88 protein-coding genes (2 of these 88 cut by a window edge) are annotated in these 115,343 nt (G+C 35.3%); 36 read left to right on the forward strand and 52 right to left on the reverse strand.

The genetic code is table 11. The annotated features are described in order from the left end of the window. From ACFSC2_RS17630 to ACFSC2_RS17640, 3 genes are all read right to left on the reverse strand, one after another. Nucleotides 1-684, reverse strand: the start of a protein-coding gene (locus tag ACFSC2_RS17630; protein WP_379815654.1) for a hypothetical protein. Its footprint begins 996 nt before the window's first position; 684 of the gene's 1,680 nt are visible here — the first part of the coding sequence; its start codon is at nt 682-684; its stop codon lies off the left edge, out of view. A gap of 173 nt (nt 685-857) precedes the next feature. Continuing rightward, nucleotides 858-3,044 carry an alpha-L-rhamnosidase-related protein gene (locus ACFSC2_RS17635; protein ID WP_379815655.1) on the reverse strand — a complete coding sequence of 729 codons (2,187 nt, stop codon included), beginning with the start codon at nt 3,042-3,044 and terminating at the stop codon, nt 858-860. 419 nt (nt 3,045-3,463) lie between these two features. Further along, on the reverse strand, nt 3,464-4,255 hold the full coding sequence (locus ACFSC2_RS17640) for a helix-turn-helix domain-containing protein (RefSeq protein ID WP_379815656.1): 792 nt from the start codon (nt 4,253-4,255) through the stop codon (nt 3,464-3,466). Nucleotides 4,256-4,381: 126 nt separating this feature from the next. Here ACFSC2_RS17640 and ACFSC2_RS17645 point away from each other — a divergent pair, with 126 nt between their 5' ends. Next, entirely contained in the window at nt 4,382-5,596 is a 1,215-nt protein-coding gene (locus tag ACFSC2_RS17645) for an MFS transporter (protein ID WP_379815657.1), read from the forward strand. 426 nt (nt 5,597-6,022) lie between these two features. Beyond that, nucleotides 6,023-7,393, forward strand: coding sequence for a phophatidylserine decarboxylase associated domain-containing protein (locus tag ACFSC2_RS17650; protein WP_379815658.1), 1,371 nt, complete (start codon nt 6,023-6,025; stop codon nt 7,391-7,393). Nucleotides 7,394-7,760: 367 nt separating this feature from the next. Here the strand turns inward: ACFSC2_RS17650 and ACFSC2_RS17655 are convergent, their stop codons facing one another. After that, on the reverse strand, nt 7,761-7,958 hold the full coding sequence (locus ACFSC2_RS17655) for a SymE family type I addiction module toxin (protein WP_379815659.1): 198 nt from the start codon (nt 7,956-7,958) through the stop codon (nt 7,761-7,763). A 163-nt stretch (nt 7,959-8,121) separates the two neighbouring features. On the opposite strand from ACFSC2_RS17655, the gene ACFSC2_RS17660 reads away from it, so the two are divergent. Then, nucleotides 8,122-8,328 carry a helix-turn-helix transcriptional regulator gene (locus tag ACFSC2_RS17660; protein ID WP_379815660.1) on the forward strand — a complete coding sequence of 69 codons (207 nt, stop codon included), beginning with the start codon at nt 8,122-8,124 and terminating at the stop codon, nt 8,326-8,328. Nucleotides 8,329-8,400: 72 nt separating this feature from the next. Here ACFSC2_RS17660 and ACFSC2_RS17665 read toward each other — a convergent pair whose 3' ends face one another. From ACFSC2_RS17665 to ACFSC2_RS17680, 4 genes are all read right to left on the reverse strand, one after another. Further along, nucleotides 8,401-9,015: a hypothetical protein gene (locus ACFSC2_RS17665; protein ID WP_379815661.1), complete on the reverse strand. Its 615-nt coding sequence runs from the start codon at nt 9,013-9,015 to the stop codon at nt 8,401-8,403. Nucleotides 9,016-9,103: 88 nt separating this feature from the next. Continuing rightward, the gene (locus ACFSC2_RS17670) at nt 9,104-10,684 is read right to left on the reverse strand and encodes a sodium:solute symporter (RefSeq protein WP_379815662.1); all 1,581 of its coding nucleotides are present in this window, start codon (nt 10,682-10,684) and stop codon (nt 9,104-9,106) included. Continuing rightward, nucleotides 10,681-11,745, reverse strand: coding sequence for a Gfo/Idh/MocA family protein (locus ACFSC2_RS17675; RefSeq protein ID WP_379815663.1), 1,065 nt, complete (start codon nt 11,743-11,745; stop codon nt 10,681-10,683). The genes ACFSC2_RS17670 and ACFSC2_RS17675 overlap by 4 nt, the downstream gene beginning before the upstream one ends. Nucleotides 11,746-11,945: 200 nt before the next feature. Continuing rightward, nucleotides 11,946-14,393, reverse strand: coding sequence for a right-handed parallel beta-helix repeat-containing protein (locus ACFSC2_RS17680; protein ID WP_379815664.1), 2,448 nt, complete (start codon nt 14,391-14,393; stop codon nt 11,946-11,948). Nucleotides 14,394-14,950: 557 nt separating this feature from the next. Between ACFSC2_RS17680 and ACFSC2_RS17685 the strand changes: the two genes are divergently transcribed. Continuing rightward, entirely contained in the window at nt 14,951-16,627 is a 1,677-nt protein-coding gene (locus ACFSC2_RS17685; RefSeq protein WP_379815665.1) for a glycoside hydrolase family 28 protein, read from the forward strand. Between the two features lie 275 nt (nt 16,628-16,902). On the opposite strand, the gene ACFSC2_RS17690 is transcribed toward ACFSC2_RS17685, so the two are convergent. The 3 genes from ACFSC2_RS17690 to ACFSC2_RS17700 all read right to left on the reverse strand — a co-directional run bounded on the left by ACFSC2_RS17690 (nt 16,903) and on the right by ACFSC2_RS17700 (nt 19,710). After that, entirely contained in the window at nt 16,903-17,733 is an 831-nt protein-coding gene (locus ACFSC2_RS17690) for an amidohydrolase family protein (RefSeq protein WP_379815666.1), read from the reverse strand. A 6-nt stretch (nt 17,734-17,739) separates the two neighbouring features. After that, nucleotides 17,740-18,537 carry an SDR family oxidoreductase gene (locus ACFSC2_RS17695; RefSeq protein WP_379815667.1) on the reverse strand — a complete coding sequence of 266 codons (798 nt, stop codon included), beginning with the start codon at nt 18,535-18,537 and terminating at the stop codon, nt 17,740-17,742. Between the two features lie 159 nt (nt 18,538-18,696). Then, the gene (locus tag ACFSC2_RS17700) at nt 18,697-19,710 is read right to left on the reverse strand and encodes a zinc-binding alcohol dehydrogenase family protein (RefSeq protein ID WP_379815668.1); all 1,014 of its coding nucleotides are present in this window, start codon (nt 19,708-19,710) and stop codon (nt 18,697-18,699) included. Nucleotides 19,711-20,010: 300 nt separating this feature from the next. On the opposite strand from ACFSC2_RS17700, the gene ACFSC2_RS17705 reads away from it, so the two are divergent. The 7 genes from ACFSC2_RS17705 to fucP all read left to right on the forward strand — a co-directional run bounded on the left by ACFSC2_RS17705 (nt 20,011) and on the right by fucP (nt 27,951). After that, on the forward strand, nt 20,011-21,159 hold the full coding sequence (locus tag ACFSC2_RS17705; protein WP_379815669.1) for an ABC transporter substrate-binding protein: 1,149 nt from the start codon (nt 20,011-20,013) through the stop codon (nt 21,157-21,159). Next, nucleotides 21,156-22,307, forward strand: a complete 1,152-nt coding sequence (locus ACFSC2_RS17710) for a CaiB/BaiF CoA transferase family protein (RefSeq protein WP_379815670.1) — start codon at nt 21,156-21,158, stop codon at nt 22,305-22,307. Before ACFSC2_RS17705 ends, ACFSC2_RS17710 begins: the two co-directional genes overlap by 4 nt. A 178-nt stretch (nt 22,308-22,485) precedes the next feature. Beyond that, nucleotides 22,486-23,625: a CaiB/BaiF CoA transferase family protein gene (locus ACFSC2_RS17715; protein WP_379815671.1), complete on the forward strand. Its 1,140-nt coding sequence runs from the start codon at nt 22,486-22,488 to the stop codon at nt 23,623-23,625. Continuing rightward, nucleotides 23,625-24,848 carry an extracellular solute-binding protein gene (locus ACFSC2_RS17720; RefSeq protein WP_379815672.1) on the forward strand — a complete coding sequence of 408 codons (1,224 nt, stop codon included), beginning with the start codon at nt 23,625-23,627 and terminating at the stop codon, nt 24,846-24,848. Before ACFSC2_RS17715 ends, ACFSC2_RS17720 begins: the two co-directional genes overlap by 1 nt. A gap of 60 nt (nt 24,849-24,908) precedes the next feature. Then, a complete protein-coding gene (locus ACFSC2_RS17725; protein ID WP_379815673.1) occupies nt 24,909-25,982 on the forward strand; it encodes a Gfo/Idh/MocA family protein in 1,074 nt (357 codons plus the stop codon). A 109-nt stretch (nt 25,983-26,091) separates the two neighbouring features. Then, nucleotides 26,092-26,532 (forward strand): MaoC/PaaZ C-terminal domain-containing protein, encoded by a 441-nt coding sequence (locus tag ACFSC2_RS17730; RefSeq protein WP_379815674.1) that lies wholly within the window; start codon nt 26,092-26,094, stop codon nt 26,530-26,532. A gap of 114 nt (nt 26,533-26,646) precedes the next feature. After that, nucleotides 26,647-27,951 (forward strand): L-fucose:H+ symporter permease, encoded by a 1,305-nt coding sequence (gene fucP / locus ACFSC2_RS17735; protein ID WP_379815675.1) that lies wholly within the window; start codon nt 26,647-26,649, stop codon nt 27,949-27,951. A gap of 296 nt (nt 27,952-28,247) precedes the next feature. Here fucP and ACFSC2_RS17740 read toward each other — a convergent pair whose 3' ends face one another. From ACFSC2_RS17740 to ACFSC2_RS17755, 4 genes are all read right to left on the reverse strand, one after another. Then, nucleotides 28,248-28,742, reverse strand: coding sequence for a hypothetical protein (locus ACFSC2_RS17740; RefSeq protein ID WP_379815676.1), 495 nt, complete (start codon nt 28,740-28,742; stop codon nt 28,248-28,250). Nucleotides 28,743-29,294: 552 nt separating this feature from the next. Beyond that, entirely contained in the window at nt 29,295-30,701 is a 1,407-nt protein-coding gene (locus tag ACFSC2_RS17745) for an efflux transporter outer membrane subunit (RefSeq protein ID WP_379815677.1), read from the reverse strand. Between the two features lie 18 nt (nt 30,702-30,719). Then, nucleotides 30,720-33,890: an efflux RND transporter permease subunit gene (locus ACFSC2_RS17750; RefSeq protein WP_379815678.1), complete on the reverse strand. Its 3,171-nt coding sequence runs from the start codon at nt 33,888-33,890 to the stop codon at nt 30,720-30,722. 6 nt (nt 33,891-33,896) lie between these two features. Beyond that, nucleotides 33,897-35,057, reverse strand: coding sequence for an efflux RND transporter periplasmic adaptor subunit (locus ACFSC2_RS17755; RefSeq protein WP_379815679.1), 1,161 nt, complete (start codon nt 35,055-35,057; stop codon nt 33,897-33,899). Nucleotides 35,058-35,322: 265 nt separating this feature from the next. Here ACFSC2_RS17755 and ACFSC2_RS17760 point away from each other — a divergent pair, with 265 nt between their 5' ends. The 4 genes from ACFSC2_RS17760 (at nt 35,323) to ACFSC2_RS17775 (ending at nt 38,991) form a co-directional block, all read left to right on the forward strand. Next, entirely contained in the window at nt 35,323-36,372 is a 1,050-nt protein-coding gene (locus ACFSC2_RS17760) for a sensor histidine kinase (protein WP_379815680.1), read from the forward strand. Next, on the forward strand, nt 36,369-37,100 hold the full coding sequence (locus ACFSC2_RS17765; RefSeq protein WP_379815681.1) for a LytR/AlgR family response regulator transcription factor: 732 nt from the start codon (nt 36,369-36,371) through the stop codon (nt 37,098-37,100). The genes ACFSC2_RS17760 and ACFSC2_RS17765 overlap by 4 nt, the downstream gene beginning before the upstream one ends. Nucleotides 37,101-37,118: 18 nt before the next feature. Continuing rightward, nucleotides 37,119-37,412 carry a DUF3861 domain-containing protein gene (locus ACFSC2_RS17770; protein ID WP_379815682.1) on the forward strand — a complete coding sequence of 98 codons (294 nt, stop codon included), beginning with the start codon at nt 37,119-37,121 and terminating at the stop codon, nt 37,410-37,412. A gap of 352 nt (nt 37,413-37,764) precedes the next feature. After that, nucleotides 37,765-38,991 (forward strand): PQQ-dependent sugar dehydrogenase, encoded by a 1,227-nt coding sequence (locus tag ACFSC2_RS17775; protein WP_379815683.1) that lies wholly within the window; start codon nt 37,765-37,767, stop codon nt 38,989-38,991. 165 nt (nt 38,992-39,156) lie between these two features. Here the strand turns inward: ACFSC2_RS17775 and ACFSC2_RS17780 are convergent, their stop codons facing one another. The 10 genes from ACFSC2_RS17780 to ACFSC2_RS17825 form a co-directional block, all read right to left on the reverse strand. After that, nucleotides 39,157-39,771 (reverse strand): thioredoxin family protein, encoded by a 615-nt coding sequence (locus ACFSC2_RS17780; protein ID WP_379815684.1) that lies wholly within the window; start codon nt 39,769-39,771, stop codon nt 39,157-39,159. 6 nt (nt 39,772-39,777) lie between these two features. Then, the gene (locus ACFSC2_RS17785; protein WP_379815685.1) at nt 39,778-40,257 is read right to left on the reverse strand and encodes a TlpA family protein disulfide reductase; all 480 of its coding nucleotides are present in this window, start codon (nt 40,255-40,257) and stop codon (nt 39,778-39,780) included. Between the two features lie 103 nt (nt 40,258-40,360). Continuing rightward, nucleotides 40,361-40,915 (reverse strand): SMI1/KNR4 family protein, encoded by a 555-nt coding sequence (locus ACFSC2_RS17790; protein ID WP_379815686.1) that lies wholly within the window; start codon nt 40,913-40,915, stop codon nt 40,361-40,363. An 11-nt stretch (nt 40,916-40,926) separates the two neighbouring features. Next, complete coding sequence (locus ACFSC2_RS17795; RefSeq protein ID WP_379815687.1) at nt 40,927-43,410, reverse strand: DUF1963 domain-containing protein; 2,484 nt, start codon at nt 43,408-43,410, stop codon at nt 40,927-40,929. A 43-nt stretch (nt 43,411-43,453) separates the two neighbouring features. Beyond that, nucleotides 43,454-44,104 (reverse strand): Imm19 family immunity protein, encoded by a 651-nt coding sequence (locus ACFSC2_RS17800; RefSeq protein WP_379815688.1) that lies wholly within the window; start codon nt 44,102-44,104, stop codon nt 43,454-43,456. Between the two features lie 18 nt (nt 44,105-44,122). Then, complete coding sequence (locus ACFSC2_RS17805; RefSeq protein WP_379815689.1) at nt 44,123-44,872, reverse strand: DKNYY domain-containing protein; 750 nt, start codon at nt 44,870-44,872, stop codon at nt 44,123-44,125. Between the two features lie 14 nt (nt 44,873-44,886). After that, nucleotides 44,887-45,834 carry a hypothetical protein gene (locus ACFSC2_RS17810; protein ID WP_379815690.1) on the reverse strand — a complete coding sequence of 316 codons (948 nt, stop codon included), beginning with the start codon at nt 45,832-45,834 and terminating at the stop codon, nt 44,887-44,889. Nucleotide 45,835: 1 nt separating this feature from the next. Beyond that, on the reverse strand, nt 45,836-46,558 hold the full coding sequence (locus tag ACFSC2_RS17815) for a DUF1963 domain-containing protein (RefSeq protein ID WP_379815691.1): 723 nt from the start codon (nt 46,556-46,558) through the stop codon (nt 45,836-45,838). Between the two features lie 66 nt (nt 46,559-46,624). Continuing rightward, on the reverse strand, nt 46,625-46,999 hold the full coding sequence (locus ACFSC2_RS17820) for a hypothetical protein (protein ID WP_379815692.1): 375 nt from the start codon (nt 46,997-46,999) through the stop codon (nt 46,625-46,627). Nucleotides 47,000-47,027: 28 nt separating this feature from the next. Then, nucleotides 47,028-47,717: an SMI1/KNR4 family protein gene (locus ACFSC2_RS17825; RefSeq protein WP_379815693.1), complete on the reverse strand. Its 690-nt coding sequence runs from the start codon at nt 47,715-47,717 to the stop codon at nt 47,028-47,030. 241 nt (nt 47,718-47,958) lie between these two features. Between ACFSC2_RS17825 and ACFSC2_RS17830 the strand changes: the two genes are divergently transcribed. Continuing rightward, a complete protein-coding gene (locus ACFSC2_RS17830; protein ID WP_379815694.1) occupies nt 47,959-48,876 on the forward strand; it encodes a DsbA family protein in 918 nt (305 codons plus the stop codon). A gap of 109 nt (nt 48,877-48,985) precedes the next feature. On the opposite strand, the gene tnpA is transcribed toward ACFSC2_RS17830, so the two are convergent. After that, nucleotides 48,986-49,447 (reverse strand): IS200/IS605 family transposase, encoded by a 462-nt coding sequence (gene tnpA / locus ACFSC2_RS17835; RefSeq protein WP_379815695.1) that lies wholly within the window; start codon nt 49,445-49,447, stop codon nt 48,986-48,988. Between the two features lie 164 nt (nt 49,448-49,611). Next, on the reverse strand, nt 49,612-50,097 hold the full coding sequence (locus ACFSC2_RS17840; protein ID WP_379815696.1) for a CinA family protein: 486 nt from the start codon (nt 50,095-50,097) through the stop codon (nt 49,612-49,614). A 196-nt stretch (nt 50,098-50,293) separates the two neighbouring features. On the opposite strand from ACFSC2_RS17840, the gene ACFSC2_RS17845 reads away from it, so the two are divergent. Genes ACFSC2_RS17845 through ACFSC2_RS17855 form a run of 3 tightly spaced genes read left to right on the forward strand, consistent with a single transcriptional unit; the run spans nt 50,294 to nt 51,515 of the window. Beyond that, nucleotides 50,294-50,794 carry a hypothetical protein gene (locus ACFSC2_RS17845; RefSeq protein ID WP_379815697.1) on the forward strand — a complete coding sequence of 167 codons (501 nt, stop codon included), beginning with the start codon at nt 50,294-50,296 and terminating at the stop codon, nt 50,792-50,794. A 16-nt stretch (nt 50,795-50,810) separates the two neighbouring features. Further along, nucleotides 50,811-51,203: a hypothetical protein gene (locus tag ACFSC2_RS17850; RefSeq protein ID WP_379815698.1), complete on the forward strand. Its 393-nt coding sequence runs from the start codon at nt 50,811-50,813 to the stop codon at nt 51,201-51,203. Between the two features lie 36 nt (nt 51,204-51,239). After that, nucleotides 51,240-51,515, forward strand: a complete 276-nt coding sequence (locus ACFSC2_RS17855; RefSeq protein WP_379815699.1) for a PrgI family protein — start codon at nt 51,240-51,242, stop codon at nt 51,513-51,515. 115 nt (nt 51,516-51,630) lie between these two features. On the opposite strand, the gene ACFSC2_RS17860 is transcribed toward ACFSC2_RS17855, so the two are convergent. The 9 genes from ACFSC2_RS17860 to ACFSC2_RS17900 form a co-directional block, all read right to left on the reverse strand. Then, nucleotides 51,631-51,999 carry a SpoIIAA family protein gene (locus ACFSC2_RS17860; protein ID WP_379815700.1) on the reverse strand — a complete coding sequence of 123 codons (369 nt, stop codon included), beginning with the start codon at nt 51,997-51,999 and terminating at the stop codon, nt 51,631-51,633. Nucleotides 52,000-52,248: 249 nt separating this feature from the next. Further along, a complete protein-coding gene (locus tag ACFSC2_RS17865) occupies nt 52,249-55,110 on the reverse strand; it encodes an RICIN domain-containing protein (RefSeq protein ID WP_379815701.1) in 2,862 nt (953 codons plus the stop codon). A gap of 259 nt (nt 55,111-55,369) precedes the next feature. Further along, complete coding sequence (locus tag ACFSC2_RS17870) at nt 55,370-56,998, reverse strand: glycosyl hydrolase family 18 protein (RefSeq protein WP_379815702.1); 1,629 nt, start codon at nt 56,996-56,998, stop codon at nt 55,370-55,372. A 235-nt stretch (nt 56,999-57,233) separates the two neighbouring features. Beyond that, a complete protein-coding gene (locus ACFSC2_RS17875) occupies nt 57,234-59,885 on the reverse strand; it encodes a beta-1,3-glucanase family protein (protein WP_379815703.1) in 2,652 nt (883 codons plus the stop codon). Between the two features lie 175 nt (nt 59,886-60,060). Continuing rightward, on the reverse strand, nt 60,061-64,017 hold the full coding sequence (locus ACFSC2_RS17880; RefSeq protein ID WP_379815704.1) for a family 16 glycosylhydrolase: 3,957 nt from the start codon (nt 64,015-64,017) through the stop codon (nt 60,061-60,063). A 219-nt stretch (nt 64,018-64,236) separates the two neighbouring features. Beyond that, the gene (locus ACFSC2_RS17885) at nt 64,237-67,164 is read right to left on the reverse strand and encodes a triple tyrosine motif-containing protein (protein ID WP_379815705.1); all 2,928 of its coding nucleotides are present in this window, start codon (nt 67,162-67,164) and stop codon (nt 64,237-64,239) included. A gap of 335 nt (nt 67,165-67,499) precedes the next feature. Beyond that, nucleotides 67,500-68,153: an HAD family hydrolase gene (locus tag ACFSC2_RS17890; protein WP_379815706.1), complete on the reverse strand. Its 654-nt coding sequence runs from the start codon at nt 68,151-68,153 to the stop codon at nt 67,500-67,502. A gap of 66 nt (nt 68,154-68,219) precedes the next feature. Beyond that, nucleotides 68,220-68,684, reverse strand: a complete 465-nt coding sequence (locus ACFSC2_RS17895; protein ID WP_379815707.1) for an NUDIX hydrolase — start codon at nt 68,682-68,684, stop codon at nt 68,220-68,222. A 12-nt stretch (nt 68,685-68,696) separates the two neighbouring features. After that, nucleotides 68,697-69,620 (reverse strand): nuclear transport factor 2 family protein, encoded by a 924-nt coding sequence (locus ACFSC2_RS17900; protein WP_379815708.1) that lies wholly within the window; start codon nt 69,618-69,620, stop codon nt 68,697-68,699. Nucleotides 69,621-69,805: 185 nt separating this feature from the next. Between ACFSC2_RS17900 and ACFSC2_RS17905 the strand changes: the two genes are divergently transcribed. Beyond that, on the forward strand, nt 69,806-70,969 hold the full coding sequence (locus tag ACFSC2_RS17905; protein ID WP_379815709.1) for a DUF4861 family protein: 1,164 nt from the start codon (nt 69,806-69,808) through the stop codon (nt 70,967-70,969). A 335-nt stretch (nt 70,970-71,304) separates the two neighbouring features. Here the strand turns inward: ACFSC2_RS17905 and ACFSC2_RS17910 are convergent, their stop codons facing one another. Continuing rightward, nucleotides 71,305-72,333: a LacI family DNA-binding transcriptional regulator gene (locus tag ACFSC2_RS17910; protein WP_379815909.1), complete on the reverse strand. Its 1,029-nt coding sequence runs from the start codon at nt 72,331-72,333 to the stop codon at nt 71,305-71,307. Between the two features lie 244 nt (nt 72,334-72,577). Here ACFSC2_RS17910 and ACFSC2_RS17915 point away from each other — a divergent pair, with 244 nt between their 5' ends. The 12 genes from ACFSC2_RS17915 (at nt 72,578) to ACFSC2_RS17970 (ending at nt 93,479) form a co-directional block, all read left to right on the forward strand. Further along, nucleotides 72,578-73,027: a NanQ anomerase/TabA/YiaL family protein gene (locus tag ACFSC2_RS17915; RefSeq protein ID WP_379815710.1), complete on the forward strand. Its 450-nt coding sequence runs from the start codon at nt 72,578-72,580 to the stop codon at nt 73,025-73,027. Between the two features lie 3 nt (nt 73,028-73,030). Beyond that, the gene (locus tag ACFSC2_RS17920; protein WP_379815711.1) at nt 73,031-73,696 is read left to right on the forward strand and encodes a beta/alpha barrel domain-containing protein; all 666 of its coding nucleotides are present in this window, start codon (nt 73,031-73,033) and stop codon (nt 73,694-73,696) included. A gap of 130 nt (nt 73,697-73,826) precedes the next feature. Then, nucleotides 73,827-74,639 (forward strand): SDR family oxidoreductase, encoded by an 813-nt coding sequence (locus ACFSC2_RS17925; RefSeq protein ID WP_379815712.1) that lies wholly within the window; start codon nt 73,827-73,829, stop codon nt 74,637-74,639. Between the two features lie 22 nt (nt 74,640-74,661). After that, the gene (gene uxuA / locus ACFSC2_RS17930; protein WP_379815713.1) at nt 74,662-75,846 is read left to right on the forward strand and encodes a mannonate dehydratase; all 1,185 of its coding nucleotides are present in this window, start codon (nt 74,662-74,664) and stop codon (nt 75,844-75,846) included. 292 nt (nt 75,847-76,138) lie between these two features. Beyond that, nucleotides 76,139-77,767 (forward strand): DUF4955 domain-containing protein, encoded by a 1,629-nt coding sequence (locus tag ACFSC2_RS17935; RefSeq protein WP_379815714.1) that lies wholly within the window; start codon nt 76,139-76,141, stop codon nt 77,765-77,767. A 179-nt stretch (nt 77,768-77,946) separates the two neighbouring features. Then, complete coding sequence (locus ACFSC2_RS17940) at nt 77,947-82,038, forward strand: two-component regulator propeller domain-containing protein (protein WP_379815715.1); 4,092 nt, start codon at nt 77,947-77,949, stop codon at nt 82,036-82,038. 214 nt (nt 82,039-82,252) lie between these two features. Then, the gene (locus ACFSC2_RS17945; RefSeq protein ID WP_379815716.1) at nt 82,253-85,255 is read left to right on the forward strand and encodes a SusC/RagA family TonB-linked outer membrane protein; all 3,003 of its coding nucleotides are present in this window, start codon (nt 82,253-82,255) and stop codon (nt 85,253-85,255) included. Nucleotides 85,256-85,270: 15 nt separating this feature from the next. Beyond that, nucleotides 85,271-86,791 (forward strand): RagB/SusD family nutrient uptake outer membrane protein, encoded by a 1,521-nt coding sequence (locus ACFSC2_RS17950; protein ID WP_379815717.1) that lies wholly within the window; start codon nt 85,271-85,273, stop codon nt 86,789-86,791. A gap of 286 nt (nt 86,792-87,077) precedes the next feature. After that, nucleotides 87,078-88,253 (forward strand): glycoside hydrolase family 88 protein, encoded by a 1,176-nt coding sequence (locus ACFSC2_RS17955; RefSeq protein WP_379815718.1) that lies wholly within the window; start codon nt 87,078-87,080, stop codon nt 88,251-88,253. A gap of 172 nt (nt 88,254-88,425) precedes the next feature. Continuing rightward, nucleotides 88,426-90,750 carry a glycoside hydrolase family 2 protein gene (locus ACFSC2_RS17960; RefSeq protein ID WP_379815719.1) on the forward strand — a complete coding sequence of 775 codons (2,325 nt, stop codon included), beginning with the start codon at nt 88,426-88,428 and terminating at the stop codon, nt 90,748-90,750. Between the two features lie 261 nt (nt 90,751-91,011). Continuing rightward, nucleotides 91,012-92,811 (forward strand): glycoside hydrolase family 2 protein, encoded by a 1,800-nt coding sequence (locus ACFSC2_RS17965; protein ID WP_379815720.1) that lies wholly within the window; start codon nt 91,012-91,014, stop codon nt 92,809-92,811. A gap of 104 nt (nt 92,812-92,915) precedes the next feature. Next, nucleotides 92,916-93,479: a DUF2911 domain-containing protein gene (locus ACFSC2_RS17970; RefSeq protein ID WP_379815721.1), complete on the forward strand. Its 564-nt coding sequence runs from the start codon at nt 92,916-92,918 to the stop codon at nt 93,477-93,479. A gap of 190 nt (nt 93,480-93,669) precedes the next feature. Here the strand turns inward: ACFSC2_RS17970 and ACFSC2_RS17975 are convergent, their stop codons facing one another. Genes ACFSC2_RS17975 through ACFSC2_RS17985 form a run of 3 tightly spaced genes read right to left on the reverse strand, consistent with a single transcriptional unit; the run spans nt 93,670 to nt 97,494 of the window. Next, nucleotides 93,670-95,871, reverse strand: coding sequence for a xanthine dehydrogenase family protein molybdopterin-binding subunit (locus ACFSC2_RS17975; RefSeq protein ID WP_379815722.1), 2,202 nt, complete (start codon nt 95,869-95,871; stop codon nt 93,670-93,672). Between the two features lie 7 nt (nt 95,872-95,878). Further along, entirely contained in the window at nt 95,879-96,859 is a 981-nt protein-coding gene (locus ACFSC2_RS17980) for an FAD binding domain-containing protein (protein ID WP_379815723.1), read from the reverse strand. Next, nucleotides 96,856-97,494 carry a (2Fe-2S)-binding protein gene (locus tag ACFSC2_RS17985; protein ID WP_379815724.1) on the reverse strand — a complete coding sequence of 213 codons (639 nt, stop codon included), beginning with the start codon at nt 97,492-97,494 and terminating at the stop codon, nt 96,856-96,858. Before ACFSC2_RS17985 ends, ACFSC2_RS17980 begins: the two co-directional genes overlap by 4 nt. Before the next feature lie 337 nt (nt 97,495-97,831). Here ACFSC2_RS17985 and ACFSC2_RS17990 point away from each other — a divergent pair, with 337 nt between their 5' ends. Beyond that, nucleotides 97,832-98,968: a cysteine desulfurase family protein gene (locus ACFSC2_RS17990; RefSeq protein WP_379815725.1), complete on the forward strand. Its 1,137-nt coding sequence runs from the start codon at nt 97,832-97,834 to the stop codon at nt 98,966-98,968. Between the two features lie 62 nt (nt 98,969-99,030). Here ACFSC2_RS17990 and ACFSC2_RS17995 read toward each other — a convergent pair whose 3' ends face one another. Genes ACFSC2_RS17995 through ACFSC2_RS18005 form a run of 3 tightly spaced genes read right to left on the reverse strand, consistent with a single transcriptional unit; the run spans nt 99,031 to nt 101,560 of the window. After that, nucleotides 99,031-99,636: a nucleotidyltransferase family protein gene (locus tag ACFSC2_RS17995; protein WP_379815726.1), complete on the reverse strand. Its 606-nt coding sequence runs from the start codon at nt 99,634-99,636 to the stop codon at nt 99,031-99,033. After that, complete coding sequence (locus ACFSC2_RS18000) at nt 99,629-100,747, reverse strand: XdhC family protein (RefSeq protein WP_379815727.1); 1,119 nt, start codon at nt 100,745-100,747, stop codon at nt 99,629-99,631. Before ACFSC2_RS18000 ends, ACFSC2_RS17995 begins: the two co-directional genes overlap by 8 nt. Nucleotides 100,748-100,783: 36 nt before the next feature. Beyond that, nucleotides 100,784-101,560 (reverse strand): response regulator transcription factor, encoded by a 777-nt coding sequence (locus ACFSC2_RS18005; protein WP_379815728.1) that lies wholly within the window; start codon nt 101,558-101,560, stop codon nt 100,784-100,786. Nucleotides 101,561-101,660: 100 nt separating this feature from the next. On the opposite strand from ACFSC2_RS18005, the gene ACFSC2_RS18010 reads away from it, so the two are divergent. Both ACFSC2_RS18010 and ACFSC2_RS18015 read left to right on the forward strand, forming a co-directional pair. After that, nucleotides 101,661-102,410, forward strand: coding sequence for a DUF1349 domain-containing protein (locus ACFSC2_RS18010; RefSeq protein WP_379815729.1), 750 nt, complete (start codon nt 101,661-101,663; stop codon nt 102,408-102,410). A 232-nt stretch (nt 102,411-102,642) separates the two neighbouring features. Beyond that, nucleotides 102,643-102,975: a YegP family protein gene (locus tag ACFSC2_RS18015; RefSeq protein WP_379815730.1), complete on the forward strand. Its 333-nt coding sequence runs from the start codon at nt 102,643-102,645 to the stop codon at nt 102,973-102,975. Between the two features lie 66 nt (nt 102,976-103,041). Here the strand turns inward: ACFSC2_RS18015 and ACFSC2_RS18020 are convergent, their stop codons facing one another. The 7 genes from ACFSC2_RS18020 to rhaT form a co-directional block, all read right to left on the reverse strand. Further along, nucleotides 103,042-103,629, reverse strand: coding sequence for a LutC/YkgG family protein (locus tag ACFSC2_RS18020; RefSeq protein ID WP_379815731.1), 588 nt, complete (start codon nt 103,627-103,629; stop codon nt 103,042-103,044). Continuing rightward, nucleotides 103,619-105,022 (reverse strand): lactate utilization protein B, encoded by a 1,404-nt coding sequence (locus ACFSC2_RS18025; RefSeq protein ID WP_379815732.1) that lies wholly within the window; start codon nt 105,020-105,022, stop codon nt 103,619-103,621. The genes ACFSC2_RS18020 and ACFSC2_RS18025 overlap by 11 nt, the downstream gene beginning before the upstream one ends. A gap of 189 nt (nt 105,023-105,211) precedes the next feature. Then, nucleotides 105,212-105,952, reverse strand: a complete 741-nt coding sequence (locus ACFSC2_RS18030; RefSeq protein WP_379815733.1) for a (Fe-S)-binding protein — start codon at nt 105,950-105,952, stop codon at nt 105,212-105,214. 95 nt (nt 105,953-106,047) lie between these two features. Then, a complete protein-coding gene (locus ACFSC2_RS18035; protein WP_379815734.1) occupies nt 106,048-107,409 on the reverse strand; it encodes an FGGY-family carbohydrate kinase in 1,362 nt (453 codons plus the stop codon). A gap of 185 nt (nt 107,410-107,594) precedes the next feature. Then, nucleotides 107,595-108,869: a sugar isomerase gene (locus tag ACFSC2_RS18040; protein ID WP_379815735.1), complete on the reverse strand. Its 1,275-nt coding sequence runs from the start codon at nt 108,867-108,869 to the stop codon at nt 107,595-107,597. Nucleotides 108,870-109,398: 529 nt separating this feature from the next. Continuing rightward, on the reverse strand, nt 109,399-111,534 hold the full coding sequence (locus tag ACFSC2_RS18045; RefSeq protein ID WP_379815736.1) for a bifunctional aldolase/short-chain dehydrogenase: 2,136 nt from the start codon (nt 111,532-111,534) through the stop codon (nt 109,399-109,401). Between the two features lie 28 nt (nt 111,535-111,562). Further along, entirely contained in the window at nt 111,563-112,612 is a 1,050-nt protein-coding gene (gene rhaT / locus ACFSC2_RS18050; protein WP_379815737.1) for an L-rhamnose/proton symporter RhaT, read from the reverse strand. 387 nt (nt 112,613-112,999) lie between these two features. On the opposite strand from rhaT, the gene ACFSC2_RS18055 reads away from it, so the two are divergent. Further along, entirely contained in the window at nt 113,000-114,040 is a 1,041-nt protein-coding gene (locus ACFSC2_RS18055) for a GntR family transcriptional regulator (protein ID WP_379815910.1), read from the forward strand. A gap of 264 nt (nt 114,041-114,304) precedes the next feature. Here the strand turns inward: ACFSC2_RS18055 and ACFSC2_RS18060 are convergent, their stop codons facing one another. Both ACFSC2_RS18060 and ACFSC2_RS18065 read right to left on the reverse strand, forming a co-directional pair. Continuing rightward, nucleotides 114,305-114,481 carry a histone H1 gene (locus ACFSC2_RS18060; RefSeq protein ID WP_026729959.1) on the reverse strand — a complete coding sequence of 59 codons (177 nt, stop codon included), beginning with the start codon at nt 114,479-114,481 and terminating at the stop codon, nt 114,305-114,307. Between the two features lie 307 nt (nt 114,482-114,788). Beyond that, on the reverse strand, nt 114,789-115,343 hold the final stretch of the coding sequence (locus ACFSC2_RS18065; RefSeq protein WP_379815738.1) for a rhamnogalacturonidase. The gene runs 768 nt beyond the window's last position; 555 of the gene's 1,323 nt are visible here — the last part of the coding sequence; the start codon falls outside the window, past its right edge; its stop codon occupies nt 114,789-114,791.

Consider the following 115,343-nt stretch of genomic DNA (forward strand, 5'->3'; position numbering starts at 1 on the left):
TTCAAAACCTCCTTGAATTCCATCAGTCCCTGACATTCCTTCATCGATAACGGCTTTGTTTTCTCCGCCAATAATTTCAAAAAGCGGTTTTTCATCTGAAAATCCTTCTACAATAAATGTTGGGTTCCATAATTTTCCGTCTGGTAGTTCGGCATCTTGTACTCCTAATTTCTGATTGATTTTTAAAACACCCAAAACCGCGAACAATCCTTTTTGGTTTGGCAGAATAGTTTGAATTCCTTTTGCATAAGGAATTACATAAACATTAACTGGAGGTAAACCAGTAATCGTAACCGCATTTTCTAAAACTAAATAATTTTTATCAATTTTATTTGCTTGCAAATATTCATCACTTTTATCTTGAAAAACACCAACTAAAACCATTACACCTTCTTTAAACTTTAATTGTAATGGTGCATTGGTGCCGTTTTTATATTGGTTTAAAGGAAGTTCAACACCTGTCAATCCTTGCAATTCTGGAGCTAAACGAACAATATTGTGTTTGCTTCCTGAAAAAACATGAGCATATTGTGTGGTTTTGAATGTTTTATAATTGGATTTTATGATTTCAAAAGAGGCTGGTTTCCATGCTGTGTTTTGTGCTGTGAGTTGAATACAGAATGCCAGCGCAAATAAAATTGCTGTTTTTAATTTGAAATTGTATTTTGTAATTTTTGAAAACATATTGTTTTTTTATTTTTTTGAGCTTTTTTGTCATTTCGACGGAGGAGAAATCACACTAGGAATTCCGCAACAATTGTCGACAATATTTGTGGTTACGAGTGTGATTTCTCCTTTCAGTCGAAATGACAAACTGTACGCTACAAACTATGAGCTAATCACTAATTACTAAGAACTTATATAGCCTTATAACCCACTTTATACTCCACATTCGGTTTTACAATCAACTGATATTTATTTTTTGATAATTCTGTAATCGTTCCCGAATTTGTTTTTGGTTTCGAAGCACTTTCAAAAATTAATTTTCCTTCTCCTTCGCCTGCTTTTACTTTAATTTCTTTGGTACTGCAATACACAGCGACCTCTCCGTTTGGTGTTGGTACTTTTCCTTCCATCCATTTTAGACCGCCTAAATTTGGTTTGATTTCATATTCTGAATATCCCGGAGCGGTTGGTTTTACACCCAAATAATATTTCCCTAATAAATAAATCGGACTTGCTCCCCAAGCATGACAAAGGCTTTTCCCGTAAGGGCGACCGTACATTGTTAAATGTTCTGTTCCTTTTTTGTTCGGATTGTATTCTTCCCAGAAAGATGTTGCGCCCTCATTCAGCATTCCGCCCCAATAATCTTTCATTTCTTTTAAAACGTAATCCTGTTCCCCCATTGCACACAACGCTTCCAACTCGTAAAAACGCATGTATGGCGTTGTGATTTGAAGAACATCTTTATTTAATAAGACCTTATTTTTTACGCTTTGTTTTTGTTCTTCAGTAAAATAATTGAAGAAAATACCAAACATATTAGCATATCTGGTTATAATATTTTGCATTTTACCGTCGATGCGTTGATGCTTCATGACGTTTTCTTTTTTATCCCAAAAAACATCAAAAAGTTTTGTTTTTAAATCAGCAGTTAATTTTTGATATTCTTTTTGATCTTCGTTTTTACCAGCGATTTCAGCACTAACAGCCATAGCTTCTAAACTTTTTGCCAAAAGCATTTGCTCAAAACTAACTTCACCAGTTTTTGGTAATCCGTCTGCCCAATCAATGAAAACCCAGTCACCTTCTAATGGTTCAAGGAATCCGTTTTTGTTTCTTCTTTCTAAACAGAAATCCATCAATGATTTCATTCTTGGATAATAGGTTTTGATGAATTTCGTATCACCTGTGTGCAAATAATAATCGTAAACACCCACAAACCAATACAACGAATAATCCATGATGATATTTACGTGCGCCGTTACAGGATCTTTTCCGCGAAGCGCTGACATTGTTCGTTCTACAGAAGCCGAATCAAAAAATAAATAATAATTCATTAAATAACTTTGATACGCATCTCCAGACCAAACCCAACGGTCGCGTTTAATTCCGTCTATAAAAAATTCGCGAGAAGTTAAATGCATCGTGTACGCCGAAACATCCCAAATTTTATTCAATTGTTCATCCGAAGATTTGAATGCGCCACGATAATCCAATGGCAAATATTCATAAAGCATCGAAATCGAATCGTATTTTATCCCTGCATCTGCCTGCACTTGAACATAGCGAAAAGCTTTCGATCCGTCGTGCGTGTAGATTTCAGGCTGTTTTCCATCAAAAGATAAATGATCTAAGGTTTCGCATTTCGCAGAATCCAAAGCTTCCTCGCGAGATTCTCCATAATACAATGCTAGTTTTCCTTTTCCTTTTAAACCGTGAATTTTAATGTAGCCAAAAGTTTCTTTACCAAAATCTATCAATTGACCAGTTCCAATTTTTTCTGATTTTTTGGCACTTAAAGGTTTGGTTGTTAATTTAAATTCAGAAGGTTTACTTTCTGGTGAATCAAAATTCCAAGAACCGACAGGAACCCAAGGTGTACCAGATTGTTGTGCTTTTCCAGTTTCATCAATCCAAAGTTTATCTTCATTGGTCACTTTCCATGATGCATCCGATTTAATATATTGACCTTTGATATAAATTGCAGGCAATACTTCCTGATTGTAAACTTTAAAGGAAATTTTGTGTTTTCCGGCAGGAACTGTAATCGATTTTGGCTGTCCGTAAATCTGAACGCCATCTAAAAGTAATTGAAAAGGTCCTTCTGAATAGATTTTTACTTCGTCTGGCTTTGGAATCTCTACTTCTGTTTGAAAAGTGACCAAAGCATAAGGACTATAATATTGCCAAAGTGGCGGAAATACTGCTTCGCGTTCTGTACGTCTTACCTGCATTTTATTGCTTAACCAAACTTCGAAATCGCCTGGATACCAGATCCATGTCGCTTCTTTTGATTTTTCCTGTGCAGATAAAAACATCAGAGGACATAAAATAAAAAGTACCAATAAAATTCTAAAAGTGGTAAAGCGGTTGAGCATAGTAAGTTTATTTTGGAGCTAAAGATAAGTGTTATTATTACATTTCACACCCTGCACTATCCTGTTATTTCATAAAAAATCATCTGCTTTGATAATTTTTTAAGGGAAAAATTATGAGTTATCACTTTTTTAGTACTAAAAAAAATGATGTTGCAATTTTTAATGGGACGTGGATGAGACGGATTCGCTTTCGCGAAGACGCGGATAAAAATTGATTTTATTTTTCTCTTTATTGTCATTTCGACGAAGGAGAAATCTCCACTAGAAGCTCTACAAAGATTGGACTTTAGTTGCGGAGTTACTTGCGAAGATTTCTCCTTCGTCGAAATGACAAAGATTGGGGTTATTTTAGATAAAACTAAAAGAAAAAATCCGTACAAATCCGCGTCTTTACGAAGTAAATCCGTTTTATCCGCGTTCTAAGCAATCATCTTATCAGACTCATTCTCGTCTTCCAAAATATAATTAGAAGGCGTTTTTCCTAAATGTTTTTTGAACATATAAATAAAGGCGCTTGCGGTTTCGTACCCCAAATCAAGAGCGATTTCTTTTATCGATTGTTTTTCGCCTAACCTTTTAATGGCTTCTAATAATTTTAAACGGGTTCGCCAGTCGCTGAAATTCATTCCTAACTCTTTTATAAACAAGCGTGATAAAGTTCTACTGCTCATAAACGAAAGTTCAGCATAATAATCAATGGTTTCTTTGCTGGAAATATCGTTCATTAAAAGTTCGACGACTTTTTGCAGTCTTTCATTGTTTGTAGTTGGCAAGAAAGTAGCGCTCGGTACAATCAAGGCGAGTTCATCCAGAAAAACAGCTAAGATTCTTCTTTGTGAAGGCGTTAAATTTCCATCTGTTCCAAAAGAAATAATTTTGAAAACCAACTGCTTTAAAAACATCGGAATATCAAATGAAAAACTGTTTTCCGGCAAGCCTTTCATAACCGATGGATCAACAAAAACGCTGTAATAATTTACGTCTTTCTGAAAAGTAACCTGATGCTCTACTCCGCCCGGAAGCCACAAACCCTGCAACGGATTCACAACCCAAATATGATTACCAACCACAACGTTCATGACACCACGTGTCGCATAAATTAATTGGCCTCTTGGATGTGAGTGCGAAATACACATTTCGTTGGTTACCATTTCGGTATAACCAATAACTGGGATTGAGGAATTGACTTGGTATCCAAAATCCGTTGCCATTCTATATGTCCGATATTGACTATTCATTGTCCAAATATAGCAATTTTGACATTTAAATTTGTTTCAATTTTGTAAAAAATAATACAGCTGTTATTTTGAAACCATTTAAAAACCTAAAAATCACTCATGGAAACCGTTAAAGTACAACCAGAAGTAATTAAAAAAACCACGTATTCGATACTATTTATAATCAGCTTTTCGCATTTAATTAATGATCTTTTACAAGCTGTTGTTCCGTCAATTTATCCCTTAATCAAAGAAAATTTCGGACTGAGTTTTTCTCAGATCGGGATTATTACTTTTACCTATCAAATCGTCGCTTCAATTCTACAGCCTTTTGTGGGAATGTATACTGATAAAAATTCTAAACCGTATTCATTAATCATCGGAATGTGTTTTACGATGATTGGACTTTTCTTAGTTTCCATTTCTACAAACTTTGCATTCTTATTAATGTCGGTAAGTTTAATCGGAATCGGATCTTCGATTTTTCATCCTGAATCTTCGCGTGTGGCGCATTTAGCTTCGGGCGGAAAAAAAGGTTTGGCGCAGTCTATCTTTCAATTGGGTGGAAATGCCGGAAGTGCGATCGGTCCATTATTGGCAGCGTTTATTATCATTCCGCACGGACAATCTTATGTGGCTTGGTTTTGTATTATTGCTTTGGTCGGAATTTTTGCTTTGTATAAAATTGCGCTTTGGTACACTGCACATTTATCTGAAAGAAACGCTAATAAATCGGCTCTGAAAATCGAAACGCATCATTTGTCTAAAAACAGAGTAATTGGTTCGCTGGTTATTTTATTGATTTTGATTTTCTCCAAATACTTCTACATGAGTAGCATTACGAGTTATTATACTTTCTTTTTGATTGATAAATTCCATATCTCGATTCAGCAGTCGCAAATCTATTTATTCTTGTTTTCCGGAGCTGTGGCGTTAGGAACTTTAATTGGCGGACCAATTGGTGACCGATACGGAAGAAAATACGTGATCTGGGTTTCTATTCTTGGAGTTGCGCCTTTTACTTTGATGCTTCCTTATGTATCTTTATTTTGGGTTGGAACTTTATCTGTGATTATCGGATTGATTCTTTCTTCTGCTTTCTCTGCGATTCTGGTTTACGCAACTGAATTAATGCCTGGGAAAGTTGGTCTTGTAGCCGGTCTTTTTTTCGGATTTGCTTTCGGAATGGGCGGATTGGGCTCTGCAGTTTTAGGAAAAATCGCCGATGCTACGAGTATAGAATATGTTTTTAAAATTTGTGCTTTTCTGCCTTTGATTGGTGTGATTACTGGGTTCTTGCCTAATATTGAAGGGAGAAAAAAAGCTGAGAAATAAATTAATCTCGCAAAGACGCTAAGTCGCTAAGGTTTTCTTTTTTAAACTTTTTAATAAAACTTTGCGACTTCGCGACTTTGCGAGCAATTTTCGTTGCAAAATAAACACACATGACTTCTGAATTAGAAACTATGTGTGTTTTTTTATTTATAATCTTTAGAAAAACATAGCCAGTGGTTCCAACCACTGGAACGCAAAGTATGTAACACTGTGTTTATCAGATTACGTTTCCCGTGGTCGAAACCACGGGTTATGTTTGAAATAGATGAATTTTATTATTGGTATTAATAGTGATTTGTCTTTTGCAAACTAGTTTCCTATCAGTAATATGAGCCCTTCATAACACAAAAACAAGCTCTTATAACTAATTAATTTTTTTGAATTATTTTCTAAAATACCTTAGCTATTAATTTAACCTAAAAAATTATGGAAGCAACTACATTCACCAAAGCAAAACAATTATTGGGAAGCTGGCTACCGCAAGATCCCCAAATTATAGAAAATTGGACACTCAAGATAAAGGAGTTTACCAAAAAAAATCCAACACCGCTCATCCCTGAAATTTCCGAATTTCAAAATCTGGTATATTCAGACCCTGTTTTGTATGCCAATGTGCAAGGAATGTTTGCCGAAGCTCATTTTTTAAAAAAGCAGACTCCTTTACCTTGGGAACCAGAGCCTGTGACTTTTGAGGATTTCCTTGTTTTACTTAACGGAATCATGCAAACTGCTCCAGAAGCTTATCAAACAGGCGCTCCCGGAAGTCAATCGCCTGCAGGTATGATTGGTTTTCCGATCAATGCACTTTTGGCTTGGCCAATGGCAACCAATTTTGGATATGATGTTTTTTCAAACGCATTGGTCAATCAGCAGTTAAAGAAGATATTAAACTACTGGTCTAAATTTTTGGTTTCTGAGGATTCTAGATATGTTTTGATCGAAAATGATCCTTCTGAAAATGTAATCGCATGGTTGAGCGATTTAGCGCAATCTGAAATGATGCAGGTTGCCCAAGGAGCTTTAGGTTTAGAACCGAATCCTATTCCTCCCTACGCCACATTCTCTGATATTTTTCAATCCAATCCTTCAGATCCCTATTATGGATTCAAAAGCTGGGACGATTTTTTTACCAGATTGTTTTGTCCAAATGTACGTCCTGTAACTGCTCCTAATGACGATTCGATTATTGTAAACGCTTGTGAGTCGGCGCCTTTGCAAGTGGCTAAAAATGTAGCTTTGTCTGATCAATTTTGGTTGAAAGGACAACCTTATTCTTTAGAAAACATGATGAATTTTGACGAATTAGCACCTCAGTTTGGTGGAGGAACAGTTTATCAGGCTTTTTTGAGTGCTTTGAGCTACCACCGCTGGCACAGTCCTGTAAACGGCAAAATCGTAAAAACAGAAATTGTAAACGGTACTTATTATTTAGAAAATCTATATCAAGGTTTCTATAACCCAGATGGACCTGATTCGAGTGCGCCTAACAATTCACAGCCTTTTTTAACTGCAGTTGCCACCAGAGCTCTTATATTTATTGAAGCAGATAATCCGGCTATTGGACTTATGTGCGTAATACCTGTGGGTATGGCAGAGGTTTCAAGCTGTCAAATAACAGTAAAAGCCGGCGACATTGTAAAGAAAGGTGACGAACTAGGAATGTTCCATTTCGGAGGCTCAACTCATTGCCTGATTTTTAGATCGGGTGTCAATTTAGATTTCACTACTTATGAAAATCCAGGTTTGGATGCTCCTAATAATATTCGTGTAAATACACAAATAGCAAAAGTGGTTTAGAAAGAGTCTTAGACAATAAAAATGGTTTCATTTTTAAGATACTTACACACGAAGCAATTTTAAATAGTATAATTTAATTGTGTCCAGCTTTAGCTGAATGATAGATTGATACAAAGCTTAAAAGGCTTTAGCCAAACTACACTTTTTTTTGGCTAAAGCCTTTTTCTATTCTTGCTTTATACCTCCAGTTAAAACTGGAGGCAATTCATAAAAAACAAATAGTTTTCTAGATTGAAAATTATCTGTTTTTTATTTATAATCCTTTTCAGAACATAGCCCAAGGTTTTAACCTTGGGAAACATATTATTGAGGATTTGCATTTCGTTCCCAAGGTTGAAACCTTGGGCTATATTTGAAATGCATGATTTTATTTTGATTCGTTATTTACTGTGATCACGATTTTATTCTGCTGATGCTGAACTGTTACAGATTTATCGCAAGTAAAACCGATTTCCTGAAGCCATTTTCCGCAAAGACGAATTTCAGGAAATATGACATAACGACTATACGATCTTGAAATGTATTTTCTATGGATTTTTAATTGTCTTTTTGCTGATTGTTTCATTTCATTTTTCTTTAACCGAAACAAAAATAGTAAAAATTATACTACAAATTATAACAATGCATTTTTAAATTATAATTTTATGATACTTTTGAGCAATAATTTTATATTTTTTATTATATTTAAAATACATCATATTTGCATATTATAGCAATAAATCATCATTGTGTCGAAACTTAAGTTAAATAGAATAAAAGTTGCTTTAGTTGAAAACAACAGAAGTAATAAGGAATTAGCCAAACATTTAGGTAAAACAGTAGCAACTGTTTCGCGTTGGTGTACGAACGAATATCAGCCTTCTATTGAAACACTTTATGAGATTTCTAAATATTTGAAGGTTGATATTCGGGAGTTATTGGTTTCTACTAAATAAAAAACGCTTTCATCTAAAGGAAAGCGTTCTGTATAATTTTTTAAATTACTTTGTAATTCTAAGAAGTGATTCTTAAAAATCATTTAAATCATCGTTTTGTTTTTTACGATCTTCAAAATTTTTAAATTTTGCATCCAATAGAGCTGATAATTCAAGAGATATTCCATTGTTAAATTTCTCTATTTGATTATTTATTTCGGCAACAGTATTTTCAATTTCCTCATGCACTGAAATGATCCAATCTTTTACCTTATTTTTCACTTCATCAGACAGAATTTCATTTCCATAAAGAGTCTGATATTCAATTCTCATTTCATTATGTGCAAGTGTAACATCTGCACTTACTTTTTGAACATAACCAGCAGGCGCATGCAACATTAATTGAGAGTTACTTGGAATTGGATAAATGTATGTAACCAATGCACATGGGTAACTAACACCTGGACGAACATCGTAAGTTTTAGGGAACCTTTGTGCTGGAACATCTCTCATCCCTACCTTCGACGTTCTTTTACTTAAATTTACTTCTAGTTTAGGGACCTTGGTTTGCCTTAATAAATTATTCAATACATCTTCTTTCGATGTCTTTTTCAATTCAACTTCATTCAAAAATTGAATTTCACGTTTAGCATTTTCTAATTTTTGCGATAAAAAATTACTTAGGTGATGTTCTCCAAAAAGTTTCATAATTTCAATTAATTTTTTGATTAGTATATTACAAAACTACAATTATTCAACCGAAAATTCTTGTTATTTAGATCAAAAAATATCCGATCTAATTCCCATTAAAAACCAAATACAAAGCCAAAATCACCAATCCCAGCAAACCAAACAAAAGCTTCACTTTCTTACTAGTTTTAGGAATATCCGTTTCATCAGAAACATTAACTTCAGGATTTTTATCGGTTAGAGAAATCAATACTGCTGAAATCATTAAAACAGCAAAAATGTAAAACGAAATCAACAAAAAGTGAGGCCAAACTTGATATTTATCGGCTGGAAAAATCCAGAGATATAAAACCCCAACAAACAGACTAAAAGCAGAACCCCAGGAAAGTGTTGCATTTACGGCTTTTTTGGTGGTCCGTTTCCAGAAAACACTCAAAAGAAAAACCACAGATAACGAAGGCGCAAGGAATCCTAAAACCGCCTGAAAAATGTTGAATAAATTCTGTCCTTTGATATTGTCAATCGCAACGGCAATCAAGATCGCAAATACACATCCTGCAGCAATTGTTAAACGACCAATTCTGATTTGGTCTTTAATAGTCGCTGTTGGATTGATTTTCTTTACATAAATATCATTCGTAAAAACGGTGCTCAAAGCATTCAGCGAAGAACCAATTGTTCCTACCAAAACGGCAATCATCACACAGATCACCAAACCATTCATTCCGCTTGGGAAAAGGTTCGTAACCATTGTCATATAAGCCAAATCGGAGTTTTTGCCCAATTCTGGATATAAGGCATAACACAAAATTCCGGGTAAAATAAATAACGGAAGCGCCATTACTTTCAACCATCCAATGAAGTTTACTCCCAATTGTCCTTGCTCTAAGTTTTTGGCTCCTAAAACACTCTGCACCATCGATTGATCGGTACAGAAAAATGCAACGGCCGCAACGGGATATCCCAGCAAAATTGCAGTCCACGGATAACTCGCGTCGTCTGAAGGTCGAACTAAATTCCAAAAATTAGATGGCGTTTTAGATAATAAAACATCGATCCCGCCTACTTTCTGTAATCCTAAATACGAAAGCGTTAATGAAACCACAATCAGCAGAATCATCTGAAAAACATTGACTTTAGCTATCGCTTTTAATCCTCCTGCAAAAGTGAAAATTCCAGAAAAAATCACTAAAACGGTAACGCTCTGCCACATCGGAATTCCCAAAATCTGACGCACTAAAACGCCTCCGCTGAATAATCCCAAAGAAAGCCAGCTTACCAGAATTTTGACCAAAGCATACCAAGCCAAAATATTCTGTGTACTGTCTCCGTAGCGTTTTCCCATATATTCGGGCATGGTACTAACTTTACTCGCAATATAACGCGGTGCAAATACCATCGCTAAAAGCAGTAAAAAAACAAAAGCATACCATTCGAAATTTCCGGCCACAATTCCGGTTGCGTAACCAATACTCGCAAAAGCCAATAAAGACGACGGACCAACATTTGTCCCCCACATATTAAACCCGATGCTGTACCAGTTTAATGAATTTCCGGCCAAGAAAAGCGTTTCGTTTTTCTTTCTCTGCCTCATACTTACCACAAAACCAATGACCAATAATGCCACCAGATAACCGGCTACAATTACAAAATCGAGCGTGGTTAATTTATCATAGATACTGTTCATAGTCCATATTCGTTAAGAATATCGGCAATTTTAACCGGCATTCCAGTTTGCAGCGATTTGTCCATTGCCTGAAGCAAAGCCACAGTTCCAATCCCTTCTTCCATGTTTGGATAGGCTTCGAAATCTTGTTCGATACTATCAACAAAATATTCCAAATAATTCTGATATTCACCACCATGATGACTTTGTCCTTCAAAACGGAAATAATATTTTAAAGTGCTGTCGCCCCAAGTAACTACTTTTTCTTCGCCTGTTTTATCGGTAACCGCATAACGCAATTCGTGATAATCGGCCTGACTTGCGCCTTCTGTTGCTCTCAGAATTGTGCTCATTCCGCTGTCGCGTTGTGCTGGCTGAGTCGGCGACGTATAGACACCACTTACACGGGCAATTCTTCCATCGGTTGCTTTAAAAATAAAGTGCATAGTGTCTTCATTTTTCAATCCTGCTGATTGTCCGTTAGCGCTGATCATTCCATAACCCATTACTTCTTGAATGTTAGGAAGATACCATCTAATGAAATCTACGGGATGGCTCAAACCTCCATACAGCCATTTAAATGATTGCAAAAGCGACCATTCTTTCTTTAAAAACCATCTATGATCGGCGTGATATTGCGCTTCAATCGTAATTAAATCACCAATTAATCCTGCTTCGTAATCGGCTCTTTGTCTTTTGGCAGGTTCAAAGAAACGGGAACTTTGTCCGATAAAAACTTTCTTTCCTGTTGATTTGCTTAATTCTAAAAGCTCTTTGGCATCCGAAAGATCATCGATAAATGGTTTCGTGCAAACGACGTGTTTTCCATGCAATAAAGCTTGTTTTACGTGTTGTGCGTGCAAATGATCGGGTGTATAAATCGCAATAATATCAATTGACGGATCGTTCAGTAAATCGTCGTAATTCGTAGTGTACGAATGAAAATCGAATTCTTTTGCTCTCTGCTTGCAGATTTCTTCATTTCTGTCGCACACTTTTACAAGTTCTAATTTTGAACTTTCTAAAGCCGCCGACATTGTGCTTCGTCCTTCTCCAAGTCCCAGAATGGCTATTTTTAACATTGGTTTTATTTTTAGTTTTTTGATAGTTATATTTATCCTAACAGGTTTCCAAAACCTGTTAGGTATGTTTTTAGTCACCGATTAAAATGATTTTTTCTACTCTATAAAATCATTTTAATCCTTTTAATCTGTGGCTAAAAATTATTCTTTGTCTCTAGAAATACCTAACAGGTTTTGGAAACCTGTTAGGATACTAAATATTATTTCGTTTCTACTTTGTTTAAGAAAATCCAAGTTTCATCAGGTTTTGTGCCTTCGATTCCACTTTGGTATTTTTTCATTAAAGTATTCCAATCGTCTACTCGAGGATTGTTTTGTGTCGTTTTCGGATTTAATTTATCCAGATTTTCCCCTTTCGGAATACTGATCACCAAGATCAATTGTCTGTCTTTTTTGAAGACTTGTAATTGTTGAAAATCGGCATTACAAAAACCTTTTGCTACTTCCGGCCATTTTTCGAATTGCGTTTTATGATATTCTACATATTCTTTCTGTAATTTTTCATCAGCAGGAAGATTCGCTGTTAGAACCACATTTTCCCAATCTGATGCTGGTTTTGAATCTTTGCATCTTTCAAAATTCTGGAAATCATAAACCAAATCGTCGTAGATTTTTATTTCTAAAGAAGGAAAAGCGCCCGCCAGTTTTCGTTTTGTTCTTTCCGGCTGATTCATTTTTCCGTAAATCACCAGATGGTTTTTCCATTGATACAATTCCTGACCCACAATTCTAAAACCTGTCAAAGTTGATTTGATTTTCTCGATGTCAAAATCATTTCCAATCAGTTCAATTGCGTATGGTTTTGGCATTTCCTGCAATCCCCATTTTTCATCGATTACAACTTCTTTTTCTAAAGCTTTGTAAGGCGCTCTGATTCCGGCATTGTCTTTAATTTTGGTACTTATATACGGATCGTTGTGTTCCCAGATATTTCCTTTTGGACCGTTATGGTTTTTTAGGATTTTCTTTTCGGCAATCCAGTTGTTTTTAATCGAAAAACCTTCAGAACCTTCATCCGTATACAAATACAGCCATAAGAATGGGTCGTGTGCATACGGACTATTGTAAACCTTATCAATATAATTTTCTTCAATTCGGCTTCCCGGCTGTGCAGAAAGCGTGTAAATTCCCGCTACATCGTGTAAATGTTTGGCGTAATGATGAATTTTGTTTCCTAGAATTTTATTGTTTTGCATCACGTTTGGCGTGTGCGTCCAACCCCAGCCCATTGCCATTCCAGAGTACGATACATCTGAAATTTCGTTGTGTTCAATTGTAATATTTCGAACAAAACCAGCGCTGATTCCCAAAGTTCCCCAATCTTCATTGGTTACGTTGGTGATCAAATTATCAGCAATCACTTCATCCGAACACATTTCTCTTTCATCTTTTATGATTAAAGGCAAATGCGCTTCAAAAGCTTCTTCAGAGAAAATACCGACATTGATAGCGCTTCCGCCAATATCTTTAAATAAATTCCCTTTTACGGTATTGTGATTCGTTCCTTTGTTTAAATCCAAACCTGTCGATGCCAAATGCTCAAAACGGCAGGATTCAAACAGAATATTATTCGCATAATTGACTTCAACCGATGCTCGAGGTCTTCCAACCCAAGCCTGATTTTCTAAATTCGCCTGATTTGGAGTTCCTGGCTGTTTCAATTTGTAAGCGTCTAATAAATACAAACCAGACTGCAAAGGCACGTGACCTTGTTGCGAAGGACGAAGCCAGTTGCTGTATTGAAATGAAATTCCCTTAAATTGAAAATGACTTACAGGAGAATCAATTGTTCCTTTTACTTCAACCAAATTTTCTAAAACTGGAGCCGTAACTTTAACTGAATTAATCTCTTCACCTGTTCTCGGAATATAATAGATTTTAGCATTTTTCTTGTCCAAATACCATTCGCCCGGTTCGTTTAAAAGTGAAAAAGCATTATTTAAGAAATAAGCCGAGTTTCCGTTATTTTTAGAAATCCACGGAGCAGGCCAAGGATGTTCACTTTGAATACGGCTTTCCGGTTCTTCAAACGAAAGTTTGGCACTATCTTTCTTCACTTCAATATTTTTGATACGTAGATTAGCATTCGACCACCATTGCACGATAAACATTTCCATTCCCGGCTCAAACTTAACCGATTTATCTTTAAACGGAATCCAGCAAGTCTGCCCTTCATGATCCCAAGATAAAATGCGTTCCATAGCAGTTCCTGCAGTATTTTTGGCCCTTACGGCTTTTTTGCCATTTACCCATAATTGTCTGTAATCAATCAAACTTCCTGCTTTTATTGGAGCATCAGCAACCCAAACAGCACCTTTTTTAAGTCCATTTATAACTGTTGTTGATTTTGTCCAGTTTTTGATTTCGATTCCGCCGTGAATAATTGGTTTTGCATTTACATCCGCCTCAATTGTGGTAGGACTTTCAGCAGTTCCAGAATCTTCTGGTCTTACAAATAATGGTTCGTTTAAATAATACGTTCCGTCCATAACAATGATACGGATACCGCCTTTTATAGAAGAATCTTTTAATCGACGGAGTTCTCTGGCTTTTCGCATCGCCATACTAACTGTTGCCAGCGGACTGTCTTTTGTTCCTGAATTTTTGTCACTTCCTTTAGGGGAAATCCAAATTTCTCCCGCACTCATTGAAAAGGAAGTGAGTATTAACAAAAAGACAACGAGTATTTTAGTAAAAGAATTTAAGCGCATTATTTAGATATTTGATTTTTTTCTTGGAATAAAATTATAAGGCATTCAATTTAAATGGTATTAATTTTACAAATAAATGTATTTTTAACACTTTTACCAAATAATTCGTCCAATTTACTTGAACATAAAGTTATATGTATCCTGTACCCTCCTGTTTCGTTTGTTTTATAGCGACGAATTACACGAATTGCAGTAATTTTATTCGCCACAGATTAAAATGATTTTTATAGATTTTTTTATTCAAATCGTCGATTATTTTTAAAGAGATGCTGAGAAAAAATTAGTGCAATTCGTGTAATTCGTCGCAATCATTCTCGAAAAAACAAAAAAATCATTTTAATCCTCTTAATCTGTGGCAAACAATTTTAAGCCATGAAATTTCTTTTCTAAACTTTTTTTAATAGATTTGTGTAATCGATTACATTTAACTATTATTATTTATGTGAGAACTAATTTTTCACATCTATAAAAATAACACCAAAAAATTACTAACAATGAAAACCAACCGACTAAATCTTTTTTCTTTGACAATGGCATTGATACTCTGTCTTGGAATAAACGGGAACGCTCAAAACACAGCTTCGGCAGATACTTATGCCAATATTGAGTTTAAAATGCCAAAAGTTAACGAACCTGTTATTCCCAAAAACAGTGTGAATTTAAAGGACTATGGAGCAGTAAATGGAGGTTATATATTAAACACTAAAGCTTTTGCAGATGCGATTGAGGCACTTTCTAAAAAAGGAGGAGGAAAATTAATTATTCCACCTGGAATTTGGCTTACGGGTCCGATTATTTTAAAAAGCAATATTGAGCTTCATGCAGAAACTGGCGCTTTAATTAAATTTTCTACAGATAAAACTTTATATCCAATTATCGAAACCAGTTTTGAAGGTTTAAATACGTGGAGATGCATCTCTCCTATTTATGGCAAAAATCTTGAAAATGTAGCTTTTACAGGAAATGGGGTTTGGGATGGTTCTGGCGAAGCTTGGAGACAGGTTAAAAAAAGTAAACTTACCGACGAACAATGGAAGAAATTTGTAGCTTCTGGAGGAGTTTTAAATGAAAAGAAAGACAGCTGGTATCCGTCAGAACAATATATGAAAGGTGCTAAAGGCGCGGATCAAAACGTGCGTCATGATTTGAAAACAAAAGAAGATTTTGAAGCAATTCATGATTTTCTCCGTCCAGTTTTGGTGAGCATTCAGAATAGTAAAAGAGTTATGTTTGACGGACCTGTTTTCCAGAACTCTCCTGCTTGGAATCTTCATCCTTTATTAATTGAGGATTTAATTGTTCGAAATGTAACCGTTAGAAATCCGTGGTTTTCTCAAAACGGTGACGGACTTGATGTAGAATCCTGTAAAAATGTGATAATTGAAAATTCAAGTTTTGATGTGGGTGATGATGCGATCTGTATTAAATCGGGTAAAGATAAAGACGGACGCGATAGAGGTGTTCCGTGCGAAAATATCATTGTAAAAAACAATATCGTATATCACGGTCACGGCGGTGTTACGGTGGGAAGCGAAATGTCGGGAGGTGTAAAAAACCTGCATGTTTCCAACTGTACTTTTATGGGAACTGATGTCGGACTTCGTTTTAAAAGCACGCGCGGACGTGGCGGTGTTGTAGAAAACATCTTTATTTCAGACGTTTTTATGACTGATATTCCGTCTCAAGCGATTTCTTTTGATTTGTATTATGGCGGAAAATCAATCGCTGAAACTTTGGCTGAAGGCGGTAATACAGTAAGTACAAAAGCTATTCCTGTAAACGAAGAAACACCTCAGTTTAAAAACATTTCAATCAAAAATATTACGATTAAAGGTGCTCAGCAAGCGGTATTTTTACAAGGTCTTCCTGAAATGAATTTAGAAAATATCGAAATTTCGAACCTAATTGCAAAATCACAAAAAGGTTTTTCTATAATTGATGCTAACGGAATTAAAATCAACAATGTAAAATTAGATATCGAAGCTAAAAATGCCTTTGAGATGTACAATGTTCAAAACCTTTCTTTAAAGGCTGTAGAATTTAACCCTGGTTCATCAAACACTATTACAATTGATGGTGGAGCAAGTAAAAATATCGATTTAAGTGGTTCTAATTTATCTAAAACTACTACTATTGGAAAGGATGTTTCTAAAAAGGCTGTAAAATTTTAAATCGTGGTGTGAGATGTCTAAAGCAAACTTCTCAAAAGCTCCAGCGGAGCAAAATATTTATAGAATATCATACAATAAAATAAATGAAAAGCTCCAGAGGAGCGACATATGTATTATAAAAAACATGTCGCTCCGCTGGAGCTTTATATTGTAAATCAATATTTCTTTCTATAAATATTTCGCTTCTCCGAAGCTTAAATAGTGACTTGGCGTCTTTGCAAGAAATAATTAAACCATCTAAATTGAACTTATATCACTTATATGGTTCAAAAAAGTTATAGTTTATAAAATGTTTTAGCATTTTCAAACCAAATCTTATTCTGATCTTCAATCGAAAATTCAGCAATATAATCTTCTAAAGTTTTTACCACTTCTTTATAATCAGAAGCTACATTAAGAACCGGCCAGTCTGATCCGTACATTAATTTATCGACAGAAAAGTTTTCAAAAATAACATCCAGATACGGTTTTAAATCTTTTGGTTTCCAGTTCTTCCAATCAGCTTCTGTGACCATTCCAGAGATTTTGCACCAAACGTTGTCGTATTTTGCAATTTCTTCAATGCCTTTTTTCCAAGAATCAATATCTCCCGATTTAATATCTGGTTTTGCAATATGATCGATTACAAACTTTTGATTCGGGAAATCTTTTACCAAACTGATTGCAGCGGGTAATTGACGGTGGAAAATTAATATATCGTAAGTATAATCGAAAGACTTTAAAGCTTGAATTCCTCTTCTGAATTCCGAGCCAAACATAAAATCATCTGGTTCACCTTGAACTACATGTCTAAAACCTTTTAGTTTTTTTTGATTGGAAAAGAATTGCAAACGCTCTTCGATATTTTCATTTCTTAAATCTATCCAACCTACAATTCCTTTGATAAAATCATTTTTTGAAGCTAAATCCAATAAAAATTGCGTTTCCTCTTCAGACTGACTTGCCTGAACAGCGACACAGCCTTCAAACTGATTTTGTTTTAATAAAGGCTCTAAATCTTCTGGAAGAAAATCTCTCTGAATATTTTGCATCGTTTCATCAATCCAGCTATCTCTAACGGGATCAAACTTCCAAAAATGCTGATGGGAATCAATTCTTTTGCTCATAATTTCTTAGTTAACATCGCTGATTAATGCGCGGTCTAAATGTACGTAACCTCCATCCACAAAAACAAATTGTCCTGTAGTATGCGACGATTTTTCAGAAATAACGAAAAGTGCTGTATCTGCAATTTCTTCTGTTTTGGTCATTCTACTTTCTAGCGGAATACTTTTATTGATTTTATTCAAAACCGTTTCGCCGTCTGGCAATGTTTTAATCCAGTCTTCGTATGCTGGTGTATAACTTTCTGCAATAATAATGGCATTCGAACGAATTCCAAACTGAATCAAATCTACCGCCCATTCTCTTGTTAAGCCCAAAACTCCGCCTTTCGCAGCAGCGTAACCAGAAGTTCCTCCCTGCCCTGTTAAAGCTACTTTTGAACCAATATTTAAAATATTTCCTTTTGATTCTTTTAAAAACGGAAGTGAATATTTAGCTAAAAGAAAATAACTTACCACATTCAATTTCAAAGAGTTCATGAAATCTTCGTAACTAGAATCTAATCCTGCGCCGTCATTTACTCCAACATTATTGATTATAGCATCAATTCTCCCGTATTTCGCTCCAATCACTTTTACAGCGTTTTCTATTGCAACAGGATCAGTTACATCTGTCTGTACGAAAAGCGAATTAACGCCTCTTTTCTGAAGTCTTTCTACGTATTCGAAACCTCTTGCATTTCTGTCAACTAAAACGGGAATTGCGCCTTCATCTGCCAATCTATTGACAATTGTTTCTCCTATACTGCCTTCTTTTCCAGCCGAACCAGAAACGACAACTATTTTATTTTTTAAATTTAAATCCATTTTTGTGGTTATTTAAAGTTATAGTTTTCCTCATTTTTGTCATTTCGACGAAGGAGAAATCTTCGCGAGAAACTCTACAAAGATTGGCGAATTTCTGTATGGAGCTACTTGTAGAGATTTCTCCTTCGTCGAAATGACAAACAGTACTTTATAATACACTTATTCTACTTCAATCAACGCCTTAATCACATTATTTTTAGGATCAATCAGCTTTCCGAAATCGTTAATCATTTCATCAAAACTCGTTCTGTGTGTGATGTATTTCTTCGGATCGATTTTTCCTTCCTTCAGACATTTCATTACATATTCAAAATCTTCGATTGTAGCATTTCGGCTGCTCATCAAAGTCGATTCTCTTTTGTGGAAATCAGGATGACTAAAACTCAATTCTCCTTTTTGAAGTCCAACCAAAACAAATCTTCCGCCATGCGAAATATAGTTGAAAGCGCTATTCATTACTTTCTGATTTCCAGTCGCATCAATCACTACATTTGCCATATCACCGTTTGTTAATTCAGCCAATTTCGCAGCAACATCATCGTTTAACGGATTAATGGTTTCGTCTGCATTTAATTGCTCTTTACAAAAATTCAATCGATAATCGTTGATATCCATTACGATAACTTTTGCTCCAGCAATTTTAGCAAACTGAATCAAACCAATTCCGATTGGTCCCGCTCCCATTACCAAAACGGTATCAGTTGGTTTTACAGCTGCTCTTCTTACTCCATGTGCTGCGATTGCTAATGGTTCAACCAGAGCCAATTTATCATAATCTAAACCTTGACCGTGCAGTAAATATTGTTCAGGAATCGAAACATACTCTGCCATCCCTCCGTCAATATGCACTCCGAAAACTTTGATATTTACACAACAGTTCGTTAATCCGTTTCTGCAGGCAACACATTTTCCACAGTTAAAATACGGAATAAAAGTTACTTTATCGCCTGGTTTAAATCCTTCTGCATTTCCCTTTATGTATTCAGCAGCCAATTCGTGGCCTAAAATTCTTGGATATTCAAAATACGGCTGTGTTCCGCCAAAAGCGTGTATATCAGTTCCGCAGATTCCGATTCTTTTAATTTTCAATAAAACTTCACCATCTTTTGGTTCAGGAATATTGGTTTCCTTTAATAAAAATTCCTGCGGTTTTTCGCAAACAATATATTTCATCAGTTAATTAGTTTTCGTGTAAAATAATAAATGTAAAAATTACAATTACAAAAATACTTTTTCTAAATTAATATCCGAGATATATTTTATTTAACTACTTTTAAAATGATTAAATTCTAAAATTTTATAACATTTTTTATATCGTTTGTAAAAATATTTACTCTAAATATAGATTTCTGCAAAAACCATTGTTAATAAACACGGGATTTCTTGCTCGTTTCAATCTTATTTTTAATTTTGTAATTGTAAATTCTACATTTATTATTTCCAACTAACATTCACTATCCAAAAACCTATAAAATGATAAAACTAAAAGGCATAACTTGGAACCATACAAGAGGTTTGCTTCCGATGGTTGCCACATCACAACGTTTTACTGAGTTACATCCAGAAATTGAAATTTCTTGGGAGAAAAGAAGTTTACAAGAATTTGCGGATGCTTCAATTGAAGACCTTGCCAAAAGATTTGATTTATTGGTAATAGATCATCCTTGGACAGGTTTTGGAGCGCAGACAAAAGCAATTCTTCCGCTATCCGATTATTTATCATCTGATTATATTAAAGATCAAGAACATAACACCGTTGGAAAATCCTACGAAAGTTATGTTTTTCACCATAAATTATGGGCATTACCTATTGATGCTGCAACTCCTGTGGCATCTGCTAGATTAGATCTTTTAGAAAAAAACAATCTGGAAGTACCAAAAACGTATGAAGATTTACTGAATTTGGCGAAAAAAGGTTTAGTAGCCTTTGCCGGAATTCCAGTAGATGTTTTAATGAGTTTTTATATGTTTTGCTGCAGTTTAGGCGAAGCTCCGTTTCTTACTGAAGAAAAAGTAATTTCTCCAATTACTGGAAAAAAAGCGCTTTTGATGTTTAGAGAATTAGCAAAGTTAATTGATCCTATAAACTTTAACCGAAATCCGATTCAGGTCTATGAAGCAATGGTAAATTCTGATGAAATTGCCTACTGCCCTTTTGCTTATGGCTATTCGAATTATTCGAGAACCGGTTACAGCAAAAATCTTTTACATTTTTTCGATTTAGTAAGTTTAGATGAAAAACCTATGATTACGTCTTTGGGCGGAACAGGTTTGGCAGTTTCTTCTTTCAGCGCGCATATTGGCGAAGCGATTCGTTATGCAGATTTTACGGGTTCTTCTCATACACAACAAAATATTTATACCGATAATGGCGGTCAGCCAGGACATCTGGAAGCTTGGAAAAGCGACCGATTGAACGAATTGACGCATGATTATTTTAAAAATACATTACCCGCTTTACAACGCGCATTTTTGCGTCCGAGATATTACGGACATATGTATTTTCAGGATCATGCCGGAGACATCGTTCGCAACTATTTAATGTACGGTGGTGACGAAGATAAAGTTTTGGAAGAAATGAATGCGCTTTACGCAGAATCTCTAAAAATTCAGACCATATGAGACCTTTAGAAGGACTAATTGTTCTGGAATTCTGTCAGTTTCTTGCAGGACCTTCTGCCGGATTAAAACTGGCTGATTTGGGCGCACGCGTAATCAAAATTGAGCGTCCTGTAAAAGGCGAAGCCTGCAGACAATTGAGTATTAAAGATTTATTTGTAGACGACAGCAGTTTACTTTTTCATACGATCAACAGAAATAAAGAATCTTTTGCTGCCGATTTAAAAAATCCTGACGATTTAGTTTTGATTAAAAAACTAATCGAAAAGGCGGATATCATGACGCATAATTTCAGACCGGGCGTTATGGAAAAAATCGGTTTAGATTTCGAAAATACATTAGCAATTAATCCACAGATTATTTACGGAACGATTACAGGTTACGGCAATGAAGGTCCGTGGGCAAAAAAACCGGGACAGGATTTATTATTACAATCACTTTCTGGATTAAGCTGGTTAAGCGGACGCAAAAGTCAAGGCCCAGTTCCGTTCGGATTGGCAGTTGCCGATTTAATGTGCGGCAATCATTTTGTACAAGGAATTTTAGCAGCGCTTTTAAAAAGAGCCAAAACCAAAAAAGGCGTTTTGGTCGAAGTAAGCTTGTTAGAATCAATTCTAGATGTGCAGTTTGAAGCGATTACTTCTTTCTTAAATGATGGCGGACAATTGCCGGAACGTGGCGATATCAAAGGAAGTGCGCACGCTTTTTTAAGTGCGCCTTACGGAGTTTATAAAACCCAAGACGGTTATTTGTCTCTTGCAATGGGCGATCTGATTTTCATCGGTAAAACGTTAGGATTGGACTTAAACGCTTTCGCGGATAAACATTTGTGGTTTGAAAAAAGAGACGAAATCAGAACGATTTTGAGCGAAAGAATTCAAACCCAAACTTCTGATTATTGGATTAAAATCCTTCAAAAGGAAGGCATTTGGTGCGGTAAAGTTTTTAATTATGAAGAATTGGATAATCAGCCATTTGTAAACGAATTACAGCTAAAACAAACTGTAAAAAATACCGAAGGAGAAACTTTGATTACCACCAGAAGTCCGATTCAGCTTGACGGCGAAATTCTTTTAAGTGAAAAAGCAGCGCCAAAAGTGGGTCAAGATAATTTAAGCATACACAAAGAGTTTATTAATCCTGCAGGATAATTTCAAAAAAATCTGTACAAATCTGCTTAAATCATTTAAAATCTGCGTGAAATTTTTTTTTGCGCATAGATTTTTCACGCAGATTAACACAAATTTGAGCAGATCAGATTAGATTTTAATTGTTGATTGAAAAACGATTCAACGAATAACCGATTAAACGGTTAAACAAATTAAAAAAATGAAACCATTAGAAGATTATTTAATTGTAGATTTCAGTCAGTTTCTTTCGGGGCCTTCAGCGAGTCTGCGTCTTGCCGATTTGGGTGCGCGCGTAATAAAAATTGAAAAACCGGGAACAGGAGACATCTGCAGAACCTTATATACTTCAGACTTGATTATGAACGGCGAATCGTCTGTTTTTCATACCATCAACAGAAACAAAGAATCGTTTGCGATTGATTTTAAGCAACCAGAGGAACTTCAAAAATTAAAAAAATTATTAGCTAAAGCGGATGTTGTAATGCACAATTTCAGACCTGGAGTTATGGAACGCATTGGTTTGAGTTATGAGGAAGTAAAAAGCATTAATCCTAATGTGATTTACGGCTCAATCTCTGGTTTTGGTGAACATCCAGATTTGAAAGATTTACCGGGTCAGGATTTACTTTTGCAATCTTTAACGGCTTTGACGTGGTTAAGCGGCAATCAGGAAGACGGTCCAGTGCCCATGGGGTTATCGATTGTAGACATGCTTGCAGGTGCTCATTTGGCGCAGGGAATTTTAGCCGCTTTATACCGAAAAGCGACTCACGATATTGGCGCACAAGTTCAGGTAAGTATGCTGGAATCGGCTTTTGATTTTCAGTTTGAAACAATTACTACATTTTTTAATGATGGAGGTGAATTGCCTGTTCGTACCAAAACCAATAATGCACATGCATATCTAGGTGCGCCATACGGAATTTACAAAACCAAAAACGGTTATTTAGCCCTTGCAATGGGTTCTATTCCTGTTTTGGCTTCATTGTTAAAATGTGATGCTTTACTGGCTTTTCCAGAAAATAAATTTACCCTTAGAGACGACATCAAAAATATTTTAGCCGATCATTTACAAACTCAAGAAACGCAATTCTGGTTAGATATTTTAGAACCCGCAGACATTTGGTGCGCAGGAGTTTTGAACTATCAACAGCTTTTTGCAGAAGACGGATTCAAGGTTTTGAATTTCACTCAGCAAGTCGAAATGCTTGATGGCTACAGCTACAAAACAACCCGCTGTCCGATCAAAATTGATGGTGAATATCTGACTTCCGGCAAAGGTTCGCCAAAACTAGGTCAGGATAACGAACGAATTATTAAAGAATTTATAGACTGCTGATGGAAAAAATTAGAATCGCCGTTCGAAAATTCGATCCGTTCGAAAGCACACTTCAAAAGCTTTGGGATGCCTTTTGCCTTCAAAATAATATTGAAATTGAAGCCGAAATGATTCCGTTAGAACTTCATGATTTGTACGAAACCACAATTACAAAAAAGGGTTTAAAAGAAGGGAAATGGGATATTGCGCACCTAAATACCGATTGGATTTATGATGCTGTGCACGAAAAAGCGGTTCTTGATTTATATTCATTTATAGCAGAAAATCCGCCAGAAAATTATCCTTACGGTTGGCATAAATCACTTTTGCACTTACAGCAATTGGATAATGGAACTTTTGGACTTCCTTTTCACGACGGTCCTGAATGTCTGATTTACAGAAAGGATTTATTCGAAAACGAAACTGAGAAAGAGAATTTTAAAAAACAATTTGGTTACGAACTTTCGACACCAAAAACTTGGCAGGAATTTACAGAAATTGCTACTTTTTTTAATCGTCCAGAACAAAATTTATACGGCTGTATTTTTGCCAATTATCCTGACGGACATAATATGGTTTTTGACTTCTGCCTGCAGTTATGGACGCGCGGAGGATCTTTAATCAACAATAAAAATCAAATCTGCATTAATAGCGAAGCAGGAATTGAGGCTTTGGATTTTTATAGAAAAATAGTGAATAACAAAAATGCTGTTCATCCGAAATCTAGAGAATTTGGTTCGGTTGAAGCGGGTTTGGCTTTCGCCGAAGGACAAGCGGCAATGGCGATCAACTGGTTCGGATTTGCTTCAATGGCTGAAGTAATTGAAGAATCGAAAGTGAAAGGGAAAATCGATATTACTTCTCTCCCATCCGATTCAGGTCACAAAACAGCTTCTTTGAACGTGTATTGGTTATACACAATTGGTTCAGGAAGTAAACATAAAAAACTGGCTTATGATTTTTTACGATTTGCAACAACTGCCGAAAGCGACAAATTATTGACGACTGAAGGCGGCATTGGATGTAGGAAATCAACTTGGAAAAATGAAGAAATCAATACGTTGATTCCTTTTTATCATAAATTGGAAATGCTGCACGAAAATGCTTTGACTTTGCCACAAACGCCAATCTGGCCAAAAGTGTGTGAGTTTATCGATCATATGGTTTTGAAAGCAATCAATAGTGATATTCCTTCAGCACAATTATTAGAAGAAACACAGATTAATATTCAAAAAATAGAATAAAAAACTTTGTCAAAGTTTGAAATTTTGACAAAGTTGAAATTAACATAAAATATTTACAAAATGAATATTCCATATAAACCATTACTTCCCGAAACAGAACAGCCAATCGTTATTATCGGAGCCAGCGGTATCGTAAAAGATGCGCATCTTCCTGCTTATGAAATGGCTGGTTTTAAAGTTTTTGGTATTACCAACAGAACAATTTCTAAAGCATACGATTTACAGAAAGAATTTAAAATTGATCATGTTTTTGAAAGTGTTGCCGATGCGGTTAAAAATGCGCCTTCAAACGCCGTTTATGATATTACGGTTTTACCTGATCAATACATCGAAATTTTAGAACAATTGCCAGATGGTGCTGCGGTTTTGATCCAGAAACCAATGGGAAATGATTTGGCTCAGGCACGCGAGATTGTAGCAGTTTGTGAAAGAAAAAATCTGGTTGCTGCGATTAATTTTCAGCTTCGTTTTTCGTCTTTTGTAAGTGCTGCAAGGTATTTGATTAATGAAGGAATTATTGGCGAATTGTACGATCTTGAATTCAAAGTGACTGTAAATACACCTTGGGAATTGTTTCCTTTAATTAAAGAACATCCAAGATTGGAAATTCTTTTTCATAGTGTGCATTACATCGATTGTATTCGTTCGTTCTTAGGAAATCCGAAAGGTGTTTATGCAAAAACGGCTAAACATCCACTTAAAAAATTATCATCGAGCCGATCAACTATTATTTTAGATTATGACGAAAACAAACATGTTGTAATCAATACTAATCACGATCATCATTTTGGACCAAAACACGAAGAAAGTTACATTAAATGGGAAGGAACAAAAGGTGCCATTAAAGCTAAAATGGGCTTGTTGATGAATTATCCTGACGGTCTTCCAGACGTTTTTGAATATGCTCTTGCGAAAAAAGATAACGAAAACGAATACGAATGGACAGAAGTTAAACTAGAAGGTTCGTGGTTTCCTGAAGCTTTTATTGGTGCAATGTCAAATCTAATGCGCTACAAAGAAGGTTCTGACTCTATATTATCCGCAAGCGTTCAGGATGTTTTAGGCACAATGAAAGTGGTAGAAGCATGTTACGAAAGCAGTAAAAACGGCGCTATTTCTTTTGATGAAGTGTAAATAAAACACTATATTTCAAAACCAAAAAAAACAAAAATTTAATTCCTCTTCCAAACAAGTCTCATTTGACATTTATTTGAAAGAGCGAACGAATAAAAGAATTTAACTTATGTACTTTAAATCCACTTTTTTCGAAGATTATACGATCGACGACAAACGAGTAACTGTAGGCAGAACGATAACAGAAACTGATTTTGTAGTTCATGCTGGACATACCGGAGATTTCTTCCCGCACCACATGGATGAAGAATGGTGTAAAACACAACCTTTCGGACAACGAATTGCACACGGAACAATGATTTTCAGCATTGGTATCGGCTTGACCGCATCAGAAATAAATCCAGAAGCGTTTTCAAGAGGTTACGATAAAATGCGCTTTGTAAAGCCTGTTCATATTGGCGACACTATTCATTCTGAAATCACTATTTCTGAAAAAGGCGAAGCAAAAAATCCAGAAATGGGAGCGGTAACAGAACATGTTGAGATTATTAATCAACGTGGAGAGGTGGTTCTCGTTTGTGATCATCTTTTATTTGTGAAAAGAAAATAATTTCCCTTCAAGGGACAAAGGTTCAAAGGTGCAGAGGAACAGAGGTTTCTTCACTTTGAACCTTTGTTGCTTTGAACCTTTGAACCTAAAAAAAACAACTTAAACTATCAACGAATGCAAATTACAAACCAAGCCGGCGATCAACACGAAGTGCCGACAGAAGGCGGAAAAGGAAATCAATATCTTTTGCCTTTTATTTTAGTTACCTGCCTATTTTTTCTATGGGGAATGGCCCACAACTTAGATTCAGTTTTGATTCCACACTTGAAGAAAGCATGCGAATTAAACAATCGCCAATCTACTCTTATTGATACTTCTGTATTCTTCGCTTATTTTATAATGGCAATTCCGGCTGGAATGCTGATTAAGAGATTTGGTTATAAAAATAGTATTATTACTGGATTATTAGTTTTTGCTATTGGAGCATTTCTGTTTGTTCCTGCTGCTAATACCAGAACTTACGAATTATTTTTATTTGCACTTTTTGTAATTGGATGTGGCTTAACAATTTTAGAAACAAGTGCAAACCCATACGCAGCAATTTTAGGGCCAGCTGAGTCTTCTTCAAAACGATTGAATTTAGCCGCTTCTTTCAACGGATTAGCTGCAATGGTCGCTCCTATTGTAGGTTCGCTATTTATTCTTTCGGGAACGAATCATACACCAGAACAAATGGCAGCAATGCCGGAAGCAGAAAAAGCGGCTTATTTATTAGGCGAAGCGGCTTCTGTAAAAATGCCTTATATTGTTTTGGGAAGTATCTTGGTTTTGGTTGCGATTATATTTTATTTCGTTCAATTGCCTTCAATGAAAGCAACTCACACAGAAGCTGAAATTAAACCTGGTTTTTTCTCTGTTTTAAGATTCAGACATTTAAGCTGGGGAGTTGTTGCTCAGTTTTTCTATGTGGGTGCACAGGTTTGTATTACTAGTTTCTTTATTAGAATTGCTCAGCAAGGCGCTGGATTAGATGAAAAAACAGCTGGATATTATTTAGGGATTTATGGTTTCCTTTTTATGGCTGGACGTTTTATTGGTACTTTCTTTTTACGTTTTGTAAAAGATTATGTGCTGCTTTCTATCTATTGTGTAATGAGTGCTATTCTTTGTCTGGTTGCTATTTACGGTTCTGGAATTGTGGTAATTTACGCATTGGGCGGAATCGGATTCTTTATGTCAATTATGTTCCCGACTATTTTCTCTTTAGGAATTAAAGGCTTAAAATCAAATACAGAAACGGGTTCTTCTTGGCTGGTAATGTCAATTGTCGGCGGTGCTATTATTCCGTACGGAATGGGAACTTTGATCGATATGAATCATGATGATATTCAGTCAGGATATATTATTCCACTGGTTTGTTTCTTAATAATTCTTTCTTTTGGTACTATTGGTCACAAAGTGAAAACGGTTTCAGAATAGTTTTTTTGTCATAGATTATTTGGGTTATTTTTTTTAGCCACGAATTACACAAATTGGCACTAATTTTATTTTAATAAAATATTTACATATCAATTGCCTCCTGCTTTAGCTAGAGGTTTTTTGTTTATAGCAACCAAAAGGCTTTAGCCAAACTAAGCGCAAAGTTTGGCTAAAGCCAATAAATTCAGAAGCTTTTAACCTCCAGCTAAAGCTGGAGGCAATTCATTAATATTTTTTAAAACTCAAGAAACAAAAACGCCTCCAATTGGAGGCGCTTTCTTTCAGTCATGTTTTTATTAACGGTGATTCCCGTTTGAATGATTGTGATCGTGTTTTTTGTCTGACTGTTTTCTATCGTTGTTATTTCCTCTGTTGTCCGATTTATTATGTCCTTTTCCGTTATTGCTTTTTACTGGTTTTTCTCCTCTATTTTTTTGAGCTTTTCCAACATAACCTTTTGGATAAGCTTTTCTGTGTTTTGTGTGATAATTATAAGGCGAATTTCCTTTGTAATCTGTCAAAACTACTTTGTAGCCTGAATACAAATCATAGTTTCTGTATCTTGACGGAAGTCTTTTTTCACTAGTCCATTTGCCGCTATTTTCATAGATAAACAGACTTTGGTCTATATCATAATACACATCGATATCTGGCAGGTAATAATAACGGCTGTCGTCATAACCTTGTGGTCCCCAACTTGGAGGTGTTCCAATATTTACATTGATTGAAACTTGCGCCTGAGCGAAAAATACACTCATAAAAAGCACTGAGGCGAATACTAATTTTTTCATGTCTTTTAGATTTAAATTATTAATTTTAGTAGATATGAATCTAAAGTAATGCCAATGTTGGCATGCTTTCGAATCGATTATACAGAAACCCGAAACTAATCGACGAAAACTACTTTTTAACCGATATAGACAAATCTATTTTAACCTAATTATTTCTCACAGATCTTTGTATAATAAATTGAAAATTTATCTGCTTAATCTTTGTGAAATTGAATCTTCACGGTAATTTTTTCCCGCAGATTTTGCAGATTTTGCGGATTTTTTATTCTAATAATTTAAAAACCATCTGCTAAATCTGCTAATCTGCGAGAGGTATTTTTTTACGCTAAATGTTTCACGCAGATTTTACAGATTTCAAAAAATCAAATAAATCTGCCAAAATCCTCTTGAATCTGCGTGAAACAACAATATAAACATGATTTTCAACCTGAAACCTGAAACAAAAAATTTTCAACCTAAAACAAAAAAAAAGCGCCTCACAGGAAAGAGGCGCTTTTCGTATTAACAATTTTAATTAATAGTGACTGCTTAAAATCAATTCGGATTAAGAATTTATTTCCAACCGCCACCTAACGCACGGTACAAATCTACTACAGCTTGCAGCTTTTGTAGATTATCGTTTACGCCGCTCAACTGTGCTGCTAATAAATTTTGCTGCGAAGTCAATACGTCTGTGTAATTGGTCGCTGAGCTATATTCTAAAAGCTGCTCTGTATAATCGACTGCTTTTTCTAAAGCTGCTATTTGTTTAGCTCTTGAGTCTTCTTTCGCAACAGCCATTTCGTACGAATACAAGGCATTAGAAACTTCCTGACCTGCCGTTAAAAGGCTTTGCTGGAAATTATTGTACGCTTGTAATTGTTGTGACTGCGCTGTTGTAAGTCTTAATTTATTTCTTCCTTGATTAAAAATCGGCTGTGTTAATCCGCCAATGATAGAATAGAAGATCGAATTAGTAAAAAAATCTTTTAATTCTAAATTCGAAAATCCGCCGCTTGCTGTCAAAGTTAAACTTGGATAAAAATAGGTTTTAGCCAAATTGGTACTTTCAAAAGCAACTCTGAAATTAAATTCCGCTTGACGGACATCTGGACGATTTTCTAATAATTGCGACGGCATTCCGATGGCAATGTTTTCTGGAATAATCTGCGTTCCTAATTCTCCTCTTTCGATTGGTCCCGAAGCTTGTCCTAATAAAATATTGATCGCATTTTCTGTTTCACGAATGCTTTGTTTTAAATCTGGAATCAAAACTTCTGCTGCATGCTGATTGGCTTCACTCTGAACAACAGCCGCTCCGGTTACAATTGCCCCTTCCTTTAAATCTTTAATCGTTTCAACATTTTTGATACGGGTTTCTAACGTTTCTTGCGTAATTTTTAACTGTTTATCATACGCTAAAAGAAGAAAATAATTATTCGCAATATCTGAAATCAATTGTGTCTGAACAGCTTGTTTTGCAGCATCTGTTGCTAGATAACTCGCTAAAGCCGCTCTTTTAGAACTGCTTAATTTCCCCCAGATATCAGCTTCCCAAGAAGTGCTTAAACCTAACTTATACGTTGTGGTTAATGTATTGATATTGATTCCCGCCGGAAAGTTCAATCCTGCTTCTGACTGTTTTGTGTGTGTTGCGCTTGCATCCAATTGTAAAGTAGGATAATAAGCTAATTTACTTTGACGTAACGAAGCTCTGGCTTGTACAATATTTTCAATTGCATTTTTAAGATTCAGATTCTGATCTAAACCTTTTTGAATTAAAGCATTCAATTTTTCATCTTTAAAAACACTCTGCCAAGGCATATCGGCAATTGTAGTCGTATCAGATGAATTTTGATCACGATACAACTGGTCGGTTTTTAAGGTCGTGGGGCGTTCGTATTTACTGGTAACGGAACACGCACTTACAAGAGCGGCCGTTACTAACAGTAAAATATATTTATTTGAACTATGAGTCATTTTTTCTTAATTAAATTATTACTCTTTATGAGCTTCTAGTAACTGAATTTCGTCTTCATCGTCATCTTCATCATCGTAACCATCTTTTGCTGGTCCGCTTACTTTTTCCTGTAAATTCTGGAAAATGATAAACAATACCGGAATTACAAAAACTCCCAAAATGGTTCCGATTAACATTCCTCCTACAGCTCCTGTTCCAATCGATTTATTTCCGACAGCTCCCGCTCCACTAGCAAACATCAACGGTACTAATCCTAAAATAAAGGCGAATGAGGTCATCAAAATTGGTCGTAAACGAGCAACGGCTCCTTCAATTGCTGCTTGTACAATCGGCAGACCTTTTCTTCTTCTGTCTAAGGCAAATTCGACAATCAAAATACCATTCTTCGCCAGAAGTCCGATTAACATGATTAAGGAAATCTGCAAGTAAATGTTACTATTCAATTTGAAAATAATCGAGAACAAATATGCTCCTGCTAGTCCAAACGGAATTGAGAATAATACTGCGAAAGGCAAGATGTAACTTTCGTATTGAGCACTTAACAAGAAGTAAACGAAAACCAGACACAGAATGAAAATGAAAATCGTTTCACCTCCAGAAGCCAATTCCTCACGTGTTAAACCTGAGAATTCATATCCATAACCCGCTGGAAGATTTTCTGCCGCTACTTCCTGAATTGCTTTAATGGCATCTCCTGAACTAAATCCTGGATTTGGCGCTCCTGTAATAGAAATCGACGTAAATAAGTTAAATCTAGAAATCGATTCTGGTCCAAAAACCCTTGTCATTTTTACAAACTCCGTAATTGGCGCCATTGTTCCTGAACTGTTGCGGACAAAGATTTTATTTAAACCTTCTGTATTTGCTCTAAACTCTGGAGCAGCCTGAACCATTACACGATATTGTTTTCCGAATTTATTGAAGTTCGAAGCATACAATCCTCCATAATAACCTTGCATGGTAGATAAGATCGTGTTTACAGAAACTCCTGCATCTTTAGCTTTCGCTAAATTAACATCCATCATATATTGAGGGAAACCTGGATTAAATGGTGTTGTCGCGTATTGAATTTCTGGACGTTCTGATAATTTTGCTAAAAACTCCTGATTAACTTTAAAGAATTCAGCCGTTGTATGACCTCCTTTATCTTGTAATTGAAATTCGAATCCACCACTTTGCCCAAAACCTTGAATGGTTGGAGGCGAAATAAAGAAAATACTGGCTTCGCGAATACCACTTGTTTTAGCAAAAAGTTGTCCAATAACATCATCAACACTCAAATCACGTTCGTTCCAAGATTTCAATTTTACAATTACCATACTGTAGGCACTACCTGCACCTGCCGTAAAGTTTTGTCCCACAATACGAAGCGTATTTTTTACACCCGGAATCGTTTTGGCAATACTATCTACTCTTTTAGCAATTATGTCAGAACGCTCCATAGAAGCTGACGGCGGTAAACTAATGTTGGCAAAAACAGTTCCTTGATCTTCCGCAGGTACGAAAGCTGACGGAGTCGTTTTCATCATATAAAATAAAGCCAGACCAGCAATCAAAATTGAGGCTAAAACAATCCATTTTTTGATAGAAAGAAATTCAACCGAACGTTTATATCTTCCCGTAACATTGTCAAAAGCAACGTTAAATGAGGTATAAAATCTTTGAAGAAAACTTTTGTGTTTGTGATCGTCTGCGTGAGGTTTTAATAATAAAGCACATAACGCCGGACTCAATGTCAAGGCATTTACTGCCGAAAGAATAATCGCAACGGCTAGTGTAATACCAAACTGCTTATAGAAAACCCCAGTAGATCCCGTGATAAAAGTTACCGGAATAAAAACGGCTGCCATTACTAATGTAATCGAAATAATCGCACCCGAAATTTCGTCCATCGCATGAATAGTCGCTTTTTTAGCCGATTTATAACCGTGATCGAGTTTGGCGTGTACAGCCTCCACAACCACAATCGCATCATCGACCACAATACCAATAGCCAGAACCATCGCAAAAAGCGTTAATAAGTTGATCGTAAATCCGAATAAATTCAGAAAGAAAAACGTCCCCACAATCGCAACTGGAACTGCAATGGCCGGAATTAATGTCGATCTAAAATCCTGAAGGAATATAAATACTACGATGAAAACCAGAATAAAAGCTTCGATCAACGTATGAATTACTTTTTCAATAGAAGCGTCTAAGTTTTCGTTAACATCCACCATAATGGTGTATTTCATTCCTTTAGGGAAGTTTTTCGCCGCTTCTTCAATTAATTTTTTAGAATTGATAATTACATCACGTGCATTAGATCCCGGCGTCTGGCTGATTGCCATCGCTGCAGATTCTACACCGTTTGTTTTAATCGTTGAAGCATAACTAAGAGAGCCTAACTCTACTTTTGCAACGTCTTTTAAACGCAGCATTTGTCCGTTTCCAACCGATTTAATGATGATATCACCAAATTCTTTTTCGCTTGCTAAACGTCCTTTGTATTTAATTACATATTGAAAAGCCTGATTTCCGTTTTCACCGAATTTACCTGGTGCAGCTTCAATATTTTGTTCAGCTAAAGCTGCCGAAATATCACTTGGAATCAGTTTGTATTGCTGCATTATGTCTGGTTTCAGCCAGATTCTCATCGAATAATCTTTGGCACCAAAAACGGTTACATCACCTACTCCAACTACACGCTGAATCTGAGGTACAAGATTGATCTTAGCATAATTTTGAAGGAAAGTCTGATCGTACGCTTTATCATCACTGTATAAAGAGAAAATCAATAAGTTACTACTCTGACTTTTCGTAACCGTAACACCCGCCTGAGTTACCTCTACAGGTAATAAACTTGTCGCTCTAGAAACCCTGTTCTGAACGTTTACCGCTGCTAAGTCTGGGTTTGTTCCTACCTTGAAGAAAATTTTGATAGAAGCATTTCCGTCATTTGTTGCTGTAGAAGTCATGTAGGTCATGTTTTCTACACCATTAATTTGTTCCTCCAACGGAATTACGATACTTTTAAGTACCACGTCGGCATTGGCTCCTGTATAACTTGCCGAAACGTTTACGGTTGGCGGCGCAATATCGGGATATTGAGAGATAGGCAGTTCTATCAAACCTAAAACTCCTAGGATGACAATAATAACAGAGATTACTGTCGAAAGTACAGGTCGTTGTATGAATATTTTAAACATTTTTTCTTATTTTAAATCGGCGTATACAGTTGCTGCGCTTACATTATTGGCTTTAATTTGAGAACCGTCTTTTAGAGAAGCTACTCCTTCTAATACAATCTGATCTCCAGCTTTTAAACCGCTTGTTATGACATAATAATTACCAGCGTTATTCTCAAGTTTAGTGATATTTACGTTTTGAGTTTTTCCATCTTTTCCAACAATAACTGCGAATGTTTTGTCTTGAAGTTCAAAAGTCGCACTTTGAGGTACAATTAAACCTTGATTTACTTGTTGTGGAATTCTTACTGTAGTGCTGCTTCCACTTCTGATAACTCCTTTTGGATTTGGGAAACGTGCTCTGATATTTACTGTTCCTGTTTCCGTATTGATTAATCCGTTTACGGTTTCAATTCTACCTTTTTCTCCGTAAGTTGTTCCGTCAGAAAGAACTAGGATTACTTCTGGCATTTTTTTGATTTTTTGTGCTAAAGATGCGCTTTGATTTTCCTGAGTGAAGTTTAAAAGCATTTTTTCATTCATAGCAAAATATGCATATACATTTCCGATACTAGAAACAGTTGTCATTGGTTCAGTTGTATTAGAACTTACTAAACTTCCTAAACGGAAAGGAATCGAACCAACAACTCCATTTACTGGGCTTGTTACCGTTGTATAGCCTAAATTAACTTTTGCATTAACTAAAGCTGCATTTGCCTGCGCTAAATTGGCCATTGCTGACTCATAAGTATATTGAGCAGATTCTAAATCGTATTTACTGATAATTCCTTTTTCTACTAAAGGTTTCACTTTATTTACTGCCAGTTTCGCTGTACTTACTTCTGCCTGAGCACTTTTAATACTTGCAGATGCTGTACGAACTTGCTGCTCGTATTCTGGAGCAGAAATTTTAAACAAAGGCTGTCCGGCTTTCACGACTGCACCTTCATCAACAAAAATTTTGTCGATATAGCCCTCAACTCTTGGACGTATTTCAATATTTTGCTGTCCCTGAATACTCGCTGGGAAGTCTGTATATAAAGTTGCCGATTCTGGCTGTAAGATCAGAGTCTTATATTCTTTTATTTGCGGTGCTCCTCCGGCTTGTGCCGATTTATCATCTTTTTTACCACAAGATGCGATAACAATTGATGCTGCGAGAATGCTTAAAAATGACTGCTTATTCATTGTGAAAAATGTGTAATTATCGATTATATGATGACAAAAGAAATAAAATAAAAGGTACGAAATTTTTTCAATAGACGAAGAGCAACAAATAATCGATAAAGACAACTTAACACACGATGGACTTTTTCTAAATATTAAACAAGTGTTTAATATTGTCCCGTCGGCTCTAATTTGCTTTTTAAAGACTCTAAAACCCGTTTGAGCGATTGCTCTTAAATCGTATGTAAATAAAATGTAATATTGCCTTTATAAATCACAAATTACAATGTCAATAAACTTTTTTAGACCCTATTTATTTACCGGAGTACACATTCTGGGATGGTTTTTATTGGGGTATTTAATGCTGTTTTACATTCCGTTAACTTGGAAAGTAGAATTACCTTCCGCATTTTGGCTTTGGCAGAGCATTATATTGTTTCTTTTGATTGTTTTGTTTTATTCGACAGCAAAAATTATTGTTCCAAAAACAATTATTAAAGACAATACTTCTCCCTTTTTGCTTTGGGCATTTTTGTCTACTTTAACAATGCAGCTTATCGCCTATTTTTATACTTCACAAACCGATCTTCATAATCAAATCAGCAAAGCAATTGGTTTTACTAAATACAAAAATCCTTATTTTGACAACTACGTTTTTACGTTGACTTTATTGGTTTTAGGAATAAGCACGAGCTGGGCGATGCTTCAATATTGGCAGAAAGCAGCACAACACAAACAAAAGCTCGAACAAGATAAAACGATGGCCGAATTGGCGATGTTGAAAGCACAGATTAATCCGCATTTTTTCTTTAATTCTTTAAATAGTATTTACTCGCTTACTTATACTAATATTGAAGATTCCAGAAATGCGCTTCATACCTTAAGTCGAATGATGCGTTATCTTTTGTACAGCACCGAAGGCGAACGAACGACTTTACTGAAAGAAGTAGAATTCTTAAAAGATTTCATCGCTTTAATGAAACTTCGCGCCAACAGCAAATTAACAATCACCACTGAGATTCCAGAAAAACTGCACGATTATCCAATTGTACCAATGTTATTGTTACCTTTAGTAGAAAATGCTTTTAAACACGGCGTTCATGCTACAGATAAAAGCGAGATTTTTATCAAACTTTCTCAAAATGGTGCTGATTTAGAGTTTGAAGTTGAGAATACTTTCTTCGAAAAAACTACGGTTTCTACTGAAGGCGGTATTGGTTTAACGAACACTAAAAGAAGATTACATCTTATTTATCCCAATCATCATTTAATGAATTTTGGCGTTACCAAAGATGGAAAATATAGCATAAAACTAAAAATAACTTTAGAGCAATGACGGTATTAAAATGTATAGCGGTTGACGATGAACCATTGGCACTAAAACTGGTAGAAACTTTTATACATCAGACGCCATTTTTAGAATTAATAACTACCTGCGACAATGCGGTAGACGCAATGAGTATTATTCGCGATAAACAGCCGGACATTGTTTTTCTAGATATTAATATGCCCAACCTAACAGGAATGGAACTGGCAAGACTTTTACAAGACCAGCCTGGTCCGCTGCCAAAAATTGTTTTTACTACCGCTTACAATCACTATGCTATTGAAGGTTATCGCGTAAATGCTGTAGATTATCTTTTGAAACCTTTTAGTTATGAAGAATTTCTTCGCGCTTCTAACAAGGTTTTACAATTATCTGAAGAAGCAAACAATCAATTTCAGAGTATTACGGTTGAAGATGAATTTATCTTTTTGAAAGTGGAATACCAATGGGTCCGTATTTCTTTAAAAGATATTACTTATATCGAAAGTTTAAAAGATTACGTAAAAGTACATCTCGAGGATTCGCAGAAAGCATTATTGTCTCTTATATCATTAAAAGCTTTAGAAGAAAAACTTCCGTCCTCAAAGTTTATGCGTGTACATCGTTCTTTTATTGTTGCTTTAGATAAAATAAGCGCTATCAGTAAAAACTCCATTTTCATAGATAAAATAGAAATTACTGTGGGCGAACAATATAAAGAAGCCTTTAAAATTATGGTTGATAAATGGCTGAAATAAAATAGAATTACAAAAATCATGGAAAAAAAATCAAACAAATATTACCTTACTTTAAGTTTGAAGGAATATGCAAATGGCGAAACACAGCCAGCAAAAGAACTCGGAATCCAATTTGATAATCACGACGAGATTTTCGGAATTATTGAACGAATCAAAGAAAAAAACATTTTTGCAGATGAATCTGAAGCGGTTCAATTTGCTTTGGGATTGAAATTATTCAGCGAAATCAAATTAAAAAACCGAAAAAATCCTCTTTTTGAAGAATTAAACGAAGTTTTTCCTGTTTTTATGAAAAAACTGAAAAGCTTATAAAAATCTCTTTAAATACAAGACCTTAGGCTGATTTTCATTAAAAGTCAATACGTTAAATTTTTCCCAAGAAAATAATAATACATTTCTTACTGGCAATATTTTATCACAATTCTTCGTTCCAAACAAAGCATGTCTACTAAGTGCGTTCCAAATTCGATTTAACCTACTTCAGATTTTTTTCTGTTTAAGGCGATCAAAAAATGTACTTAGCCGATCTTCATTGAATGTACAACAGGAGAATTTCATTAAACAAAAACTTTCATTTTAGTGTCTCTCTAAAAAATACTATTCACTTTCGATCTAATTCGATAATGCAAAAAACCTATTTTTTAACCACTAAAACGAAAGTATTATGATAATCAGAAAAAGTATTTTTTTACTCGCCGGAATCATCGCTCTAAGCAGCTGTTCTAATAATGATCCAGAAGGCGATCCAGAAGTTGGCACAACCGGACCACCAGTAGAAACAAATCCAGCAAACACCACTTATAAGCCAGCATTTGAAGGGCAAACACGCGCAGGAAGCATCCAGACAACAACCGAAATCCAATCTAAAATTATCACCAGCGGTTTAAGCGCTCCTTGGGGCGTTGCTTATCTTCCTGACGGACGTCTTTTGGTTACTGAAAAAGGAGGCACAATGAAAATTGTAACACAAGCCGGCGTTGTTGGAAGTGCTATAACAGGAATTCCTGCCGTAAATCCAGGATCTCAAGGCGGTTTATTAGGTCTTTGTCTAGATCCTGCTTTTGAAACAAACCGAATGATTTATTGGGTATTTGCTGAAGCTGTGGCAGGTGGTAATATTACCGCTGTAGCGAAAGGAAGACTGGCAAACAACGATGCGTCTATTGAAAATGCAACTGTAATTTACCGTTCGAATACGCCAAATGCCAGCACATTACATTACGGAGGAAGAGTTTTATTTGATAAAACTGGAAACTTAATTGTAAGTATTGGAGAGCGTTCTGTTATAGAAACGCGTCCTTTGGCTCAAGCTGTAAACAGTAGTTTAGGAAAAATTGTCCGCATTACTACTAGCGGTCAATCTGCACCTGGAAATCCGAGTTTTACTGCTGCAGGAGCTTTACCAGAACTTTATACAATAGGACATAGAAATCCGCAGGGATTGGCAATTCATCCTACTACAGGAGAAATCTGGCAAAGTGAACATGGACCAAGAGGTGGTGATGAAATTAACCGACTTACTGCTGGAAAAAATTATGGATGGCCAACTATTACGTACGGGATTGAGTATGCCGGTCCAAAAATTGGAGATGGTATTACACAAAAAGAAGGTCTGGAACAACCTGTATATTACTGGGATCCAGTAGTGTCTCCAAGCGGTATGACATTTTATGCCGGAAAACGAGTTCCAGAGTGGCAGAACAATTTATTTATAGGTTCACTAAGCGCTACGCATATTGTTCGTTTAGCCTTTAAAGACAATAAAGTAGCTGGCGAAGAAAGATTATTAGCTAGTGAAGGTCAAAGATTTAGAGATATCACACAAGGAAAAGATGAAGCATTATACGCCGTTACCGACCAAGGAAGACTTTATAGAATAGACAAAAAGTAAACTTGTTCACTTATATTAGCCAAAAACGCCCCAATTATGGGGCGTTTCGTATTTTATTAATTGTTGGTTTTTGTTTCAGGTTTCAAGTTTCAAGTTTCACGTTTTATTGCGTTACGTTAACTTGAAACTTGAAACTTGAAACCTGAAACTAAAAAACCAAAAAAATTAAGCTTTTGCTTTTCTTTTTACTGTACAGCCAATTTCTTTAGTTTGTGTAACTGCTGGTTTTTGACCGCTTTTTAATGACGCAATTACTTCTTCTGCATATTTTGTTTTCTGCGCATTATTTCCTTCTGGATCATTATCAATTGCTCCAACATATTCTACCACATTCCCTTTTGAAGTTTTAGAAACGATAAAGATGTGCGGTGTACGTTTTGCTCCATAAGCATCTGTAATTTTTTGTCCTGGATCAAATAAATATGGGAAAGGATATTTTTTGTCTTTTGCCAAATCCTGCATTTTCGCAAAAGTATCTGCAGTAGAAGCTTCTGGATCATTTGGATTAATAGCAATTACTGGATATCCTTGTGGTCTGAATTTTTTATCCAATTCGATAATTCTTTGCTCATAACCAATTGCATACGGGCAGGTGTTACAGGTGAAAACAACGATATAGCCTTTTGCATCTTTAAAAGTTCCAAAAGAAACTTCTTTGTTGTCTATATTTTTCAATTTAAAGTCTGGCGCTGTGTCGCCTGCTTTTAGGGTTACTGCGTTTTGAGCTTGTGCTAAAAAGGCAGAAAATGCTAATGCTAGTAATAAGATTATCTTTTTCATAATGTTTTACAGTTTTTTATATTCAGTTAATAATTGTTCGTAGGTAAATTCGCTTTCGACAAATTTTCGTTTATCATTTTTGATAAAAAGTGTCGCTGGAATACTTCCAGACCAGCTTGGATCAATTCGATCTATAAATTCTTGCGGATTGCTTTCATTCAAAAGAAAAACTTCATTTTTTAGATTTTTTCTTTTTACAAACGGAATTACGTTCGATTCCAGTTTCGATTTAAAATCTAGACTTACTAATAAAACAGCCAGTTTTTCTGATTTATATTCTGCTCCTAATTTTTCAAAATGCGGTAATTCTTTGATGCATGGCGCACACCACGTTGCCCAAAAATTGACAACATAAGTACTGTCTTTTCCGTTTTTGATTCTCTCTTTAAGCTGATCAATATTTATCAGTTTAACATTCTGATTGTATCCTTTTACCGAAAAAAGCAAAAATAGAAGAAAGGAAATTTTTAAAAGTTTATTTTTCATAGACCTTTTTGATCTTAAAATTAATTTGTTTCTTACAAATATAAACTAATGTCAAATTAGTTTTTGTTAATGAAAATTTAATCTAAAATAATTTGTAATTGAATTAATCAACAATAAACCTCTTTGGGTATCCTTGTATTTTTTCGACTTCAAAATATTCATCAAAATCTTCAACTTGATTACTTTCAAAATAAGAATTTAATTGAGAAAGAAAGCTTTCGAGGTTTGGAGCTATAACATCTCTGTCATTGTCTGCATGCCAAAATTCAATAATCTGTCCCGAATTTCCTGTAAAAGTTCCTTCGCCATCATAGCAAATGTAATCTCCTCCTCCATTATGAAACAATGGAATCCATTTGGCATTCCACCAATTTTCAATTTCAAAATCAAATCCAATCATTGAAGTATTTTCAGAAGCAATATCAAGAGCTTCATCCAGAGGAATGAACATCGAATTATTTACAAAAGATTCAAAATTATTGGCTTCTTGTCCATTTTTCCATTTATAAAGTGCTTTTAGATCTTCTGGTAAAATGACATTGTATTTCTTTTCGAGAGCTTCGATGTCTGCATTGTTTAATGGTTCCTGTAAGGTTTTATAAAATTCCGGTCTTAAAGAAGACAAATTTTGATCTAGTTTTTGAAGTATACTTTCCATGTTTCTTTTTATTAACTCGTTTCTAATCCGCAATACACATTTGAAAAATCTTTTTTAGCAAGATCACTTTTATGAATCACAAAATAAATTTCTCCTGCATCCCAAAAAGAAAATCCAGGATTATTGTCACTGCTTACACGCAATAGCACCATCCATTCTTCTGGTTTTCCTTTGAGTGTGTTTACTGCTTCTATTTCGGGCGAATCATGCTGTTTAAAAACATAACTATTACTTCCGTGAGAAGATTTTGTGTCGAAAGGCGAAAGTGCTTCCTGAAGCGCCTCGGTTTCATCGTATTTCTCTTCTAATTCCTTTAATTCTGGTGCGATGTTTTCGTAGTAATGTTCATCATTATAAAACGATGGAAGACTAACACATTTTGCCGAATCAGCCTTAAATGGACTAAAAATACCGGCTTCATCATAGATAAACTCTTCATCGATATTCAATTCTTTTGCTGACTTTAAATGATCCGTTTCTCCATCATAATAAATAACTTTCGGAGCAAAATCCTGCTGATCTTCAATAAAGAAATAAAGTATTCCTGTACGAGGTAAATAATCCTGTAAACTGGTTATAGAGGCACAATTAATCTGAGCAATAAACTGATATCCTTTTTTCTCTTCATCAATTGTTACCGTCGGATAATTTACATTTGCAGGTAAATCAGGAAGTCCACCAAATCGGGTATTCCCAAGTTCATCATAAGCATCAGGAATTGTCGTAACAAAATTTACGGCATGACGCGCAATTTTAGAAACTCCATTTTCATATTCCTGAAAGTCGGTTTTTTTAATAGCTTTTTGAAGGTTTGAATTTAAATCCGAATCGTTTCGTGCATAAAATATTTGATCATCATAAGGTATCACACCACTATTATCTGCGCCTTTATAGGTATAATCCAGTAAAATCATTTTCTTTTCCAATTCTAAATCGAGTTCTGGAATATTTTCAAGCCCCGAAGGAAGTGATTTAAGTGGATTATTTTTAATATGTAATTTTCTGAGATTCTTTAGTTGGGTATATGAATTCGGAATATCCGTAAGCTGATTTCCGTCTAAATGCAAAACCTCCAAATTTTCAGGTATTGACTTAGGAGCGGATTCCAAATTGTTATTTTCAAGATAACAAAATTTAAGTTTTGAAAGATACTGCAATGTGTACGGATGAATTCCTTCGACTTTACTTCCCGTTAGTAATAAATGTTCTAATTCACGAAGATCCCCTATCCATTCTGGGAATTTTGTAACGGCTGAAATCCCCCAAAGATGCAGACTTTTTAAATTCTTAATATACTTGATTGGTGTTGGTATTTCAGTAAACGCTTCGGCTTCTTTACTGTTATTTGTAAACTGAATTGAAAGGTTTTCTAAATTAATTAATGAATGAAGTTCTTCTCGTAATTCAATTGGATCTGGATCTTTTAATTTCAATTGACGAACAATTTTTGGCGATACTTTTTCCAATTCTTTTAGCAACGTAAAATCATACTTTTCCCATTCTAATTCTTCTACATTTATTTTTTTAGCCAAACTTATCTTGTATCTTTTAGGATCCCATTTATCTTCGAGATAACCAGTTAATCCTACCCATCCTTCTTTTAGAGTAACATGACCAGTAAAAGCAATCAAATAATTAAAACCTCTATCCCATAAATAATGATTATAACTTTCGTCCCTGCCTTTTTCAAACGGAATAACACCAGTTGGAATTCCTTGGTTATAAATCTGAGCAAGAGAAAAATTTAATGCTACTGCCCCGTTATACGAATCTATTATATAACCATGTTTTTTCTCATCAAATTCAGGAATAATTCCTTCTAGATTAACATACAAAGTTCCATTTACAGAAGCACTGCATTCTGGTAAAAACTGCAATTCGATGTCATCTATTATCCAATATTCTTTGCCGTCTTCCGGAATAGAAAATTCTTGTATAATTGGAGGAATGTCGTTTTCTTCTTCATCATCAAAATCTAAATTTTTATCTGATTCTGTGTGATAATAAAGATCAAGTAAAAACTGAGGAAGTTTATTTATTGCTTCTTTAGGATTTCCAAAATATTCAAGACTTTTCCATATTTCTTCAAAAAGAGGTTCATAAAAATCTCTGTTTTTTATTTTACAATCGCCTTTAAAAATATAACAAAATTCATCGCTTATTTGGACAATTGCATAATAATAAAAGAGACCATCGTTTGATTTCAACAACTGAATATTTGATGTATGACCTGCTAATTGAATTTCTTTTTCCTCTATCAGCTTCGTTTCTTGGTCTTCGTGTTTACAAGATTCCCAGTAGCGTAAAACAAGTGTCTCTCCAGTAAATTCATTAAAAAATGCTACAGGAATAAGCGTTGTCGTTGCATACGATAAATAATCACTCTTGGGCAGTTCGTGAGCTGCTCGAATGCTTTCCCAAACCACCTGCATATTGGTGTAAACAGAAGGAATTAAAAGAGAAAATGTTTCGGTTTCAAATTTTTGATTTTCCATAAAAAGTGTATTTTGGCTTATATTAATAATTTAAAAAAATCAGTTATTCCAGCGTAATCAGAATTTTATTTAGTGTTATTACATCTTCTTTATAACGCGGATAATCTGTTATATTTCTAATGCTATGATTTTGATTGTTGGTTAAACCAATTCCTAGTGTTTCTTCAAATGACGATTCCATAACCAAACCATTTAAAATACAATCTGCGATATATTCTGAATGGTTTTCAAATTTTGGAATTAAGTTTAAATTCTTGATTATAAAAGGTTTTAAAATGGCTTTTTGATCTGCTGTTATTCCCGCCATTGGAAGAAAAAGAAGAAATAAATTTGGATATTTTTCAAAAGCCAATAATTCTTCTAATGTAAAAAACCAAGCTTCAAAATGACCGCCAAGATTACCAATGTAAATATCGTTTAGAAAAAAATTGATTTCATATTCTGCAAATTCAACAGCAAAATTCAGATTATCAGTTATTTGTCCAGTTACATATTTTGGGTTTTCTTCGATGTCATCGTGATTAAAAAATTCCCTTTCCCAATGATAAAAATCAGTTTCATTGGTTTCTACGACTTCTACAGCTTCATCAATATTTTTTTCTTCTTTTTCATCATAACCTCTAAACCAGCACAAATAAAATTTCCAAAAGAATGTATTATTGCTTAGTTCTTGAATTGGTATCTCTAAATTCATTTTCCTTTGATTTGATGATTATATTTTAGTTCTTTTGCCCATATAATAACGGTATTGATTATCAAAAGCATATCCTCTTTCATCAATTACTTTAAAATGAAAATTATCCAGACTTTTAGTTTTAATAATTTTTACTTCGTCACTTATGGTTCGTACAAAATAGGCTTGTTTGTCATCTTTTGCATAAAAGGCATTATCACATTCGAGATAATACGTCCCATCAAGACAGGTTTCTAAAATTTTAAAAGTATCTGGATTGGCATCAGGAATTATTTTTCCTTTAAAAAACACATGCTTTTTATCCTTTCCGAGATTACCAATCAATTCTGGATTTGGAATTGTAAATGAATCTATATCAACATTTTCAACCAATACCGTATCTCCAAAATAGAGTTTATCATGTATCACGGCATAATAATCATTTAGATAGTTTGCTTTGCTGTAATCAAAAGGCATTTTGTCATTGTGCCGATAATAATTTCCATTTGAAAAAGTATAGCCTTTTTTAACATCTAAAACTTTAAAATCCTGTGGATCTGCATCTTCTAAAACACAAAAACTACAAAATGCACTTTGTAGATAAACATGATTTTTATCTACAAAATAGATTGTTGATGCAAAATCATCTTCTGATTCGGCATTCGTTGCTGTAATTGTAAAAGTTTCAAAATCAATAATTTTATAAAATTTATTAAAGACTTCGCTTTCATAAAAGAGAATGAATTCATTATCAATAATTTTGTAACCTTGGTCTATATCTTTAATCATATCTATTTGTTTTTCTATCTGATAATCTTTAGTTCATCAGAATTTTTAGATTTGTGCAGGTAAATTGTATGCACTTTTGGCATTGCATTTTTGGCGGTTTTTGAAATCAAAGGAGAATAACCATAACTGAGTAAATCTTTGCAAACCAATGTTACCATTTTACCATTTCCGTAAAATTTGAGTTCGGCATTCTGACAAGGAAAAATAAAATTTCGTTCTTCACCCGCGTATTTAAACATTTCGTTTGCTAAATCTTTACCAAAATCAGATCCATACCAAGGTTTAGAAAGTGCTTCTTCTTGAATACTTGTCTTTAGTAAATCAACATATTCCTGCTGTTTTTTGTTTGTCAAAATATCTTTGAATTTCTCATAAAAAACATCTACTTGTTGTCTTAATTTGGAATCATTTCTCAAATCTTTACTTTCTGCCCAGCCTTTAATTTTCCATGTAATGTCTTTATCGGTAACATCAAAGGCTGTTTTAAATTCTTTATAAGGTAGATCTGCATCTATTTTCGATGTTTCAAAAAATACAACTTGCCATTCATATTGTTCTCCTTTTTCTTTTGCAGCGAGAATATCTAACATAGACATCGGCTCTTTGCTTTTTAGTATAGTGATTTTTACTTTCGCATTTTTACTAATCACATTTTCAAAAGAGGCTTCTGTTTTTTTCTGAGGATAGATTCTAATGGTTATTTCCTGTCTGCCAGGTTGCAGCATATATTGGTTTATTTCTTTTTTTGAAGAATATCCTCCTCCTAATCCAAAATAACTGACAACAGGGACATCATTAACCAACACTTCGTACGAACAATCATGACTCTCATTTTTTAAAGTAAACAGCATTCCTTTATTCGTTTGAATTGTTTCTGTCGTCTTCTTGTTTTGATTTTGCCCGCATAAAGAAATACTTAGAAAAAATAATAAGCCGATGGTTATAAAATTTCTATTTCTCATTTTAAGATTGTCCCCAATGAAATTCGCAATTACTAAAATTTAATGCTTTCAAATCATCTTTATCAATTAAAACGCTAAAGACGCCTTCATCATTAAATCCGTTTTCACCTATTTGCAGTAAAACTATTTTATTCGAATTAACGATGTCCAATATTTGTTTTTCCTGAGCTTGGCAATGTGTAAAGATTCCGAAAATTTTAGAGGTTTCACTTCCTTCAAAATAATCCCATAACAAACCGTCTTCATTGGTGTATTCTTCTTCATCTTCGTATTCTGGTTGGCGATAACGGCTTGAAAGTTTTTCTTTATTCGCAAAAGCTTCTTTTATTAAAACCCCTTCAAAAAAATTATCTTCGTGATCTTTTACCACTCGAACCAATTCGCTGTTCTCGATATCAGCATAAACGACAAGTCCTTTATCTTCCATAATATCAGCAAAGAAGAATAAATGACCTGTTTTTGGCAGTAATCCAGATGCGTCGTGCGGTGCAATTTGCTTTAAATCTAATTGTCCTGCAAAACGAAGATCATCTGGGTATTGAAAATCTTTTGGAAGATCGGCAATTGGTCCGCCGTAACGTGAATGTCCTAACGGAATATCCAGCGTGCCAGCTTTTACTAATAATCCGTCTTCTAATAATATTTCAGGCATTTCTAAACTGTCTCCGTAATAATGTTTTGTTGCCGGACGTAATTCTATAATGTCAAAGGTTTCTTTTTTCATTTTGTTCTAATTTATGATAAACTAAGGCTAATAATTGTTCCTGAATATTTTATAAAATCTCGACAATTAAACTTCGTAAATAAAAGGCGGATGTCCTGTTTCAATATGTTTTAACTGAGTCGGAGTTCTAAATCTCATACTTACTTTTAACTCAAAGATGATCTCTTTATTTGTTGATTCACTTAGAAAAACTTTTACCCATAAAGGATATCTGTAATTAGGCATTGAGAGAAAATCAACAACTTCATCGACAGTAAATTTTCTATTTTCAACATTTTTATTTGTTAAAATCCATAATCGAACAATGTCATCCGAAGAATTGTATGTTACATTGTTTTCTTTAACAGGATACACTGTAAAAAATAATGTTTTATCTATTGAATCTGCTGTAATTTCTTGTATCGTTTTCAGTAGATTGGTTTTAAAATCTTCTTTTGTCATGTGTTATCTCTTTGGCGCATACAAACAATCAATCTTCATCGTCCTCTTCATATTCTTCATCATCGTACGAAAGATAATCCCAATCTATAGCAACGTTTTCAAGAAGATCATCAAAACGTTCTTGATCATAAGAGCCTATAAACGCTGCTGTACAATTATTTTCTTTATCAAAAGAAAGGCTGATTGCAATACAAAAATCATCTGTATATATTTTTTGATTATCGCGGCTGATTTCAGGAATTAATGCAAAATTGTTTTCTATAAAAAGCACGTCATTGGAATCAATTGGTCCAATATAATTTCCGTTATACTGCAATCCGCCAAAAGTACCATTGTAAATGGCCATCATTACTAAAAAATCTTCCGCAGTTTGAGTTTCAATTTCCCAGTTTGATTTTTCGATCGTATCGTAATTTCCATAAACCGGCGGATTATCCAATTCTAAATCTTCTTTTTTGATTCCCCAAATTACAACTCCTTGATTTTCTTCATAAATAAGCAGGAAACCATCGTCAGAAAAATGAACTTCTTCGGGTTTAAAAAGGGTATTGTAACTATAATTAAGGTTTTCTTCTTTTCCTAAAAGCAGGTAAAATTCGCGTAGTTTAGACGGCAGTGTAATGTCTAATCGTGTTTCAAGTTCAGAAATTTCTTTTTCCGAAAAACCAGGGTTTTCATTTTCAGAGAGGTTGTAAAGGCGTTTAATATGCTGTATCATTCTTCTATATATATTCTGATAATTGCTAAAATACGCAATTGTTGTAAGATTACAATTATCTTTTCTTTAAGGTTTTGCATTTTGTACTAAATTTTTACTAGTCATTTTTTTTTGACTAATTGACTAATACTGTAGTAAAAAAGACCTTTGTAAAAAAAAAGTCGAAAGTAAAATGAAAATACTATCGCTGTTATTAATCTTGATAAGCAGTGTAAACTGCCAGTCGCAAACAAAGTCAAAAATGAATGAAGAAAAAACAAATCCTTTATTGTGTGATCCTGTTAGCGGTATGTGCGAAATGCCTGCCGGTAAAAATTCTAATGAAACTTTTTCTATTATAGCAGAAGATAAGCCTGTCAAAATCATTTATTATACCGATCCTATTTGCTCTTCGTGCTGGGGAATTGAACCGCAGCTCCGAAAATTAAAACTTGAATATGGTGACTATTTTGAAATTGATTATAGAATGGGCGGTTTACTGCCTGATTGGAATTACAACAGCGGCGGGATCAGTAAACCGTCTGACGTTGCGCGCCATTGGGACGAGGCAAGTTTGTATTACGAAATGCCGATTGATGGTGATGTCTGGCTCGAAGATCCTTTAGATTCTTCTTATCCGTCTTGTATTGCAATGAAAGCGGCGCAAATGCAGAGGAAAGAAAAGACTGTAAAGTTTATGCGTGTTCTTCGTGAAAAACTTTATTTTGAAAAAAAGAATATTGCAAAATGGGAAAATATCGAGGAAGCTGCTAAAATAGCCGACTTGGATATTCAAAAATTAAAAACGGATTATGAGGGCGATGCTAAAAAACTTTTTCAGGAAGATTTAAATCTCGCAAAATTATTGAGCGTTAGAGGTTTTCCGACTTTGCTTTTTGCTGATTGGAATCAAAATCAATTGACTGTTTACGGCTCTAAACCTTATGCATCATACGAAAATGCGTTATTAGCTTTATTTCCTGAAGCCAAAAAGAAAAAAATTCCGAATGAAAATTCATTATCTATTTTTGAAATATATCCGACACTTGCCCCAAAAGAATATGCTGTAATTTTTGATATTTCAATTAATCATGCCACTATCATCTTAGAAGAATTATTTGAGAAAGGAAAACTAGAAAAAAAGAAAATAAAAAACGGAACGTTATATTCTAAAAAATAAAATATAAGCCTAAATCCTAGTGGTAAAATGTTCCGCTAGGAACATATCATCGGTAGTTCCGCGAGAAACATATCATCGGATGTAGATCGTTCCGTAGGAACGTTTGATATTATAGAATTGGTTCTTTAAAAATATATTGATTATCATATTCTATTTCAAATGCTTTCAGATATTCTATATATTCCTCCAGAAATGTTTTTTTATTATGATGCTGCTCCTGATTCTGTATGTATCGAATAACATTTGAAACATGGCTTTTTGAATATGAAAATGCACCATAACCTTCCTGCCATGCAAAATTTATACACAATTTCTGTTCTTTAATCCACTTGCTGGTTTCTGTCTTTACGTTTTGAATTAGTGAAGAAATAGATTGTGTTGGACGCATTCCGATAAATATGTGGATATGATCTGGCATACTGTTTATGCAAAGCATTTTATGATGGTTAGATTGGATTATACCTGTAATATATTGGTGTAACCTGTCTTTCCATTCTGGAGCAATTAATGCTTTTCTATATTTTACAGCAAAGACAAATTGGATGTGTAATTGTGTATATGTATTGGCCATACGAACAAACGTTCTACTACCGAACAGACGTTCCTACGGAACGATATAAAATTGATTATTATTTTTTCTACCGATTAGATGTTCCTAGCGGAACATTTTTCTCGGGCGCGAATTTTCATTTCTTATGCAAATCTATATTATTTTAATCATATAAAACTTACTTTTTATAATTTATTGTCAATTTCCTCGATAATTATTTCGGCTACCATATCAATTGCCTGACTTACAATTTCTTCTGCATTTCCTTTGAATTCGAAACGTTTTGCAACTTCTTTTTCTGGAAAAACAATATTTATAAAGATGGTTCCAACCGGTTTCGATTTGGTTTCGCTTCCTCCAGGCGTAGTTAATCCAGTCAACGCTACACAAATATCGGATTGTACATAACGGTAAAAATTTTGTGCCATTAATTTGGTGACAATTCCCGATTCTGCAGTATATTTTTTGATTGTTCCGTGCGGGATAGAAAGCAAATCTTCTTTCATAGAAGCATGGTAGCAGACAATTCCGCCAATTAAAATTTGTCCCGAATTAATTACAGTCGAAAATTCATAGCTGAGTTTTCCTGCCGATGCACTTTCTACAAAAGTAATCGTGAGATTTTTTTCTATTAAGCTTTTACAACAACGGGTAACTTTATCTGAAGCCATAATTCTAAATTTTAAACTACATTAAAATTAGAATCTCAAACTGATACATATTTATACAATTTCGTACAGAACTTATATTCTAATTAACTGAAAATTATAGAACTACTAATTATTTTTCTGTAAGATAATCCGCTGTCTCGTCTATTAACTTTGTAAAAATGCTCATTACAACAAAATAAACTAAAAATATATAGTTATGAAAAATTCAATCAACGAAGATTACGGACACATTGATCCAGACTTCATAGACCAAAATACACTTATTGACGGTACTTATTCTGTTGAAGATGAGTACAAACAAGAATTGAAAAAAAATGATCAGAAAGAATTCGGAGAAAGCGATCCCGATCATTACGAACAAAACACACTTATTGATAATGATAATTATGCAAGAGATGAAGATCCATATCAATATCAAGAAGAGTTTATTGAAGATCCTAAACATCCGCAAGGTGATTTTGAGCCAAACACCACTACTATTCGATCAGAGAATATTCCGAATCAGGAACGTATTATTAATGAAGATGATGCGATTACGAATGATGGAACAGAAGATGATTTAAACGACAATTACGATCCTGAAGTTGACTATGAAAATGATCTTGAAAAAGACGGTGATCTAGACAATAACGATGAACCAGAAGATATGGACGATTTTGAAGCTGAACATTATCCTGAAAATCATCCGAGAGAATAACAGTTTATAATTGATTATGGAAATTGAAACTCAAATTATCTGGCTCTTTATTCTTGCTATACCCATTTCGTGCATCAGCTGGACAGTAACGCACGAGGAGATTTTTAGAGAACCACATGAATGGTGTGTAAATCGGTCTAAAAATGACAGGTATTTGTTGTCACGAAAGTTCTTTTATCTGCTTACCTGCGAATATTGTTTCAGTCATTATGTTACGATCTTCTTTTTGCTCTTTACTAATTATAAACTTTTGTTAATTGATTGGAGAGGCTATATTTTGGCAGGCTTTTCGCTGGTTTTTGTAGCAAATATCTATATGAGCCTTTTTGCATTATTGCGTCAGGCGATTAAAAAAGAAAAGGTTGAAATCGAGAAAATTGAAACCGAAACAACTGATTTAAAAAATTAAATAATTAAAACAAGTATAACTAAATAAATTAACATCATGGAAAATTTAAATTTCATAGACCCTCTTTTACACGGAATTACACCTCAAACTTTAAACAATAAAAATCTATCAGTAAAACAATTGGCTTGTGCTGGAGTTGGTGCACTTTTGGCAGCAGCAGTTCTGAAAAAAACAGGACATCCTAAAGTTGGAGCTGTTGTTGGCGGTTTAGCATTACCATTATTAGCGTCTGCAGGTTATAAAAAATTCTGCGAGGTTAAGAAAGAAAAAAACGACGCGAAAGCAAGCAGCGGTATCGAATACAATCATTAATCTGATTTTGATAAAGTTATAAAAAAAACAGCGCTTTTATGGCGCTGTTTTTTTTGTTTCAAGTTTTTGAAGTTTCAGGTTTCAGGTTCAGTTGAATGACAAAAAATATTACTTCTTATGAAATATTTCCCTCAACCCAATTTAAAGCTTTATTAAAATCTACTTTTTTAAAACCTCTAAATTCTCCTGGAACAATATAACTGAATCCGTTTGTGAACGAAATAATTTCTTCTGTATCTGTTATTATGGCGGCACGATTCCATTTTCCTAAATGTTTAAGTCCTAAAAGCGCGTCTTGAAGCCATGCTCCAGCGGTGAAATTTTTAATATCGGTATCTAAAACCAATAGAAAATTGATTTCATTTGTTTGTTTTACTAAATGTTCTACAGCAGGCACAACTGCTGTTAAAAAATCTTCTTTGGTCACTTCTGCCAATGCTCGAAAAGCAACTATATTATCTGTTGTATCAATTTGATGTATCATGATCTGTTTTTTTTGAAATTATATTTATAATATACTAATAAAGAATCTATTAGCACACAAAAACCTAACTCAAATATACTGATTTCTGCAAGTTAAACCTTATCATTTAACATCGCTTTTTTATATATTTTTAATTAACCCCTAAGTTATATAACAAAAAAAGGCTGTCATCGCTGACAGCCTTTTTCATTACATTAAAACCAAAAAATGTAACGTCCTTAAAACCATTATGGCAAATGGGTTTCTTTTTTATTTCTTTATGAAACGTTTTATGGTTTGTCTGCCGTCTTTTTCAAGAATAAGGAAATAAATACCTTGCTTTAATTGACTAACATTCAAACTATTTTCATTTATTTTTTGAGAGTCGACAACTGTTCCCTGCGCATCGATAACTGTCGTTTTACCACCAATTACATCTGTTGTAAACGATAATAAATCTGCAACAGGATTTGGATATACAATTAGTACATTACTTTCTGCTTTAGCTGCAATTTCAGAAGTTGCTGCAATTGGCGCTGCATTGCCAACTTTCGTAATTCTGATCCAGTTGATATTCATTCCCGTATTCTGAATGTAGATTCCGAAATTGTAAGTTCCTGCATTTACGTTTACGGTTTGTGTTACCGTCTGCCAATTTTGCCAGCCTCCTGTATTTGGAATAGTTACATTTCCTAAAATAATAGTTCCTCCATTTAAATCTGAAGAAAGCACACCGCCTGAAGCACTTGCAACTCTGTATTCAATTAAATACGAACCCGTTGTTGGGAAATTAATGTTGTTGTAAGCCAGCCAGTCACCAGTTTCGGTATAACCCACATTAGATCCTCCACCAGTGTCTGTCGTAGCTTCGACCTGAATGCCGCTCATCGCTGAGTAATCTTCGGCCTGAATTAAATTTGAAGTTTGAGAAGTTGTCGTAGCAATTAGTTTCCACTGCCCACAGGTTTGATTGTTGTTGTCCCATTGCTGTACGATTGCGCCAGAAGCAGTGCTTGCTCCGGCCACCTCAACAATTCTGCCGCTGTGACGGGCAACAATTTTATAATAACCATCTCCTGTCGAAACTAAAATAAACTGCTGATTCGTCGTTCCGTTATATGGATATTGCTCCACTCGTATACCATTTGCTTTATTAAAACCATTCACGTCCATTGACTGACCGCTGTGATTGGCAATAATTTTATACATTCCGTCTCCTAAATGCGTAAATGTAAATTTCTGATTGTTTCCAGAAGTCAAACCTCCCTGATTAATTCCGGCTCCGTTTGCCATACTTGCTGTCCAAACATCCATATACAAACCGCTGTTTCTGTTTTGAAGAAAGAACGTCTGGTTTCCTAAAGTAGCCGTTCCGTTTGCAATAATTCTGATCGAACTTACTTTATCATTCCATGTTGTATTCAAACAAGAATTATCAGCATTAATAACCGTTGATGTTCCCGTAAAATTATCATCCATATACAAAATTGCCTGATAACCTTGAGTAATTCGAAGTGACGAAATATCATCATTTAAAACTCCTAACGAATTTAAACGAGCCAAATTATAATCGCCGATTGTTAATCCGCCTGAAAATCCTGTATAGTTACAATCTTTATAAACCGTAATTACATCGGTTGAAGCTGCAATATTTCCTCCTGGCGGAATAGTTCCTGTAATCGAATAACTCCCGATAGAACCATAAGCTGAATAACCTCCTGCTCCAGCATTTCCTGCTCCGTTTCCGTCAACACCGATAAAATATTTTCCTGCTGGAAGATTGACATTCATAGAAGCATTTAAAGCAAACGGATCCGAATTCCAATACGTTCCCATTTCTGCTCCTGCCGAATTATACAATCGGATCAAAAGATGCAGATTTCCGTCTCTAGAAACCGTATTCGCATTTATAGAAACATTTCCGCCTCCAGTTGTAAAAGTGAAGAAATCATAATCGGCTTCACTGGAAATAATTCCGTTTTTTTGATTGATTTGTCCGCTTGAATTATAATCTAAAGCAGCTGCAGAAGCTGTTGTATTTCCGTAATCGTCACCGCGGTATCCAACTCCAAATTTAGCACTGGCAATAATCGCTACATCATCTTGTTTGTTGTTCGCATTGTTGTATTCTCCTTTACTCCATTGTACAACAGGTCTGTAATAACCTGCCCCCATAATCGGCGCCCAAGAAGTTCCGTCAAGACCTAAGAAATAATCTTCTGCGGGACTTGTACGTCCGTCATGCCCTAAGTCAAAAGTATGCCCCACTTCGTGAGAAGAAGCGTCTCCGCCTGATTTTCCAGAAGTGATAAAAACCCAGCAAGGAACATCGTTATCCCAATTAAAAGAGCCAATATACGCTACCCCGCCCGCTCCCGGCGCTGCTGTATTGGTCGGCGTTACTACAACTCGCATTCTTCTGTTTCTTGGATAAGAATTAAAAACGGCTTCGTTTGTGGTAACGTTTACATTAAACGGACGATAATCTTCTGAAACTACTTCCCAATGCTGTTGTACTGCTGCATCACTCATTCCTGATGCGGCCGCATTGATGGCATTTCCGTTGTTCCAAAGATTTCCTGCCGGCATATAATAACCATCAAAATCTAACATTATACAACCCGCAGCGCCTGGCAAACTTTGCAGATCTAACAAAGCTGGTGCAATTGCCGTTGCTGCTGTTTTACTTGTTGTATTGTCTTTTGTTGGAACATTTTTATAATCGATACAAACCAAAGTATTGATATCTACTTTTTTTACAAAAGCATTTCCTTGTGCATCCGAAAAGTATTTGTAAGCTTCTCTGGTTTTCTTTAAAATAATATGCCCTTCAAGCGATTTATCTTTTACTTTGATATAAAAAGAAGATTCGGCTATGTTTTTAATTTCTCCGATTAAAAACTCTGTTGATTCGTTGGACTCTTTGTAGTTTATTTTTCCGTTAAAATTTACTTTTTCTGCTTGAAGTAAAACGGTTTTCTCAGCAGTTTTTCCAGTTGCAGAAACTGCGAGTCCTTTCTTTAAATTGTTCATAAAGGTTTTACTCGATCCTAATGAAGTTTGAGCAATGGCAAAACTTCCAAAAGCGAGAAACAGTAATATACTAAATCGAAATTTGTAATTGTTTTTCATATAATTTGGGGATTAATGATGAAATTGTTTAATATTTAATGTTTAATGTTTTTAACACATAGAGACATAGGTTTTTGTTTGATGCGGGGAAGGTTTTTGAAAGAAACTTGTTTCTCACACATAGGCATGTTAGTAATAGCTTTGTCAAAGTTTCAAACTTTGACAAAGCTTATGCAATAGAACTATGTTTGTTTAAACAAGTGAAACGCCTTTTTCAGGTTTCAAAAATCTATGACTCTATGTGTTTAAGATCTAAGCTTTATTTCTTAATAAAACGTCTCACCGTTTTGATTCCGTTTTTTTCTAAAGAGATTAGATAAATACCGCTTTTTAAAGTCGAAACATCGATGCTGTTGTTATTCACAGTTTGAGAAGAAACTGTTGCACCGCCTTCTGTATTGATGATATTTACATTACCGCCAGAAACCTCAGCTGTAAAGAAAAGTTCACTTTCTGTCGGATTTGGATAAATACTCAAGCTTTGAATGGCATCTGACGGAGCAGCCGATTTTGCCGCTAAAGCCGAAGCTGCTTTTGTAATTCTAAACCAGTTTATATTGAATCCTGTGTTTTGAACATATATTCCGAAGTTATACGTTCCTGCATTTACGTTCACCGTTTGTGTAATGGTCTGCCAATTCTGCCATCCGCCTGTATTTGGAACATTAACAGCTCCAAGCTGAATTGTTCCTGCATTTAGATCAGATGATAATCTTCCGCCTGTAACAGCACTAGACACTCGGTATTCAATTACATAGTTTCCAGAAGTTGGGAAATTAACATTGTAATACGCCATCCAATCTCCGGTATCACAGTAACCAACATTTAATCCGCCGCCGGTATCTGTGGTTGCTTCTGTTTGTACACCGCTCATTGTATTGTAATTTTCAGCCTGAATCAAAGTTCCTGTTCCAGTTGGCGGGTTACTCCCTTTTACTACTTGATCAACAGCTGTAAGTAATGATTTTGCACCCGTTGCATCTTGTGATAATTCCCAAATCATAACTCCTGCAGCATTTTGAATTGCAAAAGTTGTTTTTTGTTTAATCGTTGGAATTCCGTTATAATAAATCGTATTTCCAACCTGATCCAGATTTTCTGCTCCAGGATATTGCGCTACGATATTTGCAAACGAAATTCCTTGGTTGGCAGAAGCTCCAAATCCGTAACCGTAAAATGGAAGTCCGATAACCGCTTTGCTTGCTGGTAAGCCACGTCCTGTCCAGTAATTAAACTGATTTACCGCCATGCTGTATGGAGAATGCTGTCCTGGATTTCCAGGTGCCCAAGGTCCTGTTGCATCATACGCCATAATATTGATCCAGTCATAAGCTGCAAAAGTAGATGCAGGTACATTGGCACCACCATATCCTTCTGAAAGCGCTGCTGTAATCAATTTTCCATTAGCATGAAGTTTATTAGCTAAAGCAATTACAAATCCGCCGTAATCACCATTAATGGCTGGTCCTTCCAAATCAACATCGACTCCGTCAAAATTATGGGCTACAACATAATCGTAGATTTTTTGAACAAAAGCCGTTCTGTTGGCAGATGTAATTAAATTGAAATAATTGTCGCGAATGGCTCCTCCCTCAGAAATTGCTCCTCCTCCAAGTGAAACAAAAACTTTTACACCATTAGCATGTGCAGTATTGATAATCGCATTATTTCCTGAATTAAAAGTCAGGTAACCATTAGCATCCGGATTTTCAAACGCAATATTAATATGCGTTAATTTACTGTATTGAATGGTATTCGCAAAGGAATTTAAATCAACCCAGTTAGGAACATACGCGATTACTTTTTTCTGTGCAATCGACAGATTAAAAACTCCTAACACTAAAATTATTGTCCATTTTAGCGGCAATCTTTGGTAATTGTTTTTCATAATGAATTGTTTTAACAGATTAATAATTTGTAAATAAGGGGTGTTGAATTTTAGATTTTAGATTTTAGATTTTAGATTTTAGATTTTAGATTTTAGATTTTAGATTTTAGATTTTAGATTTTAGATTTTAGATTTTAGATTTTAGATTCGTTTGAATTGGACAAAGTCCAATTCAAACGAAATCATTTATAACTAACAGTAAATCAATCTAAAATCTAAAATCTGCAATCTAAAATTATTTCTTAATAAAGCGTTTGATCACTTTTTTACCATTCTGATCAAAAACCACAAAATAAATTCCAGTTCTTAATCTTGATACATCAATACTGTTGTCATTGATTTTTTGCTGTGAAACTTCAGTTCCAGTCTGATCTATAATACTTACTTTTTCGCTGCTTACTGGTATAGTTAGGTAAAGCGTACTTTCTGCCGGACTTGGATAAACAGTAAGTTCAGTTACTGCTACTTCTTGTTCTGCAGTTTCAACAGAAGCTGTTCTTGCAGTTGCTCCTGCTCCAACTTTTGTGATTTTAATCCAATTGATATTCATTCCGGTATTTTGAATGTAGATTCCGAAATTGTATGTTCCTGCATTTACATTTACGGTCTGCGAAACGGTCTGCCAGTTTTGCCATCCTCCAGTATTTGGAACAGTTACATTTCCTAAAACAATAGCGCCGGCATTCAAATCTGAAGAAAGTACACCTCCTGAAGCACTTGCAACTCTATATTCAATTAAATAAGAACCCGTTGTTGGAAAATTGATGCTGTTGTATGCTAACCAATCGCCTGTTTCTGTGTAGCCTACATTTGAGCCTCCACCTGTATCTGTAGTCGCTTCAACCTGAATACCGCTCATTGATGAGTAATCTTCTGCCTGAATTAAAACTGACGTTTGAGAAGAAGTCGCTGGAACCAGCTTCCATTGTCCGCAAGTTTGGTTGTTATTATCCCACTGTTGTACAATAGCGCCCGAAGCTGTACTTGCTCCAGCAACCTCAACAATTCTTCCGCTGTGACGGGCAACAATTTTATAGAATCCGCTTCCCGCATCTACCAAAATAAACTGCTGATTGGTTGTTGCATTGTACGGATATTGCTCTACACGCGCACCATTAGCTTTGTTGAAATTATTGATATCCATAGACATACCGCTATGATTCGCTATGATTTTGTACATTCCATCTCCTAAATGTGTGAAAGTAAATTTCTGATTGTTTCCAGAAGTTAAAGCACCTTGATTAATTCCTGCACCGTTTGACATGCTCGCAGTCCAAACATCCATGTAAAGATTACTGTTTCTGTTTTGAAGGAAGAAAGTCTGGTTTCCAAAAGTGGTAACACCATTAGGAAGAATTTTTACCGAAGTAACTTTGTCATTCCAAGTGGCATTCAAACAAGAAGTATCTGAAGTAATTACAGTGGAAGTTCCTGTAAAATTATCATCCATATATAAAATTGCTTTGTAACCTTGTGCAACTTTTAGTGACGAAATATCATCATTTAAAACTCCTAATGAATTTAAACGAGCCAGATTATAATCTCCAATTGTTAACCCGCCAGAGAAACCGGTGTAGTTGCAATCTTTATAAACTGTAATCACATCTGTAGTAGCCGGAACAGAAGGAACCGTTCCTGCATAACCTCCAAAAACAGCAATTACTTTTGTCGGCTGCGGCGAATGAAGCGATGGCGACTGATCGGCAACATCATCATAAGCAAATCCGTAAGCCAGATTATCAATATTAATTCCTGGTAAATGCCAGAATTTAGAATAATGATTGGTTGGGTTAACCTGATAATATTTTGAAGCATCATACCAGTTTTGCTGACCCGGATTTGCTGTTGTAGTATTCACAACATGACGGTTGATTGCAGCTGTTAACTGAGCCTGAATCACAAGATCCAAATCTCCATCAACCAATCTTCTGTCTAGAACTCCTTTTCCTTCAAGCGCTTCTTGTGTGCTTGGACGATTTTGAACGCGTCCTGTTCTTCCCACAAAGGCACCCGACTGCCCAACCATTTCCAGCTGTTCACCAATAACTCTTCCTTTAAAAACTCCCGCATCACCGGCATAAAAAATCAAATCTTCATTTTTGTATTTGTTCCAGATGGCATCAATATAGGATTTCAAATAATTGGCATATTGACCAGATCCTTCCGCGTAAGCAGCAGTTTTAGATGGCGCTGTGATTTCTCCCGTTGCATCGTTTACACAACCTTGAAATTCTGCTGGAACATTTGCTTTAAAAGCGGCTACGATATCAGCGTGTTTTTTCAAATCTCCCACTTTTTTCTGATAGCCGTTTGCACCGAATAATTCTAATCCCATTGGGTATTTATACGAATCTACACGAGTTGGATTTCCGAAGAAACCGTGCTGATTGTTCGTCAATTCGATCATTTCATACAAAATTCCCTGATTCGGATCGGTTGCATTCTGCGGATTCGGCGATGCATATCCTGAAGGAGCTCCATTGGCACCAAAAAAGTAGAAGTACAACTGTGAACCTTTAGAAATAAAAACTCTACATCCTGCAATTAAAGGCAGTGTAAATGTTTTGTTCGGAATTTCACTCAACTTAGTAAAACAAGCTGCGTATTTTGAGTTTTGTCCCGGACCGGTATTACCACCGTAAGTGGGTCCCGTAACAGTGTTATAAGATGCATTCATTGGTAAAACCTGACTTGTTTTGGCATTTACCCAAACGTGGTTTCCTGTGGTATAATCAATTCCGACAATGGCTACATACAACTCATTATCGTTAAAAGGCGATGTATTACTAATCGTGAACGGAATCGCGCCTTGTCCGTACATTAGATTTGAAAACACTAAAAATAGTGCCGTCAAAATCGAAAATCTTTGAAGTCTAATTTTATTCATATCTAAATAATTTTGGGGTTACGTAAATAGATTATAAACTAAAGCCATTCAATAAATAATGACTTAATGATCCGTCAGGTGAAATTTTTGGTGCTATCCATTTAAATTTAATTCCGGCTTGTTCTTTTATGGGGGATTTATTTTTAAAACAAATGACACCCAACGGACTTTTTTATTATTTTTTAATCAGCTTTTTGGTCCAGCTTTTTTGATCTGATTTGAAGTTTAGAATGTAAATTCCTCTTTCTAATCTGCTGATATCAATCATGCTTTCATTTGCATTACTTTCAGGTTTATTCTGAATAACTAATGTTCCTGAATTATCATAAATCGAAATAATTTTATTGTCTAAATTTTCAGGTATTGCCACTTGAATATAATTGCTCGCCGGATTTGGATACATAGCAAATGCCACTTCTTCATTCGTAGGCACAGCTTCTGTATTCAAAGCCATTCTAGCTGTCGAAGCCGATCCGTATGCTTCAATTTCATATAAAGAATATCCGTACGGCGCCAAAGCTTTCGTGGTGCATAAAATTCTCAAATACCTTCCTGATCCGCTTACTGCTAAATCATCTGTACCGCCGTCAGAAGCAGTTTGAGTATTGATGGTTTCATTTTCTGTAAAAACATTATCCGTAGAAAGTTGGATTTTGTATTGTGTTGCAAAAGCCGCTTCCCATTTTAAAACCACTCGGTTAAGATTGTAGTTGCTTCCTAAATCCACATAAATCCATTCCGTTGCATTTGCAAAAGAACTCGCCCATCTTGATACTGTTCCGTCTCCATCAGTTGCTTTATTAGCTGAAAGTGTTGCATTTTCTTCTGTAGAAGCTGTCGCTGTTTTTCCTAAAGCTAAATTCACATTCGGATTTGGGGTAATATTTCGAACAGTCACATCGCTGAAAACTCCTGTTGTCAAAGTCCCGTTGTTATGAGACGTTACAGCCATTCCGACATAAATTGTATTTGCCATAGCAATTGTTCTGGCCGTTCCAACCTGAGTCCAAGTGGTACCATTATCCGAGATATAAGAGGTAAAAGTATTTCCTGATCTCACTGTGCGAATCCATTTTGGAGTTGTTCCTGCCGTACCTTGCTGAATAGTTGCCACTCCAACAGCATCTCTTGATAAGAATTCTGCTCCAGCCGCCGCTGTCAAAGTCGTCATAGCATGTCTAGAAGTTGGCGTCAATGTTTCGCGGAACATTACTCCCGCTTTTGCGTAAGTATTCGTATTTGTTAATGAATTTATTTTGGCAATAATTTCAGCATCGCCCGTAATTGGCTGATACACGTATTGAAACTGATCGCTGGTTTCCCAAATATCGGTTCCTGAACCTTTAATGGTAAAAGTGCCGCTAGAATGCGCTGCTTCTCCTGCTGGTGTCACCGATCCCAAATCCGTACTGATCCAAGGTGCAGGCAATCCCGCTGGATTTTCTGTTGAAACTAAATTTAAAGCTCTCAGATTATCAAAATAATACGTATTTCCAGAGTTTGTTCCCGGTTCAAACAAGAAAACAAAACGGTTTACTTCGCTGTCTAAAGTCGAAGCGTCTGGTGAACTTGCATAGGTAAAAGTTACCGTATGCCAAGCATTTGATTGTTTTACAACTCCCTGATAAATACTGTGTCTTCCTACAGGATAATTAGAAGGAACAGATGCACCGCTTTCTGCCTGCCAAGAAATAATTGATCCGACTGGCGCAGACGTATAAACATCCATAGCGAACTTTTTAACGCCTCCTTTAAAATCTCCTATATTGGTTAAAGTCGTATTGAAAGAGAAATTATCATACAATTCGGTTGACTTACGAACATATCTTCCAACATTTGAAGAAGTATTAATGCCGCTCGCATTCGGATTTGCTGTGTTTGGCGTGTATGTTCCGATAGCGTCTCTAAACGTAATATTATGTGTGTTCTGATAATCTTCGTAAACTACTCCTGGTGTAAAAGTATCTGGAAGTTTGGTTGAACCAATTCTAATATTATCAAAATAATACGTATCATTTGTATAAGATCCCGAATTGAATAATAAAACCATTTGGTTTACAGCCAAGTTTGAAGTTCCTGCATCTGGACTGGAATTGTAATAAAAAGTCAGCGTTTCCCATTGATTTTGTTTGGTTGTAATCGCTACATAATTACTGTTTCTTCCTGTCGGATAATTGGCTGGAAGAGAAGTTGCGCTGTTTTCTAAATTCAAACTTACAACTGTTCCAACTGGTGCAGACGTATACACATCAATCATAATTTTATTGGTCTGATTTTTTAATAAACCAGCATCTTCAATTGTACTTTGTGTATTGAAAAACAAAACGTCATATTGTTCTGTTACGTTTCTAACGTACCTCGCTGCATTCGCGGAAGCGTTAACCGAATTTGTTGCCGGGTTTGCCACAACAGAATAGGTTCCTGTTGTAGTTCCTTTAATAATTTTATTAATGCCGTCGTAGTTTTGTAAAACATCAGTTGCAACAATTGGCTTTTCCGGCGCAGCTTTTGTCAGCAGATTGTCAAAATAATACGTCGCTCCAGAATTCGAATTCGATTCAAAAAGAATGACTACATTATTGATTGTTAAAGCGCTCGTGTTAGGATCGATGATTTTTTCAAATTCAAATTCAATCGTTTCCCATTTGTTTTGAACAGTTGTTGTCGCTTTAAAGCCACTGTGTCTTCCTGACGGATAATTGGTTGCCGTTGTGACATTGCTGTTTTCTAACTGCATCGAAATTTTTGTTCCAACAGGCGCCGAAGTGTAAATGTCAAACGAAAGTCTTTTTCTTCCGTAAACATAATCATTGGCATTTGAGATGGTAACATTTCGAATGTTTAGAACATCGTACAATTCAGAAGAATTACGCACATATCTTCCTGCCAAAGTCGAGGTGTTGATTCCTGTTGCAGAAGGATTGGCAACCGCTTCTGTCAGAACTCCCGTTTTTACCGGATACAATACATTTCTATTGGTTTGAAAATCCTCGTGGATTTTTTCTACTGGTATTGCTGGTTCTGTAGTAACAGCCAGCTTATAAGTATTAACTGCACATCCAGAAACTGTTGCAACTGTAGAAACATCTCCTCCGGCAGTTCCCCAATTTACTGTAATAGAATTGGTCCCTTGTCCAGAAGCAATTGTCGCGCCCGCAGGAACTGTCCAATTGTACGTTGCTCCTGCAATAGCATTTACAGAATACGTTTTATTAGTTTCGTTTTGATAAACCTTGTTATCTCCTGTTACAGCATATTTAAAACTTCCGTCGTAAACACGAACATAATCGACTTGCATTTTCGCAGGAAAATCTCCAGGAATCGGAGGAACTCCTACTCCATTTACGCTCGTATAAGGTGTTCCTGCACTTCCAACAGCAAGATTTAAAATGATGTAAAAATTACTGTCATTAAAAGGCCATCCTCCGTTTACCGTAGTATTTGGCGTTGCTGTATGAAATAAAACATCATCTACAAACCATTTAATAATATTGGGTCCCCATTCTACAGCATAAACGTGAAAACCTGTCGATAAATCTACTGGAGAAGCATAACTTCTACCTGTAAAATGATAACCGTTCCCATCATAATGGATAGTTCCGTCAACAGATTGCGGATTCCTGTGTTTCGCTTCCATGATGTCGATTTCTCCCGTGTACGGCCAATTTCCGTTTACTGGAAGCATCCAGAAAGCAGGCCATGCGCCTTGACCATTAGAAAGTTTCATACGGGCTTCTATTCTTCCATATTTTAAAGAATATTTTCCTTCTGTAGTCAATTTTGAAGAAGCATACGGCTGATCTGGAAATTGTGCGTTTGGTGCATACTTCGCTTCAATGTTTAAGTAACTGTTTGTTCCCTCTTTAACAATAGTTGCCTGAGTAGGATCGTAACGCTGTGCCTCAGCATTTCCAAATCCGCAAAGCGACGGACAGCCGTTTCCTGAGATACTCTGCCATTTAGTTAAATCGACTGTTGTGCCATTAAATTCGTCAGACCAAACTAGTGTGTTACACTGTGCCTGAACTTTCAAAAATGGTAACAGCATGAGCAGCGCCGTGACACAAAATTTTTTAAATAAAGAGAATTTGTCTTTCGGTGGTCGGCCGAAAAAAGAGTCGTTTTGATTCATTTTTTTTAGTTTTTTGTTAGTAAGTTTCTTTGACAAAAACAAAATGCTATTTGTAAAGAATAGCCTATCATTTTATCATTGAGCGGCACAATATTAACTAAAAAACAAGGTAAGACTTACATTTTTGAGTACGGTTTGACTACGGTGTTTGCAAAAAAATGTACTATTAAGCCCGCAAAAAGCGTAAAACTACCTAGGATTATACATCACAAGAAAAAATTAAAAGTTGAGAATGAATTCGGTTATGTTTGCATCCGACGGAAGTTGTAATTTTTTACGAATTCGGTAGCGCGTGTCTTCTACCCCTCTAACCGAGATTCCTAAAAGCGGTGCAATTTCTTTTGTATTAAAGTTCATTCGAAGATAAGCGCACAATCGCATATCGCGCGGCGTAAGTTCTGGGTATGTTGCTTTTAATCTTTGCATAAAGTTGTCATGCAGTTGATTAAAGATTTCTTCAAATTCATTCCATTGTTTATCCCCCTGCAATTCGTGATCGATTATTTTATTGATTTTGGTTAACAAACTGAAATTTACATTCGGTTCATTTTTTTTATCAATCTGTCCAATCAATTCTTTTATAGAAAGCAGGATTTCGTTTAAATGAATTAAATTCACGGTACTCGAAGCCACTTTTGCATTTTTGAGATTTATCGTTGCTTCGAGATTTTCGCGCATAATATTCATGTTTTCCTGTTCAAACGTCAATTTCTGTTCGTTAAGCTCGGCTCTACTGCGAAGTAATTCTATTTCCTGATTTTCAATCAATTGCTCGCGTTGTCGACCCGCAACCAATTTCTGATACCTAATAATCAAATAAATTACTACACTGTAAAGTGCAAAATACATTATGTAAGCCCAAATCGTTCTATACCAAGGCGGTAAAACTTCAAAACGAAAAACGGCTTCTTCGCTCACTACATCATAAATGTTTTTTGCCCTTACATGAAAAATATATTCTTTTTCGGGTAAATTGGTGTATTCTTTTTCCGTTTGAAGACTGTAATCTGACCAAGTCGGCTCAAAACCTTCCAGCCAATATTCATATTGCGTGGCCTCGGCATCATCAAAAAATAGTGAAGAAAAAGAAAAATGAAGTGCGTTATTAGAATACGCTAAAACAGCCGACAATTTATCATGAGAACCATTTTTGTTCGGAAGTACATCATATCGGCTGGAAAACAATAAACTGTCTTTAGGAAAAATACATTTTACCTCAGAAATAACTGCTTTGTATTTCCTTTGATATTTTTTGTTTTTAACAGCGCTGTAATGAATCAATCCTTCTTGAGTTCCAAAGAAAACATTCCCGTCTGCAGTGGTTTGAATGTTTTCAAAACCTGGAATATATAAATATCTTAATTTTCTAAAAGGCAATTCTTCTTTTTGAAAATTATAGTCCTTTTTTTCAATGATTCTTCCCGTATTTTCACCCGAAACGTACCAAATATTATCTTGATTGTCCGCTTTAAGCAAACGAATATGATTTTCTAATCCAAGATATTTCTTTAAAGCTCTTTGCGGAATCATTTTTTTTGAAGACAAATCCTGCCTGTAAACTCCTTTTGTTGTTCCAAAAAGAATATCATCATCAATCTTGAAAACATTCAAAAACAAACTTGAAGGAAAACCGCTTTTTTCATTATAAAACTGAATATCGGTAACGGTATCAAAGGTTTTCTTAAATTTCAATTTATAAATTCCTTTATAGCCATGCGCAATCCAAATATTTCCCTCTTTGTCCGTTTCTATGATTCTGCTGCTTTCTTCAAAACCTTTTATTTTATGCTGATAAACCCAATTACCATTTATATTTTTCAAAAGATACAAACCCGTGTAACCGCCTGCAAGCAGTAAATCAGGATGATTTGGAACTAAAATTCCTTTCCAAACACCGTCAATTTTGGCTATCGCTTTCGCGGAATTACTATTGATTTCATAAATTCCGTTTTTTTCAAAAGCCAAAAGTGAATTTCTAAAAACACCCACATTCCAAACATTTTCAGACATTCCCGATACATGCAGAAAATGCACATTTTCTCTTTTACCGTTTTTATAATCCTCCCAATTTAACCAAAACAAACCATTGTCTGTAGCGATATATAATTTGTTCTGATAAATCTGACTGCAGTATATTTTGGTTTCTGAATTTGAATTATCGATTATTTTTGACAACGGAGAAGAAATCTGAATCTGCGAAATCCCGCCTTTAAGCGTTACCCACAAATTGCCTTCTTTATCGATTTTAAAATTGGTCACATATTCATTTTGAAGCCCGATCTGCTTATCAATATGTTGAATCAAATGTCCCGAACTATCTATAACTATCAACCCAGATTGTCGCGTTCCGATTCCGAAATATCCATCGGAAAGTTGAAGTCCTGCCGAAATTTGATTTTCCTTTAATAAATGATCCACTTCTGTAACAAATGGCCTTATTTGGTTTTGTGTATAAATGAAAATTCCATTTTTTTGAGTGAATAAAAGCAGTCCATTTTTGATTTGAAAAATTTTTCGAACCTGCATTCCAACAAACTTTTGACCATTTTCAACTGGAACTAATTTATCGTCTTTCAGCTTCAACAAACCTTTTTCATTATCAGTAACATAGATTTCTTTTCCAACTTCAAAAAAATCATCAAAACTTGTTTTCGAACCTAAAATTTTGATTTTATTATTTTTAAAAATAAAGATTGTCTCGTGAGAGAAAAAAACAACTTCATCTTTTCGAATAATCGTATGCAGTACATCACCAAAATTCTTTTCTGAAACCGGAAGAAGTTTTACTAAAGAAGTATATTGATACTGGCCGTTAGGAAGCTGAATTGTGTATCCAAAATCGCCCTGAGCGCCAACATAAATTTTGTCATGTTTATCAATCGCCAGAGAACGAACCATACTGCGGTTATCGGGCTGCGTAACAATGCTCCAGCGAACACCGTCAAACTGCATAATCCCAAAATGATTGGCAAAAAACATCATTCCTTTAGAATCCTGAATTACATCCCAATTCTCAGATGCAGCTTTGTACGTTTTCGGACTATAATTGGTAATAAACGGAACACCAATTTTTTTAATTTGGGCGTTTATAATAAAGGTAAAAAGCGATAATACTAGAATAAAAATTCTAATTATAAATTTCGTCATTTTATATCTGTCTGTAGGTTAGCTTTGTGATTTTAGGGAAATCACAATCAAAAAATGATTCTTTGGGAAAAACCATTTTAAGGGCAAAAAAACCTTCGCTTAATCAATTCTTATTTGTCGATTTAACAACAATTCACAACCAAAAAAACGAATGTACAAACTCAAATATATGAAAATTAATTTTAATGCAACAAATTACATTTTAAATTAAGAATTAGTCAAAATGACAATTAGTCGATTTTAATTAGATAATTGGGGGGAATTAGATAATTAGATAATTTTTTAACGTTGCTGCGCTTTGTCAAAGTTTAAAACTTTGACAAAGCTTTTGCAATCTATATTTTAAGCAGGTTTTTCAATTCGTCATAAGAACTAAAAAGTGTGGCTCCTTCTTCTTCTAAATCTTGATTATTAAAACCGTTTGCAAAACCGTAGACTTTAAATCCACCGCTTATGCCAGCTTTTACTCCAGCTTTACTGTCTTCTAAAACAATACAGTCTTTGACATCAAAACCCATTTCTTTGGCAGCATGAAGAAATATTCCCGGCTCTGGTTTCCAGCTATTTATTTGGTAGGAACTAAATATTTTCCCTTCAAATTTGTCCAATAAACCAGCCACTTCCAGATTCAAACGAATCTTCTCTACAGGACCACTTGAAGCCACACAATACGGAATTGTTAGTTTATTGATAAAATTTTCAACGCCTTCCATTGGTTTTACCTGTGTTTTAAAAGCATCAAAACTTTTAAGGCGATATTCCTCTTCAAAATTATCAGGAAGTTTTTGGTCGATGGCTTCTTCAATATGCCTGAAACAGTCTTTCAAATTTCTTCCGTTAAAATTGCGATAAGCATCTTCCAATTCCATTTCGAATCCGTGTTCTTGAGCCATTGCCAACAATATTCCGTTTCCGATTTTTTCTGTATCGACCAAAACTCCGTCGCAATCAAAAATGATACATTTTATTTCCATATTCTCTATTTGCATATTTAAAACAGTTCAAAAGTTGAACTAACATGTAAATTACAAAAATTATCTCGTAACAATATCATCTTAAAGTGAAGAAGAAATTTTAGAAACCATTTGCACAACAAAATCAGCTTGTGCTGGATTTATTTTCTTTAAAGCATCTGCAGCTTGAAACCACTCTCCTCTGTCTATTTCGGGAAAGCTTTGAAGTTTTCCAGATTTCGGAGGCCATTCCATTTCAAAATCATTACTCTTTATTAAAGATTCGTCAAGATCAAACTCAACTGCCCAAGCATGCACAATTTTACCCGATTTGAGTTTGGCATATTCCAGCTTAATAAAATCCCCGTCGACTTCAAAACCTGTTTCTTCTTTAAATTCCCGTATAGCAGCTTCTAGTGGATCTTCTTCCTCCGTAAATTCTCCCTTTGGAATCGACCAGCTTTCTAAATCTTTGTTTTTCCAAAACGGTCCGCCTGGATGAACTAAAAGAAAGAAAATCGTTTTATCGATAAATTTATATGCTAAAATTCCAGCGCTCTGTTTCATAATTTTTTTTGATTAATTGTGGTTTACCATCTGGCGATACAGCATCAATAAACCGTTTTCTTCTCTTTTCCAAAGATTTATACTTTTTCCCGAAACTGATGCTTTTCCTTTTTTATTATCCCACGAAACATCAACAAAATAATAACCATACTCAATAATAAAATTTTTCAACAGAATTATTCTGCTTGCTTTAATAGACAAAGAATCGATAGCAATACCGTTTGGTTTTTCATGTTCTATAAAATACGGTTTTATATTTTCCATACCTATCAACATTGGAGTATCATAAGTCAGATAAATGGCATCTTTTGTAAAAAATTCAACAGCATGTTTTTCTCCCTCTCTCCTTTTTACAAGCGCTATAATTCGCTCATTACGTTTGTATACTTCTTCTTCTATAGATTGATTTATTTTTGGTTTTGGAATCTTAGTAATATTGGATTTAATGACTGAAAATTGAGACCCATCAATTGCTTTATCTGCTCCCCAAATCTCCGATACTAAAACCAGTTTTTTGTTTTTGAGGACTTTCCATACATTCATATATTTTCCGTCATAAACCAATGAAACACCATTTTTCCCTACGGTATTGATATGAAAAGTTCCTATTTCTACAGCATAATTTTCAATAAGCTGCACTTCATAAATACTGCGTTTATAATCATTAATTTTAAAATTCGAAAGCCATTGCTTATAATAAGATTCTATATCTTTTTTGGAATACAACGCATTATGATATTCAGGCATGCATACAGGTTCTGCCTCATCATAATACCCCATAATGATAGTATTGTCGTTATGTAAAAATGATTCGGCAATCTGGTTGTTTATCAAAGTTAGTTTTTCTTTAACCTCAGTTATATTTTGCGCCGTCTGACTTTTTAATTGTAGAAAAGCCAAAAAGAAAACCAAAACCGTTAAACATCTCTTTTCCATACTCTTAAAATCATTTTATGAATTATTAAAAGTAGGAAAAGAATTAACACAACGTAAAAAAAATATTTTATATAAAATTCATTATCAGCATTTTGTACACAATTACACCTTTTATGTATTTCTGTACTGCATTAGATTTGTATTTTTATGAAATAAAAAAAGCCGTAATTTAAAAATATCGCATTTTGAAAAAATACCTTTTATCTATCGCAATTCTGGCTGGAAGTTTTACAGTTCAGTCTCAAAATAAAGTTATAACTGTCAGTAATAATTTAAATGTTGACCGCGAATTTGAAACAGTCGAATTGACTAAAAAATCTTTAGGTTTACCAGCTTCGGCAAAACTCGAAGACTATGCCATTAAAGAAAATAATACATTTCTTGAAACCCAAACCGTCGATAATGACGGCGACGGAACTGCCGATGTACTTTTGTTTCAGCCAAAAATAAAAGCTTCATCCAAACAAGATTTTGAAGTTTTAGTCGGTACAAATCCTTCTGCATCAAAAGTGGTGAATTGTTATTCACGTTTTGTACCAGAACGTACAGATGATTATGCATGGGAAAATAACAAAGTGGCTTTTAGAACTTACGGTCCTGTTGCACAAAAAATGGTCGAAGACAAAATTGCCGGAGGAACTTTAACCAGCGGAATTGATGCGTGGTTAAAAAGAGTTGATTATCCAATCATCAATAAATGGTATGAAAAAGCAACAAACGGAACTGGAACGTATCATAAAGATACAGGCGAAGGTTTAGACAATTTCCATGTTGGCGACAGTCGCGGTGTGGGTGGTATTGCCGTAAAAGTAGACGGAAAATATTATTTTTCGAAGAATTTCATCAGTTGGAAAACCATTACAACAGGTCCAATCAGAACGAGTTTTATTCTCACATATGCGGATTGGGATGCCAAAGGAAATAAAATAACTGAATCTAAATTGATCAGTTTGGATTACGGAAGTCAGCTTTCCCGTTTTGAAATCAATATCACAGGAACTAAAGAAATCGCTGCCGGTTTAACGCTTCACGAGAAAAAAGGAACAACTGGCACCAATTTAAAAGAAGGCTGGTTAAGCTATTGGGAACCTACTGACGATTCTGAAATCGGAACGGGTTTGGTTACTCCGAAAGGTTCGCTGATTAGTTTTGATAATCATATAACAGAAGAAAAAGATCTAAGCAATCTTTACGGAAATATTACGGTTAAAAACAACAAAGCTATTTATTATGTTGGTTTTGGATGGAAAAAAGGAAGTCCATTTCAGACGAAACAGGAATGGGAAAAGTATCTAAGTTCTTTTGCCGAAAAGATTAATAATCCTTTGATTGTGAAGGTTAAGAAATAGTTTTTGTTTTTTTCCGCTAAGACACAAAGTTTTTTATTTATCAAGAATTTAAAAACATAGCCCGTGGTTTCAACCACGGGTACGCAATGCATATTAAACTATAATCCTTTGATTGTGAAGGTTAAGAAGTAATATTTTTTTTGCCACTAAGGCACGAAGTTTTTTAAGCCACAGATTAAAGGATTAAAATGATTCTATTTCACGCTCCCGATAGCTATCGGGATTGCTGATTGGAGCAGATCTAATTCAGATTTTAATTTAAAACAAATCTGCTTAAATCTTTTAAATCTGCGTGAAAAAAAAACTTAGCGTCCTAGTGCCATCGTGGCAAAAAACTATCGCTTAGCAGGAAAATAATTCTCTTTCAAAATAATCTCCAACGGAATATAATGTATGCTTTCCGTTTCTTCCTGCAAGACTAATTTTTTATACAAATAGTTAATTCCCATATAACCCTGTTGTTCCGGTCTTTGATTAATCAGAAAATCAATTACACCTTTATTGAGATACTCAATGTTTTCATTTAGCAAATCATAACCAATAATTCGGACACCTTTTATATCATTTTCATCTAAAAATCGAGCGACAATATAAGCACGGGAATTTGGTACAAAAACACTGCTAATTCCAGAAAACATTTCCAGATTCATTTGATCGATACCCGAATCTTTGATCGTGACTTCAGAAAACTTGAAATTAGTCAGTTCGTCATGATCTTTAAAATAAGAATAAAAACCGTCAATGCGTTGCAAATAAACCGAAGTCGATTCGATTTCACGGGCAATTTTAAAAATCAAAACCTGTCTTTCGTTTTTTACCGCAAAACTAATCAGTCTTCCAGCCAAATAACCGCTCTGAAAAGCATCCTGCCCCACATAAGCATGTTCACTGCTATTAATATCAGAGTCAATCATGACGACGGGAATATTTTTCTTTTCAAATTCTTTTAAAAACTGAACCGATTCTTCGTAAAAAACAGGTGCAAACAATAACGCATCGCAATCAAAATCAAGCACTTTTTGAATCGATTTTTGAAAAGAAGCCACATCAAAATCATAGAAAAAATAATCAAGCGTGATTCCGAATTTTCGAAACTCTTCTTCCGCCCTTTTGATTCCGTCAATCTGACTTCTCCAATATTCCAGATTTTCATATTGAGGAAGAAAAACGACAAACCGAAACTTCTTATTCAATGCGAGATTACTAGCCAGAATATTTCGTTTATAGCCATGCTCCTCAATAATCGCATTGACCTTATCCACATTCTCCTGAGCCACTTGACCTCGGTTATGAATAATTCTATCGACAGTTCCTGGAGAAATATTTGCTAATTCGGCTATTTGCTTAATTGTTATGATACTAATTCTTTTTAAGTTAAAATCTTACTAAACACATAGTTTATCGTTTTTTTATTTAAGAAAAGTTGTTTTAGTTAACTTTTTCTCTACATTTGTAAACAGACCGTGTGCGTACACGCAAACATACACATATGTTCTAAAAAATCATAACTTTTGATTGGATTTTATTAAAACTCATGAATTTTCAAAGTCCATTCAGTTTTCAAAAAACAAATCTGAATCGGTTAAAAACTAACTAAATACAACTAAAATGATTATTGACTCACTGCAAAATGCTTCCAAATATTTTGGACTTCATCCCAATTTCAAAAAAGCATTTGATTATGTAAATCAAAACGACATTAGCAACTTGCCAGACGGTGCAATTGAAATTGCCGAAGGTCTAAAACTAATTGCTATTTCTGGTCAGGGAAACACCCGTGAAGAAGCCGTAAAAGGTTTTGAGTGTCACGACAAAAATATCGACATTCAGATTTCGCTAAAAGGACCTGAAACGTTTGCCTGGAAACCAAGAGAAAAATGTGTAAATCCAAATGGCGAATACAGCGATGAAAGAGACGTTCGTTTTTTTCATGATGCTCCAGATACTTTCTTTGAACTTCAAGAAAAACAATTTGCCATTTTGTTTCCAGAAGATGTTCATACCGCAATGATTGGTGAAGGTTTACTGCGAAAAGTAGTTATTAAAGTAAAAATATAACTCATGAGCAAAATTCAAAATACCATTGATGCTATTGTAAATCAGGGAACGCTGCCGTTATATTTCAATAGTGATGAAAATAAAACGATTGCCATTTTAAGATCACTTTATAAAGTCGGAATCAAAGCGGTTGAATACACAAGCCGTGGTCCAGAAGCTTTTTCGAATTTCAAAAAAATGATTGAAGTTCGAAATGCTGAAATGCCGGATATGCTTCTCGGAATTGGAACGATAAAAAACCTGAAACAAGCGGAAAGCTATTACGAAATTGGCGCAGACTTTTTTATCAGCCCGGGTTTTGTTCCTGAAATTGCTTCATTTTTAATTAGTAAAGAAGTTTTGTATGCACCGGGATGCATGACTCCAACAGAAATTATTGCTGCAGAAAATGCCGGAGTAAAATTCATCAAACTTTTCCCTGGGAATATTTTAGGACCCGATTTTATGAGCGGTATCAAAGATGTTTTTCCGAATCTAACTTTTATGCCAACTGGCGGAGTCGATACTACAAAAGCCAGTATTCAAAGCTGGTTTGATGCAGGCGTTTCGGCTGTTGGAATGGGAAGCAAACTCATCAGCAAAAAAGTGATGGAATACGAAGAATATGGCACCATCGAAAAGGAAACTAAAAATGTTTTGGAGATTATTGAAAATCTTAGGAAAGTATAATTTTAAATCCCAATTTTTAAATTCCAAATTCCAGTAAAAACGCAAAAAAGAAATTAACATATAAACATACTTTATTTTCCGAATAGCTTTGGAATTTGGAATTTAAAGTCTTGAAAATTTTAAAACAAAAATGGATTCAATATTTAATTTAAAAGGAAAAATTGCATTAATCACAGGAGGTGCAGGTGTATTAGGAAGCCGATTTGCTAATGTTCTAGCGCAGCAGGGCGTAATTGTGGGAATCGTTTCTCAGTCACTTGAAAAAGCAGAAAACACCGTAAAATCAATTGAAGAAAATGGCGGACAAGGATTTGCAGTTCAGGCGAATGTTTTAAACAAGGAAGAAGTAGAAAAAGCAAAAGATTTTATCGTTGAAAAATACGGTCGTCTTGATATCTTAATTAATGCTGCCGGAGGAAATATGCCGGGAGCGACAATCCAGCCGGATCAGTCAGTTTATGATATGAAAAGCGATGATTTGCAAAAAGTAATCGATTTGAATATTATCGGAACTATGCTACCAACTCAGGTTTTTTCTGAGCTGTTTGCGAAACAGAAATCAGGAAACATAATCAATATTTCGTCGGCATCGGCACAAAGACCATTAACGAGAGTTGTAGGTTATTCGGCTTCAAAAGCGGCAATCGATAATTTCACACAATGGATGGCGGTGGAACTGGCTCAAAAATACGGGGAAGGAATTCGTGTAAACGCTATTTCACCAGGATTCTTTATCGGCGAACAAAACCGAGCTTTATTATTAACTCCAGAGGGAAAATTAACACCAAGAGGCGAAAAAATCATCGATCATACGCCAATGGGAAGATTCGGAACTCCAGAAGATATTGACGGTGCGCTTATATTTTTATGCAGCGACATGTCGAAATTCGTAACTGGAACTATATTAAAAGTAGACGGCGGATTTGCTGCTACAAGTATTTAAAATATTAAATAATTACACAAAAATGGAACAAACATTAAGATGGTTCGGACCAAATGATCCTGTTTCTTTACAAGATATTAAACAAACCGGAGCAACCGGAATTGTAACAGCTTTACACCATATTCCAAACGGACAAGTTTGGACAATTGAAGAAATTTTAAAACGAAAAGTCGAAATTGAACACGAAGACGGCGATCCTAAAAAAGGTGCTTCTGGTTTAATCTGGTCAGTTGTAGAAAGTATTCCAGTTCATGAAGACATTAAAAAGCAGACTGGAAATTATCTTCAATACATTGAAAACTACAAAGAAAGCATCAGAAATCTGGCTTTGTGCGGGATTAAATGTGTTTGTTATAATTTCATGCCAGTTTTAGACTGGTCAAGAACTGATTTATCCTATACGGTTGAAGACGGTTCTAAAGCTTTACGCTTTGACATTAATGCTTTTGCGGCGTTTGAATTGTTTATTTTGAAAAGACCAGGTGCAGAAAAAGAATATTCGCTGGAACAAATTCAGAAAGCAAGAGATTATTTTGATGCTTTGAATGAAGAAGATAAAATTAAATTACAACGAAATATTTTGGCTGGACTTCCAGGTGCTGAAGAAGCGTATACAGTTGAGGATTTTCTTGTAACGTTAAGCGCTTACAACCATATTGACAGACAGGCTTTAAAGAATAATCTTTTTCATTTCCTAAAAGAAATTATTCCGGTTGCCGAAAGTAAAGGTGTTTTGATGGCTATTCACCCAGACGATCCGCCTTATCCGATTTTAGGTTTACCGAGAGTAGTAAGCACAGAAGAAGATTTGATCGAATTAATGAACGCCTCTCCTTCTCCATCAAACGGATTTACGATGTGTACGGGTTCTTACGGCGTGCGTGCCGATAATGATTTACCAGGAATTGTAAGACGTCATGGCGATAAAATGAATTTTATTCACTTAAGAAGTACGCAGCGCGATGAAGAAGGAAGTTTCTATGAAGCAAATCACCTTGAAGGCGATGTTGACATGTATGAAGTTGTAAAAGCAATTTTGGAAGTCGAAAAAAGAAACAATAGCAAATTGCCAATGCGCCCCGATCACGGACATCAAATGCTGGACGATTTAAAGAAAAAAACAAATCCGGGTTATTCAGCAATCGGCCGTTTAAGAGGTCTTGCAGAACTGCGCGGACTTGAATTAGGGATTAAACGATCCTTATGATTTTTAGTTGCTAAGACACTAAGGCACAAAGATTTTTAGCTTACGTTTTTAGTCTCGCAATCCCGATAGCTATCGGAAGCGGAGACGCAAAGTTTTTTTGTTTCACGCAGATTTAAAAAGATTTAAGCAGATTTGTTTTAAAATAAAATCTGACTTAAATCTGCTCCAATCAGCAAAATCTGCGTGAAATAAGATCTTTTTAATCCTTTAATCTGTGGCTTAAAAATCTTCGTGCCTTCAGGCCTTCGCGGCAAAACTCAATAAAACTAACTAACCACAAAAACCACAAACCATGATTCGCCAAGCCGTTTTTATATCCTGCTGTCTTTTTGCGAATACATTAGCATCGCAGGAATTACCCAAAATTATTACTTCAAAAACCAATTATCTTCCCGATTTTAGTTACGCGGGCTATCATTTCGGCGAAAGCCAGATTCCTGAAGCTAACGGAAAAATCATTAATGCAACAGACTTTGGCGTAAAAGCCAATGATGAATTAGATGATTCAAAAGCACTTTTAAAAGCTTTTAAAGCTGCAAATACTGTAGACGGAAATGTAATTTTACAATTACCCGCAGGCCGAATTATTCTCAGCGATATTCTCTACATCGAAAGAAGCAATTTTGTACTTCGCGGTGCTGGTTCTGCTGAAAACGGAACTGAAATTTATTGCCCAAGACCGATGATGTATCTTAAAGATTCGGAAGTTTTGGCCGAACTTCGCGAATACTTAACCACTTTTGATAAAAGACAACGCGAACCCGAAAACAATATCGATCTTCCGTTTTCACAATATGCCTGGTCGGGCGGTTTTATTTGGACGCAGGTTCCGGGCGAACGTGTAAAATCATATTTGGATAAATACGAACCGGATTCAAATCCGCTGGCGAAAGTGAGTTCAGGGAAAATGGGCGAACATGTCATAACCGTTTCTGATATAAAAGGTTTGAAAGTCGGCGATGTTGTCGAATTACAATTGTTCAATAAAGATGGCGAAAATGGCGAAATCATCACAGATTTATATCAAGGCGCTAAAGTAAAACCCGGTTCGCATCATTGGAAATTTCCTAAACTTCCAATTGTAAGGCAGCAGGTGGAAATTGCAAAGATTTCCGGATCTAAAATCACTTTAAAAACACCTTTAACCATTTCGATAAAACCAAGTTATCAAGCGCAATTGGTCAAATGGAAACATTTAAACGAAGTCGGAATCGAACACCTTCGTTTTACTTTTCCAGATATTCCGAGGGTTGCGCATCATGTTGAACCCGGAAATAATGGAATTTTCTTGACCCGATTATTTAATTCATGGGTTAAAGATGTAAAAATCACCAATGCCGACAGCGGTATTTTGGCGGAAGAAGTGGCAAACACAACTATTCAGGACATTATAACCGATGGTCCGCATTTAGCACATTATACCGTAACTTTAGGCGGTGTGCACAACATTCTGGTTAAGAATCTGAAAATCTATAATTCGGCAGTTCATCCCGTAAGTTTCAACACTTTTTCTACTAAAAATGTTTATCAGAATTGCGAAATATTTACAGACGCGCTTTTAGACCAGCATTCTGGAGCGAATCATCAAAATCTCTTTGACAATATTACCGTTCATATAAAACCCGATAAAAAGAATAGCTATTTATTATTTGGCGGCGGTGGCGCTGAGTATTGGAAACCTTCGCACGGTCCATTCAGCACGTTTTGGAATCTGAATGTTCAGGTTGAAAATCCAGATCCATCAAAACCAGTTTTATTGTACGGAATGAAAGACGGCGCTTTAGCAAGAATTATTGGTGTTCACGGAAATGCAAAATTTGAAATCAAATACGACGTTGATCCGTATATAGAATTTTTGAATATGCCGATTGAAAAAGTTCCGTCGCTTTACGATTATCAATTGCAAAAACGATTAAAATAGCCAAAATATCTGCCACAGATTACACAGATTAAAATGATTATTTTTCTGTGTGTTGAGTGATAGCCACTAATTTCCACGAATTAATTTATTAGATTGAAATTAGTGGAAATTCGTGAAATTCGTGGCTAAAAAATCATTTTAATCATTTTAATCTGTGGCAAAAACTTAAAACAAACACTATGAAATACACGAGCGTCTTTCTGGTTTTACTTTTTATTTCAGGAAATCTATTTTCCCAAAATAAATACCGCCTTAAAAATTTTTCTACTACTGACGGGATTTCGCAGAGTTCTGTCATTGCCATTCATCAGGATAAATTTGGGCAGATGTGGTTTGGTACGCGCGACGGACTGAATAAATACGACGGAAGCCGATTTACCGTTTTCAGAAATGATGCTTCAGATAAATATTCCATCAGCAACAACGATATTTTGGCTATCGAAGAAGACAGCTCAGGAAAAATCTGGGTGGGAACTTACAATGGGTTAAACTGTTACGATCCAGTTTCGAACCGTTTTACGAGATACCTTCATACCAAAGCCAATCACACCATTAGCAATAATGCCGTTTGGAGTATTAGGGAAATTGGCGGTGAAATGTGGTTTGGAACTTCAAAAGGATTAACGATTTTCAATAAAAAATCAGGATTATTTACTTCGGTATTTCATTCTGATGATGACACTTCTACCCTTCCGAGCAATAATATTTTAAGCATTTTAAAAACCAAAAAAGGCGAAATCTGGATTGGAACTACAAAAGGTTTGTGCCAATTAATAAATCGACAAAACGGAAAGCTTTCGTTTAAAAATTATCCTTTAAATACAACTGATTTATTAAATGTTCAATCGGTTATTGAAGATCAAAATGGCAGTTTATGGGTGGGAACAAAAAACAAAGGACTTTTAAAATTTGAATTAAATGAAAAAGCTTTTGTTTCCTTTTTAGCAGCTGAAAAATATCGTGAAATCAATACAGACATTCGTTCTTTAGTTATTGATAATCAAGGCGATTTATGGATTGGCGCTTACGACGGAATTTACATTTTAGGAAAAAATAAAAGTCTTCAAAAAATAAATAACAGCAATAACAACAACGGAATCGACAAAGTAAAGTCGGTTTTCATGGATAAAAAAGGTTCGATCTGGATTGGCTGTTATTACAAAGGCGTAAATCTTTGGGATGTTTCGAATGTGAATTTCTCCAATTACAATCAAAATTCGAAAAAGATTCCGATGAGTTTTGATGTCGTGAGTTCTATAATTGCTGATAAAAACCAGAACATTTATTTTGGAACCGAAGGCGGTGGTATTACCATTTACAATAAAAATACCGAAGCTATCAACTACATCAACAGTCAAACCGGACAAACCAATAAAAATGACATCAAAGCCATGTGTCTTTCTAATGACAACATTCTATGGATTGGAACTTTTTCGAAAGGATTATCGGCTTACAATACAATGTCAAAAAGAATTGAAGACAATAGAATTGCGCCAGAATTAAGCGAATCCTTAAAAGAAAGCGGTGTTTATTCTCTTAAAACAGAAGGCAGGATTTTATGGATTGGAACTTTTGGCAAAGGATTAATTCGTTACGATACCACCAATAAAACTTTTGATTTTATTGGAAATGACAATACAAAAACCGTTTTTCTAACCAACAATATTTTACGTACTATTTTGGTTGACAAACAAAATTCGCTTTGGGTTGGAACTCAAAACGGATTGAATCGCATTCCGCTTCAAAATTTTAATCTGAAAAAATACCAAATAAAGCACTTTTTTTACGATCATTCGTCTTTGTCTGGTGATGATATTCTGACTTTGTTTCAGGATTCGCAAAACAAAATCTGGGTTGGTACCAAAGCAAAAGGACTTCATTATTTTGACGGACAAAAATTCAACCGCATTAACCTGAAAATTGGAAATACTGTTATCACATCTATTCATTCCATTTTAGAAGATGATTATAAAAATCTGTGGATCAGCACCAATCAAGGAATCATCAAATACAATACGATTAAAAAATCTATTGTGATTTACGATCAAAAAGACGGTTTGGCAAGTAATGAATTTAACGATAATTCGGCTTTAAAACTAGCTTCCAATCAATTCTATTTCGGAAGTCCATCGGGCGCTACTTTTTTTGATCCTACAAAAATTTCTCTAAATAAATATGCGCCTCAAGTTTTAATTACCGATTTAAAAATTAAAAACGAAACGATCAATGCGCATGATAAAGACGGTATTTTAGAGCAAAGTATTGGTTTTACCAACAACATTACTTTGGATTACGATAAGGCGAATTTCTCGATTAATTTTGCGATTCCAAATTACATTCGATCCAAAAATAATCAATATCGATATCGTCTAATCGGGTTAGAAAACAACTGGACGACCACTAAAAACAGCGAAGCTAATTTTGCCATTCAGAATCCTGGAACGTATACTTTTGAAGTTATCGGTTCGAACAACGACGGCGTGTGGAATAAAACGCCGACAACTTTAACCGTTATTGTAAATCCGGCTCCGTGGCGAAGTATTTGGGCATTTTTACTGTACGGAATTATAATTGGCTTAGGATTATATGGTTTGATTTGGATTATGAAATCGAAAGCAAGACTGAAACAAAAATTAGAATTGGAATATCTAGAAACACAGCGAATTGAAGAAAACAACAAACTAAAACTGGATTTCTTTACGAATATTTCACACGAATTTAGAACGCCTTTGACTTTGATTTTAGGTCCGTTACAGCAGATTCTAGCCGATTATAATGGAACCAACGAAATGTACAAAAAGCTTTTGGTGATTGAAGGAAGCGCGAATCATCTTTTAAGTCTGATTAACCGTTTAATGGATTTCAGAAAACTGGAAAATCACCAAGTTACATTAGAATCAGCAAACGGAAACATTGTCAAATTCACCAAAGAAATCTTTTTATCTTTTATAGAATATGCCAAAGACGGCGGTTACGACTATACTTTTGAAACCGAAAACGAAGAAATTCTAGTTTATTTTGACCGATATAAACTGGAACGCGTTTTCTATAATTTGATTTCAAATGCTTTCAGATATACTCCAAAAGGCGGTTCAATAAAAATTAATATCAATCACGATCAGGAGAATCTTTTTATAGCTGTTGAAGATTCTGGTGTCGGTATTTCTGAAGAACATATCGATAAAATTTTTGATTTGTTTTTTGAAATTCCAACCCACAATCAGGTTCAGAAAAACTATAATAAAGGAACAGGAATCGGACTTTCGATCGTAAAAAATATTGTCGAATTACATAAAGGAAAAATCGATGTTACTAACAAACCTTCTGGCGGCGTTATTTTTAAAGTGACTTTACCGCTTGGGCGCGAACATCTGCTGGACAGCGAAATTATTTCTGATTTTAAAATTAGTGATGATATTGAACAATACAATGCGCAATTGGAGCCTTCGGAAATTATTGAAAATGAAGACCTCGAAGATTTAATTGTTAATGAAGAAAAGCAAACGATTTTAATTGTTGAAGATCATAAAGTCTTGAGAAAGTTCATGAAAAACCTGCTCAAAAAAGACTACAACATTATTGAAGCCGAAAATGGCAAAATCGCTTTAGAAAAAGCTTTAAAATTTGTTCCGAATTTGATTATCAGCGACGTAATTATGCCTGAAATGGTGGGAACTGAATTGTGTTCAAAAATAAAAGAAAACATTAAAACCAGTCATATTCCGGTTATTCTACTTACTTCGCGATCTTCTTTGGTTTACAAATTTGAAGGATTAGAAAGCGGTGCCGATGATTACATCAGCAAACCATTTAATTTAATGGAATTCAGGCTTCGTGTGAAAAATCTTTTGAATACTACGGAACGTCTGAGAATTAAATTTTCAAGTGAAGACAGTTTTATTCCGTCAGAAATTACGGTTTCATCGCTTGACGAAGAACTTTTAAAGAAAGCATTCAAAATTGTCGAAGAAAATATTTCGAACGAACAATTCGATATTCCGTTCTTCTGTTCCGAATTGGGTGTCAGCCGAACGATGTTATTCTTAAAAATAAAAGCTTGGACGAATTGCACGCCAAACGAATTCATTCATGAAATTAGATTAAAACGTGCGGCTCAATTATTAGAACAAAATAAATTAACCGTTTCAGAAATCAGTTATAAAGTTGGTTTTAATAATCCGAAATACTTTAGCAAATGCTTTCAGAAAAAGTACGGTGAAACTCCAACACAATATTCCGATAAATTTTATAAATCTTCGGCCACAATTTAAAAAACCACTGTTTTTAAGGGTTAAAAAAGGGTATCTGTATTTTTAGATACCCTTTTTTGTATTTCTATATCGTTTTCGGCATCTACATTTGCGATATGAAAGTCAAGAAAAACTACTTCTTATTACTTCAGATTTTATTTGTCGTAATCATCATTGGAATGAGTTTATTGATTTTTTATTACTGCTAACTTTTAACCTTAAAACCAAAAAATGAATGTTTACAAATCACAAAAACAAACCTTTTAAATGGTGTTTACTGGTATCTTTTTTACTGGTAAATTTCATTGTGAATGCACAGGACAAAAAAGTCACTGGAAAAATTACTTCCAGCGAGGATCAACTCGGACTTCCTGGTGCCAATGTTTATATTAAAAATTCGTCTGTTGGCGCTTCTGCTGACATGGACGGAAATTACTCTGTAATTGTTAATGAAAAAAATGCCGTTTTAGTTTTCAACTTCGTCGGATTTCAAACGGTAGAAATTCCAGTTGGCACTAAATCAGTTATTAATGTAAGTTTAAAACCAGATACAAAAGCGCTGGACGAAGTAATTGTAGTGGGTTACGGTACGCGTAAAAAAAGCGACATTACTGGTTCTGTTTCTTCTGTAACTGCAAAAGAACTAACTGCTTATCCCGTATTAAGCGCAGAACAGGCTTTACAGGGACGCGCTGCCGGTGTATCGGTAATGTCTAATAATGGTGGTGAACCGGGCGCTCCTGTAAAAATCAGGGTTCGTGGCGGTACTTCTATCAATGCGAGTGGAGATGCGCTTGTTGTCGTTGATGGTTTTGCAGGCGCTTCTATGCCGGCGCCTCAGGACATTGCTTCTATCGAAGTTTTAAAAGATGCTTCGGCAACGGCAATTTACGGATCAAGAGGTTCAAACGGGGTTATTATGGTTACCACTAAAAAGGGAAAACCGGGAAAACCAGTAATTGAATTCAGCAACTCGACTTCTGTACAATCGGTAAACAATAAACTGCATTTGTTAAACGCCGATCAGTTTGCTGCGTATAGAAAAAGTTTCACTACACATACGCAAGGGCCTGCAAATTCTGACTGGCAGGATATTATTTACCGTGACGGAATGATTTCGAATACACAATTGTCATTTTCTGGAGGTTCTGAAAACGTGAGATATTATGTTTCGGGAACGTATTTCAACCAAAATGGTGTGGTAATTAATTCTGGGATTGACAGATACACGATTGTAAGTAATTTGGAAGCTGATTTATCTCCAAAGTTTAAAGTTGGTTTAAACACTTTTACCAGTAAACAAAAGAAAGACGGAATTGTAAGTCAGACCGGAGCTGGTGGAACTGGTGCTGCGGGTGTAATTGCTTCTGCTTATCGTTTTATGCCGGATAAAGGAATTTATAACGCTGACGGAACTTATACGACAACTGCACCAATTGGAGACGATATCGACAATCCGTATGCAACTGCAATGGAAAATATTCTGGAAACCGTTAATATCACAAACCGAAACAATTTCTTTGCGCAGTATCAAATTACAAAAGATCTTGATTTTAAAACTACTTTAGGTTTAACCGATAGCAATTCGCAAACGGGAAGATTTATTCCTTCGACTTTAATTGCTGGAAAAAACATCAAAGGAGAAGCTTCTGTAAACAATACAAGATTTTCTTCTTTCCTGACAGAGAATTATTTGACGTTTAAACGTGAAATTATCGACAGAGGTATTTTGACCGTTTTGGGTGGTTACTCGTACCAAAAGAACAAAAACGAAAATTCGTATGCTGCTTCAAGAGGATTTTTGACGAATACCAATTCGTATAGAAATTTAGGCGCCGGAACTGTTTTCTTAAAACCAGATTCAGGTTTATCTGAAACGGAGCTGATTTCTGCTTTTGGTCGTTTAAACTTTGATTATGCTGATAAATATTTACTAACGTTTACAGCCAGACGAGATGGTTCTTCAAGCTTTAGTAAAAACTACAAATACGGAACTTTCCCTTCTGGAGCAATTGGTTGGAACATTAGCAAAGAAAATTTCTTAAAAGACAACAAAACCATTTCAAACTTAAAATTAAGAGCAAGTTACGGAGCAACAGGGAACCCGTCAATTGGCGCCTACTCTACGCTATCTCGCTTTTCTGAAATTTATTATGTGAGTGGTGATGTAATTGTAAATGCGGTACAATTGACTTCTTTGGATAATCCAAATTTAAAATGGGAAACATCGTATCAACAAGATTACGGTATTGATTTAGGTTTGTTTGATAACCGAATCAGTATTACGGCAGATTATTATAAAACCATCACGAAAGATTTGTTGTTTAACAGACCGCTTCCGGGAGTTTCAGGAATTGCTTCGCAGCTTCAAAACGTGGGAGAATTAGAAAATAAAGGATGGGAATTAGGAATTAATACCAGAAACTTTACAGGTCCAGATTTTACATGGTCTACAAACTTTAATATTTCTTCGAACAAAAACAAAGTATTAAAACTAGCCGACAATAAAGATCTTTTAATCAACTCTGCTCCGGGGCATTTCTTGGCAACTGAATCGCAGATTTTAAGAGTGGGACAGCCTGTTGGTTCTTTCTTCGGATTTATTTATGATGGTGTTATTCAGCAGGGAGAAACGGTTTTACCAGGAAATTTTGAAACTGTTGCTGGAGGTGAAAAATTCAGAGATTACAATGGTGACGGAAAATTAGATTCTCAGGATAAAACCATTATCGGAAATCCAAACCCAGATTTCATTTTCGGATTCAACAATGACTTCACATACAAAAATCTGGATTTGAATATCTTCTTCCAAGGTTCTCAAGGCGGTCAAATCTTAAATTATACTTTAATGGAATTGGCTTCTGGAAACAATAATGCGACTACAGAAGTTTTAGATGCATGGACACCGACAAACACAGACACAAATGTGCCAATCAATGCGGCAAGAACCAAAAGAATCACTTCAAGATTTGTTTATGATGGAAGTTACATTCGTCTGAAAAACGTTTCGATCGGATATAGTTTAGACGAGAAAATCGTTTCAAAAATGGGATTAAACAAGGTTCGTTTTTACATCAGTGCACAAAATCTTTGGACGATTACTGATTATCCAGGAACCGATCCTGAAACGAATTACTTAAACGACACCAATTCAAGAAGTAACACCAATTTAGGATTGGATTACGGAGGATATCCAAACGTAAGAACGTTCACTTTTGGATTTAATGTAAAATTTTAGTCAAATACAACTATCATGAAAAAATATATAGCTTTTCTATTTATCGGAACACTGGCTTTTTTCAGCTGTTCTGATCTCGAAGAAAAACCAGTCGGAATCATTCGTCCTGATAATTTCTTCAACAATACCGACGATTTGCAAGCGGCTGTAAACGGAGCTTTTGCCAATATTGCCCACAATAATTACTGGGGAAGAGAATTTACAATTGCCCTGATGCTCCGCGATGATATGGCCGATATTGGCGACAGAACCACTCAGGCCGCACGTATCGATGTAAATGATATGAGTATGAATGATACTAACGCACTTGTGGCAAACTTTTGGCCGCAATCGTATGTCATTATTACAGCAGCCAATCAAGCGATTGAAGGCGCTAAAAAAACACCTGGAGATCCTGCAAAAGTAAACGCCATTGTGGCTCAGGCTTATTTTGCAAGAGCATTTACGTATTATCATTTGGTACGCCTTTTTGGGGATATTCCATACATTGATTTTGTGGTGAACGATGTCAAGCAAATCAACAGTATGAGCAAAACCAAAGAAGCAGATGTGTATCCAAAAATCATTGCCGATTTAGAATTTGCAAAACAATGGTTAGAAGACAAACCAAAAGTTAAGGCGGTGCCAGGAAAAGGAACTGCTGCGGGTTATTTAGCTTCAGTTTACTTGACTTTAGGCAATTTCCAAAAAGCGTATGATGAATCTAAATATGTAATTACAAACGAAGCTAAATTTGGTTTAGGTTTGGATGCTGATTTTCAGGATTTGTTTAATGCTACCAAAACGGCTTCGTTAAAAGAACCTCTTTTTACAATTGACTTTAACAACTTAACATCAGGAAATTACGGTCAAGATTATACTGCATTTTTCACAGGTTCGTTAAAAGATGACAGTTACAGTTATGGCCAAGGATTCTCAGTTGCGGTTCCATCATTAAAAGTATTCAACACTTGGGATCAAAGAGATTACAGAAGAGCCGTAAGTTTTGATACGATTATCAGAAAGAAAACAGGTCCGGGCGGATCGCTGCAGGTTTTCCCTTCAAGCGATAACGAAAAAGCGCCTCGTCCGCATATTGCCAAATATTTCCGTTTTCCGGGAAAAACTGGAGCTAACGGAAGAACTTCGCAGCACAATTATATCACGATGCGTTATGCCGAAGTTTTATTAACTGCTGCCGAAGCTTTAAACGAAATTACTCCAGGAACTACCGAAGCAGACGGTTATGTAAACCGCGTTCGTGCAAGAGCAAGAAACAAAGCCGGAAAACTGGTTTCATTTCCTGCAAATGTAACGCCGGGACTTTCTCAGGCTGATTTTAGAAAATTGGTTATTGATGAAAGAAGATTAGAACTGGCGTTTGAATATATCAGATGGTACGATATTAAAAGACTTAAAAATGGTCCAGAAGTATTTGGCTCTGCTGGTTTAGAACCGCACGCTAATTTCGATCCAAACAAAGATTATTTATGGCCGCTTCCGGGAACAGAATTGGCTATTAATCCAAATTTAAAACCGAATAATCCTGGGTATTAAATGAACGCGGATGATACGGATTCGCTATCGCGATCCCGATAGCTATCGGGAGCGGATTGAAACGGATTTTTTAATCACGTCGCGTATAATTAGGTTTCACGCAGATTTAAAAAGATTTAAGCTGATTAAAATTGATAAAAAAATCTGCTTTATCTGCCAAAATCCTTTTAAATCTGCGTGAAATAAAAATCATCAAAAAAATCCGTACCAATCCGCGCCTTCGCAATAGCGAATCCGTAAAATCTGCGTCTAAAAATCACGATTACAATATATATAGTATTTTAATATGAATAAAGTTAGTTTCATTTGTTTAGTTCTTGGATTTGCATCGCTTACATCGGCTTGCAAATCAGGAATTAATCATCAAACAAAAAGTACAACCTCTGTAAACGGTCTTCTGGAAACACGCTACAAAATGTTACTCGATTATCCAGTAGATTCAATGTCAATGCCGAGAAGTATGAATACTAAAACCTTAGAAATTCGCAAAGTGCCGTCGAAAGACTGGACAAGCGGTTTTTTCGCTGGAAATCTTTGGCAGTTATACCGATTGACAGGCGACTCCAAATACAAAGAACAAGCTCAAAAATGGACTCCTTTCAGCAAAAAAGAAAGTGTCAATAGTAATTCGCATGACGTAGGTTTTAAAGTGTTTTGCAGTTTTGGAGAAGCCCTAAAAGTGGAAAACAAGAAAGAATACGAAGCCGTAATTGTTAAAGGCGCAGAAACTTTATGTACAAGGTTTAATCCAAAAGTGGGCTCGATTCGTTCTTGGGATTTCAATAAAGAAATTTGGGATTATCCTGTTATCATCGATAATATGATGAATTTGGAATTGCTTTTTGAAGCTTCAAAAATATCAGGAAATCAAAAATACCGCAATGTTGCCATTCAGCATGCTAATACGACTTTAAAAAATCAGTTTAGAGCAGACAATTCTTGTTATCATGTGATCGATTATAATCCGACAACTGGCGAAGTTAGAAAGAAAACAACATTACAAGGTTACAATGACGATTCGGTTTGGGCACGTGGTCAGGCGTGGGCAGTGTACGGATTTACAATGTCTTACCGCTATACAAAAGATCCAGCGTATTTAAAACAAGCCGAAGGAACAGCGAAGTTTTTTATGACAAATAAAAACCTGCCAGAAGATGGAATTCCGTATTGGGATTTGAAAGATCCGAATATTCCGAATTCTCCACGCGATGTTTCTGCAGCAATGGTTATGGCATCAGGATTATACGAATTGTATACTTATACCAAAAATCAAAGTTATCTGGCTTTCACCGATAAACTAATGGCTTCTGTACAAACAGATAAATATATTTTAAGTACAGGAATCAAGACCCCTTTCCTATTCGATCACAGCACAGGAAACTGGCCAAAACACGACGAAATTGACGAACCAATAATTTACGCCGATTATTATTTTCTGGAAGCTCTTCTTAGAAAAAAGTAACAAAGTGACAGAGTTACAAAGCTACAAAGGTTTACAGCCTTTGTCCCTTTGTCACTTTGCCTCTTTGTCCCTAAAAAAATAACCTATGAACAAACGACATAAACACAAATTTTCAATTTTTGCGCTTTTTGTTTTGTTTCAAATTTGTCTGAGCAGTTTTGCTCAGACAAAAATGAACATTAACGACAATTGGCTTTATTTAGAAAATCATACCCAAAACCTCAGCGAAGCACAGAAAGCCAAGAACTGGACTTCTCTAAATTTACCTCATACCTGGAACGCCGAAGATGCAACCGATCTATATCCAGGTTATAGACGTGATGCCAGCTGGTATCAGAAGAAAATCAATATTTCAAAAATCGATCAAAATCAGGTTTACTCCTTGTATTTTGAAGGTTCAAATGTAACGACAAAAGTATATGTAAACGGTAAAAAAGCCGGATCGCATATTGGCGGTTATATTGGCTTTTCTATCGATATTACGAAATTCATTAAAGAAGGAAACAACGATATTTTTGTTCGTGTGGATAATAGTTACGATATCGAAATTATTCCGTCACAAAAAAGTGATTTCTTTATTTATGGCGGTATCACGCGCGATGTGTGGCTGGTTTCGAAATACAAAAATCATATCGAAAACATAAAAATTACAACTCCGGAAGTTTCTTCTAAAAAAGCTTCGATACAAATCATTTCTTCAATTGTAAATCCTGATAATGCAAAAGATTTATCGCTAACTATAACTTTAAAAAATCCGAAAGGAAAAAAAATAGTGAGCAAAACGATTCCAGTTTCGGATAAAACTTCGACTATCACTTTCGAAAACATCAAAAACCCTGAACTTTGGGATACTGAAAAACCTAATTTATACCAACTGACAGCTTCTTTATCAGAAAAAAATCAAATTAAAGACAGCGTTTCTGAGAAAGTAGGTTTTAGATGGTTTGAGTTTAAAGATCATGGACCTTTTTATTTAAATGGAAAACGTCTCTTGATTCGCGGTACACATCGTCATGAAGAACAAGCCGGAGTTGGCGCTGCCATGAGCAACGAACAGCATTGGGCGGACATGAAATCGATAAAAGAAATGGGCGCTAATTTCGTTCGTTTAGCGCATTATCCGCAAGATCCTGAAGTTTACAAAGCTTGTGATGAATTAGGTTTATTGGTTTGGGATGAACTCCCTTGGTGTCGAGGTGGAATCGGAAATGAGGTTTGGAAAACCAACACCAAAAATATGCTGGCAGAAATCATCAACCAAAATTACAATCATCCGAGTATTATTATCTGGTCTTTAGGAAACGAAATGAACTGGCTTCCTGATTTTCCTGACGGTGATAATGCAGAAAAAACGAATGTGTTTTTAAGTGAATTGAATGATATTGCACACAAACTCGATCTGACTAGAAAAACAGCAATTAGAAAGTACTACGAAGGTTCGCATATTGTAGATGTATTCTCGCCTTCGATTTGGTCGGGCTGGTATTCTGGAAGTTACAAAAGCTACCAAAAAGCAATTGACGTTTACAAAAAAGAATACAAACATTTTATTCATGCCGAATATGGCGGCGACAGTCACGTGGGTCGTCATAGCGAAAATCCGGTTACAGGCGAAAATGTCATAAAAGCTGAAGGTTGGGAAGAAGCAATTGTACAGACGAAAGTCGCAAACATTGCCCAAATTGGTGACTGGAGCGAAAACTATATTGTTGATTTGTTTGACTGGCATTTGCATATATCTGAAAATGATCCAATGTTTGTGGGCAATGTACAATGGGCATTCAAGGATTTTGCAACGCCTTTACGCCCAGAAGACGATATTCCGTACATGAATCAAAAAGGACTTACCGATCGAAACGGGATTCCGAAAGATGCTTATTATGTTTTTAAAAGTTATTGGGCAAAGGAACCTTTCACGTACATCGAATCGCATACGTGGACAGAACGTCAAGGGTCTGAAAATACGCCGAGAATCATCAGCGTTTTCAGCAATTGCGAAAAAGTCACTTTATCTCATAACGGAAAATCATTGGGAGAAAAACAGCGAAATCTTGCTCTATATCCTGCAAATGGCTTAACTTGGGATGTCAATTTTGCAAAAGGTGAAAATGTTTTAATTGCGATTGGAAAAACAAAAGAAGGAAAAACAGTTTCCGATACGCTGAAAGTGAATTATCGTTTTAATAAAAATGACACGGCGGTTTCGTTACAATTATCATCTGAAAAACTAAAAAATGGAAATTACCTAGTAACCGCAATTGCTGTTGACAATAACAATTTACGTTGTCTGGATTATGAAGCAAGTGTTTATTTTCAATGTTTAAAAGGAGGAAAAACACTTAAAAATCAAGGAACACCAACGGGAAGCGAATCGATAAGAATGGCAAACGGAAAAGCTTCTATTGAAGTAATTCCCGACGGCTCAGGAAATCCAATCGAGATGACGGCTCTGAATCAAAGTTTTAAAGGGGAATATTTGAGGATTTCTGTTGATTAGAAAAGATTCTAAGCTGCTAAGGCGCTAAGATTCTAAGTTTTTTTATTTCACGCAGATTTTAAAAGATTTTAGCAGAGGACGCAGATTTAATTTTCTCGCAGATCTGGCAAATTGAGCAGATTTGATTTAATTAAAAAATTAATTTTAATCTGCTTAAATCTTTTAAAATCTGCGTGAAACAAAATCATTTTAATCCTTATAATCTGTGGCTACAAATAAAAATATCTGTGGCAAAAACAAACAAAAACAAATTAATACAAAATGAAAAAACTACTAACCGCATTACTCATAACCTTTTCTGTTCTGGGATTTTCACAAAATTTAATTTCCAATGTTCCAAACCGAAATACCACTTCACTAAACGGCGTTTGGAATTACATTGTCGATCCCTATCAAACTGGGTTTTACAGCTTTCACTTAGATCAATATGATAAAAATGAAAAACCTGCAAAAGGAGCTTTTTTTAGTAATTATCATGCTCAAAATAAACAAGAATTAGTAGAATATGATTTTGATAAATCTCCGACGATTACGATTCCAAGCGATTGGAATTCGCAGGTTCCGGAGTTGAAATATTATGAAGGAAATGTGTGGTTCAAGAAATCTTTCGATTATAATTTGGCATCCAAAAAGCGTCTCTTTTTATATTTGGGAGCGATCAATTATAAAGCGGATGTTTATTTAAACGGAAAAAAACTCGGAACTCATGAAGGTGGTTTTACGCCGTTTAATTATGAAGTGACTTCGATTGTACAGCCAAAAGGAAATTATTTAGTTATTAAAGTAGATAATACGCGTCATAAAGAAGATGTTCCAACTGTGAATACCGATTGGTGGAATTACGGCGGTATAACGCGCGATGTAACTTTAATTGAAGAAGAAGCTTCTTTTGTGGAAGATTACACGATTCAGCTGAAAAAGGGCAATGCAAATGTTATTTCTGGTTTTATTAAAATCAATAATTTAGAAGCTTCTCAGAATACTATTTCAGTTTCTATTCCGGAATTAAAAATCAACTTTAAAGGAAAAGCAGATTCCCATGGACTTTTAAATTTAGAAATTCCAGCTAAAAAAATCTCGTATTGGTCACCTGAAAATCCGAAATTATACGACGTAACGATTGATTTTAACGGAAAAAAATTAAAAGATCAAATTGGTTTTAGAACTATCGAAACCAAAGAAGATAAAATTCTGCTAAACGGAAAACAAATCTTCTTACGCGGTATTTCTATTCATGAAGAAAATGCCAAAGGCGGACGTGCAAATTCTCCCGAAGATGCTTTGCGTTTACTGAATTGGGCGAAAGAATTAGGTTGCAATTATGTTCGTCTGGCGCATTATCCACACAACGAAAATATCATTCGCGAAGCTGACAAAATGGGAATCATGGTTTGGGAAGAAATTCCGGTGTATTGGACAGTAGAATTTACGAATAAAAACACGTATCAAAATGCCGAAGATCAATTAACAGCTTCTATTACTCGAGATAAAAACAGAGCGAGCATTATTATTTGGTCAATGGCAAATGAAACTCCGATTTCGGAAGCTAGAAATACTTTCATTAAAAATTTAGCATCGCATACGAGATCGTTAGATAATACAAGATTAATCAGTGCCGCTTTATTGACAAAAAAGGAAACTATTGACGATCCAATTGGTGAAGTTTTAGATGTTGTGGCTTTCAACCAATATCTGGGCTGGTACGGCGGCAACCTAGAAGATGCTGAGAAAATAACATGGAAATCAAAATACAATAAACCTATAATCGTTTCTGAATTTGGAGGTGATGCTAAAGCTGGTTTTCACGGAGAAAAAAACGAACGCTGGACCGAAGAATATCAGGAATATCTATACATTCAGAATTTAAAAATGATCGAAAAGATTCCACACCTCAGTGGCACAAGTCCGTGGATTTTGGTTGATTTCAGATCGCCGAAAAGATTACTTCCGGGGATTCAGGACGGTTACAATCGTAAAGGTTTAATTTCGAATGAAGGTGAAAAGAAAAAAGCGTTTTACATTATGCAGGATTGGTATGCTAAAAAGAAAAAGGAATACTAGAAATTATAATCTATTATCAATTCATTAACAAAAAACAAACTGTAATTATATGATTTTTCTTCATTATTAATTTACTTTGTAGTAATTCTAAAAATTGTAATCCTATGAAAAAATTCTATTTAATGGCAGTTACATTGTTTGCTGCTTTTACAGTTCAGGCTCAAGATGTGGTAAAATTTGCTCCACTAGACAATAGTCCTGTTGATATTTCTTATTTCCCAAACAAAGCGGTTAAATTCAAAAAAACAGATAATCCAAATCCGGTTATCAAAGTTACTTACGCAAGACCTTCTGCAAAAGGAAGAACTATTTTTGGTGATGTTGTAAAATTTGGAGAAGTTTGGAGAGTTGGTGCTAACGAAAATACAGAAATCAAATTCTACAAAGACGTAACAATTGGTGGTAAAAAAGTTCCTGCAGGATACTATAGCTTTTTTGCTATTCCAGAAAAAGACAAATGGACTATCATCATCAATAAAGAATTGGATTTATGGGGTGGTTATGCTTATGATGAAAGCAAAGACGTTGTAAGAGTTTCTGTTCCTGTTAAACCAGTTTCTACTCCTGTTGAAGCTTTATCTATCGCATTTACAACGCAAGGAAATGTGGCTAATTTAGTTATTGGATGGGATAAAACAACTGTTGAATTACCTATTACGGTTAAATAAGTTTTAATAATATATGCCACGAAGGCACAAAGTCGCAAAGTTTTTTAAGCTTTGCGACTTTTTTTTTGCCACGAATTACACAAATTAGCACAAATTTAAATATTAATTGAAAGAAAAAATTTGTGCTAATTTGTGTAATTCGTGGCTATAATAAAATCATTTTAATGCTCTTAAATCTGTGGCTAGAAATTTAAGCGATAGTTTCTATAATCTTATCCAACGTAATTGGTAAATCTCTTACTCGTTTTCCTGTTGCGTTAAAAACAGCATTAGCAATTGCAGGCGCCATTCCAACTAAAGCAGTTTCTCCAAGACCTTTTGTTCCCATTGGGTTACTGATTGGATCTTTTTTGTTGACGAAAAATACTTCCTGCTTTTCAATATCTGCATTTACAGGAACATGATAATCGGCAAAATTGTTATTGATAGGACGACCAAAACGATGATCGATTTCCAAAGCCTCCATTAATCCCATTCCGATGCCGCCGACAGCTCCTCCGAACATTTGCCCCGCAGAGGTTTTCTGGCTGATAACCGTTCCAATGTCAGCACAAGAAACTACGTGCGCCAATCTGATTTTACCTAAATTCGGATTCACTAATACTTTTACAAAATGAACTGAAAACGAGTAAATAGAATATTTCTTCGCTTCTTCGGCCGCTTTAGAAAGATTTTCTACTTCAAAATCTTCCAATTTATTACTGCTTAAAAGTGCTGTTAATGTAACCGATTTCGATTTGTCTTTTTTAGAAGAAACCGCACCATTTTCAAAAGTCAAATCTGTAATAGCAATTCCTTTTAAAGCTGGATTTTTGCTTCCAATTTCAATTATTTTATTCAACAATAGATTGCAGGCATCATGTACCGCAGACCCAACAGATGAAGTCGTTGCCGAACCTCCTTGTGTTGGCCCTTTTGGCAGTCCGCTCTTACCCATTTCTATAATCACATTTTCTGACGGCAGACCAATTACTTCTGCCCCAATAGCCGTCATCATGGTTGCCGTTCCTGGTCCCATGTCATTGACACTACATTGCAGGACTAAATCTCCATTGGCTAAAAATTTTGCTTTTACCGATGTTGGACTTCTATAACAGCCAAAAGTTCCCGTTCCCATTCCGTAACCAACCAGCCAGTTTCCTTCTTTAACAGAACCTGGTTCATTTTTACGGTTTTTCCATCCAATGCGTTCCATGCCACCTTCATAGCATTCTAACAGAAATTTACTGCTCCATGGTTTATTTTGTTCCAAATCTTTTTCGGCATAATTCAATTTGCGAAACTCAATTGGATCTAAATTTAATTTATACGCCATTTCATCCATTGCAGATTCTAACGCAAAAGAACCAGTTGCCTCACCCGGACCGCGCATCCAAATTGGCGTGCAGGTATCTAGCGGAACAATTCTATAACGAGTTGAAACATTGGCACAATCATAAATAAATCGGGACATGTTTACCGTTCCTTCCATGAAATCTTCGTAACTCGAAGTCATGGCAACGGCTTCGTGCGTTAAACCAGTTAGTTTTCCTTCTTTCGTAGCGCCCAATCCCATTTTTTGAATGGTGTACGGTCGAAAACCAACATTGGTAAACATCTGTTCACGATGTAAAACCAATTTCACGGGACGATTTAATTTTTTCGCACCAATTAAAGCGGCAATTTCATACGGCCAAGTGTGCAATCCCATTCCGAATGCACCGCCGAGATATTCTGAATGAACTTCGACATCTTCTACAGGAACACCAAAAACTCCGGCAACACTTTTTCTGGTGCCTTCAACACCTTGACTTTTAGTGTATAAAATCGGTTTGTTTCCGTCCCATTTTGCAATGATATTGGCTAATTCCATTGGATTATGAACTTCGGTCGGAATCGTGTATTCGGTTTCCAAAACAACCTCAGCATTTTTATAACCGTCATGTTCACCTCGATGGTAATCGTTTCCTTTATCGGTGTCTATTTTTCTTTCTTTGTCAGCTGCTTTGTGAAGTTCTGTCGAATGTTCTTCTTTAAAATAATCAGCTTTAATCAAACTTGCCGCATAACGCATACGTTCAAAAGTATCCGCAATTACCAAAGCAATCGGCTGATCGTAATACAAAACCGAATCATCTTTAAAGATCTGAAGCGGCTGACCGAAATTTCTCTTGTCTTTTGCTTTTTGATAACCAGAAGGTTTGTCGACATTCAAATGCGTAATCACCGCCAGAACTCCCGGCGCCCATTCTGCTTTTTTAGTATCAATGGTTTTGATTCTACCTTTTGCAATTGTACTTCCCACAAGGCAGGCATAAACCACGCCCGGTGTTTTATATTCGGCTGAATAAGTTGCAGAGCCTGTTACCTTAGCAAATCCGTCAACTCTATTAATATTACTTGTCTTGCTCATAATTTAATTATTTTGATGCTGCTATTGTAAGTGCTTCTGTTACTGCGTTTCCGCCAAGCGTTAATTTAAAATCGTTGTCGCCATAACCTCTGGCACCTTTCATCGATAAATCGCCTGCTTGTTTAAATAAATCTTCTGAAATAGTTTTTCCTTTAAGGAATTTTTCGGTTTCAGTTAATCGCCAAGGTTTATGCGCCACACCGCCCATAGCCAGTCTGACATCATTTATGGTATTATTTTTTATATCCAAAGCCACAGCAACAGAGACCAATGCAAAAGCATAACTTGTTCTGTCACGGACTTTTAAATAATGAACATTTTTAGTGAAATTATTATCCGGAATTTCAACAGAAGTGATCAATTCCCTTGCATCTAGCGTATTGTCTTTTTCAGGAGTGTTTCCCGGAAGTCGATGAAAATCTGTAAAATTAATTTCACGTTTCCCTTTTGGACCTTCGACCAAAACCGTTGCGTCGAGCGCTGCCAAAGCCACACACATATCACTCGGGTGCACTGCAATACAACTGTCTGAGGCTCCAAAAACAGCGTGCATTCTGTTCGAACCTCCAATAGCACCGCAGCCGCTTTTTGGAGCACGTTTGTTACATGGCATATCGGTATTGTAATAGTAAGAACAACGTGTTTTTTGAAGCATATTTCCACCAACTGTTGCCATATGACGAATTTGCTGAGAAGCTCCAGCCGCTAAAGCCAAAGCCAGCAAAGGATGTTTTTCTTTTATGGAAGCATCTTCGGCAACCTGACTGTTTTTTGCCAAAGCACCAATCGAAACTTTTCCTTTTAAGAATTCTATTTTTTTAAGATCAAGTCCGTTTATGTCAACCAATTTGTCGGGAGCAACGACATTTTTCTTCATCAAATCGACCAGATTGGTTCCTCCTGCAATAAACATCGAAGAATTATCTTTGGCTTTTCCTGTCAATGCCGACGAAGACGACAAGGCTTTAATTATCTGAAAATTTTTCATAATTCCTTCCCTCCTTCCTTCACTTCGGTAATAGCATCAACAATATTGTGATAAGCACCGCAACGACAGATATTACCGCTCATGTATTCGCTGATTTCTTCTCTGCTGTTGGCGTGGCCTTCTTTTATGCAGGCAATTCCAGACATGATTTGTCCCGGAGTGCAATACCCGCACTGAAAACCATCATGTTTGATAAAAGCTTCCTGCATTGGGTGGAGTTTTTTCCCTTTTGAAAGTCCTTCGATTGTGGTAACCTGTGCATTTTGCTGCATCGTTGCCAGAGAAAGACACGACAAAATTCGGGTTCCGTTTACGTGAACTGTACAGGCGCCACATTGTCCGTGATCGCAGCCTTTTTTGGTTCCGGTTAATTGCAATTGTTCACGAAGTAAATCAAGCAAAGTGGTTCTTGGCTCGATATTTAAATTGTGTTTTGTGCCATTTACTTCAATTGAAAGCGGCACTGTTTCTAAATACTCGGCAATTTTCTCATCCCATTTATTCTCAGATGCCATTACCAATGAAGGCGGGGCCAAAGCAAGAGCGGTAAAAAATCCTGATTTCTTTATAAAGTCACGACGCGAATTTGCATCTTCGGGCGTTACTTTATTATCGTTTGTTTTTTTAGAAGCCATTCAGTCTATCTGTTAAATTAGCAAATTCACTTTTGTCATTCTAACAAATTTAATCAACTTAAATAACAAAAAGTTATGAAATTCAAACATTACTCTTATTTAGAATAATTACAATTTCTGTTTTTTTTAACCGCAAAGACGCTAAGGTTTTATAAAATGAAATCTCGCAAAGTCGCACAAACGCAAAGTTTAATATGAAAAATAACCATATAAGTGATATAAGTTCAATTAAGAGAAAACTTAAAAATCTTATATCACTTATATGGTTTAAAAACTTTGCACCTCTGCGACTTTGCGAGATTATAAAATTGTATTTTTACTGAATTAAGCCCAAATTATGTCTCAACAAGAAATCATCTATCTCGATAATAATGCTACAACGCGTGTTGATGATCGTGTTCTGGAGGAAATGCTTCCTTATTTTACCGATTTATATGCAAATTCGACAAGTTCGCATATTGCAGGATTGACAATAAACGAAGCTGTCGAAAAAGTGGCTTGGCAAACGGCCAATTTGATTAATGCAGAACCTGATGAAATTACTTTTACTTCTGGAGCTACAGAAGCAATAAATTTGGCTGTAAAAGGTTTGGCTTATCAAGAACGAAAACATATTGTAACTGTTGTAACAGAACATAAAGCTGTTCTTGAAAATTGCCATTTTATGAAAAGTATTGGCTTTGATGTCACATATTTACCAACAGCTTCTGACGGGCTTTTAGATCTTGAACTTTTAGAAAAGACAATTACAGATAAAACACTGGTTTTCATCATGATGTTTTCAAATAATGAAACTGGTGTCATTCAAAACATAAATGCAATTTCAGCATTGTTAAAAAGCAAAAATGTTCTGTTTTTATGTGATGCGACTCAAGCAGTTGGAAAGATTTCTGTCGACGTTAAAAAATACGGAATTGATCTTTTAACTTTATCAGCGCATAAATTTCATGGACCAAAAGGAGTCGGTGCTTTGTATCTTTCGGCGAAAGCCAAAACAAAATTGATTCCTCAAATTATAGGCGGCGGGCAACAGCGGAAATTACGTAGCGGTACTTTAAATGTTCCTGGAATAGTTGGATTAGGTAAAGCTTGCGAAATAGCTGTTAATCAATTAGAAGAAAATCAAAATAGAGTAAAACTATTGAGAGACAAACTAGAAATTGGTTTATTGCAATTTGAAGGTTCTTTTGTAAATGGAGATATTCAAAACCGAATTTATAATACTTCAAATATTTGTTTTCCCAGTGTCAATTCAGAACAGTTGATTATGGCTTTGGGAAATATTTCAGTTTCTAACGGCGCTTCTTGTTCTGCCGTAACTTCTGAACCTTCGCATGTTTTAAAAGCAATGGGATTATCTGATGAACAAGCGTTGAGTTCGATTCGTTTTAGTTTGAGTAAGTATACGACTTCTGACGAAATTGATTATGTTGTTGATCGTGTTTTGGAATTGTGTGTAAAATTACGAAGTTGAGTTTTTTTCATCAATTAAGCTTTGAACCCCTGTCCCTTTGAAACTTTGTGACTTTGCAACTTCTAAAAAGAAATAAACTGATCATAATCTTCCTGTGTATCAATATCTACATTTCCTTTTTCGAAGTGAATCGAAACCACATCATCTGCATATTTCTTAATTAGCTTTTTTGCTCCAGCCTTTCCTTTTAATTCTAGAAGCTCATTAAAATATTTTTGATGAAATAAAACCGGCGTTCCTAAAGTTTCAGAATATGCCGAAGCTGCAATTCCTTTATTGTTTTTTTGAGATTTCTGAATAAGATTTTCAAAAAGCGAAGTAGTTATAAAAAGCTGATCACAAACTGTAAAAATACATTTCTGGCAGTCTGGATTTAATTCTAATAGTTTAGACAAACCTTTTGTAATCGAACTTGAAATTCCAGATTCCCATTCAGGATTAAAAACTTTTTGTATTGTTGTGTCGGTAATTTCGCTTTCGATCAATTCGTGATTAGATCCAAATACAACTACAACAATAGCATTTTTAGTGTTAGAAGCTTCTGAAATTACGTTTTCTAAAAGCGATTTTTCTTTAAATTTTAAAAGTTGTTTTGGACGTCCAAGCCTTGACGAATTTCCTGCGGCAAGAATCACAATTCCAATTTTACTTTCCTCCAAATTAGACATGTATTGTAGTGGTATGAATTTTTCCTGATTTATTTTTTAAAGAAGATCCGTTAGTTCCCGAAATCACTGCTTTAATTTCTGCAACTATCGACAAAGCAATTTCTTCGGCAGTTTCTGCGCCTAAATCAAGTCCAATTGGTCCATAAATTCGTTTTAACTGTTCTTCGTTTACTTCAAATCCTTTTTGCTTTAAATCGTCGAGCATTCGGTTTAATTTCGTTTTTGGTCCCAATACACCAATGTAATGGCAATTTTGTTGTAAAAGCTGTCTTAAAACCTCCAAATCGTATTGATAATTGTGTGTCATTAAAACAAAATAAGTCTGCGAATCGATTGTCACATTTTCTAAAAATGCTTCTGATTTTGCAGCAATAACATTTTTTGCATCTGGAAAACGCTTTGAAACAGCGTGTGTATTTCTTCCATCAATAATAGAAACTTCCCAACCCAAAATTGAAGTCATTTTGACTAACGGCTGTACATCGTTCCCTGCTCCTGCTATTACAACCGAAATGGGCGGATTTATATATTCAATTAATGCTTCTTCCGCATTTTCAGGATTTATATTTTTTATGATAGAAGTTTTGTTATAAAGTACTTCTTGAGCATCCGAAAGTAATTTTAAGGCAATCTCATTTTGATATAAAAATTCATTTTCGCGATAAAACAAAACAGTTCCCAATTGAATTGCATATTTCTTTAGTGAAAACAAAGTGACTAGAACTGCCGGCTTTCTTTCTCTGCCTAATTGTTGTAGAAATGTGATCGGATTATTGGTCTTTTCATCATCAATAAATTCAAAAAGAATATGCACAATTCCATTACAGCCGAGTTGCAAACCAATCTCAGCATCTTCTTCATTATTGGTATTATAAGTTATGAGTTTGTTTTCTTTTTGATGAATAGAAAGCAGTGCTCTTTTTAATGCATCTCCCTCTAAACAGCCACCGCTGATGGCACCAGTAAGCTGTCCCTCTTCTGTTACGAGCATACGGGCCCCGGGCTGTCTGTACGATGAACCTTCGACTTTTACAACGGTGGCCAAAGCGCATTTTTTACCCTCTTCTACTGCCTCTTTGTACGCTTTTACGATATCGTTGATTTCTTTCATAATAATGGATCCTTCTAACAAAAATAAGGAATTCTTTTAAAGCGAAATAATTCCCATTACTAAAGCCGTTTTAACCGCTTCTGCCGTGTTAGTTACTTTCATTTTTTCAATTATATTTTGTCGATGTCTGCGAACAGTGTAAACAGAAATATGCATTTCTGCCGCAATTTGCTCACTTTTACGGCCTTTAGAAACCTGTTTTAAAACTTCGATTTCTCTTTTAGAAAGAATTGTTGCCGCATTATTTTTATATCTGACAGCATCGATAATCTCGCCAGTTTGAATATTAAAAATCTTTCCGTCTATTCCAGATCTTGATTGTAAATCGGTTGATGGTGCGTAAAGACATAATGCAAGCGAAATGCTTCCATTACTAAATGTTTTAAGATAAGTCGTGCGATGGTTAATGTAACTGCATTTTTGAATTTCGTTTTGAAGACGAATACGGCTAAAGGTACTATAATGACTATAGTTTTCGTGCGGAACCGTTTTTAGAAAATGATAAAAATTAAGTTCTAAGGCGTGGCGTTCTACCAAATCATCTGGGTTTAAATAGGAGAAAATGCAATCTTCAAATGCAGAATCTATTACCGAATATTTCTCGGACAACCCGAAAACAGAACCAAAACTTCCGGCATAAATATAGCTTTTATCTGCTCTATAGTCCGAAAGAACAGCAACGCATTGTTCTAAATTAACATAATTAGCAACGGACTTTTTAAAGAACTCAATATCGTTAGATTCTCCAATGTCGAAATTCTGTTCTAGAAAAGTTACGGATAATTCGTTTTCTATCGAAAGGTTTGATGACATTGAAATAAGAATTGGTTAATTTTACGTATTGCTCCTTTTAAAAGGCGATGGTATTTTTGAAAAACTAAAAATATCATTTCTATTCTTAAAAACCCTATTTATGAAAACAAATTTATATACTGTTAGTATTTTTCTATGTTTAATCTTTTCTGCCTGCAATAAAAATAATAAAGATATGGCTGTCGAAAATCCTCCTGAAAAAACGGTAAAAGACAGTGCCAAAGTAAATGGTCAGCCTTGTGATATCAAATTATCAGCTATACATTTTACGAAAGCTGTAAATGGCGCTGACACTTTGATTACAAAGGAAGCAAATGAAAAAATCGTTTTTAAAGCGGGAGAAAAATCAGATTATTTCTCTGATCCCGATGGAAAACTTTCTAATACAACTGCACCAATGCTTTTATCGCAAGTAGATAATACAAAACCTTTTACGCTTACCGCGAAAGTTACGCCTCAGTTTACAGAAAAAGGACTTTATAATGCTGGGGTTTTATATATCTATGTAAATGACAGTTTCTACCAGAAATTTTGTTTTGAGCAAGACGAAAGAGGCAATCGTAGAATTGTTACAGTTCGTACCATGGAAACTTCTGATGATAATAACCACGATATTGTAAAACAACCTTTTGTTTATATGAAAATTTCTTCTGACACTAAAACTGTGGCGAGTTACTATTCATTAGACAAAAAGAACTGGCAGATGGTGAGATTGTACAAAAACAATTATCCAGCACAAATCTGGATGGGAATAAGCACGCAATGTCCTGTTGATAAAGGAACTCAAAGCATTTTTGAAGAAATCAAATTAGAAGATAAAAGCGTTTCAGATTTCCGTTTGGGGATTTAGAATTTTAAAATGTAGATTTTAACTACATCCTTGCGAACTTACTATTTAAAAAAAAAGTAATTAATTGCTACCAATAGTTATCGGGGATTGACTTTAAAAAACAAAATAAGATACCGCATTTTTTATTGATTACTTAATCATTTTTTTAAATCGACATCTCTTTTGTAAGATTAAGTTTTGTATTTTTATCAATAGCAAAATAATTTATACTCACCTTAAAATTTAAAACTGCATGGGAAAATTTGTAATTACTACGAGAGCCAACGGAGAGTTTCAATTTAATTTAAAAGCTGGAAATGGCCAGACCATTTTAACAAGCGAAGGTTATACTACAAAAACGGCTTGCAATAACGGGATTGAATCTGTTAAAAAAAATGCATCTGATGATGGTCGTTACGATAGATTAGAGTCTAAAAGCGGTAAACCTTATTTCAATTTAAAAGCTGGAAACGGTCAAATTATTGGAGCAAGCGAAATGTACGAAAGCACAAGCGCAAGAGAAAACGGAATTGAATCTGTTAAGAAGAATGCTCCTGATGCAGAAACTGATGATCAAACAGCATAATTAAAAACTGCTGCAAAATAAGAAAGCGAGGTTTAGGCCTCGCTTTTTCATTATATTTAATTTTAATTATTCTAATAAAAACACCACAAGTCCTCTCGCTCCATGCGCTCCAAGAACCAAAGACTGTTCAATATCAGCGGTTTTAGAAGGCCCGGCAATAAAGGTTCCGAAGCCATAATCTAAATTTCCTATTTTCTCATATGCCTGATGCATTGTTGAAACTATCGTTTTCTTGTCTACAATTATTGCCAAATATTGCGCTATGAAAGGTGCAACTCTTTGTCCCAAAATACTATCTGTAACCCAGATTGCACTATTTTCTGCTACTGCAAAATGTCCTTTTAAAATAGTCAATTCTACATTTGCCAATGAATGCGGATCATCGTTATTCCAGTCTAAACTTGCAATTTCTGCAAATTCAGGAAGCGTTGTAATAATGCGTTTTTCGACTGCGTAATTATCTTTCACATAAGATAGCACTTCATCGATACTCGAAACTTCTACAAAATCGCCTCCAATGTTTTTTAAAGTGGTTTTATACGTTTCTAAAACATCAAACTGATCTGAACCCAAAACGCTTAAATCTGGAAGTTCTGAAACGAATTCCGGTTTGTTCTGTTTTATTTTATTTAAAATTGCTTCTTTACTGCTCATTGTCTTTTGCTTTAGATGCTCTCGAATTTTTCTTGTACCATTCTCTAAAAGATTCCTCTGGAACTGCTGGCATTTCGCGCTGATCGTACCATTTATTCATTTTATTATTGACTAAAGACGGAATATTTTTCATTACAAATCGGCCCGATTTTCCAGCAATATTAAATACGGTTGGATTTGCCAGAACAGTCGCCATTGTTTTCATTGCAACTGTTTTTGCAGTTGGCGTATGTCCTTCTTTTACCAAAACCTGACGCCATTTGTACAATTGGTCGTGAATATCAATTTTTACCGGACAAACGTTGGTGCAAGAGCCACAAAGGGTACTGGCAAAAGGCAGATCGGCATTTTTGCTCATATCTAAATTTGGTGCTAAAATAGAACCAATTGGCCCTGCAACGGCATTGTGATAACTGTGCCCGCCGCTTCGTCTATAAACAGGACAAGTATTCATACAGGCACCGCAGCGAATGCATTTCAGCGAATTTCTAAATTCAGGTCTTCCTAATTGTGTACTTCTTCCGTTGTCTACAATTACGATGTGCATTTCTTTTCCGTCTCGCGGCTTTTTAAAATGACTTGAAAAAGTCGTAATCGGCTGACCTGTTGCACTTCTGGCTAATAATCTTAGAAAAACACCTAAATGTTCTCTTTTCGGAATCAGTTTTTCGAATCCCATTGATGCGATATGAACGTCTGCTAAATGCGCTCCCATATCGGCGTTTCCTTCGTTTGTACAAACCACAAATTCTCCCGTTTCTGCAATGGCAAAATTGACTCCGGTTAAAGCAGCTTTTCTAGTTAAGAATGTATTTCGTAAACTTTGACGCGCAGATTCTGTCAAATACTGCGGATTAAAGTTTCCTTTTTCTGTTCCTAAATGTTCGTGAAATGTTTCACTTACATCTTCTTTTTTTAAGTGAATTGCCGGAAGTACAATATGACTCGGCGGTTCTTTACGAAGCTGTACAATATATTCTCCTAAATCAGAGTCGATAACTTCGATGCCTTTTTCGGCTAAATAATCATTTAAATGGCATTCTTCTGTAAGCATCGATTTTGATTTTACCATCTGCGTTACATTATGCTTCTGCAAAATCGAATGTACAATTTCGTTATGTTCTTTTCCGTCGGCTGCCCAATGTACGATTACACCGTTTTTTATTGCATTTTCTTCAAATTGAACTAAATAATCGTGAATATTAGAAAGTACATTGTTTTTGATTTGCGAAGCCGTTTCGCGTATCAATTCCCAGTCCGGAATTTGATGTGCGGATTTATCTCTTTTCGCACGGACAAACCAAAGCGTTTCATCATGCCAATTGACACGCTCCACATCTTTATTAAATTTTGTTGCGGCCTCGCTGTGCGGTATTATTTTTTCTGATGACATCTTTTGTCGGTTAAAAGTTGTTTTTACCATTAAGGCATTAAGTAAATTAAGCCAAAACTTTATAAACCTAATCTCTTAATATTTAAAGAAAATTAAGCTTAATTTGAAATCACTTAAATCTCTTAATTTTCACCATTAAATATTTCAATCAAAACTTAATTTACTTAATATCTTAATGGTAGAAAAAAATTAATTTTCGAGTGAATTTAATATTTCAGCAATATGAATTGTTTTTACACGACTGTTTTGTCTCTTTAGAATTCCTTCTAAATGCATTAAACAAGACATATCTCCTCCAGTGATAAAATCGACATCGTGGCTCTCGTGGTCTTTGATACGATCTAGTCCCATTTTTACTGAAACCGCTTCTTCTGTAACACAAAAAGTTCCTCCAAAACCGCAGCATTCGTCCTTTCGCGAAAGCGAAACCAAATCCAAACCTTTTATGTTTTGAAGTAATTGTTGTGGTTTTGAGAAAAACGGTGCATTTAATTCTGTCATTTGCGAAAGATGTAAACCGCGTTGTCCATGACAGCTTTGGTGCATTCCAACTTTAAAAGGAAAATTTCCGTTTATATGATCGATTTTGAGAACATCAGTAATAAATTCTGTTAATTCGTAAACTGTATTTCGAATGGCTGTTGCTTTTTCTTCTTGGTTTTCGTCGTGCAAATGATCTTTCACATGCAAAACGCAGCTTCCAGAAGGACAGACGATATAATCAAATCCGGTAAAATTGGCAATAAAATTGGCGTCGCATCCTTTTGTTAAATGTGCATAACCACTGTTTGCCATTGGTTGTCCGCAGCAGGTTTGTCCCATCGGAAATTCGACTTCACAACCTAATTTTTGTAGTAATTCGTAGGTTGCGATGCCTACTTTTGGGTAAAATTGGTCGACATAACAAGGTATAAAAAGTCCAATTTTCATGTTGTAGTATTTAGTGTGTTGTTCATTCGGCGTGTACTGTAAAAATGTAAAAAATACGTTTCTTGGCAAATTTACAACATACAGACCGTTTTTACCTAATGTTTATAGAATTTCAAGTCAATTAAATCATTCTGGATTGGTTTAGGATTCCAATTTTGATGAATTGCCAGCGCTGCTCCCAAAGCACTCGCCTGCGCCATAGACGCCGCGTAAACCTCAACATCTGGAAAAGCTTCGGCTAATAAATTCATATAAATCGAATTTTTACTGAATCCGCCGTCCACAAAAATCTTTTTTACAGGACTGTTGTGAATTACCAAATTGGTCGAAAAGTATTGCTGTTCTACCAAATCCAACATTAATTGATGATAAGCCGTTTCGTAATCTTTGTAATAAGCCAAATCTCTTTTTTGAAACGGACATTCTTTTAAAATATCAAAATCGTACTTTTTAGGATAAAAAATCTGATAGTTCAGCGAACGTAAATTGGCTACGATTTTTTTATCAAAATAGACTTCTTTGTACGTGTCAACCGGAACATTAAAATGTTCTGCCAATCGTTTGGTCTGCACTTCGTGTTCGTTTCCGGCAAACAAACGCGCCGCTTTTACCGGCTTGTCTGTGTATTGCATATAGCACAAACAATCGTGTTTTAATTCTTCAAAAGTTAATGGTTTGTTGTTGAAAGGGTTTAAGGAAATACTCCACGTTCCTGTCGACAATAAAACAAAAGGTTCTGTAAAATTGATTGTGTACGGAATAATCGCTGATGAACTATCGTGAAGTCCAACGCCGACAGCTAATCCGTCGTTGTTTTTAATTACATCTTTTCCGAAATGAATCGGCGGTAATTTTTCTGCGATTCCTTCTTCTTTCAGCCATTTGTGATATTTCATTTTTTTGAAATTCCACAAATTCGTGTGACAGCCGATACTTGTAATATCAGCGTAAGCTTCATTCGTTAAAAGAAAACTCAAAAATTGTGGCAGATGCAGGCAATGCGCCACTTCTTTAAACAATTCTGGTTTTTCTTCTTTCAATCTGTAAATCTGCATTCCCGAATTGAGACTGCCTAAAACCGGAGAAGCCGTTTTTACAGCGAACTTTTCTTCTCCTTTATATTTTTCATAAAAACCAGCTTTTAAATCCTCTGGATAATTTTTTAAGTAATTATACAGAGGAGTTAAAACCTTTCCATTTTTGTCTACGTAAACAAAGCTGGCACCGTAAGTGCTGAAATTGATGGCTTTTAAAACATAATCTGTTAGGTTTTTTATTTCGTCTAATCGATCTAGAATCCATTTTTGAAGAACCTCTATATCCTCACACGGAAAACCGTCTTCGTCTTTGGTCTCTTCCAGATTTACTGATTTTTCCCAGACAATTTTATAATTTTCATTAAATAAAAAAACCTTTTTGTTTGTTTTACCAATATCAAAAATCGCAACTACATTCATTTATTTTGGTTATGGGTTATGCGTTAGGGGTTATAGATTATGCGTTGTAAGTTAAGAGGATTGGGTTATGGAATTATGTTTTTGCTAAAAAAGTTTGATATGAGACCAACAATAGTCGATCAATTCTAACTTTTATTTTTTTTACGTTTAAAGCACAACTTCTAACTCTTAACTTAGCAACTAAACTACAAACCAGTTGCTACTGTTTTTAAACCTCTTTCGTCAATTAGACTTTCTCTCACTTGAAGTGAACGATATAATGCTACCGGATTTAATGCCGAACCTGCACGAAGACGAGCTTCTGCAACTAACGCACGAACATCTGTACGGAAAGCATTTTGAAGAATTTCCTGCGCTTTTACTACATCATTTTCTTCTTGTGCCTGTTCCAACGCTTTTCTGTCTACAGAAAGTGCCTGAGCATACGCAATCATAATCGCTTCAACTGACTGTAATAAATCTTCTAACGGATCTTTGATGTTGTGAGAAGCATCAATCATCCAGCCTAAATCTTTGGCATGATTCATTCCTCTTGCATCCATACCTTCAACCAATTCGTTGAAAATCAAGAACAATTGATATGGTTTTAAAGCTCCTGCAGTTAAATCGTCGTCACCGTATTTTGAATCGTTAAAGTGGAAACCTCCTAATTTGTTTTCCATCAATAAAATAGAAACAATCTGCTCAATATTAGCATTTGGTAAATGGTGTCCAAGATCGACCAATGTCTGCGCCTTGTCGCCTAACTTTTTTACGTACGAATATGATTGCCCCCAATCAGCCACTGTCGTCGAATAAAAGTTAGGCTCAGCACATTTGTATTCTAAAAATAATTTCCAGTTTGAAGGCAATGCATCGTAGATTTCTTCTAAACTTTCTAATGTATTTTGGTATGCTTTTCTGAAATTTAATTGTCCTGGAAAGTTAGAACCGTCAGCTAACCAAACTGTTAGAGACTCAGATCCTAATTCGATTCCGTGTTTAATTACTTCTATATTGTGTGCAATTGCTTGTTTACGAACTGCTTTGTTTACGTTTTGTAAAGAACCGTATTTGTAAGTATGCTCAGCGCTTGCCTGATCTTGAAACGTGTTCGAGTTCATAGCATCGAATTTTAATCCGTGCTGTGCCGCTAATGTTTTAATTTCGTTATAATTGGTTGGAATATCCCACGGAATATGAAGTGAAATTGCTCCTGAAGCATTGTTTAATTTATGAAGCAAACCAACATCTTCGATTTTTTCTTCTAATGAACGAGGTTCTCCTCCTCCAGCGAAACGTCCGAATCTTGTTCCTCCTGTTCCTAAAGCCCAAGATGGAATGGCAATTTGAAAGTCGATTAATTTTTGAATAATTGCTTCTGTATCATTAATTTCTGATGCCGTAAAAACTAATTTGTTCTGGTGTTTTTTTAATAAATCCTCGTTATGAGATTCGATGTGGTTTGATCCGATTAACATAGTTATTGATATTTTAATAGAGTTACAATATATAAATTTTATACGCTTAGTATATTATTTTTAACACATAGAGTCATAGTTTTTCTTTTTGGAAAAAAGGCGGTTCACTTGTCTTAACAAACATAGTTAGTTGCTTAATTCTTTACGTAAAGCTTTGTCAAAGTCTAAAGCTTTGTCAAAGTTTAAAACTTTGACAAAGCTGCTAACGTCCAGCTATGTGTTAGAAACAAGTTTCTTTCATTTTCCTTTTCTAAAACTAAAAATCTATGTTTCTATGTGTTTAAATTTTCTCCCGCAGATTTTGCCGATTGAGCAGATTTTTTTAAATCATTTTAATCCTTTAATCTGTGGCTGTACTAAAAAGTCAAATTAGAATATCTTAACTCTGGTTTTACTTCACTTTTTTTGATTTTTATAAAGTTCAAAAAGTGTTATGTCTAAAAAAATCTAACGTCCGAAATACATCGAACGCTAGACCACAAAAAACCACTTTTGCTTAAACAAACTTATATAAAAACCTAAACAATCTTTATCTATAAAAGCCCATTGCTACGCCGCCGTCTACGTTTAAGGCGTTTCCTGTAGATTTATTCAAGAAACCTCCAACAAACGCAAAACAAGCATTTGCGATATCATCAGGCAATATGATTTCATTTAATAACGTACGTTTTGCATAGTAAGCTGGAAGTTCTTCAACTGTAACTCCGTATGCTTTTGCACGACCTTCTGCCCATCCGCCAGACCAAATGTTTGAGTCTGAAATTACTGCATCAGGATTTACTGTGTTTACACGAATTTTGTCTGCTCCAAGTTCTGCAGCCATTAAACGTGTAAGGTGCGCCTGAGCCGCTTTTGCCGAACCATAACCAGGATTGTTCGGACCTGCAACTACAGCATTTTTAGAAACGATATTTACGATATCACCTCCAAAACCTTGTTTGCGCATAACTTCGATTCCGGCTTTAGAAACAATAAATTGTCCTTTTACCAAGATATCGTACAATCTATCCCACTCTTCAAGAGTATGTTCTGCGATAGATTTAGAAATACTGATTCCAGCATTATTTACAATAATATCAACACCTCCAAAAGCTAGAGAAGCTTCGTATAATGCTTTTTCTGTACTTACTTCATCAGTAACATTCAATAATGTACTAGAAACTGCATCTTTACCAAACGCTTTTACAAATTCAGCAGAAGCACCTTCTAAACGCTCTTCGTTAATATCATTAATCACAACACAAGCACCTTCTTGAGCGAATTTTTTAGCAATAGCTTTTCCAATTCCGCCCGCAGAACCTGTAATAAGAGCTACTCTTCCAGATAATGCTTTTGGTTTTGGCATACGCTGTAATTTAGCCTCTTCCAACAACCAATATTCAATATCAAAAGCTTCTTGGTGTGGTAAAGAAGTATATTCTGAAACTGCTTCTGCACCTTTCATTACGTTTACAGCATTGATATAATATTCAGATGCTAAACGCGCCATTGTTTTATCTTTAGCAAAAGTGAACATTCCAACTCCAGGATATAAAATAACCACTGGGTTTGGGTCACGCATTGCTGGCGAATTTGTTTTTTTACATGCATTGTAATAATCTTTATACATTGCACGGTAAGCTTCAAAAGCAGGAGTTAATTTTGCTTTGATAGCCTCAACATCTGATAAATCTTCGTTTGGATCTAATTCTAAAACCAATGGACTGATTTTAGTTCTCAAGAAGTGATCCGGACAAGAAGTTCCTAACGGAGCTAATTTTGAAAGATCATTAGAATTAATGAATTCTAAAACTCGTGCATCATCTGTATAATGTCCGATCATTTGACGCTCTGACGAACAGAAACCTCTTAAAATCGGAGCTACTTTTGCAGCTTTTAATTTGCGGTCTGCTTCTGGAAGACTGTCAATTTTCTTTCCTCCAAAAACTGGACGTTTTTTTCCGTAATTATCTTCTAAATAAGAAGCACATTTCTCGATTACTTCCAGCGTATTGATATAACTATCAAACGCAGTATCTCCCCAAGTAAATAAACCGTGAGAACCTAACATGATTCCGCGTAATTGTTTACCGTTTTGTGCTGCTTCTTCTAAACAAGCTCTCAACTGAAGACCAAGATCAAATCCTGGACGCTGCCAGCCTACCCAGCCAATTTCTCCGTTGAATAATTCTTCTGTAATTTTCTTTCCATCTTTCGCAGCAGCGATAGCAATTGCCGCATCTGGATGTAAATGATCGATATGTTTGAACGGAAGAAATCCGTGTAAAGGTGTATCAATAGAAGGAGCTTTTGACGCTAAATCGAAAATACAGTGGTTGAATAATTCTACCATTTCGTCTTCAAATTCGATTCCTCTGTAAACATTTTCAAGATTACGAAGTCTGTCCAAATACAAAGCTGCACAACCTGATTTTGTCAATGTTCCGATATCACCGCCAGAACCTTTAATCCACATTACTTCAGAAGATTCTCCAGTCAACGGATCTTTGTCTGTAATTTTTACAGAAGTGTTTCCACCTCCATAGTTGGTCAATCTTAAATCAGCTCCTAACAAGTTAGAACGATAAATAAAAAGCGCTACTTCATCACCCGCCAACGCAGCGGCTTTAGCATCATCCCAAAGGTAGCTTACATGCTTAAAATTTGTATTAATTGTATTCGACATATACTTTATATATTATTTCTTTGATTATTTATAATGAGTTACCAATTCCTACCAAAACGATCGAAAGCATAATCAGCCCGATTCCCCAGATGAAAGTTCTAAATGTCTTTTTAGAAACTCCCGTCCATTCTTTCAAATAAAATCCCCAGAAATTTGCTGTCAGGATAATGGTTGCCATGTGTAAAATCCATGAACTTGCACCGTTTCCTAATTTGCTCTCGCCCATTCCGTAGAAGAAAAATTGTAAAAACCACATGGTTCCAGCAAGTGCTGAGAAAAGCACATTTTTAGTAATTGGAGTAGATTTGTTTACATAATCTCCAATTGTTTTATTTTTAAAGTTTAAATAAAGACACCAAATAAAATTGGTTGTAAGACCGCCCCAAAGCAAAACGATATATGTTACGTTATTTTGAAATAAAGGATTACAGCCATTTATAACCGCCTGTTCTGCCATAGGTTTTCCTGCTTCGATTCCGTAGTTGAAGAATGAACTTAAAATACCCGAAATAACAGCAACCGTTAAACCTTTTGCTAAACTGAAATCTTTGTCTTTATCTTCGTGACCTGTCGCAAAATCTTTTTCTTTCAGCATTCCTGCTTTTCCAGAAATCGCAATTCCCAAAAGACATACGGCAACTCCTAATAAAACCAATTGTCCGCCTGAAGTAGCTAACATATCGCTAAAAGAAATTTTCCCTTCTGTCGGATATATATCGTAATAGATTGACGGAACTAAAGCTCCAAATGCAGAACAAAATCCAAGAGTGATTGAGTTTCCTAAAGACATCCCTAAGTAACGAACGCCCAAACCATAAGTAAGCCCGCCTACTCCCCAAACTAATCCCATCGAAAATGTAAAAGCTTTTATTGACGGAGAAGCTGCTGCGATAATTTCACCAAAATGTGGAATCGTTAAGTAAGCTGCGATTGGCGGTACGATCAGCCAAGAGAAAAATCCTCCTACGAGCCAATAGCTTTCCCAAGCCCATTTTTTTACTTTTTTAAAAGGCATATAAAAACTACCTGAAGAAAATCCTCCGATAGAATGAAAAATGATTCCTAATAATGATTCCATTTAATAATTTTTAGTTTTTGGTTAGTTTGATAGCAGTTTGGTTTTGTAAAATAATAGAATGTAAAAAACAAAACTGTCCTGTACTATCCTTTACGGTTTTTACTTTTTTTGTTAAATCTAAAGATTATTAGAAATAACACCTTGTAATTATTGGAATAATAAATTTAAAATGGCTATTTTAGCAATCGATTTCGTAATTATTGAATCCGCATTTTGAGGATATTTCAAAAATTATAAAAAAAGTATTACAAGCCTTGTCAAAAAATCTCTTTTTTGAATGAATGTTGAATTGTGGCCGTAAAAGTTTGGATAAAGAGTTTTTTTTGGAAAAAAAGTTATAATTAAAAATTCGTTTCGTTGAAATACGACACAAGTCTCCCAGATATCATGATTAAACTTATTAAAATAGATGAAGATTCGAGAGTACCAAAATACAAACAAATTGTAGACTCGATCCTTCAAAACATCGCCAACGGAAATTTAAAGATCAATCAAAAAATTCCCTCAATTAATAGTTTTAGTGAAGAATTCTACATGTCACGTGATACTGTAGAAAAGGCTTATAATATCTTAAAGGAACGAAAAATCATTTCTTCAATTAGAGGAAAAGGTTATTATATAACAAGAACAAAATTAGAATCTAAGGTAAATATTTTGTTTTTGACCAATAAACTGAGTTCGTACAAGATGAAAACCTATAGTTCATTTATTGATACTTTGGGCGCCAATGCACATGTTGATCTCCAAATTTATCACTGCGACGAAACTTTATTTTTAAATATCTTAGACAAATTTGAAGGCGCTTACGATTATTACGTAATTACAACACATTTTAAAACCGAAGAATTAAAACATTTGAGTTTTACTGATGAAGTAGTAAATGCAATTCGAAATATTCCTGCTGACAAACTCGTTGTTTTAGATAATATTAAACTCGGCACAAGCGACGATGTAATTAAAATTTACCAAGATTTTGAAAATGATATCTACAACGCTTTAAAAGAAGGACTTCCTAAAATCACCAAATATAAACGTCTTATTCTGGTTTATCCTGACAAAGCCGTTTATCCATACCCGAGAAGAATCCTCCACGGATTTAGAAAATTCTGTGTGGAGCACGAAATTAACTTTGAAATTCTGAGCGAGGTTTATGATGATATGATCCTTAAAAAGGGAGATTTATTTATCACAATTGAAGAATCAGATCTAGTGAATTTAGTAAAACAAATTCGTGACGAAGAATTTGTCTTGGGAAAAGATATCGGTGTCATTTCATACAACGATACGCCGCTAAAAGATTTACTTGGAATAACCGTGATGTCAACCGACTTCAATATTATGGGCGAAACTGCTGCGCGAATGATTTTGAATAAAGAAAAAGGTCAGGTAAAAGTGCCTTTTAATTTTATTGATAGGAATTCTATTTAAGGGGCAAAGGTTCAAAGTAGCAAAGATGCAAAGGTTTCTATTCTTTGCCTAAAAATTATTCGTCAGGAACTCACAAACTTTTTCTAATGCAATTCGTGAATTACTGCGTCTGTTCTCTTCGGTCGAGTCGTGTTGAATAAATATGATATGGACTAAACTCAGACTCATGAAAAAAACTTTGTGTCATTGTGCCTTTGCGGCAAAAAAAATCTCGGAGTGAAAAGCTATAAAAAAACCCCGCTTTAGAAGCGAGGTTTAGTTGTATTATTTTTTTGATTCTTCGATAGAAACTTTTCTGAACTCTTTTAAAAGTTTTTCGATTTCTAAAGTAGCTTTACGTGCTCTTGGTCCTGCAGCTTTGATACCTTTTTCAGTTAAAGATTCCGCTTCTGCTTTAAATGTGTCAATTTCGGCGTTGATTTTTACTAATAAATCTTTCATGCTTATATATTGTTAAATTAAGCCACAAAAATAAAAGTTTGTGTGACAGTTACAACAAAAATGCTGTTAAATTTAATGCAGTTTTTCATTCATTTTCTTTACAATAAATTGACTCTTAGTATTTACCAAATCTCAGCAAATACAACCATCTAGCAATCAAACACTTATTTTAGAAACAGTAAAAAACCTTTATTCTGTTACCTTGTAAAATAGTTTTTGCATTTGCATAAATTCTACAAATGTGTCCACCAGATTGTTCTTTTTTTCTTACATAAAACTGCGGAAATTTTGTGCAATTGCGGAAAAACTACTCCACAAGTATCTTATTTAAGTATACATTCTTAAAAATTACGCCGCTGATTAAGCTTTTATCAATTTTTATCTTCTCAGATTCTATGTCTAAATTCTCAAATTTAAAATTGGTTAATTTTACATTTTCATCTTTTTCAACGCCATAAAACGTTTTGCATTTAAGCGTAATATTTCGCAAAGTTATCTGGTCCCCGTAAGACAACGGAATATCTTTTCGATCTTTTAAATCGTAAAACTGACGCCAGGCAAATATGGCTAAACCCGTTTCTGCTTCTCCCTTTATATTCTCAAGTAAAATATATTCGTAACGCTGTGGTGTATCTGGTCTCATTTTTAACCAAAGTAAACGAGAAGCACCTTCGATTTTGCTGTTTCTAAAAATGATATTGCGATTATGAATAGCTTCACTTCCATTCGTTAAAGCCGAATGGCAAAAACCAAAAGTGCAATCTTCAATTATGACATTCTTGTTGGCGCCATTATTTTTATCCTGATCTGCATAAGGCCCTTTTCCTCCTTTTAAGGCAACAGCATCATCATTCACAGACAT

Origin of the sequence: Flavobacterium artemisiae (assembly GCF_042678225.1) — a bacterium.
In the GTDB taxonomy this organism is placed as follows: domain Bacteria; phylum Bacteroidota; class Bacteroidia; order Flavobacteriales; family Flavobacteriaceae; genus Flavobacterium; species Flavobacterium artemisiae.

What these genes read in the sequence shown, in the direction of transcription:
- ACFSC2_RS17680 (WP_379815664.1), bottom strand. Translation starts at nt 14,393, where the DNA reads ATGAGTGCGGGAGAAATTTGGATTTCCCCTAAAGGAAGTGACAAAAAT.
- ACFSC2_RS17785 (WP_379815685.1), bottom strand. Translation starts at nt 40,257, where the DNA reads ATGAAAAATAAACTTTTAAAAATTTCCTTTCTTCTATTTTTGCTTTTT.
- ACFSC2_RS17640 (WP_379815656.1), bottom strand. Translation starts at nt 4,255, where the DNA reads ATGGCAACGGATTTTGGATACCAAGTCAATTCCTCAATCCCAGTTATT.
- ACFSC2_RS17950 (WP_379815717.1), top strand. Translation starts at nt 85,271, where the DNA reads ATGAAAAAATATATAGCTTTTCTATTTATCGGAACACTGGCTTTTTTC.
- ACFSC2_RS17670 (WP_379815662.1), bottom strand. Translation starts at nt 10,684, where the DNA reads ATGAACAGTATCTATGATAAATTAACCACGCTCGATTTTGTAATTGTA.
- ACFSC2_RS17650 (WP_379815658.1), top strand. Translation starts at nt 6,023, where the DNA reads ATGGAAGCAACTACATTCACCAAAGCAAAACAATTATTGGGAAGCTGG.
- ACFSC2_RS17780 (WP_379815684.1), bottom strand. Translation starts at nt 39,771, where the DNA reads ATGAAAAAGATAATCTTATTACTAGCATTAGCATTTTCTGCCTTTTTA.
- ACFSC2_RS17815 (WP_379815691.1), bottom strand. Translation starts at nt 46,558, where the DNA reads ATGAAAAAAGAAACCTTTGACATTATAGAATTACGTCCGGCAACAAAA.
- ACFSC2_RS17775 (WP_379815683.1), top strand. Translation starts at nt 37,765, where the DNA reads ATGATAATCAGAAAAAGTATTTTTTTACTCGCCGGAATCATCGCTCTA.
- ACFSC2_RS17995 (WP_379815726.1), bottom strand. Translation starts at nt 99,636, where the DNA reads ATGTCTAATTTGGAGGAAAGTAAAATTGGAATTGTGATTCTTGCCGCA.
- ACFSC2_RS17720 (WP_379815672.1), top strand. Translation starts at nt 23,625, where the DNA reads ATGGAAAAAATTAGAATCGCCGTTCGAAAATTCGATCCGTTCGAAAGC.
- tnpA (WP_379815695.1), bottom strand. Translation starts at nt 49,447, where the DNA reads ATGGCCAATACATATACACAATTACACATCCAATTTGTCTTTGCTGTA.
- ACFSC2_RS17955 (WP_379815718.1), top strand. Translation starts at nt 87,078, where the DNA reads ATGAATAAAGTTAGTTTCATTTGTTTAGTTCTTGGATTTGCATCGCTT.
- ACFSC2_RS18010 (WP_379815729.1), top strand. Translation starts at nt 101,661, where the DNA reads ATGAAAACAAATTTATATACTGTTAGTATTTTTCTATGTTTAATCTTT.
- ACFSC2_RS17635 (WP_379815655.1), bottom strand. Translation starts at nt 3,044, where the DNA reads ATGCTCAACCGCTTTACCACTTTTAGAATTTTATTGGTACTTTTTATT.
- fucP (WP_379815675.1), top strand. Translation starts at nt 26,647, where the DNA reads ATGCAAATTACAAACCAAGCCGGCGATCAACACGAAGTGCCGACAGAA.
- ACFSC2_RS18055 (WP_379815910.1), top strand. Translation starts at nt 113,000, where the DNA reads ATGATTAAACTTATTAAAATAGATGAAGATTCGAGAGTACCAAAATAC.
- ACFSC2_RS18030 (WP_379815733.1), bottom strand. Translation starts at nt 105,952, where the DNA reads ATGAAAATTGGACTTTTTATACCTTGTTATGTCGACCAATTTTACCCA.
- ACFSC2_RS17715 (WP_379815671.1), top strand. Translation starts at nt 22,486, where the DNA reads ATGAAACCATTAGAAGATTATTTAATTGTAGATTTCAGTCAGTTTCTT.
- ACFSC2_RS17850 (WP_379815698.1), top strand. Translation starts at nt 50,811, where the DNA reads ATGGAAATTGAAACTCAAATTATCTGGCTCTTTATTCTTGCTATACCC.
- ACFSC2_RS17700 (WP_379815668.1), bottom strand. Translation starts at nt 19,710, where the DNA reads ATGAAATATATTGTTTGCGAAAAACCGCAGGAATTTTTATTAAAGGAA.
- ACFSC2_RS18005 (WP_379815728.1), bottom strand. Translation starts at nt 101,560, where the DNA reads ATGTCATCAAACCTTTCGATAGAAAACGAATTATCCGTAACTTTTCTA.
- ACFSC2_RS17725 (WP_379815673.1), top strand. Translation starts at nt 24,909, where the DNA reads ATGAATATTCCATATAAACCATTACTTCCCGAAACAGAACAGCCAATC.
- ACFSC2_RS17740 (WP_379815676.1), bottom strand. Translation starts at nt 28,742, where the DNA reads ATGAAAAAATTAGTATTCGCCTCAGTGCTTTTTATGAGTGTATTTTTC.
- ACFSC2_RS17745 (WP_379815677.1), bottom strand. Translation starts at nt 30,701, where the DNA reads ATGACTCATAGTTCAAATAAATATATTTTACTGTTAGTAACGGCCGCT.
- ACFSC2_RS18045 (WP_379815736.1), bottom strand. Translation starts at nt 111,534, where the DNA reads ATGTCGAATACAATTAATACAAATTTTAAGCATGTAAGCTACCTTTGG.
- ACFSC2_RS17925 (WP_379815712.1), top strand. Translation starts at nt 73,827, where the DNA reads ATGGATTCAATATTTAATTTAAAAGGAAAAATTGCATTAATCACAGGA.
- ACFSC2_RS17825 (WP_379815693.1), bottom strand. Translation starts at nt 47,717, where the DNA reads ATGATACAGCATATTAAACGCCTTTACAACCTCTCTGAAAATGAAAAC.
- uxuA (WP_379815713.1), top strand. Translation starts at nt 74,662, where the DNA reads ATGGAACAAACATTAAGATGGTTCGGACCAAATGATCCTGTTTCTTTA.
- ACFSC2_RS17810 (WP_379815690.1), bottom strand. Translation starts at nt 45,834, where the DNA reads ATGAGAAATAGAAATTTTATAACCATCGGCTTATTATTTTTTCTAAGT.
- ACFSC2_RS17800 (WP_379815688.1), bottom strand. Translation starts at nt 44,104, where the DNA reads ATGAATTTAGAGATACCAATTCAAGAACTAAGCAATAATACATTCTTT.
- ACFSC2_RS17755 (WP_379815679.1), bottom strand. Translation starts at nt 35,057, where the DNA reads ATGAATAAGCAGTCATTTTTAAGCATTCTCGCAGCATCAATTGTTATC.
- ACFSC2_RS18025 (WP_379815732.1), bottom strand. Translation starts at nt 105,022, where the DNA reads ATGTCATCAGAAAAAATAATACCGCACAGCGAGGCCGCAACAAAATTT.
- ACFSC2_RS18015 (WP_379815730.1), top strand. Translation starts at nt 102,643, where the DNA reads ATGGGAAAATTTGTAATTACTACGAGAGCCAACGGAGAGTTTCAATTT.
- ACFSC2_RS17710 (WP_379815670.1), top strand. Translation starts at nt 21,156, where the DNA reads ATGAGACCTTTAGAAGGACTAATTGTTCTGGAATTCTGTCAGTTTCTT.
- ACFSC2_RS17705 (WP_379815669.1), top strand. Translation starts at nt 20,011, where the DNA reads ATGATAAAACTAAAAGGCATAACTTGGAACCATACAAGAGGTTTGCTT.
- ACFSC2_RS17940 (WP_379815715.1), top strand. Translation starts at nt 77,947, where the DNA reads ATGAAATACACGAGCGTCTTTCTGGTTTTACTTTTTATTTCAGGAAAT.
- ACFSC2_RS17845 (WP_379815697.1), top strand. Translation starts at nt 50,294, where the DNA reads ATGAAAAATTCAATCAACGAAGATTACGGACACATTGATCCAGACTTC.
- ACFSC2_RS17690 (WP_379815666.1), bottom strand. Translation starts at nt 17,733, where the DNA reads ATGAGCAAAAGAATTGATTCCCATCAGCATTTTTGGAAGTTTGATCCC.
- ACFSC2_RS17865 (WP_379815701.1), bottom strand. Translation starts at nt 55,110, where the DNA reads ATGAAAAACAATTACAAATTTCGATTTAGTATATTACTGTTTCTCGCT.
- ACFSC2_RS17900 (WP_379815708.1), bottom strand. Translation starts at nt 69,620, where the DNA reads ATGGAAAAGAGATGTTTAACGGTTTTGGTTTTCTTTTTGGCTTTTCTA.
- ACFSC2_RS17830 (WP_379815694.1), top strand. Translation starts at nt 47,959, where the DNA reads ATGAATGAAGAAAAAACAAATCCTTTATTGTGTGATCCTGTTAGCGGT.
- ACFSC2_RS17655 (WP_379815659.1), bottom strand. Translation starts at nt 7,958, where the DNA reads ATGAAACAATCAGCAAAAAGACAATTAAAAATCCATAGAAAATACATT.
- ACFSC2_RS17990 (WP_379815725.1), top strand. Translation starts at nt 97,832, where the DNA reads ATGTCTCAACAAGAAATCATCTATCTCGATAATAATGCTACAACGCGT.
- ACFSC2_RS17750 (WP_379815678.1), bottom strand. Translation starts at nt 33,890, where the DNA reads ATGTTTAAAATATTCATACAACGACCTGTACTTTCGACAGTAATCTCT.
- ACFSC2_RS18020 (WP_379815731.1), bottom strand. Translation starts at nt 103,629, where the DNA reads ATGAGCAGTAAAGAAGCAATTTTAAATAAAATAAAACAGAACAAACCG.
- ACFSC2_RS17975 (WP_379815722.1), bottom strand. Translation starts at nt 95,871, where the DNA reads ATGAGCAAGACAAGTAATATTAATAGAGTTGACGGATTTGCTAAGGTA.
- ACFSC2_RS17895 (WP_379815707.1), bottom strand. Translation starts at nt 68,684, where the DNA reads ATGAAACAGAGCGCTGGAATTTTAGCATATAAATTTATCGATAAAACG.
- ACFSC2_RS17765 (WP_379815681.1), top strand. Translation starts at nt 36,369, where the DNA reads ATGACGGTATTAAAATGTATAGCGGTTGACGATGAACCATTGGCACTA.
- ACFSC2_RS17730 (WP_379815674.1), top strand. Translation starts at nt 26,092, where the DNA reads ATGTACTTTAAATCCACTTTTTTCGAAGATTATACGATCGACGACAAA.
- ACFSC2_RS17965 (WP_379815720.1), top strand. Translation starts at nt 91,012, where the DNA reads ATGAAAAAACTACTAACCGCATTACTCATAACCTTTTCTGTTCTGGGA.
- ACFSC2_RS17915 (WP_379815710.1), top strand. Translation starts at nt 72,578, where the DNA reads ATGATTATTGACTCACTGCAAAATGCTTCCAAATATTTTGGACTTCAT.
- ACFSC2_RS17885 (WP_379815705.1), bottom strand. Translation starts at nt 67,164, where the DNA reads ATGACGAAATTTATAATTAGAATTTTTATTCTAGTATTATCGCTTTTT.
- ACFSC2_RS18040 (WP_379815735.1), bottom strand. Translation starts at nt 108,869, where the DNA reads ATGTTAATCGGATCAAACCACATCGAATCTCATAACGAGGATTTATTA.
- ACFSC2_RS17665 (WP_379815661.1), bottom strand. Translation starts at nt 9,015, where the DNA reads ATGAAACTTTTTGGAGAACATCACCTAAGTAATTTTTTATCGCAAAAA.
- ACFSC2_RS17695 (WP_379815667.1), bottom strand. Translation starts at nt 18,537, where the DNA reads ATGGATTTAAATTTAAAAAATAAAATAGTTGTCGTTTCTGGTTCGGCT.
- ACFSC2_RS17645 (WP_379815657.1), top strand. Translation starts at nt 4,382, where the DNA reads ATGGAAACCGTTAAAGTACAACCAGAAGTAATTAAAAAAACCACGTAT.
- ACFSC2_RS17970 (WP_379815721.1), top strand. Translation starts at nt 92,916, where the DNA reads ATGAAAAAATTCTATTTAATGGCAGTTACATTGTTTGCTGCTTTTACA.
- ACFSC2_RS17870 (WP_379815702.1), bottom strand. Translation starts at nt 56,998, where the DNA reads ATGAAAAACAATTACCAAAGATTGCCGCTAAAATGGACAATAATTTTA.
- ACFSC2_RS17840 (WP_379815696.1), bottom strand. Translation starts at nt 50,097, where the DNA reads ATGGCTTCAGATAAAGTTACCCGTTGTTGTAAAAGCTTAATAGAAAAA.
- ACFSC2_RS17945 (WP_379815716.1), top strand. Translation starts at nt 82,253, where the DNA reads ATGTTTACAAATCACAAAAACAAACCTTTTAAATGGTGTTTACTGGTA.
- ACFSC2_RS17795 (WP_379815687.1), bottom strand. Translation starts at nt 43,410, where the DNA reads ATGGAAAATCAAAAATTTGAAACCGAAACATTTTCTCTTTTAATTCCT.
- ACFSC2_RS17860 (WP_379815700.1), bottom strand. Translation starts at nt 51,999, where the DNA reads ATGATACATCAAATTGATACAACAGATAATATAGTTGCTTTTCGAGCA.
- ACFSC2_RS17675 (WP_379815663.1), bottom strand. Translation starts at nt 11,745, where the DNA reads ATGTTAAAAATAGCCATTCTGGGACTTGGAGAAGGACGAAGCACAATG.
- ACFSC2_RS17960 (WP_379815719.1), top strand. Translation starts at nt 88,426, where the DNA reads ATGAACATTAACGACAATTGGCTTTATTTAGAAAATCATACCCAAAAC.
- ACFSC2_RS17770 (WP_379815682.1), top strand. Translation starts at nt 37,119, where the DNA reads ATGGAAAAAAAATCAAACAAATATTACCTTACTTTAAGTTTGAAGGAA.
- ACFSC2_RS17685 (WP_379815665.1), top strand. Translation starts at nt 14,951, where the DNA reads ATGAAAACCAACCGACTAAATCTTTTTTCTTTGACAATGGCATTGATA.
- ACFSC2_RS17790 (WP_379815686.1), bottom strand. Translation starts at nt 40,915, where the DNA reads ATGGAAAGTATACTTCAAAAACTAGATCAAAATTTGTCTTCTTTAAGA.
- ACFSC2_RS17855 (WP_379815699.1), top strand. Translation starts at nt 51,240, where the DNA reads ATGGAAAATTTAAATTTCATAGACCCTCTTTTACACGGAATTACACCT.
- ACFSC2_RS18060 (WP_026729959.1), bottom strand. Translation starts at nt 114,481, where the DNA reads ATGAAAGATTTATTAGTAAAAATCAACGCCGAAATTGACACATTTAAA.
- ACFSC2_RS17875 (WP_379815703.1), bottom strand. Translation starts at nt 59,885, where the DNA reads ATGAATAAAATTAGACTTCAAAGATTTTCGATTTTGACGGCACTATTT.
- ACFSC2_RS17985 (WP_379815724.1), bottom strand. Translation starts at nt 97,494, where the DNA reads ATGGCTTCTAAAAAAACAAACGATAATAAAGTAACGCCCGAAGATGCA.
- ACFSC2_RS17880 (WP_379815704.1), bottom strand. Translation starts at nt 64,017, where the DNA reads ATGAATCAAAACGACTCTTTTTTCGGCCGACCACCGAAAGACAAATTC.
- ACFSC2_RS17935 (WP_379815714.1), top strand. Translation starts at nt 76,139, where the DNA reads ATGATTCGCCAAGCCGTTTTTATATCCTGCTGTCTTTTTGCGAATACA.
- rhaT (WP_379815737.1), bottom strand. Translation starts at nt 112,612, where the DNA reads ATGGAATCATTATTAGGAATCATTTTTCATTCTATCGGAGGATTTTCT.
- ACFSC2_RS17760 (WP_379815680.1), top strand. Translation starts at nt 35,323, where the DNA reads ATGTCAATAAACTTTTTTAGACCCTATTTATTTACCGGAGTACACATT.
- ACFSC2_RS17805 (WP_379815689.1), bottom strand. Translation starts at nt 44,872, where the DNA reads ATGATTAAAGATATAGACCAAGGTTACAAAATTATTGATAATGAATTC.
- ACFSC2_RS17980 (WP_379815723.1), bottom strand. Translation starts at nt 96,859, where the DNA reads ATGAAAAATTTTCAGATAATTAAAGCCTTGTCGTCTTCGTCGGCATTG.
- ACFSC2_RS18035 (WP_379815734.1), bottom strand. Translation starts at nt 107,409, where the DNA reads ATGAATGTAGTTGCGATTTTTGATATTGGTAAAACAAACAAAAAGGTT.
- ACFSC2_RS17920 (WP_379815711.1), top strand. Translation starts at nt 73,031, where the DNA reads ATGAGCAAAATTCAAAATACCATTGATGCTATTGTAAATCAGGGAACG.
- ACFSC2_RS17820 (WP_379815692.1), bottom strand. Translation starts at nt 46,999, where the DNA reads ATGACAAAAGAAGATTTTAAAACCAATCTACTGAAAACGATACAAGAA.
- ACFSC2_RS17890 (WP_379815706.1), bottom strand. Translation starts at nt 68,153, where the DNA reads ATGCAAATAGAGAATATGGAAATAAAATGTATCATTTTTGATTGCGAC.
- ACFSC2_RS18000 (WP_379815727.1), bottom strand. Translation starts at nt 100,747, where the DNA reads ATGAAAGAAATCAACGATATCGTAAAAGCGTACAAAGAGGCAGTAGAA.